Below are 115,343 nucleotides of genomic sequence, written 5' to 3'. Positions count from 1 at the left end.
CTGGACGCGGCCATCGCGTTCTTCTCCGCGCTGGGCATGCAGCTCGAAGGCAGGACGCCGGTCGAGGGCGGGTGGATGGACCAGGTCGCCGGGCTCTACGACGTCCAGGTGGAGGTCGCGATGGTGCGTACGCCCGACGGCAACGGCCGCCTGGAACTGACCAGGTTCCTCGCGCCCGAGGCGATCAGCCCCGATCCGCCGCTCGCGCCCGCGAACGCGCTCGGCCTGCGCCGCATCATGTTCGCCGTCGACGACATCGAGGACACCGTCACCCGGCTGCGCGCGCACGGCGGCGAACTCGTCGGCGAGGTGGCGCTGTTCGAGAACAGCTATCGCCTCTGCTACGTCCGCGGCCCGGCAGACGTCATCGTCGCGCTCGCCGAGCCCCTGCCGTGAACTCCCGCCCTGATCCCCTGCCCGCCTCCTCACCGCTGCAGGCCGGGCCTCGCGGTGTCCTCCCGACGCGCGGGAACGGCGGCGTACCGACCACCTGATGCCGAACACCCGCCCCGCGCACGGCCGGTGCGGTTCGCCCACCCGCGGTTGAGTAGCCGTACTCATGCGGGTGGCCGCTCGCGGTCCGAGACTCGCGGACATGGACGCACATCAGAACGGCTGCCCGGACTGCGGGTCGCCGCTGGGCACGGCCCCCGGCCCGCACTGCCGCCGCTGCGGGCTCCCGCTGACCGGGCCGCAGGCGGTGGAGCTGTGGCAACTGGACCGCGCGCTCGCGGACCTGTCGGCGCGCCGGGCCGGACTGCTGGCACGCCGCGGCGTCCTCCTCGCGGCCCTGCGCGCGCGAAGCGTCCGGACCGCGCCCGGGGGCGCGGCGACCGGGCCGCTCGCCGCTGGGCCGCTCGCCGTCGGGGTGGGCGGCGGTGGGCAGCTCGGCGGGGTGCCGTGGGGTGCGCCCCGCCCGGACGCCCCCTCGCCGTCGGTGCAGACCGTGCTGCTGGTCCTCGGCGGGGTGCTGACCTCGGTCGCCGGGCTGGTCTTCACCCTCGTCAACTGGGGCCACCTCGGCGTCGCGGGGCGTGCCGCCGTGCTGGCCGCGGTCACCGCCCTGGCGTTCGCCGCACACCGCGCGCTGCGGCCGCGGCTGGCCGCGACCGCGGAGACCGCCGCGGCGATCGGCGTCGCGCTGGTGCTGCTGGACTTCCACGCCGCTCGCGCCGCCGACCTCGCCGGGCTGGCGGGTGTGCCCGGGGACGCCTACGGCACGCTGGTCACGGCGCTGACCGGCGCGGCCTCCTGGGCCTACGGCCAGGCGACCCGCTCGACCGTGCTGCGGGCCGGGGCGCTGCTGCTCGCCCAGTGCACCGTGCCGTTCGCCGCCGCCACCTTCGGGCACGGAAGCGCGGGTTGGGGAACGGTCTTCGTCGCGGGCGCGGCGCTCGACCTGTCGCTGGCCCTCACCCTCCACCGGGCGGCCCGGCCGCTCCCCGTGCCGGCCCGGGCCACGGCGGCGGCCGCTGCCGTGTGGGCCGCCGCCGTGTGGGCCGTCGTCGGTGGAGCCGTCGCGGGCACCGCCGTCCTGGCGGCCGGGCCGCAGTCGGCCTACCCGCCCGTGCTGCGCGCGTGCCTGCCGCTGGTCCTGCTCGTCCTCCTCGCCGGTCTCGCCGCCCGCCGCCCCGAACTGCCCCGTCCGGCACGGGTGGTGGCCGGGGCGCTGGCCGGAGCCGCACTGGTCGCGGCGGCGGCCGCCGCGCCCCGGATCGCCCTGCCCGCGTCGTGGACGGTGGCCGCCCACGCGGTGCCCGCCGCCGTGCTCGCGGTCGCGGCCCTGCGCCGCCTCGAGCCGCCGGGAACGGTCACCCGCCGGGAGCCACTGGCGGCCGGCGCGGCCTCGGCGGGCGCCGCGGTCCTCGGCGTCGCCCTCCTCCAGGTCCTGCCGGACCTGCTGCGGGCGCTCGGCGAGCCGCTGCGGCAGACCGTGTCCGGCGCCCAGGACACGACGGAACGCTGGCACGTCGCCGCTCAGACCCCCGCCGTGGCCGGGCTCGTCGCACTCGTCGCGACCACGGTCGCGCTGCTCCTTGCCGCCGGCCGCCACGGGGCGAACAGCCCGTCACCCACCGGACGTTCGGGCCAGGCCGCCGGTCGTCCGGCGACCGACCGTGACGCCGCAGGCTCGGCGTCCTCCGGCGCGTCCGGTGGCGGCGACGACGCCAACGCCCCCTCGGGCGGCCCGGCTTCCGGATCGGCACCGGCCGCGGACCATCCCGCTGACGCGCCCCACCGAGGTCCCGCAGCCGCTGCTTCCGCCGGGCCGCACGCCCGGCCCGGCGCGCACGCCCAGGCGGACCCGCACAACCAGCCCGGCCGATCCCACGCCCAGCCCGGGCCCTCCGTCGCGGCGGGCGCCTCCGCCGGACCGGGGCGCCCCGGCCAGCCCTGGCAGGGCGCCTGGACTCCTCAACCGGCCGCCGAAGCGGGCTACTTCGCGTGGTGTGCGGCCGTCGTCGCGGCGGTGCTGAGTGCCGTCGTCGCCCTCGCGTTGACCCCCGTGGCGGCGGGGCTGCCGTACGGTGCCGCGCTGGCCGCGGCGTGGCTCCCGGCGCTGGTCGCCGCGGTGGTGCTGGCCCGCAGGCCGGACGCCGACCTTGTACCCCGGGTGTGCGCGGTCGTCGCGCCCGCGGCCCTCGCCCTGCTCTGGTCCCTGCCGCACGACACCGCCGCACTCATCGTGTGGGGGGCCACAGCGACGCTCTGCGCGGGCCTGGCCGCCGCGCTGCGCGGGTCGGCCGCGCGCTGGATCGCCGACGGTGCCGCTGCGTGCACGCTGGCCGCCCTCGGGGTCGAGGCCGCCCGCGCCGCCGCGGTGGCCGAACTGCCGCCGCACCTGGCGGCGTTCGCGGTTATGGGCGTGGCGGTGGCGGGCCTGCCGGTCGCGGCCCGGCTGCGCGGTGCCGCCTTCGAGGCGACGGGCTACGCGGCCGGAGCCGCCGCCGTGCTGATGACGGTGCCGCACCGCGACGCGGCGAGCGTCGCCCTGGCCGTCGCCGGCGTCGCGGCGCTCGGCGTGGCACTGCGTGCCGACCGCCGCGGGCCCGCCGCCGTGACCGCGACCGCGCTGCTGGCCGGCGCGTCCTGGCTGCGGCTCGCCGCCGCGGGTGTGACCGCGCCCGAGCCGTACACCGTGCCGGTCGCGGTGGCCGCGCTGGTCCTCGGGAACCTGCGCCGCCGCAGGTTCCCGCAGACCGGCTCGTGGCCGGCCTACGGTCCCGGGCTCGGCCTCGCTCTGCTGCCCGCGCTCGGCGCCGCGTGGGCCGACGCCGACTGGTTGCGGCCGCTGCTGCTGGGCGTCGCCGCCCTGGCCGTCACCCTGGCCGGGGCCCGGCACCGGCTGCGGGCACCGCTGCTGCTGGGCGGTGCGGTGCTGACCGCCGACGCCGTGCACGAACTGGCGCCCGCCATCGCCCAGTCGCTCGGGCTGGTGCCGCGCTGGGCCCCGCTGGCCGCCGTCGGCCTGCTGCTGCTCTTCCTCGGCGCCACCTACGAGCAGCGCCTCGCCGACGGCCGCCGCCTCCGCGACCACCTGCGCCGCCTGACCTGACATCGCTCGTGCGCCGGCCTCGCCGTCAGGAAGGACGGGCATGCGTACTTTGGCGTATTTCGCCGCCGGAGCCCGCCCATACCCGCGCGAAGGCGCCCATACTCGGTCACCTCGGCGGGTGGGTCGGATCCGTTGTCGTCAACGACCGTGACGGCGGGGTCGGTTGGCCCACCCGGAACGGGGAAGACGGGGACGGGGGAGTCGTCGTGAGCGCACCACGCAACACGTGTGGCGGGGCCCCACCGCGGAGGCGCACGTCGCCGACGGGACCGTTTCGCGTCCGGCGCCCCGTCCGGCGTCCCGCCCGTCCGCTCGCGTGCTCCCCCCGCCCCCCGTCCCCGGCGGACGGCCGCCCCCGGCCCGGCATGCCGTACGGCCGTCCGCGGCCCCGGAGGCCGGCGGGAGTGGCAGCGGCACCACCGACCGATGAGGGAGGCCGGCGATGAGCGACACGTCCGACGACGCGGCCCGCGGCCCGAACCCGCCGCGCGTGGCGGCCGGGCACCTGCGGCTCGACCGCGGTGCCGAGGCCGTACTCGCCGCCGTCCGGCCGCGCGTCGGCGCCCCGCATCCGGCCGGCGGCACCGCCGCGCGCTCGCAGGCCGACGGGACCCGCGCGTTGTTCGCCGAACTGAGCACGCTGCCTGACGGCTCCGCCGAACGCGCCGCGCTGCGGGACCGGTTGGTGCGGATGCACCTGCCGCTGGTGGAGCATCTGGCGCGGCGGTTCCGCAACCGCGGCGAGCCGCTGGACGACCTGAAGCAGGTCGCCACCATCGGCCTGATCAAGGCCGTCGACCGGTTCGACATCCAGCGTGGCGTGGAGTTCTCCACCTACGCCACGCCGACGGTGGTCGGCGAGATCAAGCGCCACTTCAGGGACAAGGGCTGGGCGGTGCGCGTCCCGCGCCGGCTCCAGGAGTTACGGCTGGCGCTGGTCACGGCCACCGCGGACCTCGTGCAGCGGTACGGCCGCTCGCCCACCGTGCGCGAACTCGCCGAGCACCTGCGGATCTCCGAGGAGGAGGTGCTGGAGGGCCTGGAGTCCGCGAACGCCTACAGCACCCTGTCCCTGGACGTCCCGGACACCGACGACGACTCCTCCGGCGTCGCCGACAGTCTCGGGTTCGAGGACGAGGCGCTGGAGGGCGTCGACTACCGGGAGTCGCTCAAGCCGCTGCTGGAGCGACTCCCCGCGCGCGAGCAGCGCATCCTGATGCTGCGGTTCTTCGGCAACATGACGCAGTCGCAGATCGCCCAGGAGATCGGCATCTCCCAGATGCACGTCTCCCGGCTGCTGGCCCGCACCCTTGCCGGCCTGCGCGACAAGCTGCTGATCGAGGAGTGATCGCGTCCGGCGCGGAAATCGGTGGGCGGGCCCGCGGGGGGCTGGTAGGTTGCTCCTGCCCGTGACACCTGCCGAGGAGGTGAGACCCATGTTCGTGCGTTCCGAATGGGTGCTCCCTCCCGCCGTCACGGTCGGGCGACTGGTCTAGGCGTCGCCCGGGAGCGCCCCAGCAGTCAGGCACTCCCGAAAGGCACACGCCATGAATCACCTCACGCATCACGCCACGCACACCGTGCAGTTCACCACGCGGACGACGTCGGACGGCGTCGTGGAACGCGACTTCACCCTGGGTGGCGTCTCCGGCGTCTCCGGCGTCCCCGGCGTGCTCTGGTCCCCGGCCTCCGGCGGCGACCGGGCGCCCCTCGTGCTGATGGCCCACGGCGGCGGCACGCACAAGAAGTGGCCGGCGATGACGGGTCGCGCCCGCTTGCTGGTCACGCGGTCCGGTTTCCACGTCGCGTGCGTCGACGCGCCGGGGCACGGCGACCGGCCGCGCTCCGAGCACGACGAGCGCGAGATCGCCGAGCTCTTCCGGGCGCGGGAGGCGGGCGAGCCGGAAGGCCCGGTCGTCGTCCGCTACAACGCCCATCTCGCCGAACGCGCCGTGCCCGAGTACCGGGCCCTGCTGGACGCCCTCCAGGAACTCCCCGAGATCGGCACCGGGGGCCCGGTCGGCTTCTTCGGCCTGAACATGGGCACCGCGATCGGCGTGCCGTTCGTGGCCGCCGAACCCCGCGTCACCGCGGCGGTGTTCGGGCTCCACTGGCCCGACGCGCTGGCCGAGCATGCGCGCCGGATCACCATCCCCCTCGCGTACATGCTCCAGTGGGACGACGAGCACATCCCGCGCGAGTCCGGGCTGGCGCTGTTCGACGCGTTCGGCTCCACGGAGAAGACGCTGCACGCCAACTCCGGCCGGCACAAGGAGCTGCCGCGGTTCGAGTCCGACAACGCGGCCCAGTTCCTCGCCCGGCACCTCGTGCGTGCCGCGGCACCGGTGGCCTGACCCGAACGGCGGCGGCACCCGGTCCCTCGGGGCGGGCCGGGTGCCGCCGCCCCCGTCACGACGCCGGCTCGGGTTCCGGCCGGGGCGCCCGGGGCAGGAACGTGCGGCGGGTGAGGCCGAGGACGGTCCGGGCGGCCAGCACGACGAAGGCCAGGGTCGCCACGGCCAGCAGCGCGTACGTGAGCTGCTCCTGGCCGTGGACGTGCTCGACGTCCAGCCAGTGGACGCCGTTGGTGACGACCGCGGCGTAGGAGAAGGCGAAGGACCAGAACGCCGGGCCGAACGGGGCGCGCCGGTAGGTCCCGATCATGGAGATCTGCACCAGGATCATCAACACGGCATAACCGGCGAGGAGTTCCGCGCCCGTGTCGAGGGTGTTGCCGTTGATCAGGAACCAGGAGTTGCCCGCGACGACGGGCGGCGCCACCTCGATGGCGATGGTCGGCAGCAGCGGCGGCGGCAGCATCGGCTGGGTGAACAGCCTCACCAGCAGGATCGATCCGAGGATGAACCAGCAGATCAGGCCGTAGCCGAGCATCAGATGGGCCAGCGTCGTCCAGCCCAGTGAAGCGCTGCAGCCGGCGGCGATCAGGCCGCCCGCGACCGTCGGCAGGAAATAGCCCGGGTGCCACTGCGGCAGTGCGGTGTCGACGCGGATCCACAGTCCGGTCAGCCAGCCGCCCAGCAGCACGGTCAGGACGAACGCGATCACGAAGACCGTCTCGCCCGCGGTCCGCGCGTGCGGGGCGAGCCCGATGCCCAGCAGCATCGGCACGATGACGATCAGCGCCGTGAAGGGGCCGAGGACCGGATCCGGCAGCTCGGTGCGCAGCCGGCCCTGCGCGACGACGTTGCGCACGTAGGCGACAAGCGTCACCAGCCACACCGCGGCCGCGGCGATCCAGAGGGTGTTGCCGGGCCACGACGGCGCGCCCACGGTGTCCGCGGCGACGGTCCAGGCCTGTGCCAGGCCCGCGGTGCCGAACGAGACGGCGAAGAGATTGGGTGTCAGCTGGTACGGGGATGCCGCTGCGGTCGTCAATGCGCCGTTCCCTTCGCACGACCCGGCCGTGCGGGTCAGCCGACGTCGATCACGATCTTGCCCTGGGCGGTGCCGGTCGCCACGGCCGCGTGCGCGTCGGCGACGTCGGCGAGCGTGAACAGCCGGGGGTCCAGCACCGGTGCGAGCCGGCCCGCGTCCGCGAGCTCGCCCACCGCGTGCATGATCTCACCGTGGTGGGCCCGGCCGCGCCCCGTCAGCAGAGGCAGCAGGGTGAACACGCCCGAGTACGTGGCGCCGCGGAACGACAGCGGGGCCAGGCTGTGCGTCCCCCAGCCCAGGGAGCTGACGACGTGTCCGGTGTAGGTGCGGACCGCGGCGAAGGACGCGTCGAGCACCGGGCCGCCCACGGTGTCGAAGACGACGTCGAAGCCCTCACCGCCGGTGTGCGTGGCGGTGTACTCCTCCACCGTCGTCGCCGTGCGGTCGATGGGCGTGGCGCCGAGGCCCTCCACGATGCCGAGCCGCGACGGCGACGCGGTCGCGAAGACCTCCGCGCCCCGGGAGCGCGCGATCTGCACGGCCACGCTGCCGACGCCCCCGGCCCCGCCGTGGACCAGGACCTTCTGCCCCGCACGGACCTGGGCCCGGTCGATCAGGCCCTCCCAGGCCGTGGCGGCGGTGAGCGGGAGCGCGGCCGCCTGGCGCGGCGTGAGCGCGTCGGGCGCGCGGGCCAGCAGGCGGACGTCGGCGACCGCGTACTCGGCGAGGGATCCCTGGACGTCGCCGACGCCGCCCGTCAGGCCGTACACCGCGTCGCCCGGGGCGAAGGCCGCGACGTCCGGACCGGTCTCCACGACCACACCGGCCAGGTCGAGGCCGAGGACGGCCGGGAGCACGGTCCGGGCGTGGGCGGCGTGCCCGGCGCGGATCTTGGTGTCCAGCGGGTTGACGCCACTGGCCTCGACCCTGACCAGCACCTCGCCCGGGCCGGGCACCGGCTGCCGGATCTCGCCGAGGACCAGCGGGGTGCCGAACTCCTCCAGGACCACCGCGCGCATGCCATGTCCTTTCCGTGGGCCGGCTTCCGTGGGCCGGTTCCGTGTGCGGCTCCGCCCGTCAGCCGCGGGCGAAGGCCAGCAGGTCGGCGTTGAACCGGTCGGCGAACTTCGGCACCATCGCCAGGCCGTGCGGAGCGCCCTCGTACACGGTGAACGTCGAGTCCTTGATCAGCTTCGAGGACTTGGCGCCCGCCGCCACGATCGGCACGATCTGGTCGTCGTCGCCGTGCACGATGAGGGTGGGGACGTCGACCCGCTTGCAGTCCTCGGTCAGATCGGTCTCGGAGAACGCCTTGACGCAGTCGTAGGCGCCCTTGATGCCGACGGTCATGCTCCACAGCCAGAACGCGTCGCGGGTGCCCTGACTCACCGTGGATTCGGGGCGGTTGGCGCCGTAGAAGGGAGCGCTGAGGTCCTCGTAGAACTGCGAGCGGTCGGTCGCGACGCCGTGGCGGAGCTCGTCGAACACGTCGATCGGCAGGCCTTCGGGGTTCGCCGCCGTCTTCAGCATCAGCGGCGGGATCGCGCCGACCAGGACGGCCTTGGCGACGCGGCCCGTTCCGTGCAGGCCCATGTAGCGGGTCACTTCGCCGCCGCCCGTCGAGTGCCCGACGAGGATGACGTCCCGCAGGTCGAGGGCGTCGATGAGGGACGCCAGGTCCTCGGCGTAGGTGTCGAGGTCGTTGCCGCCCCAGGGCTGACCGGAGCGTCCGCCGCCGCGCCGGTCGTGGGCGAGGGCGCGGAAGCCGTTGCCGGCCATGAGCTGCGCCTGGGGGTCCCAGGCGTCGCCGGTCAGCGGCCAGCCGTGGCTGAACACGACGGGCTGACCCGAGCCCCAGTCCTTGTAGAAGATCTCCGTGCCGTCCTTCGCGGTGATGAATGGCATGCTCAGATTCCTCACGTCTGTCGCTCGGTACGTCCCCAGGGCCGGGCCCGTGCGTCCGCCGGCTCCGCGCCGTCTCCGCGGGCATCTCGTGCCCGCGCCGCGCGGCGGGTCCCCCGACGGGGAAGGACGGCCGCACCGTCGGGCCGGCGGTCCGCGACCGCCGCCTCCCGGGGGCCCGGGCCCCCACGGGGCCGGACCTCGCGCGGGGGCAGGCCCTCTTGTCCAGCTTCCCGCAGCGGCCGGGCTCCCGCATCACGGGACGCGGAGAGGGCGCACCCCCGATGGGGATGCGCCCTCGTGGTGCGGTGCGCGTTACTTCCGCTTGAGCGTGAAGTCGGTGATGACCGCGAGTCCCTTCTTGATCTTCACCGTGGCCACGGTCGGCTGGTAGCCGTCCTTGGCGACGATGACCGTCAGGGGGTTGTTACGGGTGTCGAGCCACAGCGCGTACGTGCCGTCGGACGTCGTCGTCAGCGTGTAGGTCGACGCCCAGCTGTCGACCTGGACGGTGGCCCCGGCCAGTGGCGCGGTGCCGCCGGTGGCGGTGACGCCCAGGACGGTGCCGTTCATCTTGCCCCAGGTCTTGGGCGGGTTGACGTGGAGCGTGACCGGGATCGACGCCACCGTGTACGGGGTGTCGCTGCCGGCGGTGATCTGGGCGCTGAAGTCACCGGGCTGGGTCACCTCGGGGACCGAGGCGTCCAGCGAGACGGTGACCGTCGAGCTCGCGCCGGGCTGCAGCGTGAGCTGCTGCGTGCTCTCGCCCAGCCAGGTCACGTCGGACGAGCCCTCCTGGGCGTACCCGGGCAGCAGTTCGACCTTGGAGACCGGCGAGCCGGGGGCGTCGCCGCCGCCGACCTTGTAGAAGCCGGCCGCGCCGCCGCCCCGGTACGTGGGGACGTTGGCGTTCGGCAGCGTGCTCCACGTGCCGGACTGCGGGTCGAAGGCGTAGCTGCGGTTGGTCAGCGCGTTCTGGCTGACGCCGCTGGAGAGCAGCAGCAGCCCGTTGGCGGAGGTGTACGACGCGGCCCACTGCGTCGTGGGCATGTCCGCGATCTGCGACCAGCTGTTGCCGGCCGGGTCGTAGACGTAGGAGTGGATGACGTCGGTGCTGCCGTTCAGGCCGCCGGCGCAGTAGAGCTGGCCGTCGATGCCGGCGCAGGACTCCCAGGAGATCGGCTCCGGGTAAGCGGCGATGGCGGTCCAGCTGTCGGTGGACGGGTCGTAGGCGCTGGCGTCCGTGGTGCCGCAGGCCGTCGCGCCGCAGCCGCCGACGGTGTAGAGCTTGCCGTCGAGGACCGCGGTACCCGATCCCGCGTAGGGCTTGGGCGCCGAGGCGCCGGTGCTCCAGGAGTCGCTGGCGGGGTCGTAGATCTCCAGCTTGGCGTCCGGGGCGCCCGAGGAGCCCCAGCCGCCGACGGCGTAGAACTTGCCGTCGACGAAGCCGTGCGCGGCCGCCTCACGGGTGTCCGCCGCCGAGGCCAGCTTGGTCCAGCTGCCGGCGGACGGGTCGAGGACGTAGAGGTCCTTGCTGTCCGCGGAGCCGGTGTAGCCGAAGGCGGAGTACACCTTGCCGTCGTAGGCGCCGACGGCGTTGTCCATGATGGCGTTCGGGTAGTCGGGGGCGGTCTGCCACGCGTCGTCCGAGGGGCCCGCGGCCGGCGCCGAACCGCCGCCGGAGGGATGGGCCTTGCTGGACAGCGGGGAGTAGGTGCCCTTGATCGTCTGCAGCGGTGCGCCCTGCGCCTGGATCTTGAAGCCGCCGGAGCGCTCGCCGAGCTTCAGCGTGGCGGGGGCGCCACCGGTGTTCTTCACCGTGAGCTGCTTGGTGGTCGTGCCGCCCCAGCCGACGGTGGCGTCGACCGAGGCCGGCGTGATCGCCAGCTGCCCTGCCTTGAGCCGGAAGTCCGCCTCGACGGTGCTGTCCGCGCCCACCTTCACCGTCTTCGGGGTCTTGGTGTAGTGGGACTTGGCCGCGTCGTAGGCGTGGCTGCCGACGGTGGTGGAGAACAGCGAGTAGTAGCCGTCACCGATGTTCGGGTCGTCCGGAGTGGCGACGGTGGTGGCGGACTGGGTGGCGTCGTCCTCGCTGGTGACCGTGGCCCCGACGACACCGGCCGAGGTGTTGGCGTCGGACACGGTGCCGACGACCAGACCGCCCGGAATGGTGGTCAGGTCGCGGTTGCCGACGAACACGTTGTCGAGCGACCACCACCAGCCGAAGTGGGACGTGAAGCGGAACCGCACCTGCACCGCGGACTTGCCGGCGAAGTCGGAGAGCGGGACTTCGACCTTGGCGGGACCGGGGACGCCGGTGGTGGTGGACCAGACCTGGGTCCAGGTGGCGCCGCCGTCGGACGTGGCGTCGACCTCGGCGGTCTGGTTGTTGAACGCCGTGTAGTCGGTGTTGAAGGCGACCTCGGGCGCGTCCTTGCTCGTGAAGTCGTAGACCGGGCTGACCAGTGAGGTGTCCTGGGTGGCCGCGCCGCCGAAGTGGTCGCTGTCGGCCACCGCGAACGCGCCGTCACCGCCGGTCCTGTTGCCGCGGCCGCCCGGGTCGTCGAACTGCCAGCCGCCCGTGGTGCCGTCGGCGTTGACGACGCTCCAGCCCTGCGGCGGCGCGTCGGTGGCGTCGAACGTCTCGGTGGCGCCGGTCAGGTGCTGGGTGTAGCCGCGGGCGGTGCCCGCCCAGCGGTCGACCGGAACGGACAGGTTCGCGCTCGTCGCGCTGTCCCCGACGGTGACGGTCTTGCTGACCGTCTGGTAGCCGGGGTCGGTCGCCGTGACGTGCAGGGTGTAGTCGTGCCCCTGGGGCAGCGACATGGAGTAGGAGCCGGTGGCGGGGTCGGTCCACACCGAGCCGGGGACGCCGTCCGCGGTGATCTTGGCGTAGAGCGGCCAGCCGTGGCCGGAGCCGTCGCTGACCTTGCCGGTGACGGTCTGGCTCGGCACCGAGGTCAGGCTGTAGTCCTTGCTGAGGGTCTGGCCGTCGGCGACCGCGACGCCCTGGTCCGTCGTGCTCGCGTAGCCGAACGCGTCGACGGTCACGTCGTAGGTGCCGACCGGGACGGTGAGGTCGTAGGTGCCCGCCGCGCTGGTGTGCGCGACGTTGGTGCCGGCCGTGATCGTCGCCCCGGAGATCGGCTTGCCGGTCGCCGAGTCCTTGACGGTGCCGGTCAGTTCACCGTGCGGACCGCTGCGGAAGGCGTTCAGGCCGCTGGGGGTGCCCAGGCCCGTCGGTCCGTCGTAGCCGGTGCCGCCGGTGCACAGGTAGGCGGGCGTGCACGAGCCGTTGGAGCCCGTGGTGATGTCGTTGATGCCCGAGGACGCGGCATACGGGTAGGAGTTGGGGTACGTGCCCGCCACCGGGGTGCCCGCGTCGGCGTAGACGCTCGCGATGATCGGCGACGACACGCTGGTGCCGCCGTAGACCGACCAGCCGCCGGCGCCGTAGGTCTGGTAGACCGCGACGCCCTCGGCCACCGCCGAGACATCGGCGAGCGCGCGGTTGGCGCAGCCGGTGTCCTTCTGGAAGCTGGGCTTGGGCTCGTACAGGGAGCAGCCCGAACCGGCGTCGCTCCAGGCCGACTCGGTCCAGCCGCGTGACGTCCCCGAGTCGCGCGTCAGCGTGGTGCCGCCGACGGAGGTGACGTACTGGGAGGCGGCGGGGTAGCCGACGCCGTACGCGTAGTCGCCGGTCGACACGGTCACCGCGACGCCCGGGTGGTTGTAGTAGGCGTCGAACGCGGTGGTCTCCGAGGGGTCCTCGCCGTTGCCCCCGCGGTAGTCGCTGCCGTACGAGTTGGAGACGTACTTCGCGCCGAGCGCGACGGCCTCGTCCACCGACGAGCCCAGGCTGTCGAAGCCGTTGTCGTCCGCCTCGACCAGCAGGATGTGCGCGTAGGGCGCGACCGCGGAGACCATGTCCAGGTCGAGCGAGATCTCGCCGGACCACCCCGGGTCGGGGGAGGGGTAGCTGGTGCCGCCGCGCTGGTCGACCTTGCTGAAGCAGCCGTTGGCCGCGGTGCAGGCCGGCAGGCCGTACTGCTCGCGGTAGACCGCGAGGTCCGCTTCGGCGTTGGGGTCGTCGAACGCGTCGACGATGGCGACGGTCTGGCCCGCGCCGCCGTCCGTCGGGAGGTCGTAGGCGCTCTGCAGATCGGTCGCACCCCACCCGTTGGGGGTGACGGCGGCCGGGGTGAGGCCCTTGACCGGCGTGATGTCGGTGCGGCGCAGGGCGTAGCAGGTGAACTCGTTCCGGCCCGGAGTGGCGCAGGCCGGCTCCAGGATCGGGTGCCCGTCGGTGGCGGAGGCCGGGGCCGCGGCGAGCGGCGCCGCGGCGCCGGCCGGCGCCTGGACTCCCAGCAGGGCCAGTGCGGTGGCACTGGCGACGGCCAGCCCGGCGAAGATCGTCCGCCGGAGTGGTGGTCGGGTTCTCATCGAAGTGCGCAACGAATGACTCCATGCGTTCTTGCAGGGGTCGACCCGTGTACGGCTCTGGGGGCGACGGTGAGTGCCGGTGCAGTCACCGGGGCCCAATTAGCGATTCGTGTTCAGACCATGTCAACGATGACGTTGAGTCACGTTTCGTCACCCGGTGTGGCCGACGGGCCCGAAGCGCTCACCGGCCGACGAGAATCGCGGGTGTTTTCTGGTGGATTGCGGCGAGAACACGCACCCCCGTCCACCAGTAGACGTCCCAAGCACCCCGCTGGTTCCCTCGTGTCCCGTTCGGGGCGTGAACACGTCACGGCGCCAAGCCGCCAGCGGCCCGCATTGACCGGCTGAACGCGCCCGCTGGACCTTTGTGCTGGTCAGTCCGCCTCCTCGGGCTCCAACCGTCCCGCGTCCACCTCCCGGACCCCGTCCCAGGGGCGGGCCTCCGCCGTCGACACTTCCTGGAGTCCCCTTTGCCAGTCCTCCGTTCACCCGCGGGCCGGCCGCGCGCCGTGCGGCGCGTCGCCGCCGCGCTGGCCGCGGTCCTCGCCGTCCTCGCGGTCCTGCTGCCGCAACAGGCCCTGGCCGCAGCGCCGTCGGCCGCCCCCGCCGGCAAGGTCACGGTGGCGCCCGCCTGCGGCACGCCCAAGCCCGGCCACTTCAGCTGCTTCGCGCTGCGGCGCACCGACCGCGCCGCCTCCCTCGGCGTGCGCCGCGACGCCGCCGGGACCGCCACGGCACCCGACGGCTACGCGCCCGCGGACCTGCGGTCCGCCTACGCCCTGCCGGCCGACGGCGGCGCCGGGGCGACCATCGCGATCGTCGACGCCTACGACAACCCGAACGCGGAGTCCGACCTCGCGGTCTACCGCGCGCAGTACGGCCTGCCCGCCTGCACCTCCGACAACGGCTGCTTCCGCAAGGTCGACGAGCACGGCGGCGCGGCCTACCCGGCCTCCGACGAGGGCTGGGGCGCCGAGATATCGCTGGACCTGGACATGGTCTCGGCCGTCGCCCCGCAGGCCCACATCCTCCTCGTCGAGGCCGACGCGACCAGCTCCGACGACCTGGGCACCGCGGTCAACACGGCGGTGGCGCTCGGCGCCAAGTACGTCTCCAACTCCTGGGGCGGGTACGGCGACAGCACCGACGACCTGGCCTACGACGAGGCGTACTTCAACCACCCCGGCGTCGCCGTGGTCTTCAGCTCCGGCGACGACGGATACGGCGTCAGCTACCCGGCGTCGTCCCCGTACGTCACCTCCGTCGGCGGCACGTCCCTCAGCCGCGACGGCAGCTCACGCGGCTGGGACGAGTCGGTCTGGAACGGGATCACGTACAACTCCGACGGCCCGCACTGGGGCGCCACCGGCTCCGGCTGCTCCGAGGTGGAGCCCAAGCCGTCCTTCCAGGCCGGCGTCGACTGCGCCGGGCGCTCCGTCGCCGACGTCAGCGCCGTCGCCGACCCCGCCACCGGCGTCGCGGTCTACAACTCCTTCTCCGACAGCGGCTGGAACGTCTACGGCGGCACGTCCGCGTCCGCGCCGATCATCGCCGGCGTGTACGCGCTGGCCGGCACGCCCGTCGACGGCACCTACCCCGCCGCGTACCCGTACCAGCAGCCCGGCGCCCTCAACGACGTGACCCGCGGCGACGACGCCAGCTGCTCCGACAGCTCGCTCTGCGGCTACGGCACGGTGCCGGACTGCACCCCCGCCTACACCTGCGCCGCGCAGCCCGGCTACGACGGCCCGACCGGACTCGGCACGCCCAACGGCACCGCCGCCTTCCGGCCCGGCCCGCACGGCACCGTCAGCGGCGCCGTCACCGACACCGCCACCAAGGCGGGGGTCGCCGGGGCCACCGTCGCGCTCGGCGACTACCGGGCCACCACCGACGCCCAGGGCCACTACCGGCTCGACGTGCCGGCGGGCGACTACCCGCTGACCGTCTCCGCGTTCGGCTACGCCTCCCTCGACCTCGGGCAGGTGAGCGTCGACGACGGCGCCGCGCTCACCGAGGACGCCGCCCTCACGGCCGTGCCCTCGCAGACCGTCTCCGGCACCGTGAAGGACGGCGGCGGGCACGGCTGGGGCGTCTACGCCAAGCTGACCGTGGACGGCGTGCCCGGCACGGTCTTCACCGACCCCGCCACCGGCCGCTACAGCCTGCGGGTCCCCATGAACCGCACCTACACCGTGCACGCCACGGCGCTCTACCCCGGCTACCAGCCGGCGGAGGCCACCGTCGCCGTCGGCACCGGCCCGGGCACCGCCGATCTGGCACTGCCGCTCAACACCAGCGGCGCGCTCCCGCCCGGCTACGTCACCGACTACCAGGGCGGCGGCCTGGAGCCCTTCGCGGCAGCCGCTACACCCACCGGCTGGACGGTGAAGAACAACACCGCCGCCGGCGGCTGGCAGTTCGACGACCCGCTGAACCGCGGCAACCAGACCGGCGGCACCGGCCGCTTCGCCGAGGTCGACGACTACGCCCTCGGCTGGGCACCCGCCGACACCGAACTGATCAGCCCCGTCTACGACTTCAGCAAGCAGACCAAGCCCCAGCTGCAGTTCGAGACCGCCCTGCCGTCGCTGTACCGGCTGGGGGACCTCACCGCGGACGTCGACGCGAGCACCGACGGCGGTGCCACCTGGACCAACGTGTGGCACCACACCGACGTCATCGGCGGCCCCTCGCACCAGAGCGTCCAACTGGCCGACTACGCCGGGAAGTCCTCGGTACGGCTGCGCTTCCACTTCACCGGCTCCCTCACCGGCATCTGGCAGATCGACGACGTCGCCGTGGGCACCCCGACCCTGGTCACCCGCCCCGGCGGACTGGTCGTGGGCCGGGTCACCGACGCCAACACCGGTGCCGGCGTGTCCGGCGCGACGGTGAGTGCCGTCGCCACCCCCGCCGACTCCGGGCGCAGCGTTGCCTCGCCCGGTGATCCGGCCGTCGGCGACGGCCTGTACTGGCTGTTCTCCAGCCGCACCGGCAAGCAGCAGTTCACCGCCGGCCTGCCCGGCTTCGGCTACCCGGCGGTCACCGCCAAGGCCGACGTGCGGCCCGACGCGGTCACCCCGGCGGACTTCGCCCTGCACCCGGCCCAACTCCGGTACAGCGTCTCCGCCGTGAACGCGAACGTGGCGTGGGGCTCGAGCAGGACCGTCGACGTCAAGATCCGCAACACCGGCGGCTCGCCCGCCACCTTCACGCTCGGCGAGCAGAACCTCGGCGGGCCCAAGGCCGACGCCGCCGGTCCGGCGGCCGCCGGCACGCCGACGACGCTGACGCCCAACACGGTGTTCAGGAAGGCGGCTTCGGCGTCCGCGTCGGCCGCGTCACCCGGCGGGACCGCGGCGGCCGCCGCGCCCGCGCCGGCCGACCAGGCGTGGCAGCCGCTCACCGACCTGCCCGCCGCGTCCTTCGGCGGAGTCGCCGCTTCCGACCACGGCACCCTCTATGCCGGACTCGGCGAGTCACCCGGCGGCGTGTGGAGCGGCACCTTCAGCTCCTACGACGCGGCGTCGGGCACCTGGAAGGCCCTGACCGGACCCACGACCAAGCGCTTCTCCCCGGCCTACGGCTTCATCCGGGGCAAGCTGTACGTCACCGGCGGCCGCGACGCCTCGGGCACCCCGATCCACGGGAGCGAGGTCTACGACCCCGCCACCGACAGCTGGTCGCAGATCGCCGACGTCCCCACGGCGTACGGGGCCTCGGGATCGGCCGTGGCCGGCGACAAGCTGTACGTCATCGGCGGCTGCGACCTGTTCAACTGCGGCTACAACGACGTGCAGGTCTACGACCCGGCGAGCGACACCTGGTCGGCGGGGACGCCGTACCCGGAGCCGATCGCCTTCCCCGCCTGCGGGACTGTCGACGGCACCGTCTACTGCTCCGGAGGGGTGTACCAGCCCGACGGCCAGGCGCCGCGCGACACCGTCCACACCTACGCGCTCGACGCCGCCACCGGCGCCTGGCACCGGGTCGCCGACGCACCCACCGATCTGTGGGGGGCCACCGGCACCGGCGCCGACGGCAAGCTGCTCACGGGCGGCGGCGTGCAGGTGAGCGCCGGCGCGCTCACCAACGAGGCGCACGCCTACGACCCGGCCACCGACTCCTGGTCGGCGCTGCCGAACCTGGCCGCGCCGGTGCTCGACGCCCAGTCCGCCCCGGGCTGGTACGTCATCGGCGGCAGCAGCGCGTACAACGTCCCCCAGGCGGCGGTGCAGCAGCTCGCCGGCTACGACCAGCCGCACGGTGACGTGCCGTGGCTCAGCCCGTCGGCCCGCACGCTGACGGTGAAGGGGGGTGCGTCGGTCACGGTGCGCCTGACCCTGGACGCCGGGGCGATGACCTCGGCGGACATGGGCGCCCACCGGGGCGCGCTGATCGTCGACAGCGACACTCCGTACGGCTCCGTCGCGCTCCCGGTCACCATGACCGTGGTGCCGCCCGCCGGCTGGGGACAGCTGACCGGCACGGTCACCGGCACCGCCGCCGACGGCACCACCGGGCCGCTGGCCGGCGCGGTGGTCGAGTTCGACTCGAAGAACGGCGACGTCTCCCTGACCACCGGCCGCGACGGCGGCTACTCGCTGTGGCTGCCGGCCGCGAACAACCCGCTCACGGTCATCGCGGCGGCGACCGGCTACCGCCCGGCCACCCGCACCGTGCGCGTCGTCAGGGAAGGGACGGTGACCGCGGACTTCACCCTGCTGCACCAGTAGCCGGCGCCCGGCGGCCGCACCAGAGTGCGGCCGCCGGGACGGACGTGCGGACCGGCCGGCTCAGCGGCCCGGTCCGCGCGCCTCGGCGTGCCGGCCCTCTCCCGCGGCCTGCTCCTCGGCGTCCGGGCGCCACCAGCCGCGGCTGGCGGCGAGCACCCCGGCCTGGAACCGGCTCGCCGCACCCAGCCGGGTCAGCAGCGCCTGCACCCTGCGCTGCACCGTGCGGTAGCCGATACCGAGCTGGCGCGCGATCGACTCGTCCGGCATCCCCATCGCCAGCATCGAGATGATCCGCCGCTCCTCGTCGTTGACGAACTCGTCCTCGCCGACCGGCCCGCTGCGCCCCGGCATGTACGGCTGCGCCTGGGCCCACAGCGACTCGAACAGCGTGGACAGCGCGTCGAGCAGCGCCGAGGGGTGGACCAGGATGCACGCGTCGAGCACCTGAGGGGTGGCGAGCAGCGGGATCAGCGCCGCCTGGTCGTCGGCGATGATCAGCTTCATCGGCGCCTCCGGCAGGAAGCGCACCTCCTCGCCCGCCGCGATGTCGACCTCCACGCGCTCCATCGCGCCGGGGGTGTTGAGGCTGTCGCGGGCGTGGATGAAGCGGCTGCGGACGCCGCGGCCCTCGATCACGGCCGCGGAGTTGACCCGCGCGCCGTCGCGGGCCTCCGCGTATGGCGGCGCGTCGATACCGCGGATCTCCTTCTCCGCGCGGTTGAACAGTTGCTGGCCGCAGCGCGCGACGCCGTCCCGGCCGGTGATCACCTGGATCAGCGAGGACGAGTCGCGGTCGCGGCGCGCGTCGCGGTGCCGCTCGGTCAGCCGCTCGGTCAGCGCGCGCACCCGCTGGATGTCCCGCTCCCTGGCCAGCAGCAGCACTTCGAGCGCGTGCTCCGGCGGCAGTGCGGTGTAGCTGGCCGGGCTCCCGGGCAGCCGGGACACCAGCCCGCCGTCCTCCAGCCTGACCATGGCCGCGGCGACCGCGTCGTGGTCGATGCCGGTGCGGCGCGCCAGTTCCGCGACGGTCAGAGGCAGGTTGTCGACGAGGATGAAATACAGTGCTTCGGCGGGCTGATCGAGCCCCAGGACTTCCAGCAAGGCCACCTCCGCGCAAACGGTAACCCGAGACACCGCTTAGTTGAACACGAGACCTTCACTTCTTGTCCGGACCGTGCGGCCGCCGACGTGATGCCTGCGGCGCGGTGCCCGTGCGGCGGGGTGAGCCGCCCACCGCACGGGCACCGCGGTCGTGACGCCGCGTCAGCGGCGTGCGAGGCCCGGCGGCCTCACGAGGCCGCCGCGTTGGCGAACGCGAAGCCGTCGAACGTGGCGTAGGAGCCGGACAGCTTGGTGACCACGACCGTGTGCACGCCCGCGGGGAGCGCCGGACTGGTGTACACCGGGGCGTCGGCGTGCCGCGCGCCGTCGGCGGGCACCGTGTCCACCACGGTGGCCGGGCCCCCGTCGACCGACACGCTGATCCGCCCCTGGTCGGTGTACTCCTCGCCGAACACCGTCACTCCCGTGCCGATGAACGTGCGCGTGAGGCTGCTGCCGTCGGCCGTCGCGTAGTGGACGTCGTCGTCGAGGTCGCCGTAACCGCGGTCGCTCAGGTAGTCCCAGCCGGAGTAGGCGATCGCGGGATCGGTGTCGTTGACGCGGGCCGTGGCCGGCGGCGTGCCGACGTAGACCAGGACCGCCGCCGACGCCTTGGAGGAGACGCCGTCGCCGTCGGTCTGGACCGCGGTCAGTGTGTGCTCGCCGGACTGCGCGCCGGTCAGCGTGCAGGTCCACGTGCCGTCGGCCGCCGCCGTCGCCGTGCACCCGGCACCGCCCGCACCGTCGGTGACGGTGACGCTGCCGCCCCCGACGGCGGTGCCGCGCACCGCGACCGCCGCCGGCAGGCCGGTGGCGCCGCTCGACGGAGCGGTGATCACCGGCCGGGGCACGTAGGGCCCCACGGTGACGTCCGTGCCGTCCGCCCCGGCGGGCACGGTGGCGATCAGGAACCCGGGGGAGACCACCCGCACGTCGCCGGCCTGCCGGCCGCCGAAGTACACGGGGGTGGCGGTCGAGAAACCGGCCCCCGCGATCAGCACCCGGTCGGTGGCCGAACCGGCGGCCACGGGCGCCGGCGCCGAGACGTAGCTGGTGCGCAGCGGGACCCGGCCGGCCAGGGCCTGGTGCGCTCCGCTGACACCCGCGTTCGCGAGGACGTCCAGCGGGACGTCGCCGGGTCCCGGCGAGGCGGGGATGGCGGTGTTGCCGCTGATGTGGGAGTCGACCGGGCCGTTGCAGATGTAACTTCCCGCGGCGTCGGAGAACCAGTTGCCGGTGACCCAGAAGTGACCGGTGGACGAGCAGCCGCCCTGCGCGCCGAGTGAGGTCAGCGGATGGAACTCGACATTGCCGCTGAACCCGATCCACTCCGAACCGGCGTCGTCGTAGAAGGCGTTGAAGCGCGAGCCGTCGTCGTAGACGACGTTGCCGGTCACGTGCAGGCCGTTGGCCAGGGTCGCGACCGGGTCGAGGGCGCCGTCGGCGCCCTGCACGTACTGGGCCTGGTGGCCCTCCATGTAGATCGCGCCGCCGTCGTCGAGCACCTGCATGACGTCGAAGATCAGGTTGTCGCTGATCGTGTTGTCGGCGTTGACGTTGGTGGAGTTCTGCGGGTGGTCGGCGTCGTCCACGTGGCCCTGGATGACGCCCGCGGTGATGCCGGTGTACGGCAGGTCGTAGAGCTCGTTGTGGCTGATGGTCGTGTGCCGGCTGAACAGCAGGGTGATGCCGCAGGCCGAGCGGTAGTCGGTGCCCACGTCGTGGATAACGTTGTCAGAGACCACGGTGTGGTCGAGGACCTCGTTCTCGCCGACGGTGTCGCCCCGCACCAGGTCCGGGTCCGGCGTGCAGTTGCGCTCGATCACCGGGGCCGGTGTCTGCGCCGGCGTCGGATCGAAGGTGCAGCCGAGCGAGAGCGCGGTCGACGCGATGGCGGTGAACTCGTTGCCCTCCACCACGTTTCCGGTGCCGCCGTACATGAAGCTCAGACCGGCACCGCCCAGGTCGCTGAAGCGGTTGCCGGTCAGCGTCACCCGGCTCGACCCGCTGAAGGCCACGTTGGCCAGCGGCTGGGTGAGTGCTCCCCACGGGCAACTGCCCGCGGGGTCGGAGAAGGTGCACAGTCCCTGGTTCGTCTCGCCGGTGCGGTGCAGATTGCTCTGCACGTCGGCGAAACCGGTCGGCAGGGACGGCGCGTTCCACGTCGCGTCCGCGAAGGTCAGGCCGGAGAAGGTGACGTCGTGCAGCGGGCGGGCGAGCGAGCCCGCGCCCTGCACCAGCCGTTCCAGCCGGGGGAGTTCGACGTCGAGGGCGGACATGTGCTGCCCGCGGGCCGGAGCGTAGTACAGCGTGCCGGCCTTGCCCGTGGCGCCGGTGGAGTCCAGGTACCACTGGCCGGGCGCGAGCAGGCCGCGGGCGTTCCGGATCGTGCCGGGGAGCTGCGAGGTGGACATCGAGGGCAGGCCGCCGGTGCCCTGGCTGAACGGCGCGATGTCGGTGACGTTCTTCCAGCAGGGCTGGTCCATCACCAAGGTGCTGCCGGACATCCCGGCGACGCCGCACATGGAGTCCGTCCAGGCTCCGTTGCCCGCCGGGTAGTCGAACTCGACGTGCGAGAGCTGTGCTTGGCCGAGTCCCGCGAACCACGACCGGGCGGCCGGGTCGCCCGCCAGGTCGTACCCGGTGGCAGAGCCCGACCACGTGCCCGAGAAGTGCAGCGCGGACGGGGTGGCCTGCGCGATCGCGGCCTCCTTGCCGTCCACGTACAGCTGGCGGGTGGCGCTGCCGGCCGGCACGTGCGCGGACCACACACCCGTGTCGCCGACCTGCTGCCAGCCGCTCACGCGGGTGCCGCCGGAGATCACCGGGTGGGCTCCGGGCGCGGCCTCCCACACCACGGGGTGCCCGGGCGTCCCGGAGTCCTCCGCCCCGAACGACCATGTCGTGCCCAACCGGTAGGTGCCGTCGAGGAGTTCGACCCTGGCCCCCGCGGTGCCGCGGCCCTGCTCCACCGTGCGCACCTGGTCCTGCGCCGCGGTCAGCGAGCACGGACTGTGCGTGGTGCAGGCCTCGCCGTGGCCGTCAGGTGCCGCCCACAGCACCGCCGCCGTGCCCGCGGCCCGCGCCGTGACCGCCCCGGCCGCCAGCGCCCCCACGCCCACCAGCCCCAGGGTCACCGCCGAACCGAGAATCCTGCCTGCCGATGACGTCCATCTCATGTGCGCTCCGGGAAACGTCGACCCCGGGACCACGCCCGGGGATACGAGACATCCGATGACTGCCGCAGCCTGGCACCTGCTTCTGGCAGCGTCAACGGCTCCGACGTAACAGCCTTGCGCACTCGGCCTCTTGAGGTCGAAAAGGGGTCGGAGGTCTGGACCTCTAGGTGAGGCTCGCGGCGTGGAGGCGCACCGGAAGGTCGCGGTGGACCGCGTCCCGCTCGCGGTGACGGGTCGCTACGCACGGTGACCTCACGTCGGCCGGGCGGCGGCGCCCGACTGGTGGGGCGGGCGGACGTCCTTGACACTGGGGGGTGATCCCAGGAGGGAGATGAGGCCCGTGGGTTCCCTCTCGCCAGGCTTCCGCGGACGTGCCCGCACCCTGACCGACCGGCTGCCGCCAGGGCAGTACCCGACCGAGTCGTTCCCGGTGCTCTCCGCGGGGCCCACTCCGCATGTCGCCACCGACGGCTGGACCTTCACGGTCACCACCGAGACCGGTGACAGCCGCACGTGGACGTGGCAGCAGATGATGGACCTGCCGCAGGAGGACATCGTCCAGGACATCCACTGCGTCACCCGCTGGTCGAAGTTCGACACGCACTGGCGCGGCGTGTCCCTCGACGTCTTCCTGGAGGACGTCGAAACGGCCGCGACCTACGTGAAGGCCACCAGCTACGGCGGCTACACCACCAACCTTCCGCTGGCCGACCTCCGCGGCGGCAAGGCCTGGATCGTGCACGGCTACGACGGGTTCGCCCTGTCACCCGAGCACGGCGGCCCCGCCCGCCTCCTCGTGCCGCACCTGTACCTGTGGAAGTCGGCGAAGTGGGTGAGCGGCCTGCGGCTGACGCGCGAGGACGAGCCGGGATTCTGGGAGTCGGTCGGCTACCACAACTACGGCGACCCGTGGCGCGAGCAGCGCAACTGGGGCGACTGATGCGGCTGTCCTGGCGGACCGCGCGACTCGTCGAACGCCGGGCGCAGACGGCGACGGCCCGCACGCTGGTGCTGACCGTGCCGGACTGGCCGGGACACCTCGCCGGCCAGCACGTCGACGTGCGCCTCACCGCCGACGACGGCTACCAGGCCGTCCGCAGCTACTCCCTGGCCGCGCCGCCCGACGCCGACCGCATCGAGCTCGGCGTGCAGACCGTGGAGTCCGGGGAGGTCTCGCCGTACCTCGCGGACGAGCTGCCGGTCGGCGCGGACGTCGAGGTCCGCGGCCCGCTGGGCAACTGGTTCGTCTGGCGGCCCGAGGAGACGCGGCCGGCGCTGCTCGTCGCGGGCGGCTCGGGCGTCGTCCCGCTCGCCGCCATGATCCGCGCCCACGGCCGTGCCGGGACGGCGGGGCCGCTGACCCTGCTCTACTCGGCCCGCACCCCCGACGACGTCTGGTACCGCGACGACCTCGACGGCGGCGGCGAGCGCCTCGACGTCCGCTACGTCTACACCCGCCGGGCGCCGCTCGGCAGCGTCCGGCCGCCCGGCCGGGTCGCCCGCGCCGACCTCGACCAGGCCGTGGCCCGCCTGGTCAAGGACAGTCCCGTCTTCGTCTGCGGCCCCACCGCCTTCGTGGAGACCGTCAGCGACGCCCTGGTGGACCTGGGGTGCAGCCCCGACGCCATCCGCACCGAGCGCTTCGGCTGACCCGGCGCCCGCCTCACCCCGGAGGACCCGATGACCGACGACCTCACCCACATGGACGGCAACTGCCTGGCCGGCCCGCTCTCGGAGATCCTCGCCGTGGAGCCCACCGCCGCCTGGTGGCGGTGCCCCCAGTGCGGCCGCTCCGGGACCCTGGCCCAACTCCACGTCTACGGGCCCGAACCGGGTATGACCGCGGTCTGCCCCGGTTGCGCGTACATCGCCCTGCGGCTGGTCAAGGAGGAGGACCACGTCTGGCTGGCCCTGGGCAGCGGCACCAGCGCCGTCCGCTTCCGCACGGCATAGCCTCCCCGGGACCGTCGAGGGCACCCGCGGCCGCTCGCCCGTCCCGCGCAGGCCGGACGGGCGGTGAGCGTCGCCATCCGGGGCCGCCCGGCCCGGCCGCGCGGTGGCGGTGTGCCAGGGTGCGGCTGGCGGAACCTGGGGTCAGGTCAGGTCAGCGCAGGACGCGGGTGCGGGTGGGCGGTGGTGGCCCGGGCGGCCCGGGTGCCGCCTCGGCGAGGATCGCGAGCAGATCGGCGGCCCCCGCGGTCACCAACTCGGCGTAGTCGGCCTGCTCGTCGGCCATCCACCGCTCGCCGGCCAGGCGGAAGACGGCCATGCCCGCGTCGGTGGCCGTCCGTGCCGTCGCGGGGTCGTGGCCACGCTCCACCAGAGCCTCGGTGAGGACGCGGGAGAGGGAGGTGAGCTTGATCAGCTCACGCTCCTGCAGCGGCGGGTTCGCGGCGATGACCGCCGCGCGCTCCCGCAGGAACGCGCGGGGGCGGAAGACGTCCGACGCGGCGGCGAACGCCGTGAGCAGCGTGGCCAGCGGGCCGGTGCCCTCCGGGACGTCGCCGATCGCGGCGACGAGCCGCTCCTCGAGCTCCTCCCCGCCGCCGAACAGCGCCTCGCGCTTGTCGGTGAACCAGCGGTAGAAGGACCGCTCGGTGAGGTTCGCGCGCTTGGCGATCTGCGCGACCGTCGTGCGGTCGTAGCCCTGCTCGGTGAACAGCTCCAGGGCCGCCTGCTCAAGACGCAGCCGCGTGTTGCCTTCCCATCGTGCCATGTCACCAAGTGTAGCGACAGCAGATGCTGTCATCGGGTGCTAGCCTGAACCGAGTGATGACAGCATCTGCTGTCACTCCCTTCTTCGTTTCCGCTCCTTCGACCTCAGGAGACCGACATGCACGTCTTCGTCACCGGCGGCAGCGGGCTCACCGGCCCGTCCGTCGTCGCGCACCTCATAGATGCCGGGCACACCGTGACCGGGCTGGCCCGCTCCGACGCCGCCGCGGCACGCCTGACGGGGCTGGGAGCCGCAGTGCACCGCGGCTCGCTGGACGACCTCGACAGCCTGCGCCGCGGCGCCCAACGGGCCGACGGCGTCGTGCACATGGCCTTCGGCGGCAGCTTCGACGACCCGGAGGGGCTGGCCCGGCGCGACTCCGCGGCGATCGACGCTCTGGGCCACGGACTCGCCGGCACCGGAAAGCCGCTCGTCGTCACCTCGGGCACGTTCGTGATGGCCGCCGGCCGGGAGAGCCTGGAGAGCGACACGCCCGACCCGGCGTCCGTCGCGTCCTTCCGGATCCCGGGGGAGCAGGTGTGCCTGTCCTACGCGGCCAGGGGCGTGCGCTCCAGCGTCGTCCGGCTCGCCCCCACCGTGCACGGTCCGGGCGACTACGGCTTCATCCCGATGATGATCGAGTCCGCCCGCACGTCCGGCTTCTCCGGCTACGTGGGTGAGGGCGCCAACCGCTGGCCCGCCGTCCACCGCCTCGACGCCGCCGCACTGTTCCGGCTCGCCCTGGAACAGGCCCCCGCCGGCACGGCCCTGCACGGCGTCGCCGAGAACGTCACCCTCAGGAGCGTGGCCGAGCGGATCGGTGCCGGGCTCGGCCTGCCCGTCCGGTCCCTCACCCCCGACCAGGCGCTCGCCCACTTCGGCGGTCCGTTCTTCGCCGGCGTGTTCGCCGCGGACGCCCCCGCCTCCGGCGCCCGCACCCGCGAGCTCCTCGGCTGGACCCCCGCGCACCCTTCCCTCCTGGACGACCTCGTCACCGGCGACTACCTCACCACCCGAACCGGCGCCACCGCCGACCGCTGGACCTAGGCGCAGCACTCAGCGGCACACCCCTCCGATGACCGGCCGATCCGCACGCAACCGCCGGGGTCCAGCGGTCCGCGGCGGCCGGGACCCGCGGAGCCGAGGTGCCTCAGACGGAGGCGGGCTCGGGGTGTTCCGGGTGGCCGGGCCGGGACTGGCGTGCGGGCGCGGGGGCCGGAAGGGGGCCGGGGCGGAGGAGGGGGCCGACGACCAGGGCGCCCGCGGTGAGGATCGCGGCGGACCAGCCGAACACCGTCGCGTAGCTGTGGACCGCCGCGAGGCGGAGCTGGGCGGGGGAGGGGCCGCCTCGGGTGTGGGTACGCAGCCAAGCCGTGGCGGCCCGGGACGCGATCGTGGTGAGGAGCGCGGTGCCGATCGCGCTGCCGACCTGCTGGCCGGTGCTGAAGGAGGCAGAAGCGGCCCCCGCGTCCTGGGGCGCCACGCCCGACGTGCCGGTGTTCAGGGCCGCGGAGAAGACCAGGCCCATGCCGAGGCCGAGCAGGGCGAAGGGGCCGAGCAGGGCCGCCGCGTAGGAGGAGTCGATCCCGATCCGCGTCAGCCACACCGTGGCGCCGGCCGCCACCAGCAGACCCGCGGTGACGAGGGGACGCGGGCCCACCCGCGGCATCAGCCCGGTGCCGCCCACGTTCGTCATCACGATCGCGCACAGCACCGTCGGCAACAGCGCACAGCCCGACGTGATCGCCGAATAGCCCAGCACCGTCTGCATGTAGTAGACGAGGAACAGCAGCAGGCCGAAGTACGCGGCGCCGACGAACAGCATCGTGAGGTACGCGCCGCCGCGGTTGCGGTCCAGGGCGACCCGGGGCGGCAGCAACGGGGCGGCCGCGCGCGCCTGCCGGAGGGTGAAGCCCGCCAGCAGTGCCGCGCCGAGTGCGAGGAAGCCCCAGGTCGCCGGCCGGCCCCAGCCGTCGTCGGCCCGGGAGAAGCCGTAGACCAGGCAGAACATCCCGCTCGACCCGGCGAGGACGCCCGGGACGTCCATCCGTGCGGACACCGTGGGCTGGCGGCCGATCAGCAGGAGGCCGCCGGCGATCGCGGCGACGGCGAAGACGAGGTTGACGTAGAGGCACCAGCGCCAGCCCAGGCCGTCCGTCAGTGCGCCGCCGACCAGCAGCCCCAGGCCGCCGCCGGCGGCCACGACCCCGCCGAAGACGCCGAAGGCCCTGCCGCGTTCCCTGGGGTCGGTGAACGTGACGGCCAGCAGCGACAGGCAGGCCGGCGCGAGCAGGGCGGCGAACGCGCCCTGGCAGGCGCGGGCCGTCACCAGCATCGCGAAGCTGTGCGACGCTCCGCCGGCCGAGGAGGCGACGGCGAACCCCGTGAGGCCGGCCAGGAACGTCCGCCTGCGGCCCACCAGGTCGGACAGCCGTCCGCAGAAGAGCAGCAGGCTGCCGAACGGCAGCGCGTACGCGCTGACGATCCACTGCCGGTCGTCGTCTGAGAAGCCGAGGGCCTTCTGCGCCGACGGCAGCGCCAGGTTCATCACCGTCAGGTCCAGCCCGACCATCAGGTACGCGCAGCAGATGACGGCCAGGACCAGCCATCGCCGCCGCCCGTGGCCGTCCGCCGCCCCATGCGGCGCGGCCGTGAGGGCCGCGCTCCGTCGTTCCATGATCGTCTCCTCCGGGAGATGCCGTGTGGGTGTGCCAGGGGCCCCGCCGAACGGCGCCCGACGGCCGAACGCCGGTGTTCGCGCGCCGTGTTGGCGAGGCGTCGCGGGCTCGCCTTCGATCACGACGTTATGGCTGCCGGGAGATGGGATCAAAGACGAATAGTGCTATGGAGGCATGACGCGGGGAGCAAGAGGCCGGACCCTGACGGCCCCCGGCACGCACGGCGGCCGTGGCGCGCGGCCCCCGTCGCGCGCACGCTGGAAGGGAGGACGTGGCAGAGGGGACCGGGCCGGAGGCGGTCACCCTGCGAGAAGGGCGGGCAGCACGCGTGGCGACCAGGACATCACCTTTCGGGGCGGAGCTGTCGGTACGGCCGTACGCGGTGGCCGACGAGCTCGCGGTGCTCGACCTCGTCGCGGCGGACCGGCTGCCCGGCCAGCCGGCCGTCACTGCGGCGATGCTCGCCGAGGCGCTGGCCGGACGCTCGCCGGTCGACGGCGGCTGGTGGGCCGAGCTGGAACCCCCCGTCACCGACGTGGTCCACGACGCGGCGGGCACGCTCCTGGGCGTCGTCTCCCGCGCCGTCCGCCCCCGCGACGGGGCCGGCTTCGTCCTGTGGCTGCACTGCCGTGAGGCGCCGTCCGTCGCCGAAGCGCTGCTCGCCCACGTGCTCCGCCGCCTCGGTGAACGCGTCGTGTACGCCTTCGCGTTCGCGTCCGCCCTCACGCTCGGCCTGGAGGGACTGCCCGCCGTCCACCGCCGGGCCACGCGGGATGCGCTCCTGGACGCCGGCTTCACCGGCCGTGACCGGTGGCGCTACATGCGGCGCCCGCTCCCGGCCGGCCCCCTGCCGGCCACCGGCCTGCCAGGTGCCGCGCACGTCGCGATCACCGCGGCCCGCTCCGAGGACCCTCCGGGCAATCGCCTGGAGGTCCGCGAGGACGGCGAACTGCTCGCCGAGGCCACCGTCGGCAGCACCGTCGAGGGGACCGGGGTGCTGTGGTGGATCGGTGCCGCCCCGCCCGCCCGGGTACGGGGCCTCGGCCTCGCCATGCTCGGTGCCGCACTCGACCTCCTCACCGAGGTGGGCGCCCACGAGGTGATCCTCTACGTCGACGACGACGCCCCGTCCGGCGACGCCGAACGCGACCGCACCGCGGCCAACGGCATGTACGACCGGGCGGGATTCACCGAGATCGACCGCCTGCACTCCTTCACCCGGCAGGCCTAGTCACGTCCGCCGGGCACCCGTGACCGACTCGTGCTCAAACCCCTTGAACCACCTCAACCCGGCCCACCCGGCCCACCCGGCCAACCCGGCCAACCCTGTCAACCGCGTGGTCACGCCTCGGCGTCCCCGGCCGGTCCAGCGCCTCCGGCACGGCGCAGGCCGGGGACGGACTCGGGCAGGAACCGCGCGGAGGCGATCGAGGCACGCAGCGAACGAGCGGCGGGGGAGAGGTGCCCGTGCCTGCGCCAGACCAGGCGAAGCACCCGCTCGCAGCCCTGGGCGTCCACGGAGGCCCAGGCGACGGGGACCGCCGACTCGCTGCCGACCCGGCGGGACACCTCGGGGATCAGGCCGACGCCCAGCCCGGAGCTGATGAGGGCCTGGAGCGACGCCGCCTCGTCGCTCTCGCAGACCACCTCCGCGTCCAGGCCGCGCGCGGCGAGCAGGCGGTCGAGCAGCAGCCGCAGCCAGTGGCCCGGCCGGGCGGTGACCACGGGCTCGCGCGCGATCTCCTCCAGGGTCACCCGGTCCCGGCCCGCGAGCCGGTGGTCCAGGGGGAGGGCCAGAAGCACCTCCTCGCGCAGGATCTCCCGCGACTCCAGGCCGTCGCCGGACAGCGCCTGCGACGTCACGCAGAGGTCGACCTCGCCGGTCTCCAGCAGCCGCACCATGTCGGAGGCCGGAGCCTGCAGGAGCCGCACGCCGACCTGCGGGTGGCCGTGGCGGAACGCCGCCACGACGTCGGTGAGGGTCAGCAGCGTCTCGGAGGCCAGGCCGACGCTGCCCACACCGTGCTCCCGCGCCTCGGCCAGCGCCCGCTGCGCCGCCTCCAACTCGCCCAGCGCGCGGTCGACATGGCGCTGCAGGATCAGCCCGTAGTCGTTGAGCCGCAGCCGCCCGCCGCGATGGAACAACGGCGTGCCCACCTCGCGCTCGAGCCGGGAGATCACCCTGCTCACCGACGGCTGCGCGATGCGCAGTTCCTCGGCCGCACGGCTCAGGTGCTGGTGCCGGGCCACCGACTGGAAGATGCGCAGTGCGTGGAGGTCCATGCCGGCCAGCCTGGCACGGCGCGCCTGTCCTGGGGATGAGGGGAGGTGGGGGACGGGGTCCCGGACGGCACGTGCCCCCGCGTGTGGCGCGAAGGCATCCGGGACCATGGGCTAGTCATGTACGTGAATGAGAGTCGGCACTGTGAACCGTGACAAGAGGCGACGCTAACCCCGGCGGAACGAGGTGGTCAACCCCGCCGCATGGTCAACGGAAGGGATGGCAGGCGGAGTTGAACGCCCGATGCGCGTTCAGGTGGGTGAATGGCGCGAGGGGGCGAGGTGCGCCGGCCGTGCCGAAGAGCCGTCGGCCTGCGGCTTGTCGGTGAGCCGGGATGTTCGGAACTGTTCCTTCGGTCGGGAGTCTTGACCTCAAAAGAAACACGACAGCACACTGAGCCCCACAACCCCTCGCTGGGCGACGGGCATCCCTGTGCGCCGGACCGGCACGGCCGCGTGCGCTCGAACCCCGTTCCCCGGTCGTCCCGTTCCGCCCCGGCACATTCCGTGACGAGCACCGCCTCCCGCCGCCGCCGGGACCCGCCGCGCCCGCCCCGCACGACGCGCATCCGCAGCGCGCGTCCCCACCGTGCGACGGGCATTCACCCGGCACGACGCGCGTGCACGGCACGTGACGCTTCCACGGCGCGGCTTCGACGACACGTCAGCGGGCCTCGCGGGCCCGCTGCCGCCGCAACGAGACGAGGAGCACTCCATGACCGGATTCAACCGTCGCGACTTCCTCAGGGCCGCCGGACTCGGCTCCGCCGCCCTGGCGCTGCCGCTCGCCGTCCCGGCGGGCCGGGCGAACGCGAGCACGACCGGACCGAAGGACCTCAAGGCCACGGTCGCCCCGTCGGGCGCCTGGCGGGTCATCGCCGGCGACCTGGACTGGACGTTCAGCGGCACGGTCGGCTCGGCGGCCACCGGCATCGCCACCCGCGCGGGGTCCGACGCGCTCGGGTCCTACAGCGAGACCACGTTCACCTTCCAGGGCGGTGCGCGCCAGGGCGGCATCCGCGTCTACAACACCGCGTCGTCCGTCGTCTTCACCGACACCTACGTGACCGCGGGGGCCAACGGCAGCCCGTTCCCGACCTTCACGGGCTACCCGAAGCTCGCCCACCAGCTCAGCCACAGCGACTGCTTCGGACGGTTCCAGTTCAACACCTTCGCCGGCGCGTCGGACAGCCCGTGGGTGTTCTTCGACGACAAGGGCGGCACGTTCGTTCTCTCGGCGGCGAACCACTTCCAGGAGGCGCAGACCTCGCAGGCCGCCGACGGCTCGATCGCGGCGGGGGTGATCAGCTCGATCGCCACGCTGCCGGCCGGCTACACCCGGCAGACGATCCTGTCGACGAAGGCCGGCGTCGGCGCCGCCCACCGCGCGTGGGGCGCCGCGCTGACCCGTCTCGCGGGCAAGCCGCTGCCGGCCAACGATGCGGGTGTGGTCCTCAGCACCTTGGGCTACTGGACGGACAACGGCGCGGACTACTACTACACGTTCGAGCAGGACAAGGGCTACGCGGGGACCCTGCTGGCGGTCCGCGACGAGTGGGCGGCGCAGCGGATCCCGATGGGCTATCTGCAGCTCGACAGCTGGTGGTACCCCAAGGGCCCGAACGGCGACTGGAACGACCTCCCCGACGGCACCTCGCTGTACGAGGCGGACAAGGAACTGTTCCCGAACGGACTGGCCTCGTTCCAGAAGCAGTTGGGGATGCCGTTGGTCACCCACGCCCGCTGGATGGACAAGTCCAGCCCGTACCGCGGCGAGTACGCCATGTCGAACAACGTCGTCATCGACCCGGCGTTCTGGCAGAACGTCATGGACTACCTGCGGGACGCCGGAGTCGTCGTCTACGAGCAGGACTGGCTGTGCAACAACGCCAAGCCCGCGGAGAACCTCACCGACGCCGACGCGTTCTTCGACGGCATGGCCCACCACGCCGCGGACGACGGCCTGGACCTCCAGTACTGCATGGCGCTGCCCCGCGACTACCTGCAGACCACGCGCTACCCGAACCTCACCACGATCAGGGTCAGCGACGACCGCTTCGACCGGCCCAAGTGGGACATGTTCCTCTACGACTCGCAGCTCGCCGGCTCGCTCGGGGTGTGGCCGTGGGTGGACGTGTTCATGAGCGGCGAGACCGGCAACCTGCTGCTGGCGAACCTGTCGGCGGGCCCGGTCGGCGTCGGGGACAAGCTCGGCAAGGTGAACGCCGGCAACCTGTTCAAGGTGGTCCGTCCGGACGGGATCATCGTCAAGCCGGACGTGCCCATCGTCCCCACCGACGCGACCTACGTCGGCGAGGCGGCGGGAAGGATGCCGGCCATGGTGGCGTCCACGCATGCCGCGCACGTGGGTCTCACCTACCGCTATGTCTTCGCCTACGCACGGCAGTTCGCGGCCCCCCAGCAGATCTACCAGGCGGAGAGCGCGAAACTGTCCGGCGCCGTCGTCGGCAGGGACAACTCCGGTTACACCGGCAGCGGTTTCGCCGACTACCAGCACGCCGACGGCGACTACGTGGAGTGGACGGTGCAGGCGCCCGCCGCGGGCACCTACACGCTGCAGTTCCGCTACGCCAACGCCTCCTTCACCGACCGCCCGCTGGCGGTCTCGGTGAACGGCGCCGCCGCCACCGACCTGTCGTTCCCCTCGACCGGCTGGTGGACGACGTGGAGCGTGGTCGGAACGACCGCCACGCTCGCCGCGGGCGCCAACACCGTGCGCGCCACCGCCACCGGGGCCAGCGGCGGCAACATCGACTGGCTGGGCGTCACGCAGGGCAGCGTGCCGACCGGCATGTCCCAGGACGCCTCGTTCACGCTGGCCGAAGTGGGGGAGACCGGACCGGCCTACGTCTACGACCACTTCGCCGGCCGGGGCGCCCTGGTCGGCAAGGGCGGCGGGGTCAGCGCCACCGTCGGAAGCGGGACGTACTGGATCGTCGCGCCCGTCGGCCCGTCCGGCATCGCCTTCCTCGGCGACGCTGACAAGTTCGTTCCGCACGGCGACAAGCGCGTCGAGCACCTCAGCGACGACGGGATGGTGCACGCGACCATCGCGTTCGCCGCGGGGGAGGGGCCCGTCACGCTGCACGGTTACGCGCCGCGGAAGCCGGCCGTCACCGCCACCACCGGAAGCGCCGGCGCCGTCGCGTACGACAGCTCGGCCAAGCTGTTCACCTTCAGGGTCACCGCAGGCGAGGGCGACCGGGCCGCGGTCACGCTCACCCCCTGACCCGCCGCCCCCGCTCCGGGCGCGCGGGCTCCGGGGCGCTCTGAATTTTCAACGATGGAGAGACGGTGGGTCACGTGCGCGCGCGCCCACCTGGTCGCCCGGTCACTCGGCTGACGAGAGGTCAGCCGGGCTCGCACCGTGTGACCAGCGCGCGTGAGCGTGACGACGAAGTCGCAGCTCGCCGTGTCACAGAGTTCGCACAGGGGGGTAGACGGCACTGCGCCGCCCTGGTTTCATTCTCCCGGTCCAGCTTTCCAACGTTAGAAAGATGGCGGAGGCATGTAACTCCGCCCTTCCCTGGACGCCGAGTTCTCCCACGGAGAGGTGTATCCGCAGTGAGATCAGGCCGTATCCGCACATCCCGCCGACGCCGGCTGGCCGCCCTCGTGCCGCTGGCGCTGGGCGTGGCACTGCTCAGCCCGTTCGCATCCGGCGCCGCCGGTGCCGCCGAGGCGCCGTCGGGTGAGCCGCACGCCGCGGCAGCCGCCGACGCCACGCCGCAGGGCCTGCGCGCCGACTACTACCTCAGCTCCGACGCCACCTCGCTGGACTTCGCCCAGTACAGCAGCACCGGGGTCGAGCCGTCCCTGAACGTCCCGGACCTGCTCCCCGCGCTGCGCAGTTACGCGGGTTCCACCGAGAACGTCGCCGTGCACTGGACGGGCCAGCTGGACGTCCCGGCCGACGGCACCTACACGTTCTACATCAAGGGCGACAACGGATTCCGGATGTCGCTCGACGGGTCCAGCGTGATCGACCACTGGACGACCGACTGGGACGTGCAGACGACGTCCCAGCCGATCACCCTCACCGCCGGCATGCACCAGCTGGCGTACGACTACAACCAGGGCAACGGCGGGGCCTACATCACCACCCAGTGGTCGGGCCCCGGCATCACCCGCCAGGCGATCCCGGACGCGGCACTGCACCTGCCCGCCGGCTGGACGCCGCAGCCCGTCGACGCCGCGGTCGACACGTCCGGCAAGACCGCGACCGTGCAACTGCCCGGCCCCGCCGCGGCGTTGCCCGCCGATCTCGGCAAGCACCTGGCGGTCATCGCCGGTGCCCACCGCTGGACGCCCGGTGTGGCCCTCGACCCGTCGGACGCCTCGCGCCTGGTGCTCACCGCCGGTGCCGACGACATCCCCGCGGCGCTGCACTCCGACGTGCGGATCAGCTACGACGGGCAGGGCGGCCTGGCCACCGCCGCCGGGCCGGTCCCGCTGTTCTCGGGGCTGGCGACCAACAACTCCACCTGGTACTTCGCGACCAAGTGGGCCAAGGACGTCAGCCCCACGAACGCGCTGCCCGACTACCCGCGGCCGCAGCTGACCCGGGAGAAGTGGCAGAACCTCAACGGGACCTGGCAGTTCCAGGGCACCGACGAGAATGCCCCGCTGCCCAGCGGCGGGCTGAGCGGCAAGATCCTGGTGCCGTACCCGATGGAGGCGCCGCTGTCCGGCGTCGCGGCGCACCACGACTGGTCGCTGTACCAGCGCCAGTTCACCGTGCCGGCGAACTGGCGGATCGGCTCGGGCAACCGGCTGCACCTGAACTTCGGCGCGGTCGACTACGAGGCGTGGGTCTACGTCAACGGCAAGCAGGTCGCCCACCACGTCGGCGGGTACGAGGCGTTCACCGCCGACGTCACCGACGCGGTGACGGGGACCGGTCCGCAGACCGTCCTGCTGAAGGTGAAGGACACCACCGACGACCAGACGCCGACCGGCAAGCAGTCGCGCAGCCCGAGCGGCATCTGGTACACGCCCACCTCCGGGATCTGGCAGACGGTGTGGCTGGAGCCGGTGCCCGAGGCGAGCGTCGACTCCCTGGTGCTCACGCCGAACGTCCCCGACTCGTCGCTGGCGGTGACCGTGCGCCCGTCCGCGGGCACGCCCGCCTCGACCCGCGTGATCGCCACCGCGTACGCGGGCCACACCCCGGTGGGGTCCGTGGTCGGCACCGTCGGCACGCAGTTGCGGCTGAGCATTCCGCACCCGGACCTGTGGAGCCCCGACCACCCGTTCCTGTACGACCTCAAGGTCACGGTGGGACAGGGGCGTTCGCACGACGACGTCGGCTCCTACTTCGGCATGCGCTCGATCTCCGTCGGCAAGGTCGGCGGGGTCAACAAGATCGAGCTGAACGGCAAGCCCACGTACGTGCTCGCCACCCTCGACCAGGGCTTCTGGCCGGACGGCATCTACACCGCGCCGACGGACGCGGCCCTGAAGTCCGACCTCGAACTCCACAAGGAGCTGGGCTTCAACGCGGTGCGCAAGCACATCAAGGTCGAGCCCGCCCGCTGGTACTACTGGGCCGACAGGCTGGGCCTGATGGTCTGGCAGGACATGCCGAGCCGCAACGCCGGCCCGGACGCGACCGCCGCGAGCGACCAGGCGTTCACCCAGCAGGTGCACGAGATCGTCGACCAGCACATCAGCACCCCCTCCATCGTCATCTGGACGATGACCAACGAGGGATGGGGCGAGAAGTCCAAGGAGGCCACCGGGGCCCTCGCGGACGCGGTGAAGCAGCAGGACCCGAGCCGGCTGGTCGACCCTGCCTCGGGGGTCAACTGCTGTGCCTCGAAGGGCGATTCGGGTCGCGGTGACCTGATCGACTACCACCTCTACCACGGCCCGGCCTCGCCGGCCCCGGACGCCACCCGCGCCGCGGTGGACGGCGAGCACGGCGGGTACTCGCTGACGATTCCCGGCCACATCCTGGGCGTCTCCGGCGGTCAGAACTACGGTGACGTGCCCACCATCGCGGAGCTGACCAAGGCGTACGTCGCCAACACGAGTCTGCTGCTGCCGGACGCCGAGGGCGACCTGTCCGGGTCGGTCTACACCCAGATCAGCGACGTCGAGGGCGAGTTGAACGGTCTGGTGACCTACGACCGCGCGGTCCTCAAGGTCGAACCCGGGCCGGTCCGCGACATCAACCGCCAGCTCATCGCGGCGGGGGCGGCGGCGGGCCAGCCGCAGTAGCCCCTCCACCCCGCCCCCGCGGGGCGTTCCCCACCGGGTCCGGCGGCACGTCGCGTGCCGCCGGACCCGGCGTCCGCCGGGTGGATCGGTGCGGCACGAGGCTCGACCTGCGGCCGTCCACCACGACGTGTTCTGCCCCGACCCGTGGCGGACGGCCCCGTAGGGCGCCCGTGAGGGGACGCCCGCCGGGGCCGTCCGGCTGGGCCGCTCAGTAGCCGCCGCCCGACGGCGGGGACGACGACGAGGGCATCTTGGTGATCTGCTTGCCGTTGGTGCCGACCACGTACCACTTCGCACCGAAGGCGTTCAGCCCCTGCCCGTTCGTCTGGCCGGCCTTCGAGTCGCCGGAGAACGTGTACAGCGGGTGACCGTTGTAGGTGACCTGCTTCGACCCGTCGCTGCGCGTGGTGGTCGACAGCTTGCTGGTGTCCACCCCGCCGGAGCCGGTCGGCTTCGTGTTGCCGCTCACCGTCAGCGGCGGCCACTGCTTGGCGCAGTTGCCGTTGCAGGTGGACGTGGACGACTTGTCCCCCTGGAACAGGTAGAGCGTGTGGCCCTTGCTGTTCACCAGGACCGTGCCCAGCGGTCCGGACTTCGTGGTCACCGTCGCCTGGGACGTGGCGGCGGCCGACCGCGGCGCATGGGCTGCGGCGAGTGCGCCGCTACTGCTGCCGTCGGCATAGGCCGCGCCGGCGGCGGAGAGGAAGAAGACGGTTCCGGTGGCTGCGATGAACGCGCGGGTGCGATGCTTCACGAGGATTCCTCCAGACCCGTTCGCCTCGAACGGTGGACGGCGGCCGTGTCCTCGGGCCGCGTACTCCCATTACATGACGAGTCGGTCGTATCGGCCACAAGAGGTATCCCCGGCCCGTGTCCCCGACCCCTACCCCCGGCCGGGTCACCGCCTGCCGCCGGGCCCCGGCCGCCCTGATCTCACCGGCAGGTCAGCGCATCGTGGTGATCATTCCCGCGTCGATGGTGACGTCCACCCCCGTGATGTTCGCGGCGCGGGCGCTGGCCAGGAACGCGACCAGGTCACCCACCTCGCGCGGAGTGCTGAAACGGCCCAGCGGCGTGTCGGCCACGGCGGATGCGGCGATCTCCTCGGGCCGCATCCCGGTGCGGTCCGACATCGTGTCGGCGACGCCGCCCTTCCCGAGCCACAGGTCGGTCTCCACGGGCCCGGGGCTGACCGACAGCACGCGCACACCCGCCGGGCCGAGCTCCTTGGAGAGGCCCTTGGCGAAGTTCGTCAGCGCCGCCTTGACCACGGAGTAGTCCAGTACCAGGGGGTCGGGCAGGAACGCGTTCACCGAGCCCATCATGACGATCACGCCGGTGCCGCGTTCGACCATGGCCGGCACCGCGGCCCGCGTCGTGCGGACGGCCGTGAGGAGGCCGAGCGACCAGGAGGCGTTCCAGTGGTCGTCCGTGATCCCGAGGAAGCCGTCCGGGCGTGGCGTCACCGAGCCGACGCTGTTGACCAGCACGTCCACCCCGCCGCGGTCCAGTGCCGCCTCGACCAGCGTCGCAGGGCCTGACGTCCCGCTCAGGTCGCCCTGCACGAACGTGGCGCGGCCCGAGGCGACCAGCTCGTCGAACTCCGGGCTGGGGGCACGCGACCCCCCCACGACGTGCGCGCCCGCCTCGACCAGGGAGGCGGCGGTCGCCAGCCCGATCCCCTTGCTGGCACCCGTCACCACGGCGATCCTGCCGTCGAGCTCCAAGTCCATGCCGTCCTGCCTCCTCGCTGCGCGGGCCAGTGCGGGCCGCTCGGCGGCGCGGGTCCGGCGGCGGGCCACGTGGTCAACCTAGCGCCCGCCGGACGGGGTCGCGCGGCGGACGCGGAACCCGCTCACCAGGCATCGCGGGCGAGCCCGTGCCGGGCGGGAACGGTGCCGGGACGGCCGGTATGATGTCCGTTATGTCCGCCCTGTGATCTGCCGGAGGTGGCGCGGTGTCCCAGCAGCCCGACCGTACCGAGGCGGGGTGGCCGAAGCTGTCCGTCGACGACTGGTCCGCCACCCGGGAAACGCTGCACATGTGGGCGCAGATCGTCGGCAAGGTCCGCCTCAGCCACGCTCCGCTGATCAACCACTGGTGGCAGGTGCCGCTGTACGTCAGTCCCCGTGGCCTGACCACGTCCGCCGTCCCGTACCGCGGCGGCGCCTTCGACCTCGAGTTCGACTTCCTCGACCACCGGCTCGTGATGCGCCGGGACACCGGGGACGTGCGCACGGTGCGCCTGGAGCCCAAGACGGTCGCCCGCTTCTACGACGAGACGCTGCGCGCCCTCGGCGAACTCGGCATCGAGTCGGAGTTCCAGCCCCGGCCGAACGAGGTCGAGCCCTCCATCCCCTTCGCCGAGGACGACCGGCACGCCTCCTACGACGCGCATGCCGCCGAGCTGTTCTGGCGCCAACTCCTGCAGGGCAACCGGATCCTGGGGGAGTTCCGGGCCCGCTTCGCCGGCAAGGTCAGCCCCGTGCACCTCTTCTGGGGCGCGATGGACCTGGCCTGCAGCCGCTTCTCCGGCCGCGGTGCGCCGCCGCACCCCGGCGGCGCGCCCAACGTCGGCGCGTGGGTGATGGAGGAGGCGTACTCGCGCGAGCTCTACAGCAGCGGCTTCTGGCCCAACGCCGGTGCCGAGGGCGCCTTCTACGCGTACGCCTACCCCGAGCCCGACGGCTTCCGCGACCGCTCCGTGCTCCCCGCCGGCGACGCCTCCTACAGCTCCGACGAGGGCGAGTTCCTGCTGCCCTACGACGTCGTCCGCACCGCCCGCGACCCCGACGCCACCGTGCTGGAGTTCTTCCAGACCACGTACGAGGCCGCCGCCGACCTCGGGGCCTGGGACCGCGCCTCCCTGGAAGTCGATCCCACCCGCTGGTCGTCCCAGCGCTGACCCGCCCCGGGTGCGCCGAGCCGAACCTCCCCGCCGCCGTGCGGACTTCGCGCGGTGGCGGGGCTGTTTACACGTCGGGGGGCGGCTGTTATGTTCGCGACAGGCGTGGGAGCGCTCCCATGTTGCTGGTATCCCCCCACACGCCCCGGGGTCCCGGCTGCGGTGGCCTGCGGCCTCGGGATGCTGCCGGAAAGGTCACCCACCTTGAAAAGGCGAACGAGACTCTTCTCCCTGTTAGCCGGGTTCGCGACGCTGCTCGCGGCGCTCGGTGTCGTCGTCCTCGGACAGGACCCGGCCCAGGCGCACGGCGTCGCGATGATGCCCGGCTCCCGGACGTACCTGTGCTACGAGGACGCGCAGACGTCCACCGGCGCGCTCGTGCCGACCAACCCCGCGTGCGCGGCGGCCGTCGCGCAGAGCGGAACGACGGCGTTGTACAACTGGTTCGCGGTGCTGGACTCCAACGCCGCCGGCCGCGGCGCCGGTTACGTGCCCGACGGGACCCTGTGCAGTGCGGGCAACAAGTCGCCGTACGACTTCTCCGCCTACAGCGCGGCCCGTGACGACTGGCCGCGCACGCACCTCACGTCAGGGTCGACGATCCAGCTCCAGTACAGCAACTGGGCCGCGCACCCGGGCACGTTCCGGGTGTACGTCACCAAGCAGGGCTGGTCGCCGACCACTCCGCTGGCCTGGGCCGACCTGGACCAGATCGGCAGCGTCACCAACCCGCCCGCGGTGGGCTCGCCGGGCACCGACGGCGGCCACTACTACTGGGACCAGGCGCTGCCCTCGGGCCGTTCCGGTGACGCGCTGGTCTTCATCCAGTGGGTCCGCTCGGACAGCAACGAGAACTTCTTCTCCTGCTCCGACATCGCCTTCGACGGCGGCAACGGCGAGGTGACCGGCATCCACAACGGCGGCACCACCACCCCGCCGACGACGCCGCCCACCACGCCGCCCACCACGCCGCCGACGACCCCGCCCACGGATCCCGGTCCGGGATCCTGCATGGCCATGTACTCGGTGACCAACGCCTGGAGCAGCGGGTTCCAGGGCGAGGTCGAGGTCATGAACCACGGCACCACGCCCACCGGCCACTGGACCGTCACCTGGACGCCGGGGGACGGAACGAAGATCAGCCAGTTGTGGAACGGCAACCTCACCACGAGCGGCAGCGCCGTGACGGTGACCAACGCCTCCTACAACGGCACCATCGCACCGGACGGGAACACCACGTTCGGCTTCACCGCCACCTCCTCGTCCGGCATCGACCTGCCCAACGGCTCCATCACCTGCACCTTCTCCTGACCGGGCCCGTACCGGGACCGCACGCGCGGTCCCGGTACGGGGGTCAGTCGTTGCGGGCGTTCTCCGGGCCGGTGATCCGCGCCAGCAGCGGCATCGTGCACCCGATCACGCCGAGCGCGGCGATGACACCACCGGCGACCATCGCGTAGTACTCGCCCCCGGGCGGCCGCAGGGAATAGCCGAGTTGGGCCTGGAGGAAGAGTTGCGCGGCGAGGAAACCGGTGGCGATGGCGACGACCGCGACGGCCAGCAGCGGCACCGTGCTCTCCAGCAGCACGACCGCGCGCAGCGTGCGCAGCCGCACCCCGGTCAGCCGCAGCAGGCTGAACGGCCGCCTGCGGTCGCTGAGTCCGCCCGCGACGCTGACCGCCAGACTGCAGCCCGCGATGGGGAAACTCACCGCGATGACCACGTCGGCCAGTTGACGGTAGCCGTCCAGCTCCGCCGACCTCCGCGCGCGGTCCTCACCCACCGTGTACGGCGGGTCGTCCGCCGGGTACGCCCTGGCCAGCACGGTGCGGGCCCGCTCGATCGCGGAACGGGAACCGTCGGTGGTCACGGCGATCTGCGTCACCGGCAGGCTCCGCAGCGCGGCACGGCTCATCGGGACGGCCGGCCAGGTCGACGGCCACGGCCCGCCGACCAGACCGTAGCCGTCGAAGCTGGACGCGACCGACGCGACCGCCGCACCGGTCGGGCACGTGCCGTACACCGGCATGGTGGCCAGCTGCGCGCAGTCCGCCAGCCCGCCGTCGAGGGCGCGCTGGGGGCGGCTGCCGGCCGTCGGGTCGGAGTGGACGAGGGTCACGCCGCCGACGCCGTGCACGGCGCGCAGTTCGGCGAGCAGGCCGTCCGGCGGGGTCGGCACCGTACCGACCCTGAGGCCTGGGGGCACGTACCTGGCGTGATCGCTCATGACCGTGTTCCGCACGGTCGTGCCGGCACTGGGCAGCCCGCGTTCGTGGACCATGGCGTCGATCACGCCGACCGCTCCCGACGTCACGCACAGGGCGAGGACCAGACCGCTGACCGCGCGGAATCCCGCCCTGGGGTCGTCGGCCAGCCGCCGTCCCGCGACGAGCGCGGCGGGCCGGCCGGCGCGTGAGGCCAGCAGCCGGGCACCGGCCATCGTCAGCCACGGTCCCGCCAGCACGACCCCGCCGAGGACCAGCAGGGTGCCGGGCAGGAACGCCCGCACCTGGCCGCCGCTGGTGGGCGGCCGGCGCCCGATGAAGTAGGCGAGTTCGAGCAGTCCGGCCACCAGCGGCACGACACGGTAGGCACGCGGCGGCCTGGGCGTGGCCTGGCGGGTGACGCCGAGGGGTGAGATCCGCACCCGCCGCAGCGCGATCCGGGCGGACAGCGCCGCGGCCACCGGCACGCCGAGAGCGACGGCGAGGACGTCGGTGGTGGTGAGCGACAGGTCGCTGAGGAAGAACGGCGAGGTGGTGAAGGTGACGTGGGCGAGCAGCGGGCGGAGCAGCGCGTACAGGCCGAAGCCGGCGGCGACGCCGGTGGTGGCGGCGACGGTGGACTCCACGGCGGAGATCAGGGAGATCTGCCGGGGGGTCGCTCCGACGAGCCGCATCGCGGCGAACCGCTGCTCGCGGCGGGTCGCCGACAGCCGGGTGGCGGTGGCGACGAGGACCAGCACCGGGAAGATCATGGCCGCGGCGACGACGGACAGGATGAGGTTCATGCCGTTGTGGTCGGTGCCGATCTCGCAACTGGGCCCGTCGCACCGGCCGGGCGACAGGGTGGCGATGGCGTCGACCTTCACCGCGTCACTGCGCCCGGCCAGTTCGTCCGGGTGGTGGCCGATGACGATGATCAGCGAGTCGGGGCCCGGCAGGGCGGCCTTTCCGAGGGTGCCCACCAGGTGGCCCGGATAGCGGTCGGCGAGTTCGGCGGCCGGTACGGAGCGGATCAGCGCGGCCATCGCCGGGGACGCCACGTACTGGCCCGGGCCCGGGAGCCGGGACATGCCGGGCGGGACGGGGGAGTGGGGGCCGGTGGCGGCGGTGTCGATCCGGCCGATCAGCCGGCCCTGGAATCCGTCGGCGCGGATCTGCCACCACAGCGGGTCGGCGGCCGCGGATCCACCGGCACGGCTGCCGGTCGCGGCGGCCGAACCGGTGCCGCTGCGGCCGGTGTTGAGCCAGGCGTTGCGGTCGTTCTGGGTGCCGGTGGCGTTGAGCGCGGCCAGCGTGCCGAGCAGCAGCCCGGTGCCGAGCGCCACCGCCGCGGCGATGATGACCAGGCGGACGACGGCGTCGCGGCCGGCGCCGAGTGCCAGGCGCAGGCCGAGACGGATCACGGGCCGGTCCTTCCGAAGGACAGCGAGGTGACCTTGCCGTCGCGCACCATGACCTCGCGGTCGGCGCAGGCGGCGACCCGCGCCTCGTGGGTGACGATGACGGCCGTCGTGCCGTTCTCGCGGGCGGTGTCGACGAGCAGTTCCATCACCTGTTCACCGGTCAGGGAGTCCAGCGAGCCGGTGGGCTCGTCGGCGAACAGCACGTCGGGGCGGGCGACCATCGCCCGCGCCAGGGCGACCCGTTGGGCCTGGCCGCCGGACAGCTCCCCCGAGCGCCGCCGTCCCAGCCCCTCCAGGCCGAGCCGGTCGAGCCAGTCGCGGGCCTCGGCGAGTGCCGGGCCCCTGCGGGTGCCGCCGAGCAGCAGCGGCATCGCGACGTTCTCCTCCGCGGTCAGCTCCGGGACGAGCTGCCCGAACTGGAAGACGAACCCGAAGCGGTCCCGGCGCAGTTCGCTGCGTTCGGGTTCGCGCATCCGGTCCACCCGGCGGCCGTCGAAGAGGATCTCGCCGCTGTCGGGCACGAGGATCCCGGCCAGGCAGTGCAGCAGTGTCGACTTGCCCGAGCCGCTGGGCCCCATGATGGCCAGGATCTCGCCGGAGGCCACGGACAGGTCCGCGCCGCGCAGCGCGGGCGTCCGGCCGAAGGACAGCTCGGCGCCGCGTGCCTCGACCAGAGGCGCGTCGGGGTCCCGCCCCTCGCGCGGGACGCGGTCGGAGCGCGTGGTGCGTACGGTCACGGGCGCACCTCCTCGGCGAGTGCCCCGAGGCGGGCCTGCGTCACGTCGATCCAGCGCAGGTCCGCCTCCAGGCGGAAGATGCTGTGGTCGGCGAGCAGCCTGTCGACCAGCGGTCCTTTGCGTCTCACCTCGGTGAGCTCGCGCATCCGCTGGACGTGCGCGGCCCGTTGCAGGTCCAGGTAGGCCGAGGCGTCGCGGCCCAGCATCAGGGCGAGCACGACCTTGGTGAACAGCTCGGTCTGCAGGTGCTGTTCGGTCTCCACCGGCTCGGTGAGCCAGGTCTCGACGTCGGTGGCACCGCGTTCGGTGATGACATAGCGCTTGCGGTCGGGGCCGGCGCCGGGTTCCGCAGGTCCGACCACCACCTTGCCGTCCCGGGCGAGACGGCCGAGCGTCGAGTACACCTGGCCGAGCAGCAGCGGTTTGCCCGGGCTGAAGTACGTGTCGTAGTCCCGTTTGAGGTCGTAGCCGTGGCTCGACTGCCGTTCCAGCAGTCCGAGAAGCGTCAGAGGAACGTTCACACTCGGTGTATACACTCAGTGTGCACACCCCGTCAACGGAGGTGGCGTGTGGGGGACGATGACGAGGTGACGTGGTCGACCCGACCGAGGAGAGCGCGAGTTGGGACGGTGCAGGTGAACGCATCGCGATCCGCCGCACGTCCGACCGCGCGCCCTTCGCTCGCCGGAGTGCGCCGCACCGGGCCGGCACCTCAGGTCATGCCGCTCGCCCCGGTCATGGTTCAGGGCCGGGCAGCCCAGGCGGTGCGCTCGGTGCGCATCGTCAGGTCGCCCCGGTGCAGCACGCCGTCGGGGGCGGCGGTGTCCAGGAGCCGGTCCAGGGCGGCCAGATCGGACGCGGACAGGTCGTCCGCGACGGCGCCGTGCAGTCGCCGAAGCGCTGACAGGGCGTAGCGCCCGAGGGTTTCGGAGCGGGCAGGATCGAGCCCGGCGCGGTCGAGGCGTACCGCCAGGGTGCGTTCGGCCGCGAGGGTGAACCCCGCCGTGCTCAGCTTGGCGCCCCAGTCGGCGCCCCGGTGCCGGAGCTGCTCGGCGTGGCGGCGGTCGGACAGGGCGTGGGCGCGGTCTTCGAGGCCGGGGGCGTCCCGCGGGGCGTCCGCCGGCAGGAAGCGGGGGAAGCCCGCGAGTTCGACGACGGCGAGCAGGCCGCCGGACGCGAGGACGTCGCGGATCCGCTGAAGGGTGCGGTCGGGGTCGGCCATGTGGTGCAGGGACGCCGACGCCCACACCAGGTCGGGACGGCCCAGGTCCGGCCAGCCGGCGTCGAGGTCGGCCCGCACGGTGCGGACCCGGCCGGCCACCCCGCGCTCCGCGGCCTTCTCCCGCAGCCGGTTCAGGTGGGCGGGGGAGAAGTCGACGGCGGTCACCTCGGCGTCGGGGAAGCGGGCCAGCAGGGCCAGCGTGCCGGCGCCGGTGCCGCAGCCGAGGTCGACGACGCGGCGCGGGGCACCGTCCACGGGCAGCCACGCGGTCAGGGACGAGAGCTGCTCAGCGAAGACCTCCGCGTCCAGGTCGAGCAACTCCGCGTGGTCGTCGTCGTGGGCGCCGCCGTGGGCCGCGTGATCGTCGGATCCGTGGCCGTGGCGATGCCCCTCGCCGCTGTGGCTGTGGGTGGGGCTGTGGCCGTTTCCGGGCCCGGGCTGGTGGGGGGCGGCGTCCGGGTCGTGCGACGCGGGCCGGTCGTGGGCGGGTGCGCCGTCGTGGGCCGAGTGCGGCAGGGGATGGCTCATGCGGCACACGCTAGGGCTGCGACGCGTCCGCGGCCCGCCTCCTTTCGCCATCCGCAAGACGATGGTCGCCGCGGGTGCCGAAACGGCAAGCCCGGGCCCTCCGCGGACCCATGGCCAAGGTCACTGGCCGGCGGCGGACGCCGGCCCCGGGCTCTCGCCGCGCTGGTGGCTGCGCCGGGCGTCGCGGTCGAAGATGCCGAGGATGTCGCAGGGCCCGCCCTCGGCGCCCATCGCGTGCGGCAGCATGGTGGGGAACTCGGCCGCCTGGTTGGTCTCGACGCGCAGCCGCCGGTTGCCGAGCAGCAGGGTCGCCGTGCCGGACAGGACGACGAGCCACTCGCGGCCGGGATGGGCGCGCATACGGGCCGGGTTGTCCGGCGGCGGGGCGGTCAGGCGCTGGCGCAGGACCGTCATGCCCGGCTCGGCCTTGATCGGCCAGCGCAGCATGCCGCGGCTCGCGTCGATCACCGGGTTGGCGATGACGTCGTCCGTGCCGGTCTCGACCAGTTGGTCCAGGGAGGTGTCCAGGGCCCGGGCGAGCGTGACGAGCTGGTCCAGCGCGAGGCGGCGCTGCCCGTTCTCGATGCGGCTCAGTGTGGACTGGCTCAGCCGCGCCCGTGTGGCCAGTTCCTCCAGGGACATCCCCTGTGCGACCCGCAGTGCGCGGATGCGCTTGCGCACCAGGCTGTCCAGCTCGCCGTGTTCTTGCGTCATGAGCAACATGATATGCCCTTGCCGCAATGTCGGCCTACGGTCGACCGCAGGCCCCGTGACCGGGCCGCCCCACCTGACGAACGACGAAAGGGCACGCCATGCCGATGACACCGGACGTGACAGCGACGGACCGCCTCCCGGAGGAGACGGTGGACGCCGTGGTGATCGGCGGCGGGGCCGCGGGGCTGAACGGCGCCCTGATGCTCGCCCGGTCCCGCCGCTCCGTCGTCGTCATCGACGGCGGCGACCCGCGCAACGCGCCCGCGGAAGGCGTGCACGGACTGCTGGGCCTGGACGGCACGCCGCCGGCCGAGCTGCTGGCCCGGGGCCGCGCCGAGGTGCGCGGCTACGGCGGCCGGGTCGTGGCGGGCGAGGTGACCTCCGCCGTGCCCGGCGCATCCGCGCCCGGGGGCGACCCGCGCTTCACCGTCACCCTGGCCGACGGCCGCGCGGTGCGGGCGCGTCGCCTGCTCGTCGCCACCGGCCTGCGGGACGTCCTGCCGGACATCCCCGGCCTGGCCCCGCACTGGGGACACGCCGTGGTGCACTGCCCCTACTGCCACGGCTGGGAGGTGCGCGACGAGCCCATCGGCGTTCTCGCGGTGGGCCCGGCATCCGTCCACCACGCCCTGCTCTTCCGGCAGTTGACCGACGACCTGGTGTACTTCACGCGCGGCACCGCTCTCGACGAGGACACGCGGGCGCGTTTCGCCGCCCGCGCCGTCCAGGTCGTCGACGACCCGGTGGCCGAGGTCGTCGCCGCGGGCGACGGCGGCATCGAGGGCGTGCGCCTGACCGACGGGCGCGTCGTCGGGCGTCGCGTCCTGGCCGTCGCGACCACCCTGCGGGCGCGCACCGAGGGGCTGGCGGACCTCCGGCTGCCGATGGCCGACCTGCCCGGCGGGATGGGGCACCACGTCGCCGCGGGCACGGCCGGTGCCACCGGCGTTCCCGGAGTGTGGGTGGCCGGCAACGCCACCGACCCCATGGCGCAGGTCGGCGCCTCCGCCGCGGCCGGCGCCCTCGCCGGCGCCCACATGAACGCGGACCTGGCCGCCGCCGACACCGAGGCGGCCCTGACCGCTGCCCGCGCCGGCGCCGCGGAAGCGGCCACGACCCCTGCCTGAACGGGGAGTCGACCACCGCGGGCGCACCACGCACATGACATCTGTCATGCGAAAGGGTGGACCCCCGGCACTGGGGTGCCGGACGCCGCCGCCCGTACCTTCGTGCCGTGACGAAGACAGGTGGGACCACCCCGGAGAAGACCGACGTCAAGGTGAGCCTGATCGGCGGTCACCGGCTCGGCGGCGCATCGCTGCACGAACGCACCGTCACCGCGTCCCTCATCGGAGGTGCCGATGTCGACCTCACCGACGTCGACATCCCCGAGGACGCGGAACTGCGGATCACCAAACTGAGCCTGATCGGCGGTGTCAGCCTCAAGGTCCGCGCGGACGTCGTCGTCGAGGTGCGCGGCATCCGCCTGGGCGGGGTCACGGACGACGGCCCGACCCGGGCCGGCGGTCCGACGGTCCGCATCGACGCCTGGGGACTGATCGGCGGCGTCACGGTCACCCGCCTGTGACGCCGCCCGGCCGCCGCGCCACGGGGGTGTGCGGCGGCCGGGCGGAGGGGTCCGGGCGGAGGGGTCCGGGCGGGGCCACCTGCCCGAAGGCCCGTCAGGGCCGTGTGCCAGCATGCCCGCGTGTACCTTGCACCTGATCCGGCCCCGGACGACGTCCTCGCCCCGATGCCCGGCGTCGCATGGCTCGCGGACGTGGAGCGGGATCCGGTCGGTGCCATGGAGTCGTTCCTGCTGGGCTGGTACCCGGCCCCGGACCCGGCGGACGACGACGGGTGCTGGGAGACCGGCGGCGGGGAGCCCGCGGAGGCCGACGCCTTCGCGCCCGGCGCGCTGCCGCGGGCGCTGGCCGCCCTGTACCGCGTGGCCCGCCTGCGTCCCGCCGTCCACGGTTTCCACGATCCACTGGCCGGGCGGCCGCAGCGCGCGGCGGGGCCGCTGGGCGACCGGCTGGTGTTCGCCGGTACCGACGAGGGCACCTGGGACTGGTCGGTACCGTGGCCGCCGGAGGCGGCGGGCGGGGCCGACCCGCCCGTGTGGCTGACCTTCTCCCCTCACCGGCCGGACCCGGAAGTGGTCGTCGAGCATGAGCCGTTGAGCCGGTTCCTGCTGCAGTACGTCCTCTTCGAGGCGCAGCACGCGGCGCCCTACCAGGCGTGGACGCGGGTCATGCCGACGACACGGCTCGCGCCGCTGCGCGACGTGCTGCGGCCGCTGCCCCTGAGTCCGTTCCTGCCCATGTTCACCGCCGAGCGCCTCTTCGTCGCGCCCGGGCTGCTCGTCCAGATCAGCGCTGACGACGAGGAGGCCGTTTTCAGCGCCGGCACCCTGCACCGCGAGGCGCTGGCGCCACTCGGCGAACTCCCCTTCCCCTGGACCCGGTTCGACGGCTGAACGGCCGAACGGCCGCAGGGCCGCCCGCTGGTGGCGGGCGGCCCTGCGGTTGCGGGGGCGTCCTGGTGGGAGCGCCCCGCGCACGGATCGGGAGGGCCGGGGATCAGTCCTGGCTGTCGTCGCCCTCGCCGTGGCCGTGCCCGTGCGGCTGGCTCGGCATGGTCTGGCTCGCCCCCGGCCGGGACGGCATGGGCTGGGTCGCGGCCGTCGCCTGGGCGGCCAGGTTCGCGGCCGTGGTGGACGCGTCGAACTGCGGGTTGGACGGCGCCGGCTTGCGGTCGTGGAGGTCCAGCGCCCCGGTGAAGTCGCCGAAGGTGCGGCGCCGCCACGTGCTGATCGGCGTGAACGTCACCGGGCCCTTGCCGGACAGACCGCCGGCCGCGGTCACCGACTCGATGAACTGCAGGCCGGAGGTGTGGTCGGAGACCTCGGAGAAGACCCGGCCGCCCACCGTCCACGGCGACACGATGATGCAGGGCACCCGGAACCCGCCGCCGACCGGCAGGCCGCCGCCCGGCGTTCCCTTCGGGGACGGCATGGTCACGAACTCCTCCGGGTGCTCCCGCTCGTCGGGGACCGGCGGCGGGACGTGGTCGAAGAAGCCGTCGTTCTCGTCGTAGTTGAGGACGAAGACCGTCGAGTTCCACAGGTCCTCGTTGGAGGCCAGGGCCTCCAGCTTGGACGCGAGGTACTGCGCGCCGGCGGCGGGCAGGTTCGGCGGGTGCTCGTCGGCCTCGCTCGGCATGAACAGCCAGGACACGTCCGCCAGCACGCCGTTGGCGCAGTCCTCCTCGAAGGCCAGCGCCGGGTCCGTCGCCAGGGTCGGGGCGGTCGGGTTGCCGTACCCGCCGGGCGTACCGTCGCCGTACAGCGTGCCGCCGGTCATCACCGAGTTGTAGAGCCCGGCCGGCAGCGTCGTCTTGTTCTGGAAGTTCGCGAACCAGCCGAAGACGTTGAACCCGCTGGTCGCGCCGGAGAAGTACGTCTTGACGCCGTAGCCCGCGTCGAACAGGATCTCGGCCGCCGACGGGTACGTCAGCGGGTTCGGGGTCACCGTCTCCAGCACGGGCCCGCCGGACTTGCCCTGCGGGTCGTTCGTGCCGGACATCCATACCAGCCGGTTGGGATCCGTGGGACCCATCACCGAGCAGTGGTAGTTGTCGAGCAGGGTGAAGGACTCGGCGAGCGCCCAGTGGAACGGGATGTCCTCGCGGGTGAAGTAGCCCATCGTGTAGGAGCCGTTGACGTCGCCGTCGGAGGCGAGGTGCGTGGACAGCCAGCCGTCCATGGCGCCGTGGTTCCACGCGGCGTGCTGGTCGCGCCAGTCGTGCGACAGCGAGGGGATCGCCGCGGCACCCGTGGTGAGGGTGGACATGTGGAACGGCTCCAGATAGCCGTCCGGGTTCGCCGGATCGGGCTGCTGGAAGACCGAGTTGCCGTTCGGCAGGCGGATCGCGTGGGGGTCGCTGAACCCGCGGACGCCGGGGAACGTGCCGAAGTAGTGGTCGAAGGACCGGTTCTCCATCATCACGTACACGACGTGCTTGATCTGGGAGAGGCTGCCCTTGGCCGGGCGGGCGGAAGCGGCCCGCGCCAGGTTCTCCGGCAGCAGTCCCGCCATGCCGGCGGCGCCGGCCATGGTCGCCGCGCTCAGGAAGAACCGGCGGCGGGATATGCCCGGACGGGCGGAGTCGGTGCTGCTCATCGTCTGCTTTCTTCGTCTCTCGCGGACCGGGTCACGACGCCTGGGGAGCCACGGGGCCCGGGGCGTTTCCGGGCTGGGCGACGCCGAGCACCTGGGCGACGGCGTTGTTGCGGGTGTCGGCGATGTACAGGAGGTGGGTGGACGGGTCGACCGCCACCGCGTAGGGGGTGTTGAGCTTCGAGGCGGAGGGCGCGGCACCGCTGGTCTCGCCGCCGGGCGCGGCCGCGGAGTTGACGACCGTGGTGATGGTGCCGGCCGCGGTGATCTCGCGGATCGCGTTGTTGAACGTGTCGGCGACGAACAGGTCGCCGGCACCGTCCAGGGCCACGCCCTGCGGGTCGTTGAGGCGGGCGGAGGTCGCCGGGCCGCCGTCGCCGGAGAAGCCGCCGAGCCCGTCGGCGGCCTGGTCGGCGGCGTGGTCGCCGGCCACCGTGGTGATCGTCCCGGTCGCGGCGTCCACCCTGCGGATCACGTTGTTGGACGAGTCCGCGACGTACAGGTTGCCCGCGGCGTCGAGCGCCAGGCCGTGCGGCTGGTTCAGCTGGGCCCTGGACGCCGTCTTCCCGTCACCGGCGTACCCGGCCTTGCCGGTGCCGATCACCCGCAGGACGTCGCCCTTCGCGGACACCTCGACCACCCGGTTGTTGTGGGTGTCGGAGACGTACACGTTCTTCGCCGCGTCCACCGCCACGGCCGTGGGGCCGTCGAGCTGCGAGGACCTGGCGTCGTGGGACAGCCTGTCGCCGGCCGTGCCGCTGCCGGCGAACCGCTCGATGGTCCCGCCCGGGGTGATCACGCGCACCACGTTGTCGCCGCTGTCCGCGACGTACAGGGCGCCGGAGCTGTCCACCGCGGTGCCCGAGGGCTGGTACAGGGTCGCGTCGGCGGCCTTGCCGTGGTCGCCCCGCTCCCCGGACGCCTCCAGCGAGCCGGCCAGGATCGAGGTCTCGCCGTCGCGGAGTTCGGCCACCACGTTGTCGCCGGTGTTCGACACGTAGACCGAGGCGTCGTCGACGGTGGCCAGTTCGGCCCGCACGTTGGACGCGACGGCCGGCGCGTGGCCGGGGCCGACGCCGACGGACACGCCCGCCGGACGGTACAGGGATCCCGGGGTGACGTTCGGTACGACCGCGCCGCTGCCCGGGTCGACGTGCGTGCCGGCGGAGTCGCCGACCGACGCGTACGGCATCGTCTGCAGGATCGGGCCGCTGGGCACGGCGCTCTGGCCGATGGTCAGGGCCAGGTTGTCGGCGGTGCCGTCGCTGTTGGCGCCGCTGCTGACGCCGACCGTGGCGACCGTGACCACGATCTTCTCGGTGCCGGCCGGGACGGTGCCGTGCCAGGCCTGGTGGACCAGGCTGGAGACGCTGCCGCGCTGCGCGGCGGTGACCGGGCCGATGACCGCGGACCCCACGGTGTCGCCCTTGCCGTTCTGGAACACGGCCGTGACGGTGGCGTAGTCGTTCTGCGTCGAGTAGCCGCCGAGGTCGCCGGAGAGCCGGAACGGCTGGCCTCCGGTGCCGAGCGAGGCGACGTCGATCGACTGGGTGCTGGTGGTGGTCACGCCGGGGATCGAGACGGTGCTGGGGTTGGTGCCGCCGTAGAAGACGCGGCTGCCGGTGACACCGGGGTACGTGGACGTCCGCGACTCCTGCGTGCCGTCCGGCGGGTTGAGCGGGGACGCGCTGGTCCAGCAGTCCGCGACGGTCTGGTCGTCGCCCAGGGGCGCGCCGAGCGCCGTCGCCGCGGTCCAGTCCTCGGCGCCGGGGTTGGCGATGAGGTTGGCGTCGAGCGCGGGGGTGACCTGGTCCGCGGCCGGGCAGGGGGCGGCCCAGCTCTGGCCGGTGGCCTTCTGGCCGATGGTCAGGTTCAGGTTGTCGGCCGCGCCGTCGCTGTCGGCGCCGCTGTTCACGGCGGCGGTGACGACCGTGACCACGATCTTCTGCGTGCCGGCCGGGACGACGCCGTACGTGCCGTCCGGCAGCAGCTCCGAGGTGCCGGCGCGCTGCGCGGCGGTGGCGGGGCCGATGCGCGCGCTGCCGATGCTCGCGCCGGAGGCGTTCTGGAAGGTCGCGACGACCTCGGCGTAGTCGCTCTGCGTCGAGTAGCCGCCGACGTCGCCGGTCAGCTTGAACGGCTTGCCGTCGGCCTTGAGCGAGCTGACGTCGATGACCTGGCTGCCGGTGGTGACGACGCCCGCGACCTGCACGGTGCTGGGGTTGGTGCCGCCGTAGAAGACGCGGCTGCCGGTGACGCCCGGGTACGTCGACGGCTGCGACTCCTGTGTCCCGTCGGGCGCGCCCAGCGGGGAGGCGCTGGTCCAGCAGTCCGCGACGGTCTGGTCGTCGCCGGCCGGCGCGCCGAGGTCGGTTGCCGCGGTCCAGTCCTCGGCGCCGGGGTTGGCGATGAGGTTGGCGTCGAGCGCGGGGGTCACCTGGTCGGCCGCCGGGCAGGGTGCCGCCCAGCTCTGGCCGGCACCGGCCGCGGCGATCGTCAGGTTCAGGTTGTCGGCGCGGCCGTCGATGCCGTAGCCGGAGCTGACGCCGGTGGACGCGACCGTCACCAGGACCTGCGTGGTGCCGGTGGGCACGGTGCCCACCGCGGCCTCCGGGATCAGGCTGGTGATGTTGCCGCGCTGCGCGGCGTTGACCGGGCCGATGACCGCGGAGCCCAGGGTGCCGCCGTCGGCGCCCTTGAACTCGGCGGTGACCGTGGCGTAGTCGGCCTGCGTGGTGTAGCCGCCGATGGCACCGGTCAGCGTGTAGGACCGCCCGCCCGCGTCCAGCGTGCCGAGGTCGATCAGCTGCGTCGCCGTGGTGGTGACGTTCACGATCGAGACCTGCGGGGTCTCGTAGTCGTAGCCGCCGTAGAAGGTACGGCTCCCGGTCTGGCCCGGAGCGGACGACGACGTGGACTCCAGGACGGCGCCGGGCGCGTCCATGGGCGAGGTCGCCGCCCAGCAGTCGGGGACGTACTGCGGGTCGCCGTCGGGGGCGCCCAGGTCGGTGACAGCGGTCCAGTCCTCGGCGCCGGGGTTGGCGATGAGGTTCGTGCCGAGGGCCGGGGTCACCGTGTCTGCGGCCGGACACGCGGCGGTGTATCTCTGGCCGGTGCTGGCCGCTGCGGCGGACCCGCCGACGCCGTCGGTCACGACGAGACCGACGGCCGTGGCCGTCGCGGCGACCACTGCCGCCACGATCGACCAGCGGGCCTTGCGTTGTAGTTTCATGATCCTCATTGATGCCCAGGGCAACGGATCAGGTGAGGACCGCTCCTGTCCGTTCGGCGACCGGCAGGTGAACAGTCGTCATACGGGCTGTGGGTCCGGTGTGCGTTGCCCGGTTGGTTCCCAGGTCACCGGGTGTGGGCCGTGCCACGGCATTGGTGACGCGATGCGCGGATTGCTTCCGTGTTCCTCCCATGTCCCTTGCTGGGCAAGGGAGTCGGGCGCACGTGGGCCGTTGACGCCGCCGTCGCGCGGTGGTTGAGTGGCTGAGCCACCGGATCATTTGAACGTGTGTGGGAGGACCGTATGGAGGCGCTGCCTCGCGACACGATCGTGGACGTCCTGGAGGGACGCCTGCGCGAGGACATCCTCGGCGGGCGCCACCCGGCGGGAAGCCTGCTGCCGCCGGAACGCCGGCTGGCCGACGGCTACGGCGTCACCCGCACCACCCTCAAGCACGCTCTCGAACGGCTCGTCCAGGCCGGGTTGCTGGAGACCCGCCACGGAGTGGGCACCAGGGTCAGGGACTTCGCTCGATCCGGCGGCGCCGACCTGCTGCCGATGCTCATCCGGCACAGCCCCGACTGGATCGGCGAGATCTTCGAAGTGCGGTGCTCGATCGGCGCGTTGATCGCCGAACGGGCGGCGACGCGGGCCACCGCGGAGCAGCGTGCCGAACTGGCCGCCCGCCTCGCGGACGTGCGGGCCACCACGGGCGGCGAGGACACGCAGCTCGCCGACGTCGACGTGCACCGCGCCCTCGCCCGTGCCACCGGCAACCGGGTCTACCTCCTGCTCACCAACACCCTCTTCAACGCCTACCTGCCGGTCCGGGCCCACCTCGTCGGGCCGTTCATCGACCCGGAGGAGGCCCACCGGCGGCTGGAGCCGGTGGTCGCGGCGGTCGTGGCCGCGGAGCCGAAGGCCGCCAGGGCCGCCGCGGACGTCTACCTGACCGAGACCGAGGCCCTGATGACAGCCGGCCTGCGGGCGAAGGGCACGTCATGACACGCGGCACCACGTTCCGCGAGACCATGTCCGGGACCGTCCGCCTCGACGACGGCCGGGTCCGCCCGGTCCGGCTGGACCTGCGCGCGTCCGCGGACCGGGTGCTGCGCCCGCTGGGCACCACCGAGGCCCGCGTCGAGGGGCGCGTCCGCATCGCCGGCCTCGCCGACGACCCGCGGCTGACCGGCGAGTTGGAGATCTCGCCGCTCGCCGCCAGACGCATCCGCTACCGGCTCGCGTTCACCGCGGACGGGCGCCGGCTGGTGCTCGACGGCTGGAAGTCCGTCACCCCGCGGCGACCCGTCACCTCCATGACCGTCCTCCCGTTCACGCTGTACGAGGACGCGCGGCCGATCGGCACCGGCACGCTCCGCTTCCGTCCGGTCAGATCGCTGGCGCCGTTCCTCGCGAGCTTCCGCTTCCCGCTCCGCGACGACCCGGACGCACTGGCCGCGCCCCGCTGGAAGGGTGCCGCCGGCCGCACCGAGGTCTGGTACACCACGGTCACCGACCCCGCGACCGGCACCGGGCTCTGGCTGCACCACGAACTGACCGCACCCGCCGACGGGTCGGCGGCGTACGCGCACGGCTGGGCCGCCGTCTTCCCCAAGGAAGGACCGGTCCGCCACGCACGCTTCGGGCCCCTCCCGTGGACGCCCGGCGGGCCGGGCTTCACCGCGGCAGGGGTGAGTGCCGGACCGGGACGCCTGGCCGGCGAGGCCGGAGCGATGCGCTGGGAGCTGACCGAACAGGCCGCCGGCGCAACGCTGTTCACCTTCCCGCGCTGGTCCTGGCGGCACCCGCTGCTGCCCGCCGCGCAGATCCTGCCGGCCGCCCGTGCCACATACGACGGCACCTTCGCGCACGAGGACGGCACCCTCGTCCTCGAGGGCGCGCCCGGCGCCTCGGCCAGGATCTACGGCCACGGCAACGCCCGCCGATGGTCCTGGCTGCACGCCGACCTGGGCGGCGGGGACGTCCTGGAGATCGTCGCCGCCGTCTCCATGCGCCCCGGACTGCGGCGCCTGCCCCCGCTGGTGTTCCTCGCGCTCCGGCGGAACGGGCGGACCTGGCCGCGCCGCCCCGAACGCTCGGCGATCGGCTGGGCCGGCGCCCTGCGGTTCCGCGCCGCCATCGGCCTGCCCACGTGGACGGTGACCGGACGCGCCGGGCTGCGGCGGATCCGCGTGACCGTCACCCAGCCCCCCGATCTGACCCTCGCGCTGGACTACACCGACCCCGACGGCAGCCACGCCACGTGCCACAACTGCGAACGCGCCGACGTCGACGTCCGGTTGGACCGCTGGTGGGGCCGATGGCGCCCGGAGGCCCACTGGCACCTCGACGGCACCGCCCACGCCGAGGTCGGCACGCGGTGACGGGCCGAAGCGCCGCCCGCTGCCTGAGGTCGTGCCGGGGCCGGCACCCGGCGGCGGCTCGACGGATGTGCGGAGGCGCGAGGCAGGGCGGGTGGGCGGTGGCCGGATGCGGCGTGGGGGAGGGGCGCGAATGAGGCTGGACGGGCTGGTCGCGGCGATGCTGGCCGCCGAGGGCGGCGAGGAGTGGGCCGCCCGCACTCCGGAGCGGCTGGAGAGCCTGCTCGCGGCCGTACCGCTGCCAGGACGCGCCGGATACCGCGCGGCGGCCCGCGCCGTCGAGGCCTATGCCGTGGCCCGCACCGGCCGAAGGCTGGCCGCGCTCAAGCCCGCCGAGCGCGAGAACGTGCTCGCCGGGCTCGCGCGCAGGCCGCGTCTGCAACCGGCACTCGACCTGCTCAAGGTCCCCCTGCTACTGGCCGCCGGCACCGAACGGCTGCCCGGCGGCACCGCCGGCCCCGCTGGGCACGTCCGCCCGGACCCGCCGCTGGACTGCACCCCCGGCCACGAGTGGCCGCGGCGCAGCACCGCCGACGCGGTCGTGATCGGCTCCGGAGCGGGCGGCGCCATGGCCGCCCGCACGCTCGCCCGCACCGGCGCCCGCGTGGTCGTCCTCGAAGAGGGCGACCACCACACCACCGCCTCCTTCGGGCGGCGCGCCCCGCTGGACCGGTTCACCGACCTCTACCGTGACGGCGGCGCCACCGTCGCGGTGGGCGACCCGCCCCTGCTGCTCCCCGTCGGCCGGGCCGTCGGCGGCACCACCGTCGTCAACTCCGGTACCTGCTACCGCACTCCGGAAGCCGTCCGCGCCCGCTGGGTCGCGGACTTCGGCTTCACCGCGGCCGAGGACCTGGACCTGTACCTGGACGAGGCCGAACGCACCCTGAACGTGGCCACGCAGAGCCTCGACGTCCTGGGCGCCAACGGGCGCCTCGCGCTCGCGGGCGCGGCGGCCCTGGGCTGGCGGGCCGCACCGCTGCGGCGCAACGCCCCCGGCTGCCGCGGCTCCTGCCAGTGCGTCGTCGGCTGCCCCACCGGTGCCAAACAGAGCGTGCAGCTGTCGGTGCTGCCCGACGCGTGCGCCGCCGGAGCCAGGATCGTCACCGGAGCGCGGGCGCTGCGCGTCCTCGTCGACCCCGACCGGCCGGGCGGGCCGCGCGCCGCCGGCGTGCGCGTGGCCGTGGCCGGGGGAGAGGCGGGCGGGGCGCGGGAGGTGGAGATCCTCGCGCCGCTGGTCGTGGTCGCCGCCGGCGCGCTGCAGTCCCCGCCGTTGCTGCGCCGCTCCGGCCTCGGCGGCCACCCGCGACTCGGCCGCAACCTCAGCGTCCACCCCGCCACCAGCGTGGCAGGCCGGTTCGCCGAGCCGGTCACCGCGTGGCAGGGCGTGCTGCAGAGCGTCGGCGTGGAGGAGCACCACCGGCACGGTGTGCTCATCGAGGCCACGGCGACCCCTCCCGGCATGGGCTCGTTCGTCCTGCCGGGCCTGGGCCGCGCACTGCGGGGCGAGTGGGAGGACGCCGACCGGCTCGCCACTCTGGGCGCGATGATCGCCGACCTGCCGTCCGGCCGGGTGCTCGGCCGCGACCGCACCCTGGTCCGCTACCGACTGGCCCGGCGTGACGCCGGACGTCTGATGCGGGCCGTCCGCGCCATGGGCGAACTGCTCCTCGCCGCAGGGGCGGAGGAGGTGCTGACCGGGGTGCCGGTCGCGCCGCGGGCCCGGTCGCTCGCCGAACTCGACGCGATCCTCGCGCGCGTCGGGCCCAGGCAGCTCCACCTGTCGGCCTACCACCCCACCGGCACCGTGGCGGCAGGCGCCGACCCGCAGCGCGCGCCCGCCGATCCCTCCGGACGGCTGCGCGGCGTCCACGGGGTGCTGGTCGCCGACGGCTCGGTGCTGCCCTCCTGCCCGGAGGTCAACCCGCAGCTGAGCATCATGGCCGCGGCCCTGTCGATCACGGACGCCGCGTCCCGCGCCCGGCCCTGACGCCGTCCCGGCCGGCAACATCCGCCGGAGGTGTCCGAGTTGGCGGAACGCCGGTGAGACGGACGGCCGCGGCGTCACGCGGGCGGGGCTTTCCGCCGCGCCCCGCGTGACGCTGACCGACCATGGCTGCGCCGCCATCGGAACCACGCTGCCCGTCCGATCCCGGCGGCGCCCCGCGGCCGGCGAGTCCGGCCTCCGCCCCGCCGGTCCTCCGGCCGGTGTGCGCCGCGCAGTTCCGGCCGGTTCGGCCGGTTCCGTCGACGCCGCGGGCGCGGCCCGACCGGCGGTCGTGCCCGGATCAGCAGGCTGGCCGGCAAGCCCGGCAGCCCGACAGCGGGCCCGGTCACGCGGAGAAGCGCTCGCCGGCGAAGGACTGCACCGCCGGGCCGATCCGTTCGGCCCCGCCGGGCAGGCGGTCCAGCCGCACGAGCACGTGCGCCACGTGGCCGTCGACCACGTGGGAGCTCTCGCGGGCCAGCGGGACGCCCGGCACCGGCCAGACGATCAGCCACTGCCGGGTGTCGCTGGCGCCGGGGCAGGGACCGACGGTGACCGCGGCCACCGCCTCCCACGGCACCCAGAACTCCGTGCCCGCGACGTCCCGCACCCCCAGACCGTCGGGCCCGACCCGCAGCCGCAGCGGGCGGCGCCAGCGTCGGAGGGAGTGCACGCCCAGCCACCAGGCGGCCGCCGTCACCGCGAACCACGGGCCGAACAGGACGGGTGAGAAGGGAAGTTCACGCCGGGTGGCCAGGTCCGCCAGCGGCAGCAGCAGGACGGCGGCCAGGGCCAGCAGGGCTCCGGCGGCGAGACCCCGGGCCGTGCGCGCGGGGCCCGGAATCGCCGGCGTGAAGAACACCTCGGGCTTCGGACCGCGGTGCTCCGGGCCTGCCACGGACAGCGGCGTCGGCTGCCGCACGGCCCGCGGCGCGGTCTCGAACCGGGCGCCGCCGTGGCGCGCGAGCGCGCCCGCCAGGTCCGTCACGCTCTGGTCCAGGTCGTGGGTCCGCGCCAGGGTGTAGCGGAGGCGCACCTGCCCCGCGTCGGCGAGCACGTTCGACAGCACGCCCTGGCCGCGGTCCGGCCGCCGCGGCAGGCCGACGCCCGGTGCCGGCCACAGCACCAGCAGCGGCGGCGGCTGCGACTCGTCGTCGGAGCGCGGCGGATGGTGCAGCGCGACCGCGTCGATCTGCTCCCAGCTCAGCTCCGCGTCGTGCAGGGTGATGCCGAAGTCGTCGACGCGCAGCCGGAACGGCTTCCGGGAGCGGGCGAGTTCGCTCCACCCGCCCCACAGCCCGGCCGACGAGAGCACGATGACGACGAGCGGGCCGGCGACCCCGCCGCCCCGCCCGGCGACCAGCCAGGCCAGTCCTGCCAGCACCCCTGCGCCGGCGAACGCCAGCGTCGTCCTCGCGCGCCGCGCGAGTCTGCGCCCGACCGTGAACTCCACCCTGCCAGCCCCCTGTTGTGGTCCCATGCCAGCCGGCCCTCGGCCGGCCCCGCGCCGCCCCCCGGCTCGGCCCGGGGCACGCCTTCGCCCCGCACCGCCACGATGCCCCACCGGCCGGGCTCTTCGGCAGCCCCGAAACGGCCCTGGGGCACGGCGGTGACATCACCGTCACACCGGTAACCGGGCGTTCACCGGCTTAGAGTCGGAGCCATGACGGATGCCGACGCCTGTTTCGCCCACCCCCGGCTCGCCGCGATCTACGACCCGCTGGACCCCGACCGCCGCGACCTCGACGCGTACCTCGGAATGGCGGCGGAGTTCGGGGCCCGCCACGTGCTGGACCTCGGCTGCGGCACGGGGGTGTTCGCGCTGCTCCTGACCGCACGCGGGTTCGAGGTCACCGGCGTCGACCCGGCGCGCGCGTCCCTGGACGTGGCCGAGCGCAAGCCCGGCGCCGGACGGGTGCGGTGGATCCACGGAGACGCGGGTGAACTGCCCTCGGCGCAGGCGGACATGGTGACGATGACGGGCAACGCGGCCCAGGCGCTCGCCGACGCCCCGGCCTGGCAGTGCATGCTCGCCGGCACCTGGGCGGCACTGCGCCCCGGCGGGCGCCTGGTGTTCGAGACCCGTGATCCGGCCCGGCGTGCGTGGACCGAGTGGAACCCGGACGACTCCCGCCGCCGCACCTGGATCGAAGGCGTCGGCGACGTGGACACCTGGGTCGAGACGCTGGACGTGAGCCTGCCGCTGGTGACGTTCCGGTCGACGTACGTGTTCGCCTCCGACGGGCAGGTACTGACGTCCGAGTCGACGCTGCGCTTCCGTGAGCGCGACGAGGTCGAGGGTGAACTGGCCGCGCACGGCTACACGGTGGAGAGTGTGCGGGACGCACCCGACCGCCCCGGACGGGAGTTCGTGTTCGTCGCGCGCCGCTCCTGAGCCCGCCGTCGGAGCCCGTGCGTATCGGCGGCCACGTCCTCAACCCGGTCGTGGACGAGGCCGAGGAGTCGGGGGAGCGCCGCCTGCTCGAAGCGGAGGAGGGCTGCCTGTCCGTCCCCGGCCCCACCGTCGGGCTGCACCGCCACGCCAGGGCGGTGGTGCGCGGCCAGGACAAGGACGGCGCGGCCGTGGTGATCGGCGATGCCTGCTCACCTTCCCGTGGAAGCCCCGCAACGCGCGCTGAGACACGAGAGGGCCAGCGGGGCCCCGCCCCGCCCGCCCTTCCCCCGCCGGGTCCGGGCCGGTCCGCTTCACGACCGGTAGGCGCCTTCGTCTGTGGGACGCCTGGTGTGACGGGCTCCACAGGTACGCCCGAAAAGCCCGATATAAACGGCCGAAACGGGGTTGCGGCGCCCCTGGACACCCTGCGGACGTGGCCCCGGTCACTGCGGCGACGTCACGTGAGCCTCTATCGTCCCAATTGCCCGTGAACGAGTGAACTGATGCGCTTTGATGCGCATTTGGTCAGAAGGTTCCGAAGTGACCGGCGTCATGGCGCCGGACCGTTCACGTGACTCGAGGCTCTCCGTCGAAAGGTGCCCATCGTGACCGCATACCTGTGCCCGCCCGCGGTGATCCACGGCGAGAACTCCGTGGAGACCGACCGGATCCTGGCGGAGGTGCGCGACCGGCACCCCGAAGCGCCGTGGCTGTCGCGGATGGACGGCATCGCGTCCAGCACGGGTATCGAGGCCCGCGGGTGGATGCTGCCGCTGGAGGCCGCCACCGCACCCGGCGCGGGGAACGGCCTCGGCGCCCCGGGCGCCGGTGCGGCCCGCGAGGCACTGATCCGCGACGGGTTCTCCCCTGAGGACGTCGACCGTGTGATCACCGCGCTGGAGGCGATTCCGGCACCGCAGACCGTCCAGGAGCGCACCGAGCCCGCGTGGGAGGCCGTACAGGCGTACGGGGAGCGCGCGGCGCGCGGGGCCCTGCAGATCGCCGGCATCGACGCCTCCGACGTGGACTGCCTGATCACCAGCAACTCCACCACCCCGGCGCTGCCCGGCCTCGACGTCGCCCTGGCCGACCGCCTGGACCTGAGCGACGACGCGCTGCTGCTCCCGGCCACGCAGTGGGCGTGCATCGCCGGTACCCGCTCCCTGGCGCTGGCCGCCGAGCTGGTCGCGGCGGACCCGGACCGCGTGGTCCTGGTCGTCATATCGGAGGCGCTGAGCACCACCTACCAGCCCGCCGACGACACCCTGGAATCCCTGATCGTCCGGCTGCTCTTCGCCGACACCGCCGTCGCCGCCGTGGTCACCGGCCGCCCGCGGCCCGAGGCCGTGCTGCGGCTGGACGCCTCCTGGCACGACACCCTGCCCGGCACCCAGGACCTGCACCGGCTGGAGACCCGCACCGACGGCACGCACTTCGTCATGGACCGCCGCGGCCCCCGCGCCGTCCAGGAGACCGTCACGTCCATGTGGGAGTGGCTGGGCGAGCGGCACGCCGGCGACGGCCAGGCGTGGCACCCCGACGTCCTCCTCGCGCACCCCGGCGGCACCCGCGTGCTGGAGTACATGGAGCAGACCATGCCCGACACGTGGCCGGACGACCTGCTGCGCTTCAGCCGGGACAGCTACACCACGGGCAACCGCGGCGGCGCCGCCGTCTTCGACATCCTGCGCCGCGCCCACGACGCCGGCCAGGAGGCGGGCAACCGGGCCGTGCTCTACGCGGCGGCTCCGGGCCTGACCGCCACCGCCATCGAGGGTGAGTGGCTGTGACGCGGGGCTGAGGCCCCTGTGGCCGTCCTGTACAGCTGTACAGCCGGCCGTGACGCAGGGCCCACTCCGTGCCCTCCCTTGCGCGCCGCGCGTTCCCCGGTCCGGGCGTACGCCGGCGCGCAAAGCGTTGACCGCCGTATGCTCGATGCGCTGATGCGCCCCACGCGCGCCGGTCCTCGCTCCCCGCGCCCCGTGCTCCTCCCGTGCTCCCGCGAACGCGCCAAGGCTCCCTCGTCACGCCCGGCGCCCCTCCGGTCACTTCGCGATCTCCGCCCACACGACCTTGCCGGCGTCGATCCACCGCACGCCCCACCGGGTCGTGAGCCGGTGCACGACCCGCAGGCCGCGCCCCCGGTCGTCCAGCAGGCCGGCCGGGCGCAGCCGAGGGCGGCCGTTGCCGGTGTCCCCGACCTCGCACAGCAGGCCGTGTCCCGCCCTGATCAGCCGCACCGTGACGGGTCCCGTGGCGTAGCGCACCGCGTTCGCGACCAGCTCGTCGATCACCAGTTGCGCGTTGTACCGCGTGTCGGCCCTGACCTCCCACCCCCGCAGCACCTCGCCGGCCAGCGCGCGCGCCCGGGGGGCGGCGTCGTCCCGCGCCGGCAGCCGCCACCCGGCCGTGTCGCCCCTGCGGACGCCCGCCATGCGCGCCAGCAGCAGCGTCACGTCGTCGCGCTGCGGGCCCTTGGGTGCCAGCTCGGCGACCAGGCGCCGAGCGGCCGGTTCCAGGTCGTCCCAGGGGTGCACCCTGCTCACCGCCTCGGCCAGCCGGGCGATGCCCTCGTCGATGGGGACGGCCGGATCCTCCACCAGGCCGTCGGTGTACAGGGCGATCAGCGACCCGGGCGGCGCGGCGAAGCTGTGCACGTCGAACGGCTCCCGCAGGGCGAACTCGGCCCCGAGCCCGGGATGCGGCAGCACGGGGAGCACCGTCGCCGACCCGTCGGGAAGGACCAGGACCGGCGGCAGGTGCCCCGCGCTGGACAGCACCACCTGGTGGCTGACCGGGTCGTAGACCGCGACGCAGCACGTCGACCCCAGCGCGCTGTAGCCGGCCGCGAGCCCGGCCTCCGCGTCGTCCAGGATGGTGACGGTCTCGTCGAGGTGCTCCAGCACCTCCTCGGGCCCCAGGCCCGCCGACAGCAGTGCGCGGGCCTCCATGCTCAGCTGGCCCATGGCCGCGGCGGCCCCCAGCCCGTGCCCGACGACGTCGCCGACGACCAGCGCGGTCCGGGCGCTGGGCAGCGGAAAGCTGTTCACCCAGTCGCCGCCGACGCCCGCGCTGTCGGGGGTGGTCGGCAGATACACGCTGGCGATCTCGATGGTGTCGCCGCCGGCCCGCGGCAGCAGCCGCCGCTGCAGCGCCAGCACCTGGGCGTGCTCGCGCTGGTGCCGCCGGGCCAGATCGACGTGGTGGGCGGTCCTCGCCACCAGCTCCTGCAGGTCCAGCAGCTCGCTGTCCTCGAACGGCCGGTCCGGACGGCGCCACACCTCCGCCAGGCCCAGCACGATCGGCCGGGCGTCCTCCGCGCCCTCCAGCACGAGCGGGACGCAGCACACGCCCGCCGGACGTTCCCCGGGCACCAGCGCGCGCACCAGGCGCGGACCACCGAGCACCCGTTCGACCGTCTCGCGGTCCGGGATGACGACGGCCTGCGCGGTGTCGGTGCGCCGGACCGCCAGGGACAGCAGCCGGCTCGCCTCGCGAGGCAAGTCCTCGCCCGGCGTCACGTACCCGTCGGGCCAGACCCGGTCCGGCACGAGGGCCGCGCGCCGCAGCCTGATGCGCCCCCGCACGTGCGCGGTGACCGCCTCGCCCGACCACACGGAGAAGTCGAGGTCCACGGCCGCGACGTCCCCCCAGGCCAGCAGCGACTGGGCGAGGGACTGCGCCGTGTCGCCGATGTCCAGCGACGTGCCGATCGCGGTCTCCGAGGCGTACTGGTGCAGCCGCTTGGCCATGGCGATGAGGGAGACGGTCAGCCCCTCCCGCGACGCCGCGGCCGCCAGGATGCTCATCGAGACCACCAGCTCGGAGCCGTCCTCGCGGCGCAGCCGCTGCACTCGCGCGACGTGCGCCTCCCGGGTCTCCATGACCTGCCGCAGACGCCGCGTGACCGTCGGCACGTCGCCGGGCGGCAGCAGGTCCACGAAGGCCATTCCCGGCGTGACCCCGAGCCCGTGGAACGCCGGCGCGTCCAGGTTCGAGCCGACGATCCGCAGGTCCGGGTCCAGGGTGACCGCGCCCAGGATCTGCTCCTGGGCGCCGCCTCCGCCGTCCTCGCCCCCGGCCGGGCGCTCGGGCTCCGCCTCCGAGGCGGGACGGGGTTCGCCGTCCGCCGCTTCCTGCTCGTCCTCCGGGATGTAGCTCTCCAGGGCACGGCTGACGAGGTCGGGCGGCGAGTCGGGCGCGGGCGGAGCCGGGGGCGACGACGGGGGCTGTGCGGGTCGCGGGGGCTGCGGGGACGAGGAGGACGCCGGGGACGGCGTCGCCGCAGGTGACGGCGGTGACGGCGGCTTCGGGGAGGAGGAAGAAGAGGAGCTGGAGTCCATGCGGCCCTCTCACCTCGCTCGCCGTCTCCGGCACGTGGCCGGAGGCATATCCGAGTCCCTGCGATGAAGCCCCGAGATGACCTATTCAATAACAGACGTGTCGGCTTCGCCCACGAGAGAGGGATCACCGGGAACGGCGATCGGGTCACGCGGAGTCACCGTTTCCGGAGGTGCGCGGGGCGCGCGGCACGCGCGGCCGCGCCCGGGCCGCCACCGGCGCGCGCCCGGTCAGTCGAGGGCCGCGAGCACGGCGTCGCTGACGTCGCACAGGTGACGGGCCGCCTCGGGCGAGGTGGTGAGACGGTCCGTGAGGTACGCGAACGCGATACGGCGGTGCGGATCGGCCCAGGCGAGGCAGCAGTTGCTGCCGTTGTGGCCGAAGGCGTCCGGGTGGCTGAGCCGGCCCATCGGCGGGGTCCGGGCGAGGGCCGGCACGAGTCCGTCCTCCGGAACGGGACCGCCGAGTTGGAAGCCCTGGGCCCAGCGGACGGGCAGCTTGATGACGCGGTCCACCTCGCGGCCGTCGGACGACGGGCGCCGGGCCTCGGCCACCGTCGACGGCAGCAGGACGCGGGCGCCGCCGGCCCGGCCGCCGTCGAGCAGCATGCCGTAGAACGCGGCCAGACTGCGCGCGTCGGCGGACACGCCCGCGGAGGGGATGACCGCGTGCCGCACACGCCGCCGGTTCACCACGCGCTGCGTGACCGCGGCGGCCGGGCCGCGGCCGCGCACGGGCACGTGCCGAGGCCACAGCTCGCCGGGCAGCACCGGATGCAGGCCGGTCAGCCCGAGCGGCGCCAGCAGTTCCGACGTCAGCAGGTCCGCGGGCGGAGTCCCGGTGACACGGCGGGCCACCTCGCCCAGCACGAAGCCGTAGGCGATCGGCTGGTAGGCGGGCAGGCGTCCCGGCGGCCAGCGCAGGCGGGCGCCCTCCAGGGCCCGCACCGAGCGCTGCCAGTCCGTCATCGCGAGCGCGTCGCCGAGCATCCCGCGGGCGGTCGCCAGCCCGGAGCGGTGCCGCAGCACCTGCCGGACCGTGACCCGCTCCTTGCCGTGCCTCCCGAACTCCGGCCAGTGCCGGGCCACCGGATCGTCCAGGGCCAGCGCGCCCCGTTCGGCCAGCAGGTGCACCAGCAGCGCGATCAGCGGCTTGCCCGCCGAGAAGGTCCAGAACAGGGCGTCCGGCGCGCACCCGACCGCCTCGTCGACCACGACCTCGCCGTCCCGCAGCACGCACAACTGCGCCGCGGCACCCCGCGACCGGACCAGGTCCACGGCACGGTCCAGGGCGGCCGGTACCGGCCCGTGCCCTCCGGTCGACCGGCCGGCCGCGCCCGTGGGTCGTTCCATCCGATCCGGCTCCGATCCGACTCAGTGCCCGCCGGCCCTCGCCCGCCCCGGCATGGCCCGCCCGAGCGGTCATCGTGCTCCGGCGGGGTGAACACCCGGTGACGGCACGGGACTTGGCATACCGCCGTGAACACCCGCCTCAGCGGCGCGCGTTGTAGGCCGGCATGACGCGGACCAGGGTGTTGAGGACGTGGTCTATGGCGTCGTGCGACGGCTCGTCGGTGAGGTTGGTGAGCAGGCGGGCCAGCCCGTTGACGAGGGTCGGATGGTCGGTGATGTAACTGTTGAGGAGCGGCTGGAAACCGGAGCGGCTCAGGATGTACGTCGCGGCGAAGTTGCCGAGGCGGTAGTAGCGGCCCCAGCGGTGGTTGATCTCGGCGGGGTAGCCCCGCAGGGCGCGTTCACGGGCCGGGCCCGACGGACGGGTCAGGGCCAGCGTGGCGGCCTCGGCCGCGACCTCACCCGACTCCATGGCCTGGTAGATGCCCTCGCCGGTCCACGGGCTGATCGAGCCGGCGCTGTCGCCGACCAGCATGAGCCCGCGCCCGTACTGGGGGCGGCGGTTGAGGCCCATGGGGAGCGCGGCGCTGCGCAGCGGGCCGTCGGCGCCGTCCTCGTCCAGACCCCATTCGGGCGGTGTCCGCTTCAGCCAGGCCCCCAGCGTGGCGCGCATGTCGGGGGAGCGCCTGCCGTTGCGGGTGATCATGCCGAGGCCGACGTTCACGCGGCCGTCGCCGAGCGGGAAGATCCAGCCGTAACCGGCCAGCCGGCCCCCGGACGACGGATTGCGCAGGTCCGCCCACAGCTCCAGGTACTCCTCGTCGGTGCGCTGCGGGCTGCGGTAGTAGCGGCGGACGGCGGTGCCCATCGGGCGGCCCTTGTCGCGGTGGGCGCCCAGGGCCACGGCCAGCCGTGCCGACGCGCCGTCCGCGGCGATCACCAACGGCGCCCGGTGGACGACGGGTTCGCCGTCGGGCCCGGCGGTCGCCTCGACGCCGACGACCCGGCCCGTGCGGTCGGTCACCGGTCCGGTGACCTTCACGCCCGTCTGCAGGCGCGCGCCCGCCGCCTGCGCGTGCCGCACCAGGATCTCGTCGAAGTCGTGGCGGGTACGGGTGAGCGCGTAGTCCGGGAAGCGGGCCAGGGTCGGCCAGTCGATGAGCACTTCGCGGTCGCCGGTCATCCAGCGCATGCCACGCGAGCGGTGCCAGCCGTCGCCGGTCACGTCCACGCCCATGCGCAGCAGTTGGTGGACCGAGCGCGGGGTGAGGCCGTCGCCGCACACCTTCTCGCGGGGGAACTCGTCCTTCTCCAGCAGCAGTACGTCGACGCCGGCGCGGGCGAGATGGAAGGCGGCGCTGGACCCCGACGGCCCGGCGCCCACCACGATGACCTGCGCGTCCTGCGACGTCGCGCGGTCGCCACCGCGGTCGGCCGACGGATCGGGTCCCGACGACCCGCCGGGCGCGGCCGCCCGCTGCGTGTCGTTCACACGGTTCACGTCGTTCTCGTGGCTCTCGTCGTTCACGTCAGCAATCGCTACCCGCCGGGCGGCTGTTCGATGCGGAACCCGTCGGCGGCAGCCGGTGCAGGACGACGTCCGACAGCGTGCCGGCGTCCGCCACCGCGGTCATGTAGGTGCAGTGCGGCTGGCGTCTGCGGTCGGTCGGCGAGCCGGGGTTGAGCAGCCGCAGCCCGCTCGCGGCCGTCGTGTCCCACGGAATGTGGCTGTGCCCGAAGACCAGGACGTCGCTGCCGTCGAACCGCCTCGCGCAGCGCTCCTCCCGCCCGGCGGCCTGACCGGTCTCGTGCACCACCGCGAACCGCACTCCCGCCACCTCGGCCCGGGCCACCTCCGGCAACCGCGCCCGCAGTCCCGGACCGTCGTTGTTGCCGTGGACCGCGACGAGGCGGCGCGCCCGCGACTCCAGCAGGTCGAGCGTCGGCTCGTCCACCCAGTCGCCCGCGTGGACCACCACGTCCGCGGCGTCGATCGCGGCCAGCAGTTCCGCCGGCAGGCGCCGCGCCCGCCGGGGCACATGCGTGTCGGAGGTCAGCAGGAGGCGCACCCGTCGTCCCTTCGTCGGCCTCGCACGGAGAACGGGCCCCGGACGTCGCCGCGTGAGGGGCCGCGCAGGACGAGGCTGCCACGGACGGCCGCCGGGCCGGTCCTGCCGGCGCGTCAGGGGCGCGGCGTGTCGCGGTTGCTGCCGCGGACCCGGTGCGGCGTGTCGCGCCGGGCTCCGCGGTCCCGGTACGGCGTCCGGGCCGTCACAGGCTCGCGAGGAGCCCGTCGAGCGGGGCGGGGACGCGGTCGGGGGTCAGCGCCTCGACCAGGACGCGGCCGTAGTGGATCTTGCGTCCGGACTTGGTACCGAGGAACCGGCGCAGCTGCTGAGGGGAGGTGCGGTCGCGCTGCGCGGGCTGGTCGCGGAAGGTCTGAAGGGCACGCAACTCGCCTTCGGCGCCAACCAGTTCCTCGACGCGTTCCGGGCTGAGCGCGCGGATCAGCTCGTCCTCCAGGTCCGCCGCGCAGACGAAGAACGGCTGCTCCGCCGCACTGGCCCGGGCCAGCCCGCGGGCATAGAAGTCGCGTTCGGCCTCGTCGCACAGCCCGGCCAGGCGCAGGCCCAGACCGGGCGGGCCGAGCAGGCGGGCGAAGCGCGCGATGTTCGTCGCGCCGCCCATCGGCAGCACGCACACCCCCTCGGCGGCCAGGTCGCGGCCACGGAGGGCGGCCAGCGCGGTCACCGCGGCCGCGTCACTGAGCCCCTCCAGGAGGACGGCGGTGCGTACCGGAAGCCGTTCCGCCAGGTCGCGCGCCGGCTCGCCGGGGCCGCCCGCCGCCCACGTGGTGACCGCCTCCCTGAACGCGCCCATGTCCGTGTCCGTCATGCGAGGAGTCTCCGCTCTCGACGTCCGCGGCGACACGGGTTTTCGCACCGTGCCGCGCGGCCGGGCCGTGTCCCGCGACCGGGAGCCCGCCGGGTGCAGGGCCGGGGACGGCGCCTAGGAACCGGCGCCACGTGCCGCGGCCCACTGGTCGATGCGGGCCGTGATGTCGGCGAAGTGCTCCGCTATGGATGCGGCCGCCGCGTCCGGGTCGTGGGCCTCCAGCGCCTCGAGGACCTGCCGGTGCTGCCGGACCACGTGCGCGTGGTCGGTCCGCGGCTTGGCCATGTCCGCTTCGAGCTGCCGGTAGACGTCCCAGAACAGGGCGATCAGCTGCAACGCGAGCACGTTGCCCAGCGGTTCGTAGAGCAGCTCGTGGAACCGCCGGTCGTGGCCGGCCCGGCCCTCGTCGCCGTCGGCGGCGAGCGCGTCCAGCTCCTCGTGCAGCCGGTCCAGGTCGCCGGCGGCCAGCTCGTGGGCGGCACGCCGGATCAGGCCGCTCTCCAGGAGCGCGCGGACCTCGACGATGTCCAGCAGGGCGCGCGGGTTGTCGCGTCGCACCCCGAGCCGGGAGTGGAAGAGCAGGCCGGGCGCCAGGGAGTGGAGCGTGCCCGTGCCGACGTAGGTGCCGTAGCCGTGCCGGACGTCCACGATGCCCAGGGCCTGGAGGCCCTTGAGGGCCTCGCGTACCGAGTTGCGGCTGACGCCCAGCGTGCGCATCAGCTCGGGCTCCGGCGGCAGGGGGTCGCCGGGGTCGAGGTCCATCTCGACCACCAGCTCGACGATCCGGTCCTGGACGGTGGGGCGCCGCAGCCGATCCGGGTGTGCCGCCGCGCTGTCGAGGGCCTGGCGCGCCGCCGGGGACCGCGCCGCCGTCACCTGCGACGTCGTGGGCGACACCGTGGCGGGGGGCTTGCGCTGCACTGGCATGGAGCCTAGGTTACCCCCACGGTAGGACGTCGGACATCCTACGTCCTACATCACCGGCCACCAGCTCCCGAGGATGCGAGCCCCATGAGCAACTCACCCGCCGCGCCGCTGCAGTGGCGGGTGAGTTGCTCAGACAGGACTGGAAGGCGTTCAGTGCTGCCTGGCTCGGCTACGGCATGGACGGCTTCGACTTCGTCCTGATCACCCTGGTTCTGACCGAAATCGGAAAGGACTTCCACCTTTCCACGGTGCGCGCCGCCACCCTCGTCTCCGCGGCTTTCGTGTCGCGCTGGTTCGGCGGTCTGGCCCTGGGGGCGCTCGGCGACCGCTTCGGCCGCCGCCCGGCCATGGTGCTCAGCATCTGCCTGTACGCGGTGGGCTCGGTGCTCTGCGGCTTCGCCTGGGGCTACTGGTCGCTGTTCGCGTTCCGGATGATCGTCGGCCTCGGCATGGCCGGCGAGTACAGCGCCAGCGCCACCTACATCCTCGAGAGCTGGCCGCAGCGGATACGCAACACCGCCAGCGGGATGCTGCTCTCGGGCTACCCGCTGGGCAGCGTGCTGGCGGCCAAGACGTACGCCTGGGTGGTGCCGCACACCAGCTGGCGGGTGCTGTTCTGGATCGGCATCCTGCCGGTGGTGCTGGCGATCTACCTGCGGCGGCGGCTGCCGGAGGCGACCGAGTGGCAGGAGGCCCGCACGGCCGGGCGGCCCCAGGTGAACGCCACCGGCCGGCTGTTCGCCGGGCGCGCCAAACTGTGGAACCTGCCGGTCTGCGTGATCGCGGCCGTCGCCCTGCTGGTGGTGCTCCGCGGCGAGTCCCTCGCGGTGACGCTGTCGCTGGTCGCCGTGATCGCCGCCTGCTTCGTGACGCTGTCCGTCGGGTTCGCGGAGCGGCTGTGGCCGGTCGTGGTGGCGCTCATGGTCACCGTGTTCTGCGCGTTCCTGTACTCGTGGCCGCTCCAGTCGCTGCTGCCCACCTACCTCAAGACCGACCTGCACTACGACCCCGCCCAGGTCTCCGACGCCCTGCTCTACGCCGGCTTCGGCTACGCCGTCGGCAGCGTCCTGGTCGGCTACCTCGGCGACCGGTTCGGCACCCGCCGCGCCTACATCGCGATGCTCGTCGCCTCGCTCGTCTTCGTCTACCCGGTCTTCGCGCTGGGCGAGGGCCACACCGTCGCGCTGTGGGTGCTGCTGTTCCTGCTCGTCGGCACCAGTTCCGGCGCCTCGGGCGTGCTGCCGAAGTACGTCAGCGACCACTACCCGATGGAGATCCGCGCCGCCGCCCTCGGCTTCAGCTACAACGTCGGCGCGCTCGGCGGCGCCGCCGCGCCGGTGCTCGGCGCGAAACTCGCCGAGCCCCTCAGCCTCGGCACCGCCATCACCGTGCTGTCGCTGGGCGTGACCGCCCTGCTCGTGCTGCTCATCGCCTTCGACGTCCCGGCCCGCGTGCAGCGGGCGGCTGACGCCAGGGGCGGCGGGCATCCCCGTTCCACGCTCCAACCCACCAGTGAGAAGGTCTGATGTTCCACGGAGTCATCCCTCCCCTGTGCACCCCGCTGACCGAGGACGGCGAGGTGGACACCGCGTCGCTGGAGCGCCTCACCGGCTTCCTGCTCGACGCCGGCGTGCACGGCCTGTTCGTCGGCGGTTCGACGGGCGAGATCGCCCAACTCGCCGACGGCGACCGGGACACCGCACTGCGGACGGTCGTCGCCACCGCCGCCGGACAGGTCCCGGTGCTGGCCGGCGCGATCGACACCGGCACCCGGCGGGTGCTGGAACACGCCCGCCGGGCCCAGACGCTGGGCGCCGACGCGGTCGTGGTCACCGCCCCCTTCTACGTCGGGGTCGGCGACGCGGAGGTCCGGGAGCACTACGAGACGCTGCACGCCGCCCTCGAACTGCCCGTCGTCGCCTACGACATCCCCTCCAACGTGCACTACAAGCTGCCGCCCGCACTCCTCGGCGAGCTGGCGCAGGTCAAGGTGATCAGCGCCGTCAAGGACTCCTCCGGGGACCTCGAGAGTTTCCAGAAGGTCCTCGACCGGACCGAGGGCAGCGGCGCGGCCTGCCTCACCGGCTCGGAGACCCTGGCGGACCTCGCGCTCGAACGCGGCGCCGACGGCATCGTGCCGGGCCTGGGCAACGTCGACCCGCACGGGTACGTCCGGCTCTACGAGGCCGCCAGGAAGGGCGACTTCGCCGCGGCCCGTGAAGAGCAGCGCCGCCTCGCCGCGCTGTTCGGGATCATCGAGGTCGCCGACCGCGGCCGGGTGGGCCGGATGTCCGCCGCGCTCGGGTCGTTCAAGGCGGCGCTGGCCGCGCGCGGCGTCATCGCCTGCGCGCGCACGCAGGAGCCCCTGCTGCCGCTGACCCTGGACGAGGCAGCCCGTGTGGCCGCGCTCGTCGAGTCCGCGGGCCTGGGCCCCGTGTCGTGACGCCCGCGCGGTGACGCGCCACGAAGGCGCCGCGCGGTGTGGGTCGTGAACGATGCCGCGCGGCCCGCGTCATGACCGATGCCGGGCGGTGTCCGGCCCCCGGTGGAGCCCGGAAGCCGCCCGTGCCGCCCGGTGAAGTGACCCCACGGGCGGCGACGTTGACGTACAGCGCGGCGAAGTGCCACTGACCGTGCCCTGATTCCCGCGGGAACCGGACTCCCGAGAGGGACTCTCCCCAGGAGGCAGTCATGCCGCTCGACCGTCGCCGGCTCGTCGTCCTTCCCTTCGCCGCGGGCCTGCTCGCCTTGGCGGGCCGGCCCGCCGAGGCCGCCGCCGCGCCCCCCGCGGGCGCGGGCCCCGCCGCACCGCATCCGCGGCCCGGCCGTGCCGTGGCCGCCACCGATCCGCCGGCCGCGGCCGACCCGCGGTTCGAGCAGTCCGTGCCGTTCACCGCCGGCACCGAGGGCTACGTGCTGTTCCGCATCCCCTCGCTCGTCCGCACACCGCGCGGCACGGTCGTGGCGTTCGCCGAGGCCCGCGCCGCGAGTGCGGACACCGGCCGCATCGTCGTCGCCGCCAAACGCTCCCTCGACGGCGGCCGCACCTGGGGCCCGCTGGCGGTGGTCGCGGGCGACGGCACCGGCACGCAGGGCAACCCCTGCCCGGTCGTCGACCCCCGCAGCGGCGACATCGTGCTGCTCACGTGCAGCAACGCCGCAGGCGCCACCGAGAAGGCCATCATGTCCGGACAGGTCGCGCCGGCCGACGGGCGGCGCGTGTGGGTGCAGCGCAGCGCCGACGACGGCCGCACCTTCGGCCCGCTGCGGGAGATCACCGACCAGGCCAAGGACCCCGGGTGGCGCTGGTACGCCACCGGTCCCGGGCACGCCCTCGCCCTCACCGCGGGCCCCCACCGCGGCCGGCTCGTCGTCCCGGCCAACCACTCCGTTCCGCCCGTCCCCGGTTCCGCCGACACCGGCAGCGAGCCGAAGTACTACGGCGGGCACAGCCTGCTCAGCGACGACGGCGGTGCCACCTGGCGGATCGGCTTCCGGGACGACACCCCCGACGGCGTGATCAACGCCAACGAGTCCAGCGCGGCCGAACTCCCCGGCGGCCTGGTCTACTTCAACGCCCGCGACCAGTACGGAACCTCGGCGGCCACCCGCGTCGACGCCCGCAGCGCCGACGGCGGCACCACCCTGACCGCGCCCTACGCACCCCAACCCGGCCTCGCGGGGCCGGTCGTGCAGGGCAGCGTGCTCCAAGTGCCCGGCGGGCCGCTGGTGTACGCCGGGCCCTGTGACCCGGACGCGCGCGCGGTCATGGCGCTGCGCACGAGTTCCGACGGCGGCCGCACCTGGGCCACCGCCGTCACCCTCTCCACGCTGCCCGCGTCCAACAGCGACCTCGTGCTCCTGGACCCACGCACCGTCGGCCTCGTGTACGAGACCGGCACCGGTTCGCCCTACGGCACGCTCACCTTCGTGCGTGTCCCCGTGTCCGTCCTGCGGACCTGACCCGCGTCAGTCCAGGTGAGAGGCCAGTTCGGCCACGACCGCGCCGAACCGGGCGAGCACCAGGGACAGATGGCCCTCCGCGGGTTCGAGGTGGGCGGTGGCCGCGGGCAGGTGCCCGGCCAGCCAGCGACCGTGGGCGTAGGGCACCATGCGGTCCTCCGCGCCCTGCCACACCGCGACCGGGGTGGTGATGGCCGCCGGGTCGAAGCCCCAGCCGGTGACGAACGCCAGGTCGTCGTCGCGCCAGCCGGCCACGCCGGTGGCCACGGCCGCCCGGAAGAGGGCCGCGGTGTAGCCGGCGAACGCGTCGGTGAGCGCCCGGCGGTCCACCTCGGACACCAGGTCGCCGAGCGCGGCGGCGACGTCGTCGCCGCTCACCTTCGCCAGCGCGGGGGCCTGCGCTTCGAGGAAGGCGGTCAGCGGACCCTCACCGGAGACGGCCGCGCCGAACTCCTCGACGTTCTCCTCGCCCATGCCCTCCAGCCAGTCCAGGCCCTCGGCGGCGTAGGGCGCGACGCCGGCGATCGTGGCGGCGCCGCGGCAGCGATCGGGGAGGAGCGCCGCGCAGGCCAGCGCGTGCGGTCCGCCGCCGGACCAGCCGGCGGTCACGAAGCGGTCGGCGCCCAGCGCGTCCAGGACGGCGGCGGTGTCCGCGGCCACCGCGGCGACCCTGCGGCCGGGTTGCGGGGTGGACGCCCCGTACCCGGGCCGGCTGCACGTCACCAGGCGCAGGCCGTGCGCGGCGGCGGCGGCCGCCATCGGCGTGAACAGCAGCGCCGCGGAAGGGGTTCCGTTGTGCAGGACCAGGGGCGTGCCGCCGTCGGGACCGGCCACCAGGTACTCGAGCGTGCGGCCGTCGGGCAGGGAGAGGAGTGTCATGGCAGGAAGCTACGCGGCCGGGCGCGGGCCCGGGAACCGGGGGCACGCCCCCGCGCCGGACACCGGCCGGCCCTTCCCGAGACGCCGCACCTCGCAGGCCGGCCGGATCACGTGCGCAGATGGTGCTCGATGTCCTCGTGGAAGGCGGTCAGGGCGGCGTCGGTGAGGGTCGGGCGGGTGTCCGCGATGGCCGTGAGGTAGTCGTCGGTGCCGGCCGGCGCGCCGGTGCGGTCGCTGACCTCCCGCTCGAAGGCCCGCTGGGCGCCCTTGCGGGCGGCGAACTCGATGTCGGCCGGGGTGAACATCGCGCTGGCCCCGACCAGCCGGCCGACGTCGACGGTCGCGGTGGCCGGGCCCAGGTAGCGGTTCCAGATGGCCTGGCGGGCCGCCTCGTCCGGGGGGCCGACGGGAAGGATGTAGTCGAACCTGCCGGGCCGCAGGAACGCCGCGTCCAGCGTCCGCAGGGAGTTGGTGGCGCAGATCAGCAGCCGGTCGTCGTGGTCGCGGAACGCCGGGATCAGCTTGAGCAGTTCGTTGGTGACGCCGTGGCCGGGGTCGACCGCGACACCCGAGCGGGCGGCCGCGATCTCCTCGACCTCGTCGATGAACAGCACGACGCTCTCCAGCTCCGCGAGGTCCGCGAACACGTCGCGCAGCGACGCGGCCAGCCCGCCGCCGGCGGCCATCCGGGACGGGAAGAGCTCGACGAACGGCCAGCCCAGGCGTGAGGCGACGGCCTTGGCGAAGGTCGTCTTGCCGGTGCCCGGCGGCCCGAAGAGGATCACGGCCTTGGGCGGGGACACGCCGTAGCGCTCGGCGGTCTCGGGCTCGACCAGCGGCAGGACGATGCGCTTCTCGATCGCGTCCTTGGCCTCGTGCATCCCCGCGAGCCGCTCCCACAGCCCGTCCGGCAGGACGCGGCCCCCGAGTTCGGCGAGCAGGCCCGCGTCGGACGCGCCCAGGTGCTCCAGCTTCTCGTAGTAGACCAGCCCTCCGGTCCGGGTGTAGCCGCTGTTCCCGAGTGCCGACGTGCCGCTCGACTCGGGGGAGAGCAGCGCCCCGAAGCGGCGCACGCCGGTACCCCGCAACCTGCGTTCCAGCTCGGCGATCAGCGTGCTGCCGAGACCGCGGTTGCGCCAGCGCGGGGACAGGGCGACCAGGAGGATCCACGCCCGCTCGCCCTCCACCCGGGCCACGACCATGCCCACCAGCTCGTCGCCGACCACCGCCACCACGGCCGGCTGGCCGGCACGGGCGGCCGTCACGACCTCGGAGACGGGGAAGACCGGCGTGGACAGGTCTCCCTGACGGCCCTGGTCCCACAGCTGGATGGCCTGGTCGAGGTCGTCGTCGTGGAAGTCCCTCAGGTGCCAGAGCGACACCGCGGCCTCCTCCGGAACGGAGACGTTTCCCGTCATTGTCCGATGGCCGGGCCGCCGGGACAAACCGCGCGGATCGACCACTGCGAGAGGGCATCAAAACGAACGATCGATCGTTTTGATGTAGGGTCGGCGTATGCCGAGAGTGAGCCAGGAGTACCGGGACGCCCGCCGCGCCCAGATCCTCGCCGGCGCCAGACGCTGCTTCGTGCGGGACGGCTTCCACGGCACGTCCATGCAGGACCTGTTGACCGAGGTGGGCCTGTCGTCGGGGGCCGTCTACCGCTACTTCCCCGGCAAGCGGGACATGATCGTCGCGATCGCCGAGGAGAACCTCGCCGAGGTGGCGGCCGAGATCCGCAGGATGACCGGGGCCAGGCCGCAGGTCGGCATCGGAGAGGTGCTCGCCGGCATCTTCCAGGTGATCAGGGAACGCCACGAGCAGGACGGCTTCGCCACCATCGCCGTGCTGGTGTGGGCGGAGTCCCTGCGCGACCCCGGGCTCGCCGAGCGGATCAGAAGCACCCTCTCCGGCGTGACCGCCGAACTCACCGAACTGGTCCGGGAGCGCCAGGAACAGGGCGTGCTGCCCGCCGGCGTGCCGCCCGAACAGCTCACACAGGTGATCGTGGCGGCCGTGCCGGGCTACATCCTCCAGTTGGCCACCCTCGGTCCTGTAGTAGTGGAGGGCCTTCCGGGCGCCGTCCGCGCCCTGTGGCCGGACTGACGGCGGCGACAGCCCCCGATGGTGAGGGAGAGAGCCCGTGGGTGAGGCAGAGGCGTCCAGAGGGCCGGCGACCGTCGTCGTCGACACGCACGGCGCGGTCAGGGCCTGGAACGACACCGCCCAGCGGATGCTCGGCCGGGGCTCCCCGGAGTCCATGGCGCAGACCCTGCACACCCTCTGGGCGGACCAGGCCTCCGCGTCCGCGTGGCGGCAGCGCCAGTCCGCCCGCTCCTGGACGGCGTCGCTCGCCGCCGCCGGCCGGGAGGGAGACGATCTCCGGTTGTCGGTCCACGCCCAGCCGCTGCAGGGCCTCGACGTGGAACCGCTCTGGGTCCTGTCCGTCCGCCCGGCGGGGGACGGGACGGACGACACGGGACCCGGGTCCCACGACCGGCTCGTCCTCATGAACGAGGCCAGCGCCCGCATCGGCACCACCCTCGACATCCACCGCACGGCCGACGAACTGGCCGCGGTCGGCATCGACCACTTCGCCGACTTCACGCTCGTCGAACTGCTCGACAGCGTCCTGCGCGGCGAGGAGGCGCGGCCCGCCCCCGGCCCGGAACGCATGCTCTTCCGGTGCGTCGCCCACCGGTCCGTGCTGGACGGACGCCCGGAGGCCGCCGTCTCCATCGGCGCCACCCAGCTCTTCCCCAAGGACTCACCGGTCGGAGTCGCGCTGGCCACCGGCAGGGGATCGCACCACCGGCGCGGCGACGACTCCTGGCAGTGGTGGGAGCAGGACGCTCAGGACCGCCCCGGTCCCGGCACGGCCGCGTCGGCGCACTCCTTGATGGTGGTACCGCTCCAGGCCCGCGGCGTCATCCTGGGCGTGGTCCTCTTCGGGCGGCACCGCACCCGGGCACCGTTCACCGACGAAGACCTCGTCCTCGCCGAGGAGTTCGCGGCGCTCGCCGCGGTCTGCGTCGACAACGCCCGCCGCTACACCCGCGAACACCACGCCGCCCTCGCCCTCCAGCGCGGCCTGCTGCCGCACAGCATCGACGGCAAGTCCGCCGTCGACAGCGCCACGCGCTACCTGCCGGCCGCGTCTCCGGCCGGGCTCGGCGGCGACTGGTACGACGTGGTCCCGCTGTCCGGGGCCCGGGTCGCCCTCGTCGTCGGCGACGTCGCCGGCCACGGCCTGCACGCCGCTGCGGCCATGGGCCAGCTGCGGACCGCCGTGCGCACGCTCGCCGACGTCGACCTGCCGCCGGACGAACTCCTGACCCAGCTCAACGACGTGGTGATCCGGCTGGAGAAGGAGACGGCCGCGGCGTACCACTCCGGGGCCGAGTACGGATTCGCCGCTGACGAGGGCCCGGCCGTGGGGGAGTTCAGCGCCGCGTGCCTCTACGTCGTCTACGACCCGGTGGCCGGCCGATGTTCGGCGGCGAGCGCGGGCAACGTGCCGCCCGTGCTCCTGGCCCGCGGCGAGGCGCCCGTACCGGTGGACGTGCCCATCGGCCCGCCGTTGGGCGTCGGCGGTTACCCCTTCGAACTCGCGGAGTTCGACGTGCCCGAGGGCAGCCGGCTCGCGCTGTTCACCAAGGGGCTGCTGCGGGCGCTGGACGAGGACCCCGACAGCGCCGTCCGCACGGCGGCCAAGATCCTCGACCAGCCGTCCCTCACCCTCGAACAGGTCAGTGACGCGCTGCTGAAGCACGTGCCGGACGAGGGGCCGACCGACGACGTCGCCCTGCTCCTGGCCTGCACCCGCCTCCTGGCGCACCACCAGGTCGCCACCTGGGAGGTCGCCGCCGACCCCGCGGCCGTCCCCGACCTGCGCAGAGCCGTCACCGGCCAACTCGCCACCTGGGGCCTGGACGAGCTGGCCCTCACCACCGAACTCGTCGCCAGCGAACTCGTCACCAACGCCATCCGCTACGGCGGCGGCCCCATCGAACTGCGCCTGATCCGCGACACCACGCTCATCTGCGAGGTGTCGGACGGCAGCAACACCGCCCCGCACCTGCGGCGCGCCCGGGACTTCGACGAGGGCGGCCGCGGACTGCTGCTCGTCGCCCAGCTCACCGACCGCTGGGGCAGCCGCCAGGGTCGCCGCGGCAAGACCATCTGGGCCGAGCAGCCGCTGCCCGGCCACACGGGTACGACGATCATGCACGGCAGTTGAGGCCGCACGCGGCGGGCAGAGTGCGCGCCGCGCCTTCCAGCCGGTGCGGGTATCCCGCCGGTCCGAGGTCCTCCGACCGGCGGGCCCTCTGGCGTTCGCACTGACATCCCGGTTGGATCGCGCTCGAAGACGTGGGCCGCGCACGGCAGTGCCCGGCGGAAGGGTGTGGGACATGCGCATGGGCATCACCGGGCACCGCGGGCTGCCCGAGCACGTGGAGCGGATGGTCCGCGCCGCGCTCGTGGACGTGGTCGAGCAGCAGGACCCGCACGGCCTCGTCGGCGTCACGTGCGTCGCGGACGGGCCCGACACCTGGTTCGCCGAGGCCGTGCTCGACCACGGGGGCCGGATCGAGGTGGTCGTGCCGGCCGAGGAGTACCGCGAGAGCCTGCCGGAGAGTCACCGTGCGACCTACGACGCGCTGCTGCGCAGGGCGAGCGAGGTGCACTCCACGGGCCTGCGGGAGTCGGATTCCCACGCGCACCAGGCCGGCAGCGAGATCGTGGTGCGGACCGTGGAACTGCTCCTGGCGGTGTGGGACGGCAAGCCGTCCCGCGGCTACGGGGGCACCGCGGACGCCGTCGCCTTCGCCGCACGCACCGGGGTCCCGTACGCGGTGGTCTGGCCGGACGGAGCCGTGCGGGACTGAGCCGGGTGCCGTGGCCGCCGCGTGCGGGGCGGCGGCGTGCGGGACCGAGCCCGCGGCTCGGCGTGCCGCGCGGGCGGCGGCACGCCGCCGTCGCAGGACCACGCGCTCCCGGTGACGCTCCCGGTCACGCGGTCACGCGGTCACGCGGTCACGGGGTCACGGGGTCGCGGCGGACACCGCGGGGTCCCGCGCCTCCCCGCTGCCGACCACGCCGGCCCAGCGCTGGAACAGGCCGGCCAGGTCACCGCAGTAACTGCGCGCGCCCTTGCGGTGGGTGCCCTCGAGCGCGCCGAACGACCACCCCGCGGCGTTCACCGCGACTGCGTCGTACGAGGGGGCGGTCGCGTAGAACGCGGCCAGGCGGGGGCCGAGTTCGGGCATCTCCTCCGCCGGCAGGCCGGGCGCGGCGAAGGTGATCCGCTGGATCACGCCGGTGCTCGCCCGGACGGTCAGGGCCAGGGAGTACGACTGGCGGGGCAGGAACCGGGCGAGGTCGGCCACGGTGTCCTCCGAGGGTGCCGCGGCACCGGACAGCGCCGTGATCGCGGAGGCGCCGCTCGGCGTGACCGGCCCCTGGACCCCGAAGCAGATCGCGAGGGTGTCCCTGCCGTGGTCGACCGACGCGAACCGCACCTGTGCCAGGCCGAAGTGGCGGAAGGTGTCGACGTACAGGCGCAGGGACCCGGGGACACCGGGCGCCGTCAGAACCTCCTGCAACGGGCGCGGCGTGTCGAAGTGCACCCGGGTCGAGACCAGCCCGGAGTCCGCGTCGAAGTCGCACGAGTACTCGGTGGCACCGCGGTTGGACGCGGCCCAGCCCTTGAGCGCCGGCAGCAGCGGGTCGCCCGGGTCCAGCAGACCCGCGGCGACGGCCCGGCCCGTGACGTTGAGCCGGCGGCGCGGATAGAGACGGAAGCCGAGGCTGTCCCGCGGCCGGTCGGTGGTCTTCAGCATGAGCGCACCCGTGCTGAAGCCCTCCGCGAACGCGTCGACGACGGTACGGGTCAACGACTCGTCGTACGGCGCGCCGAGAACCTCGGCGGTCGCACTGATGTCGGTGAGGAAGCGGTCCCTCGAGAATGCGGGTCCCGTGAAGTTCATGGAGTGGTCCTGGATGAGGATGGAGAAGGCTGAGGGGCGGTATCGACTCCCGAATGCGCTTGAGGGTCCGGGACGTTGTCGCGTCGTGCACTCGACTGTGAGCGCGGTTGCGTGAATTGTTCCACCGCAGCGCGGATTTCAACATGTCCGGGTTCGAGGACGCTTCAGAAGGGCGAAAGGTGTCGGCCGCCCGGGGTTCAGAGTGAGGTCCCGAACGGCACGAAGGGAACACCTGAACGAATGTGCGCCTTCGGTGAGGGAACACGGAAATCATCCGTCCCACAGGTCACTCCTCCGCGCGCCCCGGGCCGTGCCCTGCGTGCTGATCCGGCCACCGTCCCGTCGGCCGTCGGCCAGTCGCTCCGTCCGGCAGCCTCCAGGGTGCCGGGACAACTGGTCCCGCGGGGCGAGTTGGCCGCCTCGGAACGGTCGCCGGAAAATCCGTTCGCTTCACTTCCGTCTCACGGGACAGGCGGTGGTGGAGAAGAACGACGTCCGTGACCGACCGAGCGAGCAATGGAGGAACCATGGTCGCTGACTGGCAGAACCGCGCCGCATGCCGCGACGAGGACCCGGAACTGTTCTTTCCCGTCGGGTCCACCGGCCCGGCCGTGCTGAAGATCGAGGAGGCGAAGGCCGTCTGCCGGCGCTGCCCGGTCATGGCGCAGTGCCGTGCGTGGGCACTGGAGTCCGGCCAGGAGGCCGGCATATGGGGCGGCCTGAGCGAGGAGGAGCGCCGTGCGGCACGGCGCCGCGCCAACCGGCTCCGTGCGCGTGCGCGCGACAGCTAGGGCCGTCGTGTGGATCTCCGTTGGATCTCCGTGGACGCAGGAGCGGTGATCCACACGACAGGCCGCCTAGGGGCGCGGTGCGCTGTGCCAGCGCCAGTCGGTGGCGGGCTCGCGCCCGGGAAGGTCGCCCCGGCCCGTCGCCCACAGCAGCGTCGGCCAGGGGGCCGTGCCGTCCGGCGCCTCGGGGAAGAGGCGGTGCAGGACGCGGGCGCAGACCGGTGCCGGTGCCGTCCAGTCGAGCCCGAGGCCCGAGGCCAGGTCGTGGGCGTGTGCGAAGAGTTCGACCAGACCCATCGCCGCGGAGCCCGCCGGGTCGGTTGTGCCGAAGACGTGGAAGGCGCGCGCCTCCGGTGAGGCCGTGCGCACCATGGCCACATGCAGGGCGCCGCACGCCTCCACGACCTGCACCAGGCCCTGCGGCCCGGCCTTGCGGTCGGCGAAGATCACGTTCGCCGGCTTGCCGGGCGCGCTCTGGAGCCAGACGAGGGGCACGTCGGCTGCCGACGGCGGTGACTGCGGCCCCAGTTGGGCTCCGTACGAGAAGAGGTCGTCCGCCAGGTGCTCGGCGGTCTCCCAGCAGGTCCACGTCAGCGTACCGGCCGGACGGTCCCAGTCCGCCGCGAGCGCGGCGGGTGTGCGCAGCAGGTCGACGACCAGCCCGACCCCCTCGGCGAGGTCGTCGGCGGTCACCGGGCCGGGGGAGTGCGACGGGTTCACGTGATCATGATTGGCCATCCGCCGAGCCTATGAGCGCGCGGGCCGGAGGTCCACCGGTTCTCGGCGTACGGAGCCACGCGCCGCGCCCGCCACGGCCGTTGCCCGCGACGCGACGTCCCGCGACGCCGTCCCGCGCGGCCCCGCGCACGCCGTGCCGGACGCGCCGGCCCGCCCTGTTCGGCCCTCCCGTCCGGCGCTCAGGCGTCCGGGTCGGCGAGTCGCCCGAGTAGCGCCACGACGTCGGCGTGCGCCACCGGCCGGAAGAAGCGGGCGTCGACGTCCTCGACGGCGGCGATCGCCCGCGGGGCCAGCTCCGCCCCGGACTTCGTGACGCGCAGCCGCTTGGCGCGGGTGTCGAGCGGGTCGACCTCGCGTTCGACCAGGCCCTTGGCCTCAAGGGCGCGCAGCACCTGCGAGGTCATCTTGACGTCCGTGCCCGCCTGGCGCGCCAGGGCCTGCTGGTGGGGATGCTCGCCGCGGGTGTTGAGCCACCAGGCGCAGGCGAGCAGGACGAACTGGACGTGGGTGAGGTCCAGCGGGCCGAGGGCGGCCGCGATGTCCCGCTGCCAGCGCAGGGTGGCGTGCCACAGCAGGAAGCCGGGGCTCTCGCCAGGGGGGAGGGCCATCAGGCGGCGGCCAGCTTCACCAGGGCGGCCATGGTCTCCGGCCAGTCTCCGGTGACCGCCGGGCCGATCCGCGGGCCGAGTTCCCCGGCGCCGGCTCCGGTGATCTCCATCCGGTACGTCACGCGGGTGGCCAGGCCCGTCCCCGCGTCGACGCGGTGGGTGGTGCGCAGCACCAGGCCCTCGAACCGGGCCTCGTCCACGAACCGTTCGCCGGCCACGACGTCGGCGACCACCAGGCGGACCGGGTCCTCGCCCGCCGGGGTCATCACGATCTCGGCGCCCTCACGGAAGGGACCGTCGATCCTGATGGCGACGATGTCGGCGTTCCACGTCCACCAGTTCTCGACGTCGGCCCACAGGCGCCAGATGGCCTCGGGCGCGGCAGTGGTCTCGACGCTGTGCTCGTACGTCCACATCACGGGCCTCCATGCGGGAAACGCCTTCGATTTGGTCTACGCGCAGACTATCTCCGCGCAGACTATCTGTCCAGGGGTCCGGCCGCGCCGAGCGGGCATCCAGCCCGCACGAGGGTCCCGGCCGCGATCAGCGAGCGCTCGCCGGCACCCGGCCTTCGGGCCGTCCCCACCGCCGACGTGCCACGTGCCCGGCAGCAGCGGGACGCGCACTCACCCCCACAGCGGCCTCCACGCCACCCCGTCCGGCCGGACAGCCGGGTCCTGGCGGAAGCGCGCGAACAGGGACACGACCTGCGCGCGGTCGCGGAGCACGCACCGCACATGGGACTCGGGCGAGCCGTCGCGGAACTCGGCCGCGTAGCCACCCTCGCTCCTGCCCGCGTCGGCGCCGACGCCCACCTGGAGATACCGCCCGGGCACGTCCTCGAGGATCACGAACCAACTGCCCGCGGACAGGCCGCGTATCGCCCGCTCGACGGTCTCCGGATCGGGATCCGCCACCGTCGGCCCGCCACACGACCGCAACTCCAGAGCGTGCGGCGCCCGCAGCGCCGGGGGAACGTGGACGACGTCCTTCTGCGGGTCGAAGCACACCAGGCCGTGCCGGGCGGCGAGTGCGACGACCCGTGGCGCCAGGTCGGCGGCGCCCGGCCAGGGCATGGACACCAGCACGTGGCCGGCGTCGCCGGACACCTGCGGCCGGTCTCCCGGCGAAGCCGGACCGGCCCCGGCCGCATCCCCCTCCGGCGGCGCGACCGGGACGGGCTCGGAGGCGGCGGTCTCCAGGGCCGTGCGGAACGCCGCCACGTGCGCCGACGGGCGCACGGCCGTCGCGTCCGCCGCGCAGAGGCGCAGGTACGTCTCCCGTGCGGCGGCACACGAGGGCCGCACCTCCTCCGACCACACCCCGAGATCGAAACTCACGGCCATCCCCCTCGCACGCCGGCAACCCGATGGTCGCGATGCTAGGGCCGCCCACTGACAGGGCGTGCCGTCAGGAGACCGTCGCCGGGGCGTCCCGGACCGTCACGTTGGCATGGCTCTCCTGGAAGCTCTGGTCGGAGACGAGGGTCAGCCGGGCCGTGGCCTGGAACTCGGGCAGGGTGGTGGACCCGCAGGACACCATCGTGGTCCTCAGTTTGGCGACGGTCAGGGCCAGCCCCTCGTCGAGGTCGCCCGCGTAGGGGACGTAGCCGTCCACGCCCTCCTCGAAGAGCAGCCCCTGGCCCCCCTGGCCGTAGCGCTGCCAGTTGCGGGCCCGGTTCGACCCCTCGCCCCAGTACTCCTTGACGAACCCGTCGCGGGTCGGCAGCTTCGCGCCGGCCGCCTGGTCGAAGCGGGCGAAGTAACGGCCCATCATGACGAAGTCGGCGCCCATCGCCAGCGCCAGGGCCACGTGGTAGTCGTGCACCAGCCCGCCGTCGGAGCAGACCGGCACGTACTCACCGGTGCGCTCGCACCAGGCGTCCCGGGCCGCGGCGACGTCCAGCACGGCACTGGCCTGGCCGCGGCCGATGCCCTTCTGGTCCCGCGTGATGCAGATGGAGCCGCCGCCGACCCCGACCTTGACGAAGTCCGCCCCCGCCTCGGCGAGGAAGGCGAAGGCCTCGCCGTCCACCACGTTGCCCCCGCCCACCGGGACCGACGGGTAGTGCTCCTTCACCCAACGGAGCGCCTGCGCCTGCCAGTCGCTGTAGCCGTCGGACGAGTCGAAGCACAGCACGTCCGCACCCGCCTCCACCAGAGCGGGGACCCGCTCCCGGTAGTCGTGGGTGTTGACTCCCGCACCCACGCGCAGGCGCTTGGCCGGGTCCACGAGCTGGTGCGGGAAACGCTTGTTGTCTGCGTAGTCGGAGCGGAACACCAGGTACTGCAGGCGCCCTTCGGCGTCCAGCACCGGAAGGCAGTCCAGCCGCTCGTCCCACAGGCGCGCGTTGGCCTCCGAGAGCGTCACGTCGGCGCCGGCGTGGGGCAGGCCGGCGACGGGGACCATCCGCGCGCTGACCGGTCCGTCCAGGTCGTGGCGCTGCGGGTGGAAGTCCCGCGAGGTCACCAGGCCCAGCAGCCGGCCGGTGGCGGTTCCGTCGTCGGTGACCGCGGCGGTGCTGTGACCGGTGCGGCGCATGGTCTCGGCCAGCAGACGGAACGTGTCGTCGGGACGCACGTTGGTGTCGCTCGTGACGAACCCGGCCTTGAAGTTCTTCACCTGGCGGACCGCGGAAGCCTGGTCCTGGACCGGCTGGTTGTGGTGCAGGAAGCTGAGTCCGCCGTTGCGCGCCAGCGCGATGGCCAGTTCGGGCGTGCTGACGGCCTGCATGATCGCCGACGTGAAGGGGGACTGCAGCGTGATGGCCGGCGCCTCGCCGACGGGGTGCCGCACCAGGGGCGTGCGCAGGTCGACGGTCGCGGGCGAGCAGTCGGTGCGCGTCCGGTTCGGCAGGAGCAGGTACTCGTTGAACGTCCGCGAGACCTCGGCGATGATCTGTGCCACTCGTTCCTCCTGAGCCGTCGGCCGGGGCCGGCTGCCCCCACCTGGGGATCGGTCGTGACCAGGCACCTTATCGATCACCACGGGTGCCGCACGAATCGCCGCCCCGCCCGACGCCCCGGATGCCGCGCCGATGATTTCCCGGCGCGCGGAGGGTCGTTAGACCCAAGAGGAAGGAGACCCCATGCCGACACAGGGATCCGCTCAGCGGCCCCACGCCGAACTCGACGCCCGCTACAGCTCCGCGCTCAATCCGCGCCCGGGAGCCGGCGAGGTCACCGCGACCGACTGGGACGAGGCCCAGCGGCGGATGGAGGCCGCCGAGATCTTCTGGCTGTCCACGGTGCGGCCCGACGGGCGCCTGCACGTCACCCCGCTGATCGCCGCGTGGCACGCCGGAGCGCTGTACTTCTCGACCGGCGAGACCGAGCAGAAGGCGCGCAACCTCGCCCACGACGGGCACTGCGCGCTGACCACGGGAGGCAACTCGCTGACCGAGGGGATGGACCTGATCCTGGAGGGCACCGCCCGGCGGGTCGCCGACCCGAAGGAGCTGGAGGCGATGATCGGCGCGTACGAGGCGAAGTACGGGGCGCACATGACCTCGGCCGAGGGCACGTTCCACGGCATGGGGGACGCGATCCGCGCGGGTCAGGTGGCGGTGTTCGCGCTCGCGCCGGAGACCGCGTACGGCTTCGGCCGCGACGGCGGTGTCTACTCCCACACGCGCTGGACGTTCTGAGACGGTCGGCGCACGCGAACGGGGTGGGGCGGGCATGTCGCTCGCCCCACCCCGTTCGCACGAGGGTGGGCCCGTCGCGGTCCGGCCGGACCGCGGCCGGCGTCAGTCCTTCTTGCCGCCGTACCGGCGCTGGAAGCGCTCCACGCGGCCCGCGGTGTCCAGGACCCGCTGGTTGCCGGTGTAGAACGGGTGACTCGCGGAGGAGATCTCGACGTCGATCACCGGGTAGGTGTTGCCGTCCTCCCACTCGATGGTCCGGTCGCTGGTCGCGGTCGACCGGGTGAGGAAGGCGAGGTCGCCCGCCCTGTCCCGGAAGACGACCGGGTGGTACTCGGGATGGATACCGGGCTTCATTACGTTCAGCGCTCCTCTCGAAACTCTACGTGCCGACCCGCGCGGGGGTCGTACTTACGCAGGGTAAGACGATCCGGGTCATTTCGGCGGCTCTTGCGGGTCGCGTAGGTGTAACCGGTGCCTGCGGTGGACTTGAGGGTGATCATCGGGCGGAGGTCGTTGCGTGCCATGTCCTCCTCAACACGATGGGGGTGGTTTTCATTTCCACTCCGCAGAGATGCCTCTCACCTGCGCGTTTCGTGCAGGTCCGGTCACGTGCAGGTCCGGTCAGGCCACCAGCAGGCGGAGGCCCAGTTCCGCCGCGTCGAGGTCGACGAGATCGCCGTTGCGCCCGGCCCAGCGGCCCGAGGCCAGGTCGTCGCGGAGCGCGTCCACGGCCCGCCGCTCGGCCTCCGGCCCGACCCTGGTCCACACCGACACCGCGCGGCGCACATGGTCCTCCAGGTAGGCCTCGGGGCGCCGCCAGTAGGCCTCGAAGAAGCCGTCGGCGCAGTCCCACGGGATGAGCACCGGTTCCAGGCGGGCCCCGATCGCGCGGGCCAGCTGATCCACCGAGGGCCGGCCGGCGACCAGGCCGGACACCTCCGGCAGGTAGTCCCGGGTGAGCCAGAACCGGTGACGCCAGCCGGCGTCGCTGGCGTCGTGGGTGAACACCACCACGCGCCGCGCCACCCGCCGCATCTCGCGCAGCCCCGCGATCGGGTCCTGCCAGTGGTGCACGGTGCTGAACGCCATCGCCGCGTCGAAGGCCCCGTCCTCGAACGGGAGGCGCTCCGCGGCCGCGGCCACGCACGGCGCCGCGCCCACGGGACGCTGCGCCCGCATCACCGCGGACGGCTCCACCGCGACGACCTCACGGTCCGCCGGTTCGTAGGAACCGGTCCCGGCACCCACGTTCAGCACCGTCCGCGCGTCCCCCAGCGCGTCCCAGACCCGCGCGGCTATCCGTGGCTCGGTGCGCCGCGTCGCCGGGTACGCGGACCCGATGGACTCGTACAACTGCGCCCCGAACATCTTCAGTTGCTCCTCCGGCGTCGTCCTGATCCCCATGGCACGGGCCTCCAGTTCCCGGTCGATGGCCGTCACCGTCGCGGCGGCGCGGTCGCGCTGTTCCAGCAGCAGGCCGCGCAGCCGGTGCAGGCGCACGACCGCGTCGGTGGCCGGGTCGTCCACCAGATCCGCGATCTCCCGCAGTCCGAAACCCAGCCGCTTGTAGGCGAGCACCTCCCGCAGCCGTTCCACGTCGTCCGCCGCGTAGGCCCGGTATCCGGCCGGGGTCCGCGCGGACGGCCGCACGAGCCCGATCTCGTCGTAGTGGTGCAGCGTGCGGACGCTCACGCCCGCCAGTTCGGCCACGCGTCCCACGGTCAGGTGTTCCTCCACGCCACCGACCATGCGCCATGACGCCACGTGAGGGTCAAGCACCCCGCCCCGGAGCCGCTCGGCCGCGGTGGACGTGCTGGTTCGCCGTGCCGGGACCGAACTGCCGTACGGGCCGCGGACATGACGGGCGGGAGCCGGGGCAACCGACCGGTGAGGCGGCCGGGCGGACCGGATCAACCGCCCGACGCGACAAGGGAAGAGGGCCACCATGACCATCCTCTGGGCGATCATCGCAGGTCTCATCATCGGCCTGCTCGCCAAGCTCGTCCTGCCGGGACGCCAGCCGATACCCCTGTGGGCGACCATCGTGGTCGGCATCATCGGCGGCCTGGTCGGCAACGCCCTCGCGGGAGCGTTCGGCGTCGCCCACACCAGCGGCATCGACTGGACCCGGCACGGGCTCCAGGTCGGAGCCGCCGCCGTGCTCATCGCCATCGTCACACCGCTGTGGACCGGCCGGCGCAGAGTGTGACGGCCACCGGCCGACCCGACGACGGCGCCGCGCCCCCGCCCGGGCGTGGCCCGGCGGCTTTCCCGGCGTCGCCGCGGGCCCGGCTCACCGCGGCCCTATGCGGCGCACGAACGCCGCCACCGCGGGCGGCAGTTCACCGCGCGGATGGACGACCCTGATCGTCCACGACGGGGCGTGGGCGGCGAACGGCCGCACCGCCAGCTCGGGGAAGTGGCCCGCGAGCGACGGAGGCAGGACACACACCCCCAGGCCGTGGCGGACGAGGTCCGCCGCGGCCAGCAGGTCGTTCACCTCGAAGGTGACGGTCCGCTCCAAGGACGCGGCACGGAACGCCCGGTCCACCGCCAGCCGGACCGCCCAACCGGGGGTGAAGTCCACCAGCGGCATCGCGGCCACTTCGGCGAGCGTCAGCGGACCCTCGGCCGCCAGGGCGTCCGCCGGCGGCGCGGTCACCACCACCATCTCCTCCCGGGAGAACAGCCGGGTCTGCAACCCGCGCGGCAGCGGACCGTCCAGTGCGGCCACCGCCAGATCGACCGTCCCGTCCCGCAGGGCCTGCGGCACCTCGCCCGCCGGGGCCTGCCGCAGCCGCACCACCACCCCCGGATGCTCGCGGTGGAAGTCCGCCAGCGCCTCCGCGAGCCCTGCGTACAGGCCCTGCATCACGCCGATGGTGATCTGCCCGTGCAGCTCGCCCTGAGCCAGGTCCACCGCGGCCCTGGCCTCCTGGGCGCTGCGCAGCGTCGCCCGCGCGGCCGGCACGAAGGCCTCGCCCGCCGGTGTGAGCGTCACCCGGTGCGTGGTGCGCAGGAACAGCGCGGCACCCAACTCCCGCTCCAGCGCGCGGACCGTGCCCGACACCGCGGACTGCACCACGTGCAGCCGCCGTGCCGCCGCGCTGAACCCGCCCTCCTCCGCGACGGCGACGACGACTTCCATCTGACGAAGATCCATGCCGCCTCCCAGCCGCCCGGCCGGCTCGTGGACCGTGCCGGGACGGGCCCTTCGGCCCTCTCACGACGGTCAGCGCCGGGCCGGTCGCCCGCTCCGGGCCCGTCACCCGCCCCGGCCGGTCATCTGTGGTCGAGATGACCATCATCTCCCATCATCTCGCCCGTAGGGGAAACAACGGCGCACTCCGCATGTTGGCAGGGGTGGTGGTGACCGGGCCCCGGGCCCGGATCCACCGCCGACGGACCACCGTTGACGAGCCGAGGATCGGAGTGCCCTGATGTCGACGACATCGGCCCTGAGAACGTCCCCACGGACCACCGCGACCACCGCCCGCCGCTACGGCGCCGGGTTCTGGACCGTCGCCGGGGTGTTCGTGACGGCCATGGCGTTCTCCACCGTGCCCACCCCGCTGTACCCCCTGTACCAGGCGCACGACGGTTTCTCGACGTTCACGATCACTCTCGTGTTCGCCGTCTACGCCGTCGGAGTCCTCACCAGCCTGCTGCTGGCCGGGCACGTCTCCGACTGGCTGGGCCGGCGGAAGGTGATGGCCGCCGCGCTCGGCCTGGAACTGGTGGCCGCCGCCCTCTTCCTGGCCGCGCCCGCGCTGCCGGTGCTGGTGGCCGCCCGCCTCGCCACCGGCCTCGGCGTCGGCATGCTGACCGCCACCGCGACCGCCTACCTGCACGAACTCCACCACGCCGACCGGCCCGACGCCTCCACCCGCAGGTTCGAGATCGTGTCGACGGCGGCCAACATCGGGGGCCTGGGCCTCGGCCCGGTCGTCGCCGGGCTGCTCGCGCAGTACCTCGGGGCGCCTCTCCGCCTGCCGTACGCCGTCTTCGCCGTGCTGCTGCTGGCCGCCGCCGCCGCCCTGGCCATGACCCCGGAGACCGTCACGAGGCCGGCCACACGTCCGGCGTACCGCCCGCAGCGCGTCGGAGCCGGGCGCGGAGAACCCGGGTACCTGGCCGCGTCGGCCGCGGGGTTCACCTCCCTGGCCGTCTTCGGCCTCTTCACCTCGGTCGTGCCCGGCTTCGTGGGCGGCAGCCTGCACCATCCGTCGCGGGCGCTCGCCGGAGTCGTCGTCTTCGCCGTGTTCGGTGCCGCCGCCCTGGCGCAGATCGGCACCAGCCGGCTCGGGGCGCGCACCCGCTGGTACCTCGGACTCGGCGCGCAGGCCGTGGGCATGGCCGTCCTCGCGGCCGGCATGCGCCTCGGCAGTCTGCCGGTGTTCCTGGGTGCCGGGATCACCGCCGGAGTGGGGGCGGGCGTGCTCTTCAAGTCCGCCGTCGGCCACGTGGCCGAGACCGCCGCCCCGGCCCGCCGCGGAGAGGCGCTCGCCGGCCTGTTCCTCGCCTCCTACCTGGGCCTGGCCCTGCTGCCGGTCGGCCTCGGGGCTGCCAGCCTGGCCATGAGCCTGACCGACGCCACCACCTGGTTCACCGTCGTCGTCCTCGCGCTGCTGGCCGCCGTCGCCATCGGAACCCGGCAGTCGGGACCGGGTGCGCGCCCGCACACCGCCGGCGCGCCCCCCGCGTCCTCGCCGCTCGATCCGCCGCGCACTCCGGAGCACCAGGCGTGACGCGTCCTGGCCCCGACCAGCGGCGGGCCCACGGGTCGTGACACCCGTGGGCCCGCCGTCCCGCGCGCCGAAACAACGTGTCCGACCGGCCGGCCGACCGGCCGACCGGCCGACCGGCCGACCGGACACGTGTGCCGTCTCAGTGACGTCCCAGGAACTCCACCTCGGACAGGCTCAGTTGCCCGCCCGCCGGAGGCGCGTCGAAGTCGACGCGCACATACCGGTAACTGCCCGACGCGTTCTGCGGGGTGAACGCCCGCGTCTGCTGCCGCCAGCTGAACTGCTCGGCACTCCTGCGGTCCACCACCGTCCAGTGCGTGCCGTCCACGGAAGCGCTGACCGTCCAGCCCGCCGGGTCGCCGCCGGACTGCGCGGCGCTCGTCAGGGTGTACTGGTCCACGTGCCGCGGCTGGTCGAACCGGTAGGACACGGACGCCGGCCCGGCCGGGAAGGTCGCCGCGGTCGTGGACGTGTCGTCGAACAGCGCCGCCGGATCGGTGCCGCCGCTCGCGCTCGCCTCGCCCCCGCCCGAACCCGTCAGGTCCGCGGGCGGGTTCGCCACCTGCGAGCCCTCGGTCAGCGACGGCGGGGCGTCCGACGCCTTGGTGCCCCACGACGACGGCCGCGGCCCCATCCGGAAGTCGATGCTCCCGCCGCCCGCCAGGTCGGACTGCTGCACGTACGTCCGGTCCGAACCGCGGCCGTTGATCCGCAGCGACTGCACGTAGATGTTGCGGTCCGAGTTGCCGTCCGCCGTGATCGTCAGCTTCTTGCCGCCGATCGGGCTGAGGGTCACCCGGTCGTACAGGGGCGAGCCGATCGCCCACGTCGGCGAACCCGCCTGCAGCGGGTAGAAGCCCAGCGCGTTGTCGATGTAGAACGCCGACATCGAGCCGTTGTCCTCGTCACCGGGAAAGCCCTGCCCGATGGTGCTGCCGGTGAACAGCCGGCTCTCCGCGTCCCGCACGTGCTCCGCCGCCTTCGCGGGCTGACCCACGTAGTCGTACATGTACGGCACGTGCATCGACGGCTGGTCGTTGAACGCCCACTGCCCGATCCGGTCGTCCCGCGACTCGAACATCTCGTGGTACGGACCGAGCCAACTGCCGCCGTACTGAGCGGTCTCCGGGGTCGAGAAGAACGCGTCGAGCTTGTCGGCCAGTCCGGCCCTGCCTCCGTAGAGGTTCGCCAACCCGTTGCCGTCCTCGGGCACTTCGAAGGCGTACGTCCACCCGTCACCCTCGGTGTAGTCCGTGGCGTTCCAGCTCAGCGGGTTGTACGCGGACGGCGACTGCTCGAACGTGCCGTCCGCGTTGCGGGCCTGGAAGAACCCGACGGCCGGGTCGAACAGGTCGACGTAGTGCTGCGCGCGATCCCTGAAGTACGTGTAGTTGTCCAGGTACTCCCGCTGGTGCGGGTCGCCGGCCTTCGCCGTCCGGTACAGCTGCAGCGACATCTGCGAGATGCCGTAGTCCGCCAGGTAGTCCTCCAGCGACACCGACGCGCTCGACCCGGTGGTCTGCGGCGTGTAGCCGAGGAACGTCGCGTGCGGGACGTCGGGACGGCCGTTCAGCCCCGACGAAGGCGTCGTGGCGTCCTTCACCGCGGCCTCGTAGGCGCCGAGCACGTCGAAGTTCGTCACCCCGCGCATATAGGCGTCGGCGATCGCGGCGTCGGAGTTGGTGCCGCTGAACCCGAGATAGCCGGGGGCGGTCCACTGGCCGATCCAGCCGCCGTCACGGTACTGCTGCACGAATCCGTCGATCATCTCGCCGGTCAGCTTCGGGTACAGCAGCGAGTCCAGCGCCCACGCGGTCCGGTAGGTGTCCCAGAAGCCCTCGTTGGCGTACGGCTTGCCCTCCTTGACCGCCGAGCCGGTGGACGTGTCCGTCTGCTGCCCGGTCCCGGGCGAGTACGGGCTGGCGTACTTGAACACCGGGGCGGCCGCGGAGCCCGTGTTCTCGAACAGCTCGTTCGGGTAGAGGTTCAGCCGGTACAGGCTGGAGTACAGGCTCACCTGCTGGTCCTGGCTCGCACCGCCGACCTGCACGACGCCCAGCGCGTCGTCCCACGCCTTCTGCGCCGCCGCGTGCACCTGGTCGAAGCCCGCGCCGCCGATCTCCAGGTCCAGGTTGTGCTTCGCCTGGTCCAGGCTGATCGCCGAGGTGGCCACCCGCATCGTCACCTGGCGGTCCGCACCCAGGTCGAAACCCGCGTAGCCGCTGACCTTCGCACCGCCGCCGCCGGGAAGCGTGCCGCTGCCCGTCATCGGACGGTCGAAGACCGCGTACACGAACATCCGAGGCGCGCCCCAGAACCCGGCCACGTCCGTGTAGCCGCTGACGACGCCGTTCGCGCGGTCGATGGTCAGCCCGCCGTTGTCGTTGATGTTGTCGAAGATCAGGCTGCCGCTGTCGGAGGGAAACGTGAAGCGCATCTCGGCCGCGTGGTCGGTGGGCGTCATCTCCGCCCGCAGCCCGTTGTCGAACGTCACGGCGTAGTAGTCCGCCCGGGCCGTCTCGTGGGCATGGCTGAACGGCAGGGCGCGCGCCGCCCGGTCGGCCGTGGCCGGAGCCGCGGACGTCGACGGCATCACCTGCCACGTCTGGTGGTCCTGCACCCAGATGCTCGGCTCGTGACTGAGTGAGAACGCCTGCAACTCCGGCTCGTTGGCGGCGTTGTTGCCGCGCTGGTAGGCGTAGATCGTGCCGGTGCTGCCCGCGTCCGTCACCGGCGTCCAGAAGTTGAATCCGTGCGGAAGCGCCGTGGCCGGAACGTCGTTGCCGCGCGAGTAGTCACCCGAGGAGTTGGTGCCGCGGGTGGTGATCACGCACGTCGACGGGTGCGCGCAGTCGTCGGACGGCGGCGCGTCGGCGACCTGCACGTCGTCCAGCCAGCCGGAGAAGTGCGCGGGCCCGCCGGGGTTGTCGTAGCCGACGAGGACGCGGGTGATGGTCTTGCCGGCCGCGACCCTGCCGATGTCGGCGAGGACCTGGTTCCACTGGTCGGTCTGCAGCACCTTCGCCTGGCCCTGGCCGCGCGGGCTCAGCGCCTTGCCGTACTGGTCGGTGGCGCCCAGCGAACTGAGGTAGGTGCCGTCGCTGAACGCCAGGTCGACCGAGGCGAACGAGCTCGGGTAGCCCTGGTCCTTGCCGGTCGACTCCGGGAAGATGTCGTACGACAGCTGCGTGTCGTGGTGCACGGGGATCGACACCTGGTACATGCGGTCCCGCGCGGTGCCGTGGGCGTCGAGCGCCCAACCGGCGTAGTGCAGCGCGTGGGTGCCGGTGAAGCCCACATGCGTCTTCGCCGTCGGGCTGGACGCCGGGCCGTCACCCGTCGACGCTGTCATGCCCGTGGCCGCCGACGGGGCTGCGGCCAGCGCCAGTTCACCGACCTGCGTGTGCCCGTCCCCGTGGTTCGCGGTGACCGCGAGCCGGTACCGGTCGTACGCCCCCGGGTGGTGCACGCTGAACAGGCGTGTCTCGGAGCGCCCGTTGAACGTCTGCCCGCTCTCGGTGTCCACGGTCTGCCAGTGCTGACCGTCCGTCGACCCCTGCAACGTCCAGGAACCGGGGTCGCGTTCCGGCCAGTCGGATGCCGACGACAACGAGTAGGTGGTGACGCGCGCGGCGGCCTTCAGCGTCAGTGTCAGCTGCGGCGTCGTGCTCGCCGCCTGCCACGACGTGCCGGTGTCGCCGTCGGTGGCCCGCGCGGCGCCGTGGTCCGGCAGTACCTCGTCGCTCGCGGTCACCGCGGAAACCGAGGCCATCACCGAACCGGGCAGGCCCGCACCGGTGTCGGGGTAGACGCCCGACACCGCGGGCCGCCCGCCGGTGGAGTCGGCCGTGTCCTGCCAGTCGGGAGCGGGATCGGCCGGCTCGAACGACGTCGCGAACGCGGTGTGCGCGGGAGCGTCCGCCGCCTGCTGTGCGAGGGCGCCCTGCACCGGCAGCACGGACAGCACGGCGCCGGCGAGGGCCGCGGCCGTGACGGTGATCGGGTGTCTCGGATGTCTGGAACGGTGCTTCCAGGAAGGGTGCTTCCAGGAAGGACGCCGTCCCCGTCGAGCGGGCTGGGCCACGTCCGGGCTCCTTGATGTCTTACGTTGACAGACAACGTTGTCATCCCCGCGGGTCGCCTGCGGCGAGCATTGGGGGAGGGGTGGGTGTGCCGTCGTCGTCGAACGTGAATCGGTTCAAGTGACGAGGGTTCAGTGTTGCGGTGGGGTTCGGGTTGTGTCAACGCTTTGGGTTTGCTGGGCCGGGTGGGGCGGGCCCTGGCGCTTGAGGGGTGTCAGACCTGTCTGGGACGGTCAGCGCATGGACATGATGCTGCAACTGGCCATCGACTGCTCCGATCCGCAAAGAATGGTGGCGTTCTGGGCGGAGGCCCTGGGCTACGTGCCTGAGCCTCCGCCGGGCGGCCACGCCACATGGCGTGCTTACTGGGCGGCGATGGGGGTGCCCGAGGCGGAGTTGCCGGCCGGTGCCGGAGATGTTCCGGAGTCGATCGTCGACCCCGCGGGCCGCGGTCCGAGGGTGTGGTTCCAGCCGGTTCCGGAACCGAAGGTCGCCAAGAACCGGTGGCACTTCGACCTGAAGGTCGGTGGGGGCCGCGACGTTCCGCTCGACGTCCGCACGCAGCGGGTCAAGGCCACGGTGGAACGGCTGGTCGCGGCTGGTGCCACCGTGCTGCGAATCAACGACGAGCCTGACATGGGGCAGTACGCCGCCGCCATGCAGGACCCCGAGGGCAACGAATTCGACGTCGTCTGAGGGTTGTTGCGTCGGCGCTGGTCACAACCTCCCGGTTCTCAGCGCCGACCAGGGCGGTCAACCGGCTGACGTGGCTTCTGGCCCCGCTCAACGGCCGGGCGCAGCCTGGTGGTGAACCCCACCGAACATCCGGGCCCGTGGCCGCGAGCCTCGTCAAGGACACCGGCGGGTGGCTCGCGCGGGTCGAGAAGGAACGTGCTGGTCGGTGCTGTGTCCTCGACCGTCAGGATCCGTCTGTCTGCACCATGCTTCGGTACACCGCCCGTTGGAGAAGCTGCCGAGACGACTCGAAGCCCAGCCGTTCGTACACCGGCACTGCCGTGCGGCCGGAGTGGACCGTCACGCGAACGGACCCGAGGGATGTCGCATGCTCCGCCGCAGCCTCCACCAGCGCCGAGCCGATCCCCTGGCCGCGCTGCTCCGGCATGACGAAGACGCTCTGGATGTCTGCGGACAGCCGACTGGTCGCTCCAGGTCTCGGTACACGAGGGACGAGCGCGACCCAGGCCATACCGACGATCTCCGGTTGAAGAAGCCGAGCCACGAACGCCAAGTGCGACTGCCGGTTTGCAGCCCACCACTGCGCGAGCTCCACCGCGAACGCGTCAACGGACCGCTGATCTGGCTTCTCTTTGCGAGTGTCCAGCCACAAGAGCCGGGCCAAGTCCGCGACGTCGTCCGTATTCGCCGGGCTGATGATCACAAGGTGAGTCTACCGAGTGCCGTGGAGCCGAAGCGGCCGACGGCCGTCCGTCAGGATTTCCCGGGCGTCCTCCTCCGCTCCGCACCCAGTGAGGTTTTCTCAACGGAGATCATTTCTTGGCGGTCGTCGAGGGCAAGCACCGTGCGCGATGCGCCGTGATTGACTGCTCGAACGCCCCGTGGGAACCTCCTCGTGATCTTGGACCTCCTTGCCTCAGGGGAGACATGCCGTTCTTCAAAGCCGTCCTGTTCGACTGGGTGGGAACGCTCATCGTCCCCAAGTGGGGTCCTGCCGAGGGGCGTCCGAGAGGTGCCTCGTGGATAGAGCGTTCGATGCGGCAGCTCGGACGTGATGCGTCGGAGCTGCAGGTGCGGCGGATCAGCTTGGCGTTGAGCACGGCGAGCGAGCGGCCGGACGTCCAGCAGGGCTGGTTCCGGGCTGACGCGTCCCCCGAGTCGCACCGCCAGGGCTACAACCGCTGGGTGAACGCTGCCGGTATCGACTCTGCGCTGGCTCAGGAGATGTACGCGGCGTTGTCCGACCCCACTGATGCTCGTTTTGCCGTCGACGCCGAGCCTACTTTGAGAACCCTGAAGGCAGCGGGGTTGAAGTTGGCGGTTGTCAGCGACATCCACTTCGATCTCCGCCCGGGTTTCGTCAAGAATGGCCTCGGCGGGTACATCGACCATTTCGTGCTCTCCTTCGAACATGGCATCTGCAAGCCTGATCCCGCTATGTTCCGCCTTGCCCTGGACGCGCTCGGGGTGCAGTCCTGCGAGGCACTGATGGTCGGCGACCGCTCTGGCTACGACGGCGCCGCTGTCGAGGCCGGGGTAGCGACCCTGCTCGTGCCGCCGCTGACACAGGTCTCCCAGGCACGGCTGCACCTCGTGTCCGCGGCCTGCGGCATCTCCTCCCCCTGACGGCTCCGCCCGCAGACCGTTCTTCCATTTCCAGGACCGCCGCTGACCGGAGGCAGGGCATTCCCCCTCAGCCGGAGGCAGACGACCCCGGAGCGGCCTGATGCCTCCGGAGATGCGAGGCCGAGGGCGTGTCGGTGGACGCCGAGGTCGACGACGGTACGGTGTCAACGGCGTTCACTGTGTCGCCTGTTCAGGGGGTGGAACGTGCGGCTGCTTCTGACTTCGGCCGGGATCAGCAATCCGAGCATCGAGGGTGCGCTGGTCGACCTTCTGGGCAAGCCGATCGCCGAGTCCAGTGCCCTCTGTATCCCCACTGCCGGTTACGGGAGTTCGTTCGGGCCGGTCGGGCCGTGGCGCTTCATCCGGGGGGCCGATCTGGGCTGGAGGTCCGTAGGAGTCCTGGAGCTCACCGCGCTGCCCAGTATCGACCAGGAACGTTGGGTCCAGTGGGTTCGGGAGGCTGACGTCCTTCTGGTGAACGGCGGCGACGTCATGTACCTGAACCACTGGATGCGGACGTCCGGGCTGGCGGATCTCCTGCCGTCCCTGCCGGAACTGGTCTACTTGGGATTCAGCGCCGGGAGCCTGGTGTTGACCCCGCGCGTCGGTGCGGAGTTCCTCGACGGGAAGCCGCTCACCGGTGACGACCGCGCGCTCGGGACAGTCGACTTCTCGATTTTCCCGCACCTGGATCACCCGGACCTGCCGGAGAACACCATGGCCGCCGCGGAGCGGTGGGCGGCCGGGATCGCCGCTCCGGCCTACGCGATCGACGATGACACCGCCATCAAGGTGGTCGCCGGAACCGTGGAAGTCGTCTCCGAGGGGCACTGGAAGTACTTCACCCCAGTGTCGTGAGCGTCGGTTGCCGACCGAGCGACAGGCGCCGGCCATGCACCTCGTCGGCGTCACCACGGCGATGTTCGACGGGCCGCCTGGGAAGTCCGAACACCATCGGTCGGCTCTGGCGCTACGGCTGCTCGTCACGCACAACATCGCCAAGACCACCCGGGTCATCCGCGGCACACACGAACGCGCCCTCCTGATCTGGGACATCCCCGACCGCGCACGCCTACCAAAAATTGGAAGCCGACTTGGCCGAGGGGGAGTCAAAGACGGTAGCCCACCGCGTACTCGTCATCGAGCAGAGGGTAGGGGCGTCGTGAGGTGCTACTGGTACATGGACTGCTCTAGGACGGATCAAGGCCGAACCCAGGACGGTAGCCCTTAGCCTCGATCTTGCTCAACGGCCCGCCAGTTGACGTGACCGAACGTCATGCAAGGTCGAGATCAACCGTTCCAGTCGGGCTTCGGCGGACGATTTCCCTGCCCTGCGTCAGGGCCTCTCGCTCGGCTTCAAGCGCAACTGGCGATCCGCCGCGCCTGCATCTGGCAGTCGCATCAGCGAAGGGATCTGTATGTCAACAGCGCTCACTCCACGGATGAGGAACCGCCGGTGGTACGTCCTCGCGGTGGGCTTCCTGGCATCCGTCGCGCTCTGTACAAGCACGGCCAGCGCTTCTGCCTCGACCCGCCAGCTGGTTACAGTGTGGAACAAGCACTCCAACCTCTGCATGTCCGTGCCCGGTGACAAGATCAAAGCCGGAGCGTTGGTCAACCAATACGATTGCGGGTACTACCCGGACCAGTATTGGAATCAGGAAACCTCGGACAGTCATCAGGGTTGGTTCTATTTTCAGCCTCAGCAAGACAACACCTTGTGTGTGACGTACGCGCCCGGAAGCACCGCTCAGCTTACGCTTCAGTATTGCGGCACGAATGCGGCGAACGGGAATGTGAACACGCAGCTCTGGCTTTACAACCCGACGGCCGAAGACTTGGCTACCGTGCAAGGCTGGGCCATGTCTGTTCCCGGAGCCTCCACGATAGTAGACCCGATCAATATTTATCCGTACGGCCCATACCCCGACCAGTCCTGGTTCGTCATCAACGAGCCTGAAGTCTAGAACTCCAGCACTGTTTTGTGCCCTATGCGGTGGAGGGGCGGAGATCGGTCGTCGGAAGTGGCTCCGGCGGTCCGTGGCCCGGTGGGGTCTGTGCCAGGCCGACGACATCCGTACGACAGCGGTAGGCCCTGTGATCCGAACGGACGATCGGAAATGTCGAGCCGCCCCATGGAGGGCTGTCGGCCGGGGCCGACACGGCCCGGCTGGACCGTCGGGCCGGCCGGCCCGATCGAGGTCCGTGCATGCCGAGGCCTGGTTGGACCCCGGCGTCAAGCAGGGGTAGCCGCGGCGAGGAAGACGTAGGCCGTCATCGGGGCGGTGACGGGGCCCGGGCCCAGGCGGGCGGTCATCTCCTCGATGACGGTGGCCCGAACGCCCGGGCTGTCGCCGCGTTCGTGGATCGCGGCGGACACCGGAGTGCCGGTGAGGAAGCCGGTGGCGACGTCGGCGGTTGACGCGGCCCGGCCCTCCAGTGCGAGTTCCCGGTCCTCCTCGACGGCGAAGCCGGCGGCGGCCAGGTCGGCGGTCACGAGGGCGGGGTCGGAGTAGCCGTGGGGGATCGCCGGGAGGAACCGCGGCGGGTCGGAGGGAAAGGCCCGTTCAAGGCCGGCCTGTACGGCCGCTCCGAAAGAGTGCGCGCTGAGCGGCCCCCAGGTGTTGAACAGGAACCGTCCCCCCGGAGCGAGCACCCGGCGGATCTCCGCGTAGGTCGCGACCCGGTTCGGGAAGAACATCACGCCGAACTGGCAGACCACCAGGTCGAAGCTGCCGTCCGGGAACGGCAGCCGCTGCGCGTTCGCCTGCCGCCATTCGGCTTCCGGGGCGCGGGCCGACCCGAACACGACCATGGCCTCGTTGAGATCGGTGGCCGTCACCGCGGCCGACGGTGCCGCCGCGAGGAGGTGCGAGGTCAACACACCTGTTCCTGCCGCGAGTTCGAGGATCCGCTCGGGGCGGAGTGTCGCCGCCCGGGCCGCCAGGTCCTCGGCGAACGGCCGGAAGACCACCGGCACCAGATACTGCTCGTAGGCCACCGGCATGGACTCGGACCATCGCCGGTCGGCGTCGATTCCCGTCACGCTCAACACGGTAGCGCCGCCCCGGGGAACTCCCCTCTCGCCGCGCCGCCCGCCCTCACGCGGAACTGCCCGGTTGCCGAACCGTGCGGGGCGGCGCGCATCTCGGTCCACCCGCGCCCGCACGTGTCCACCCGCGCCCATCCGCGTCCGCACGCGAAAGCAGCCACGTCTCCCATGAGTTGAGGCGGGCGGCGACACCCGCCACAGGCGCCATCCCCGTGCCTACGCCATCGTCAACGCCCTCCGCGGGGAGCCCGGTTGGCGACGTCGCGGAACAACGGCGAGCGCAGGTGGACGAGATGTGGGGCGGCGCCGGGACCCGGGTCCGGAGGAGACGGACCGGCGGACGGGGTGAAACGGACGTCGGGGCAGACCTCTTGACGCCGAGCGGCGAGCGAACCAGCATGGTGCGCGCTCAGTCAGACAACGTTGTCAGTCAACGTTGTCATTTCTGCGCGCACCAGCGATCCGCCGTGCTGATCACGACCAAGGAGCCCTGATGTCCGACGACACCAGCGAGGACAACCGCCGAGCGTCCGGCGGCCTTTCGCGCCGCGGCATGCTGCGTTCGGGCGCCGCCGTGCTCGCGAGCGTCAGCCTGGCGGGCGTGTTCGCCGACCAGGCGGCCGCGGCCGCGCCGGTGCCGGCGGGAGGCGGGCCGGCCGGCGGGGGATCCGCCGGGGGCGACCTCGCGCTTTACCGGCCGGTGACGGTCTCGTCCACCGCGTACGGGCCCGTACCGGGCAGCTTCGTCACGGACCGCATGGCGCAGTCCGGGCCGAAGGGGAGCGGGTGGCGGGCGGCGGACACCGACGGGCCGCAATGGGTCGCGGTGGACCTGCAGGGGCCGTGCCGGGTGACGTCCGTCGTGCTGGTCTTCGAGGCCGCCGAGGGCGACGCCGTGTACAAGCCGGCCGACGACGTCAACCCCCGCAACGGCACGACCGGTTGGGAGGTGCTGTCCAGTTACGCGACGTCGTTCAGGATCGAGGCGTCGCAGGACGGGAAGAGCTGGACGCCGGTCCAGGAGGGGACGACGGGCACGGGCGGCTCGGTGGAGGTGGTGCTCGACACACCGGTGACCACCCGGTGGATCCGCATGGTCGGCACCGCACTGTCCAACCCCAACCCGCTCGGCCTGAACTCGTTCCAGGTCATCGGGACCGCGCTGGGCCACCGGCCGGGCGCCGAGGGGTGGACGGAGTGGACCAGTGGCGGCCGGCCGGTGCCGCCGCTGCAGGTCGCCGGTGACGGCACCGTGCCCGTCGAGTCCGGCTGGAACCTGACGCTCGACGAGTTCGCCGGCAGCACGGACGGCGCTCGTCTCTCGGCCTCGGGCGTGGACACGTCGCGCTGGCTGCGCGCGGAGGTGCCGGGCACGATCCTGGCGTCGCTGGTCGCCGAGGGGCACCTGCCCGACCCGGTGAGCGGCTTCGGCAACCTGGAGGTCCCCGAGGCGCTGAGCCGTAACTCGTGGTGGTACCGCAGGACGTTCCGGCTGCCAGACGGCTTCGGCGGCCACGGCCGGACCCGTGTGTGGCTGGAGCTGGACGGCATCAACCACCAGGCGGAGATCTGGCTCGACGGTTCCAAGGCCGGCGATCTGGCGCACCCGACCGCCCGCGCCGCCCTCGACGTCACGGCACAGCTGTCCGGCGCGAAGGCCGGCGGCGCCGAGCACGTGCTCGCCGTGCGGATCGACCCGATGCTGTTCCCCGGCAACCCGGGCGACAAGGGGGCCGACGGCAGTTCGTACGCCGACGCGGGCTCCGCCATCATGATGCGCAACAGCCCCAATCTGCTGGCCGTTTCGGGGTGGGACTGGATGCCCGCCGTGCGCGACCGCGTGATGGGCATCTGGAACCATGTGCGGCTGCGGGCGACCGGGGACGCCGTTCTCGGGGACGTCCGGGTGGACACCGTGCTGCCCGGCTCGCCCGACCGGTCGATCGCCGAGGTGACGGTCACCGTGCCGGTGCGCAACGCCGCGGCGGCCGCCCGCACGGTGACGGTCGAGGCCCGGCTGAACGGTGTCAGGGTCCGCAAGGACGTGCAGGTGGGCGCCGGGCAGAGCGTCGACGCGGTGTTCGCGCCCGCCGACTTCCCGGCGCTGCGCCTGAGGAACCCGCAGCTGTGGTGGCCCAACGGCTACGGTGAGCCGACGCTGCACGACCTCCAGGTGTCCGCCGCTGTCGGCGGCACCACGAGCGACAGCCGGACGGTGCGTGTCGGCCTGCGGGAGATGGCGTACGCGTCGGAGAACCCGATCACCTTCGAGCCCGGTGCCAACCACGTCGAGCAGACCGTGGACATCCCGGCGCAGCAGGCCCGTTACGTCCGCATCCAGGGCGGCAAGCGCGCCACCGGCTTCGGCATCTCGCTGTGGACGCTGTCGGTCGTCGACAGCGCCGATCCGGGCACCGACTTCGCCCTGCACGGCGCGGCCACCGCGTCGTCCAACGACAACGGCTCCGACACGCCCGGCAACGCGGTCGACGGCGACCCGCAGACCCGCTGGTCGTCGAACTACACCGACAACCAGTGGATCCAGGTCGACCTGGGCCAGTCGCGGTCCTTCGACCGGCTCACGCTGGTGTGGGAGACGGCGTACGCGCTGACGTTCACCGTGCAGGTCTCCGACGACGGCAGTACCTGGACGGACGCGCTCGCCGTCGACAACCGGCCGCACCAGCTGCAGATCAGCGTCAACGGCGTGAGGGTCATGTGCCGTGGCGGGAACTGGGGTTGGGACGAGCTGCTGCGCCGCATGGGTGGCGGCCGCATGGAGGCGGTCGTCGGCATGCACCGCGACATGAACTTCACGATGATCCGCAACTGGATCGGCAGCAGCAACCGCGAGGAGTTCTTCGCCCGTTGCGACGAGAACGGGCTGCTGGTGTGGAACGACTTCTGGAACGCGTGGTTCCTGGACCCGCCGAACCACGCGCTGTACCTGGATCAGGTGCGGGACACGATCCTCCGCTACCGCTCGCACCCGTGCATCGCCGTCTGGTGCGGTGCCAACGAGGGCACGCCGTCCGGGGAGATCGACCAGGGCACGGCGAACGCGGTCGCTGCCGAGCACCCGGGTGTCCGCTACGTCAGCAACTCCGCGGCCGGCGTGGTCGGCGGCGGCGGGCCGTACGCGTGGATCGACCCGAAGCAGTACTACTCCGCGCAGACGTACGGGGCCGGCACGTTCGGCTTCCACACGGAGATCGGCATCCCGACGGTGTCGGTCGCCGAGAGCATGCAGAACCTCGTCGGCGACGAGGACGGCTGGCCGATCAGCACTGTGTGGAACTACCACGACTGGTCGACCAAGGGGAACCAGTACCCGCAGAACTACAAGGCGGCCATCGACGAGCGGCTGGGGGAGTCCTCGTCGCTGGAGGACTTCGCCGCCAAGGCCCAGTTCGTCAACTACGAGTCCATGCGCGCCATGTTCGAGGCGTGGAACGCCAACCTCTGGAAGGACGCCAGCGGTCTGCTGCTGTGGATGTCCAACCCCGCATGGCACAGCACCGTCTGGCAGACCTACGACTACGACCTCGACGTCAACGGCAGCTACTACGGGGCTCGCAGCGGGTGCGAGGCGCATCACGTGCAGGCGGATCCGCGCAGTTGGGACGTGCTGGCCGTCAACCACACCGCGGACGCGGTGAAGGGCGCGGTCGTCACCGCCGAGGTGCTGGACCTGTCTGGCCGCAGGCTGGCGGCGCCGCAGCGTCAGAGCGTCGACATCGCCGCGTCCGCGACGGCTCCGGCGTTCACGGTCGCGGCGGCCGGCGCGAGCGGTTCGGTCCGGCTGGTCCGTCTCCGGCTGACCGGTGCGGACGGTTCGCCGCTGTCGGAGAACACGTACTGGCAGGTCGACCAGCCCGCCGACCTCAAGGCGCTCAACAGCCTCTCCGGGGCGGCGGTGCGCGTGACGCGTGGCCGCGTCACCACCGGGGCCGACCGCCTGACGGTCACCGTCACCGTCCGCAACGCCGGCACCTCCGTCGCGCCGATGGTGCGCCTGTCGCTGCGCGGCCACCACGCCGGGCGCCGTGTCCTGCCGGCCGAGTACTCCGAGAACTACCTCTGGCTGTTCCCCGGCGAGCAGCGCACGGTCACCATCTCCTGCCCCCGATCCGCCGCCCCGGACCCCGCCGACCTGGAGGTCACCGCCCAGCCCTACGCCCAGCCCCCCACCTCCGACCGCACCCCCCACTGACCCGCCGACCCGCCTGACCCCGGCCCTCCGCCCACCGGCGGGGAGGCCGGGGCGCACGGGCCGGGTCGTTTCCGGGCTAGCCGACGAGGCGGCGGCGCCAGTCGAGCGGGGTGACGTTGATGGCGCTGGACGGGTCCCGATCCCATTCGGTACGGAGGCCGGCCGCTTCGAGGGCGGTCACGACCTCGTGCCCGACGGCCAGGGTGGTCTCCGACGATCCGTCGAAGCCCCCGTAGAGCAGCGTCAGCCCGTGGCCGGCCGCGGCGGAGTCCGTGCACTGGGTGTGGAAGTAGACGAAGCCACGGGCGCCCGGCTCGGACTCGCCGCCGATCTCGGACTGACCGCAGCTGCGGCAGCACGCGAAGTTCTCCCGAGCCGTGATACCGGACACGCTCAGGGCACTGAACGCGCGCGTGAGCCGTTCGGGGTCGGTCTCGCCCTGCCACGTGGCCTGTTCCGCCACCCGCGCCAGCCACAACCTGTCGGCCAGGGCTCCCGCCTGCTCGCGCGAGACGGGCCGGCGGTCCTTGGTGACCAGATATTCCTCGGCGATCTCCGTCAGCTCGGCGCGAGAGGCGTAACCGCCGACCAGCACTTCGCGGACCCGCTGCTCCAACTCCTCGCGTTCGGTCGCATCGAGGTCCAGCGGAGGCACCTCGGGAGCGGGGTCCATGTCCATCAGCGACCAGTCCATGCCCGCGTGCCAGCTCGTCTCCGCCCCGGCCCAGCGGGAGAGGGCCGCGATCACAGCAGCGGGTCCGTCGGCCGTTGCCTGGAAGTGGCGGCCCGGGTCGCCGTCGCGGTACTCCAGCGTGTAGTCACCGCCGGCCACATGCCAGACCTGGGCGAACACGTGGGGCAGGTCCGGGATCCGCTGGAGCACCAGGAACCGGTCATGGTCGCCACCGATCCGCTGCACCAGCCCGGCCAGCACTTCACCGGACACGCGGACGTGCCGCTCCCGGTTCTCCGTCTCCACCACGATCTCGAGCATGCGCAGACTCTGGCACACCCCTCTGACACCATCGCCACACCCTGACCCCCAAGCCGACGGCGCGACGGCGGACTTGGCGGGTTCGGGCGCCAGGGGAGCGGGGGCTGGGGGCGGTTGGGATCGTGGGGTGGGGGCGAACCGATGGCGTGCGGGTACGGGGGGCGGGGGGTGAGGTCCGGCAGGGGGCGGGCGCGGCGGGGTGTGGTCGCGCCGGAGGGGCTGAACAGTGCAAAGGTGGTGGGGAGGGTCTGAGTCCCGCTGCTCCTGGGTGTCCGGTGCGCCCTCGGCCGGTGCGTGGCGGAACGGGGCGCGACGGGCCGGTGGTGGGAGGTGGTCTGGTGGATCGCGGCGAGGCCGACGTCGCCGTTCAGGCTGCGCTGAGGCGGCTGACGCTGCTGAACGAGGCCGCGGTGGTGCTGTCGAGCACGCTGGACGCGGTCGAGGGGCTGCAGCGGGTGAGCCGCGTGCTCGTACCGGCGCTGGCCGACTGGTGTGTCGCGGACCTGATGGACCCGGACGGCCGGGTCGAGCGGGTCTGCGTCGTCCACCGCGATCCCGAGGTGGACGTGTCCGACCTGGCCGGCACGATGCCGCCGCTGCCGGTCGAGCCGACCGGCCCCCTGTCGCGTGTCCTGCGCGGCGCCGGTACCGCGCTGCTGACGGAGGCCGACGTCCCCCGGGTGGAGGAGGCCGCCGATTCGTTCCACGCCGTGAACCTGAAGCTGTTCGAGCAGCTGGGCGGCCACACGCTGATCGTGGCACCGTTGCGGGTCCGCGGCCGGGTGCTGGGCGCGCTGACCGCGGTCCGCGGGGCCGACCGCCCCCCGCTGGAGGAGCCGGACCTGGCCCTCGTCGAGGACCTGGCGCACCGGATCGCCCTCGCCGTGGACAACGGTCGCCTGCACGCGGAGACGCAGCACATCGCCGAGCGCCTCCAGCGCTCCCTGCTGCCCGACCTGCCCTTGGTGGAGGGGCTGCAGATCACCGCCCGCTACGTCCCCGCGGCCGACACCGCGCAGGTCGGCGGCGACTGGTACGACTGCTTCGTGCTGCCGGACGGCGACACCGCGCTGATCATCGGCGACATCACAGGCCATGACCTGCAGGCGACCGTGACGATGGCGCAGGTCCGGAACATGCTGCGGGGGATCGCCTGCGACCGGATGGAACCGCCGGCCCGGATCCTGCGGCGCCTCGACCTGGCCATCACCGTCCTCTACGGCCTGCGAACCGCGACCTGCGTGTACGCGCTGGTCAAGGGGCCGGTGGGCGGACCGTACCGGCTGATCTGGTCGGCGGCGGGCCATCCCCCGCCGCTGCTCGTCACGTTCGACGGGGAGACCCGCTACCTGCAGGGCGGTCACGGCATGATGCTGGGCGTCGACGCGGACGACGAGCGTGAGGGTGCCGAGACCGACCTGCCGGCCCGGTCCACCCTGCTGCTCTACACCGACGGGCTGGTCGAGCGCCGCGGCGAGAGCCTGGACCACGGGCTGACCCGGCTGCGTCAGCGCGCCGCGGCCCTCAGCCGCTACGGCGTGGACAGGATGTGCGACGAGCTCCTGGAGAGCCTGGCCGCGGACTCCCACGACGACGTCGCGCTCCTCGCATTGCGCCTGCCGCGTACGCCGCCGCCCGCGTGAGGCCCGTGAGGCCCGTGACGCCCGTGACACCCGTGATGCCCGTGATGCCCGTGACACCGTGACGTCCGTGAGGGCAGGGATGCCGGCCCGCGCCTCGGCCCAGCGCCGCACGCGAGCGCGGCACCCGCGTCAGGGCGACGTGATGAGCGCCCGTTCCGTCTCGCGCAGGAAGTCGTCGAGGTCCTTCGGCGTGCGGGAGGTGATCAGCGTCCAGCCGCCGGTGTCGTCGCTGACCACCGACTGGTCCACCCACGCGCCTCCCGCGTTGAGGATGTCCGTGCGCAGGGACGGGTAGGAGGTGAGCGTCTTGCCGCGCACGGCGCCCGCGTCGATCAGGGTCCACGGGCCGTGGCAGATCGCGGCGACGGGACGCTCGGTCTCGACGAACGCCCGGACGTCTGCCACGGCCCTGTCGTCCTGCCGCAGGGCGTCGGCGTTCAGCGCGCCGCCGGGGATGAGCAGCAGGTCGTACGGCGTGGGGTCGGCGTCGGCCAGGGTGGTGTCCGGCCGTACCGTCTTGCCCGGGTCCCGGTCGTCGACCAGGGTCCGCACGGGCTCGCTGTCGACCGCGGCGACGTCGACGGTGGCGCCGTTGTCGCGCAAGTGGCCGACGGGGACGAGGAGTTCGTCCTGCTCGACGCCGTAGTTGGTGACGATCGTCAGGACACTGCGGCCTTTGAGGTCGTTCGCTGCCATGGTCATGCCTCTCGCACACTGCTCGCACCGCTGAGGCGGGCCGCCGGGCGGCTCGCCCGTGGCAGTCGGATCCCCTACGGCTGCCCGGGGCCGGGCCGGGGAAACCGCATCCGCCCGGCCCCGTGCGCCGGCGCGGGCCGCCGGGCGCTCCGCGCCGGCCGATCGCCCCGGAGGTGAGTCAGGCGCCACCCGCCGGGTACGCGCGCAGGAGCGGCCCGTCCCATCAGGGAACTCTTCGAGGAGGAGGCAGCCCGTGGCCTCGACACGCACCCCGGCACCCAGCGGGCATCAGGCGTCGCAGGGGGAGCCCGGCGAGGCGCGGCGCTGGCCCGCGCTGGCGGTGTGCCTCACCGCCGGCTTCATGACGCTGCTGGACGTGAGCATCGTCAACGTGGCGTTGCCGTCCATCCGGACCGGGATCGGGGCCTCGCAGAGCGGGCTGCAGTGGGTGCTGTCCGGCTACGCGCTGGCGTTCGGCCTGGTCCTCGTGCCTGCGGGACGGCTGGGGGACGTGCGCGGACGCCGCGCGGTGTTCATCGCGGGCCTGGTGCTGTTCACCGTCGCCAGCGCCCTCGCAGGAGCCGCCCAGAACGAGGCGTGGCTGGTCGCGGCGCGCCTGCTCCAGGGCGTGGCGGGCGGGTTGCTCGTGCCCCAGGTGTCGGGCTTCATCCAGCAGATGTTCCGCGGCGCCGAGCGAGGACGGGCCTTCGGGCTGCTGGGCGCCACCATCGGGGTGTCCACCGCGATCGGGCCGCTGCTCGGCGGCCTGCTGATCCAGGCGTTCGGCCCGCACGAGGGCTGGCGCTGGGTGTTCTACGTCAACCTGCCGATCGGTCTCGCGGTGCTGCCGCTGGCCCGGCGGCTGCTGCCCGGGCCGCCGCCGCGCGAGGGCGGCGCCGCGGCCGGGCGCAGCGACCTCGACCCGGTCGGTGTGGCCCTGCTCGGCGCCGGGACCGTCGTGCTCCTGCTGCCGTTCGTCCAGGAGCAGCAGTGGCGCGGCGCGGGCAAGTGGCTGCTGCTCGTCCCGGCCGCCGCGCTGCTGGCCGGGTTCGCGGCGTGGGAGCGGCACTACGGGCGGCGGCGTGAGCCGCTGGTGAACCTGAAGCTGTTCCGCCAGCGGTCCTACGGCCTCGGCACGCTGCTGTCGCTGCTGTATTTCGCCGGCTTCACCTCGATCTTCTTCGTGCTGACGCTCTACCTGCAGAACGGCATGCACTACTCCGCGCTGGAAGCGGGTCTGTCGATCATGCCCTTCGCGGTGGGGTCGGGCGTGGCGGCCGCGGTCGGTGGCCGCGTGGTGACCCGCATCGGGCGGCCGCTGGTGGCCGGGGGCCTGGTCATGGTGGTGATCGGGCTGCTGGGCACCGTGCTCGCCGTGCACCTGGACACCACGCGCTCGATCGGCCTGGTGACCGCGGGACCCTTGCTGTTCGCCGGGCTCGGCAGCGGCCTGGTCATCGCACCCAACCAGACGATCACGCTCAGCGAGGTGCCGGTGGCCCGCGCCGGCAGCGCGGGCGGTGTCCTGCAGACCGCCCAGCGCATCGGATCGGCGGCGGGCATCGCGGCGGTCGGATCGGTTTTCTTCTCCAAGGCCGGCGGCGGGCACGGCGACTGGTCCGGCGGCTTCCAGGCCGGTCTCATCACGTCCACGGCCCTGGCCGCCCTCGCCCTGGTCATCGCGCTCGTCGACGTCTTCACCGGAACGGGAGACACCCCGGGCGGCACGCCCGGTCAGGGAGGGGACGGACATGAAGGACCGTGAACCGGTGCCGCCCGCGCGCGGCCGGGACCGGGGCACCCGCGACTCCGTGCTCGCCGCGCTCGGGGCCAATCTGGTGATCGCGGTGGCCAAGACGGCCGCCGGCCTCTTCGCGGGCTCACCGGCCCTGCTGTCGGAGGCCGCCCACTCGGTGGCCGACAGCCTCAACGAGGTGTTCCTGCTGACCTCGCTGCGCCGCAGCCGCCGCGCTCCCGACAGCGAGCACCCGTTCGGCTACGGCATGGAGCGCTACTTCTGGGCGCTGCTCGCGGCCGTCGGGATCTTCGTGCTCGGCGGCTGCTTCTCCTTCTACCAGGGCGTGCGCGCGCTGCACGGCACCGAGCACGAGACGCATACCGGCTACGTCGTCGGTCTGGCCGTGCTGCTGGTCGCGGGCGTCGCCGAGGGCGCTTCGCTGGCGAAGGCGTTGCGCCAGGCACGCCGCGTGCAGGCGGAAGGCGCCGGGCCGCACCGGGTGCGCGACCCGGCGCTGCGGACGGTGATCGCCGAGGACGGCACCGCGGTGGTCGGTGTGGTCCTCGCCGCGATCGGCATGGTGCTGCACCTGGCCACCGGCAGCGGCGCGGGTGAGGCCGCCGCGTCGATCGCGATCGGAGTGCTGCTGATGGGCGTCGCCTTCGGGCTCGGACGCACCGCGCACCGCCAGCTGATCGGCGCGGCCGCGGACCCGTCCCTGCGCGCCGAGATCGAGGACATGCTCGCCCGGCAGCCGGAGATCGACACCGTCGAGGAACTGCTGACCCTGCGACTCGGGACCGAGTCCACGCTGGTCGCCGCGAGGATCGATCTCGTCGGCGGCATGGACAGCGAGCACGTCGAGGAGGTCAGCCTGCGTATCAGGCAGGCCGTCGAGAACCGCTGGCCGACCGCTGACCACGTCTTCCTCGACATCACCGACGCCCCCACCGAGCGGCGGCGCAAGGAGGCCGCCCAGCGCGCCCGCCGGACGGTCTGAGCGGGCGCCGCGCCCCGTTCGCGCCGCGTCGGGGCTGAGGGCGACGGGGCGGCGGCGAGGGCCGGACTGCCGCTCCCTGCGCGGCCGTTCGGCGGCGCGGGCGGTCGTGTCCGGCGGGTCCGCGACAGACGGCGCCGCGCGGCCGGGCGGCCGTCCGGGCCGCCACGCCACACCCCGCACGGCGCCCGCCGACTTCCTCCGGCGCGCATGTTTGGTCAAAGGTCCGTCGGGCAGGTGCGGGCGTGGAAGTGAGAGTGGTGAGGGAAGACACGGACGCACAGCATCCGGCCGGCGTCGGCCGGCCGCCCATCGACGACTACGACCACATGACACTGCGCGGCGTGGAGAGCCGCCTGGGGACGCTCGGCGAGGACGACCTCGAGGACCTCGTGCGCTACGAGTGCGCGCACCAGGACCGGACGCAGGTGATCCGCCTGCTCACCGCCCGGTTGCAGCGCCTGCGCGAGACGCGCAGAAGCCCGGGGCCACGCCCCGGGCGTTCGGGGGCGGCCTCGGGCTCCGGCGGATACGGTCCGGCGCCGGCGGCGTCGTACCCCGGCCGTTCGCTGCCGGACGCGTCCGCCGCGTGCGCGCCGGAGACCGGGCGCCTGCCGCCGCCCCGGGATCCCCGGGCGCGCCGGCCGGCGCGGTGACCCCGAGCGCGGCGCCTCAGCGGCGCCACCGGCGTCTGCCGTTGGTGGACCTCGGGACGCCGAAGCCCGCCAGATGCAGCGCCACGAAGAACGCACCCGCGACCAGCAGGCTGAACGGCGTGAACGCCGCGTCGGTGTGCGTGCTCGTGACGTTGAGGAGATAGGCGATGGCCAGGATGACGGCGCCTACGGCTGCCAGCATGTTCGTGCCTCCTTGACGCGGCCGGCGGCTGGCCGGCGCTCCGGTCGGGCGCCCCGTGCGCCCTCACCGTTCTGCTGCCCTCGAACCGCCCCTTGACGCACGCCAGTTCGGGCGAGCGCCCGCACGGTCGCACGCGGCACGGCCGGACCCTCCACGAAGGAGGGCCCGGCCGTGTCGCGGGTGTCAGACGGTGCCTGCCCGTGCCTGCCGGTGTCAGTCGGCGCAGCTGAGCTGGGCCAGTCCCCAGTCCGCGTGGTCGAAGTTCTTCCCGTCGCCGCCGTCACCGACGACCAGGGCGAGGGTGTGGACGCCCGTCACGTCGGCGGTGAGCTCGACGGCGGGCTGCCCTCCGCGTACCACGTCGCTCGCGGCCAGCTGCCGTCCGTCGCCGAGCACCGTGAAGGTGACGCTGCCCTGTCCGGCGACCTCGTCGTCCACCCCGACCCGGGCCTCGAAACGCGTACAGCGGCCCTGGACGTCGATGTCCACCCGGGCGTCGGCGTTCATGCCCAGACCCTTCGCGTACACCGTGCCGTCGATGGTCAGCGGGCCGCCGTCCTGCGCGCCGGTCTCGCCGTTGGAGCGGTCGCGCTCGACCGGTCCCCAGCCGTTGGTCTCGGTGAGGAACGGCTGGTCGCTGGCGTAGACGGTGCCGTGCAGCGGGATCGCCACCGTGACGACCTGCTCGACGTGGACCGGCGGGGCGCCCTTCCCCGCGGGGTTGGCGTACTCCGCCCAGACGGGCACCTCCACGGTGCCGCCCGGCTGGTCCTTGCCGACCGTCACCGTCCAGTGGCCGTCGAGCACCTTCCCGGCGGGCAGCGAACCCGCGGTCACGTCCGGGCCGGACGCGGACCAGCCCGCGGGGAGCCGGCCGCGGTCCACCGTCATGTGCACCAGGTGCAGCGCGTCGCCCTGCGGCAGTGTGAACCGCGCGTCGACGGCCACGCTCGTTCCCGGGGCGGCGGTGGCGCTCGACGGATCGAGGGTGAGCGTCGTGGCGGGCGCGGTGACGACCTTCTCGTCGCAGTCGGTGCGGCCCTTGAGGGCCGGGCAGGCGAGGGCGGCGAAGCCGCCGTTGTCCGCGGCCGCGACGGTCAGGGTGTCGGCGGAGGTCACGGTCCGCACGGTGCGCCGGAGTTGGCCGCCGCCGTCGGCGCCGGGCGTGTCCTCGACCGTCTCCAGCAGCCACGGGCCCTTGCCCAGGAAGCCCAGCGGTGCCTTCATGGTGTCGCCGGTGCCGGCCAGGATGCCGCCGAGGAACCAGCGGTCGCCGCTGCGCCGGGCCATGACGACCTGCCGGTCGCCGGCCGCCTGCTGCTCCGGGCCGCCGGACACCAGACGGGTCTCGTCCCAGGTCGTGGGGAGCTGGTCGAGGTAGTCCTCGGCGACGGGCTGGGTGGCGAAGCCCTCGGGCTTGTCGCCCAGGCTCGTCCAGCCCGACTCGAAGACCACGGGCAGGGCCAGTTCACGCGCCGCCGTGTCCTGGCGGCCGGGACGGGAGAACCAGGTCGGGGTGTAGTCCATCGACCCGACGACGTTGCGCGTGAAGGCCAGGAAGATGTCGCGGGTCGGGTTCTGCCCGTTCTCCTCGCCGCGCACCGCCTCCACGCTCATCACCTGCGGCCACGTGCGCTGCAGGCCGCGCGGAATCGTCGCGCCGTGGAAGTCGATCATGAGCTTCAGCTTCGCGGTGTCCTTGAGGATCGCGTCGTACCACTGGAACGTCGACTGCGAGTCGGAGTACATGTAGTCGACCTTGACGCCCGCGACACCCCAGGCCTTGACCTTCGGCAGCCACGCGTCGCGCTGCGCCTGGGTCCTGAGGTCGTTCCAGTCGAACCACAGCAGCACGTCGACGCCGCGGGCCCGCGCGTAGCGGACCAGCTCCGGCACCCAGCTCGCCTGCCATCCGGCGTCGACGAGCGTGTACTCCAGGCCGTGCGCGGCCGCGTAGTCGACGAAGTCCTTCTGCCGGTCGACGTTCCCGGGGCTGTTGCCGTCGCTCAGCCACGACCAGTCGTCGACGCCCGGACGGATCCAGGACGTGTCCTTGACCTGCGACGGGGGCGCCAGGTCGTCCACGAGGGTCGACCCGACGACGGTGTCCAGGCCGCCCACGATCGCGGTGCGCCACGGGGTCGCCAGCGGTCCCGGCGCGGTGACCGCGGCGCCGTCGGCCAGGGCCACGTGGTACGACGAACTGCCGGCCTGGTGGTCGAGGTGGCTGCCGGAGTACCGGCCGTCGACGTCGGCCTCGGTCAGCAGCACGTAGGTGCCGCCGACGGCGAAGAGCGTCGGGTAGCCGAACGAGCAGGTGTCGCCGTCGCAGGTGGCGGGCTTCGCCTCGTTGGCCGCGCCCGCGGTGGTCTCGGTCCTCTCGGTCTCGTAACTCGGCTGGTACGGCTGCACCCACGCCTTCGCGTCCGTCGGCACCTCGAACGTCGAGGCCTCCTGTTCGACCGTCACCTGGCCGGGGCCGTCGAGCTGGTAGCGGTAGGCGACGCCGTCGGTGGAGACCCGCACGACCACGCCGAGGCGGGCGCCGTCGGCGCCGGTGAAGGTGAGCGTGGCCTCGCGCATCGTGGCCGAACGCTGGAGCCGCTTGCCCGTGGTCATCCGGTACGACTCGTGGACCGTGCGGTCCGTGCGGCCGGTGAAACGCAGACCCGTCGTCAGGTCGTGCTGGTCGGTGCGGATCCCGAGCCGGCCCGGCAGCAGCACCGGTGCGCCGCCCCGGTCCACCGCCAGCCGCAGGTCGCCGTCGGCGTCCAGGCCGAGTTCGGCGCTCAGCGCGGAACCGCCGGGCCCCGCGACCGTCCAGCCGCTCGCGGCACCCTGCTCGGCGGCGGACGGTGCCGCGGCCGCGACGGCCAGCCCGCCGCTCGCCAGAGCCGCCACGGCCACCCCGGCGACCGCCCGCCGGGCCCGTTGCCATCGTCGTCCCATCGGTGTCCCCTCGCCCTGGATCAACAACTTCGCACGCATCCAAACGAAACGGGTCACATGACAGTCGCTCAGGACAACGATGTCAAGGCTTCGCGCAGGCGTCCCTGGCGCGCTCTCGCGGGCACGGACGCGACTCTGGAGGGATACCTCCCTCCGTGTCGGCTTTCAATTCTGTTCAATCATGTGACTCCTGCGCGCCCATTGACCCGGAATCAAACACGAGGCCACACTGACGCCCGTCTTTCCCGAGCGAACGAAGGGTGGCCCGCGCATGCCCAGGACAATCCTCGCGGTCCGAAGACTCGCCCCGATGTGGATCCTCGCGCTGCTCGCGGCCCTGCTGGCGGTCAGCGGCGCGCCGGCACAGGCGGCCCAGGACACCTCCGTGGTCGTGGACGGAACGCAGGGCGGCCGCACGTTCGACGGGATCGGTGCGATCAGTGGCGGCGGGGGCAACTCCCGTTTGCTGCGCGACTATCCGGCGGCCCAGCAGTCGCAGATCCTGGACTACCTGTTCAAGCCGGGGTACGGCGCGAACCTGCAGATGCTGAAGCTGGAGATCGGCGGCGACGCCAACTCCACCGACGGCTCCGAGCCTTCGGTCGAGCACACCCGCGGCCAGGTCAACTGCGACGCCGGGTACGAGTTCTGGCTCGCCGAGCAGGCCGAGGCCCGCAATCCGTCGATCAAGCTCTACGGGCTGGCGTGGGCCGCCCCGGGCTGGATCAACGGCGGGTTCTGGTCGACCGACACGATCAACTACCTGATCTCCTGGCTCGGT

At 73.3% G+C, this 115,343-nt stretch carries 86 protein-coding genes and 1 pseudogene (1 of these 87 running past the window's edge); 43 read left to right on the top strand and 44 right to left on the bottom strand.

The window, feature by feature from the left end; translation table 11 throughout:
- The 4 genes from BMW99_RS14970 to BMW99_RS14955 all read left to right on the top strand — a co-directional run.
- Positions 1–396 carry the 3' portion of a VOC family protein gene (locus BMW99_RS14970; protein ID WP_218108535.1) on the top strand. 45 nt of this gene lie to the left of the window's left edge, so the window shows 396 of its 441 coding nt (coding positions 46–441); its start codon lies off the left edge, out of view; its stop codon occupies positions 394–396.
- A 199-nt stretch (positions 397–595) separates the two neighbouring features.
- Positions 596–3,556, top strand: coding sequence for an SCO7613 C-terminal domain-containing membrane protein (locus BMW99_RS14965; RefSeq protein ID WP_075016944.1), 2,961 nt, complete (start codon positions 596–598; stop codon positions 3,554–3,556).
- A 442-nt stretch (positions 3,557–3,998) separates the two neighbouring features.
- Positions 3,999–4,904: an RNA polymerase sigma factor SigF gene (locus tag BMW99_RS14960; protein WP_079176058.1), complete on the top strand. Its 906-nt coding sequence runs from the start codon at positions 3,999–4,001 to the stop codon at positions 4,902–4,904.
- A gap of 199 nt (positions 4,905–5,103) precedes the next feature.
- Entirely contained in the window at positions 5,104–5,910 is an 807-nt protein-coding gene (locus tag BMW99_RS14955; RefSeq protein WP_069462117.1) for a dienelactone hydrolase family protein, read from the top strand.
- A 55-nt stretch (positions 5,911–5,965) separates the two neighbouring features.
- Here BMW99_RS14955 and BMW99_RS14950 read toward each other — a convergent pair whose 3' ends face one another.
- From BMW99_RS14950 to BMW99_RS14935, 4 genes are all read right to left on the bottom strand, one after another.
- The gene (locus BMW99_RS14950; RefSeq protein ID WP_176735393.1) at positions 5,966–6,952 is read right to left on the bottom strand and encodes an SLAC1 family transporter; all 987 of its coding nucleotides are present in this window, start codon (positions 6,950–6,952) and stop codon (positions 5,966–5,968) included.
- Between the two features lie 35 nt (positions 6,953–6,987).
- Positions 6,988–7,971 (bottom strand): zinc-binding dehydrogenase, encoded by a 984-nt coding sequence (locus BMW99_RS14945; RefSeq protein ID WP_075016943.1) that lies wholly within the window; start codon positions 7,969–7,971, stop codon positions 6,988–6,990.
- Positions 7,972–8,029: 58 nt separating this feature from the next.
- Complete coding sequence (locus BMW99_RS14940) at positions 8,030–8,857, bottom strand: alpha/beta fold hydrolase (protein WP_069462119.1); 828 nt, start codon at positions 8,855–8,857, stop codon at positions 8,030–8,032.
- Between the two features lie 312 nt (positions 8,858–9,169).
- Positions 9,170–13,297: a Kelch repeat-containing protein gene (locus BMW99_RS14935; protein ID WP_079138197.1), complete on the bottom strand. Its 4,128-nt coding sequence runs from the start codon at positions 13,295–13,297 to the stop codon at positions 9,170–9,172.
- A 470-nt stretch (positions 13,298–13,767) separates the two neighbouring features.
- On the opposite strand from BMW99_RS14935, the gene BMW99_RS14930 reads away from it, so the two are divergent.
- Positions 13,768–18,036: a carboxypeptidase regulatory-like domain-containing protein gene (locus BMW99_RS14930; RefSeq protein ID WP_265737203.1), complete on the top strand. Its 4,269-nt coding sequence runs from the start codon at positions 13,768–13,770 to the stop codon at positions 18,034–18,036.
- 60 nt (positions 18,037–18,096) lie between these two features.
- Here BMW99_RS14930 and BMW99_RS14925 read toward each other — a convergent pair whose 3' ends face one another.
- Together BMW99_RS14925 and BMW99_RS14920 are read right to left on the bottom strand one after the other, a co-directional pair.
- The gene (locus BMW99_RS14925; protein ID WP_177226077.1) at positions 18,097–19,143 is read right to left on the bottom strand and encodes a TrmB family transcriptional regulator; all 1,047 of its coding nucleotides are present in this window, start codon (positions 19,141–19,143) and stop codon (positions 18,097–18,099) included.
- Between the two features lie 182 nt (positions 19,144–19,325).
- The gene (locus BMW99_RS14920; RefSeq protein WP_079138819.1) at positions 19,326–22,316 is read right to left on the bottom strand and encodes an Ig-like domain-containing protein; all 2,991 of its coding nucleotides are present in this window, start codon (positions 22,314–22,316) and stop codon (positions 19,326–19,328) included.
- 331 nt (positions 22,317–22,647) lie between these two features.
- On the opposite strand from BMW99_RS14920, the gene BMW99_RS14915 reads away from it, so the two are divergent.
- The 3 genes from BMW99_RS14915 to BMW99_RS14905 are packed head-to-tail and all read left to right on the top strand — an operon-like array spanning position 22,648 to position 24,269.
- Entirely contained in the window at positions 22,648–23,256 is a 609-nt protein-coding gene (locus BMW99_RS14915) for a molybdopterin-dependent oxidoreductase (RefSeq protein WP_069466982.1), read from the top strand.
- A complete protein-coding gene (locus tag BMW99_RS14910) occupies positions 23,256–23,966 on the top strand; it encodes a ferredoxin reductase (RefSeq protein ID WP_069466983.1) in 711 nt (236 codons plus the stop codon). Before BMW99_RS14915 ends, BMW99_RS14910 begins: the two co-directional genes overlap by 1 nt.
- Positions 23,967–23,996: 30 nt before the next feature.
- On the top strand, positions 23,997–24,269 hold the full coding sequence (locus tag BMW99_RS14905; RefSeq protein WP_069466984.1) for a DUF6510 family protein: 273 nt from the start codon (positions 23,997–23,999) through the stop codon (positions 24,267–24,269).
- Positions 24,270–24,420: 151 nt separating this feature from the next.
- On the opposite strand, the gene BMW99_RS14900 is transcribed toward BMW99_RS14905, so the two are convergent.
- The gene (locus BMW99_RS14900) at positions 24,421–25,032 is read right to left on the bottom strand and encodes a TetR/AcrR family transcriptional regulator (protein ID WP_069466985.1); all 612 of its coding nucleotides are present in this window, start codon (positions 25,030–25,032) and stop codon (positions 24,421–24,423) included.
- Positions 25,033–25,149: 117 nt separating this feature from the next.
- On the opposite strand from BMW99_RS14900, the gene BMW99_RS14895 reads away from it, so the two are divergent.
- Positions 25,150–26,079: an SDR family oxidoreductase gene (locus BMW99_RS14895; protein ID WP_069466986.1), complete on the top strand. Its 930-nt coding sequence runs from the start codon at positions 25,150–25,152 to the stop codon at positions 26,077–26,079.
- 103 nt (positions 26,080–26,182) lie between these two features.
- Here BMW99_RS14895 and BMW99_RS14890 read toward each other — a convergent pair whose 3' ends face one another.
- A complete protein-coding gene (locus BMW99_RS14890; protein ID WP_075016942.1) occupies positions 26,183–27,709 on the bottom strand; it encodes an MFS transporter in 1,527 nt (508 codons plus the stop codon).
- Between the two features lie 272 nt (positions 27,710–27,981).
- Between BMW99_RS14890 and BMW99_RS14885 the strand changes: the two genes are divergently transcribed.
- The gene (locus BMW99_RS14885) at positions 27,982–28,941 is read left to right on the top strand and encodes a GNAT family N-acetyltransferase (protein WP_245791462.1); all 960 of its coding nucleotides are present in this window, start codon (positions 27,982–27,984) and stop codon (positions 28,939–28,941) included.
- Between the two features lie 110 nt (positions 28,942–29,051).
- Here the strand turns inward: BMW99_RS14885 and BMW99_RS14880 are convergent, their stop codons facing one another.
- Positions 29,052–29,993 (bottom strand): LysR family transcriptional regulator, encoded by a 942-nt coding sequence (locus BMW99_RS14880; RefSeq protein WP_075016941.1) that lies wholly within the window; start codon positions 29,991–29,993, stop codon positions 29,052–29,054.
- Positions 29,994–30,705: 712 nt separating this feature from the next.
- On the opposite strand from BMW99_RS14880, the gene BMW99_RS14875 reads away from it, so the two are divergent.
- Complete coding sequence (locus BMW99_RS14875) at positions 30,706–33,240, top strand: CBM35 domain-containing protein (protein ID WP_069467486.1); 2,535 nt, start codon at positions 30,706–30,708, stop codon at positions 33,238–33,240.
- A gap of 335 nt (positions 33,241–33,575) precedes the next feature.
- Entirely contained in the window at positions 33,576–36,233 is a 2,658-nt protein-coding gene (locus BMW99_RS14870) for a glycoside hydrolase family 2 (RefSeq protein WP_069467042.1), read from the top strand.
- A gap of 208 nt (positions 36,234–36,441) precedes the next feature.
- On the opposite strand, the gene BMW99_RS14865 is transcribed toward BMW99_RS14870, so the two are convergent.
- Positions 36,442–36,987 carry a COG4315 family predicted lipoprotein gene (locus tag BMW99_RS14865; protein WP_075016940.1) on the bottom strand — a complete coding sequence of 182 codons (546 nt, stop codon included), beginning with the start codon at positions 36,985–36,987 and terminating at the stop codon, positions 36,442–36,444.
- Positions 36,988–37,177: 190 nt separating this feature from the next.
- Positions 37,178–37,966, bottom strand: a complete 789-nt coding sequence (locus BMW99_RS14860; RefSeq protein WP_075016939.1) for an SDR family oxidoreductase — start codon at positions 37,964–37,966, stop codon at positions 37,178–37,180.
- 224 nt (positions 37,967–38,190) lie between these two features.
- Between BMW99_RS14860 and BMW99_RS14855 the strand changes: the two genes are divergently transcribed.
- Together BMW99_RS14855 and BMW99_RS14850 are read left to right on the top strand one after the other, a co-directional pair.
- Positions 38,191–39,138: a DUF5996 family protein gene (locus BMW99_RS14855; protein ID WP_075016938.1), complete on the top strand. Its 948-nt coding sequence runs from the start codon at positions 38,191–38,193 to the stop codon at positions 39,136–39,138.
- A gap of 180 nt (positions 39,139–39,318) precedes the next feature.
- Complete coding sequence (locus BMW99_RS14850) at positions 39,319–40,449, top strand: lytic polysaccharide monooxygenase (protein ID WP_407640291.1); 1,131 nt, start codon at positions 39,319–39,321, stop codon at positions 40,447–40,449.
- Positions 40,450–40,492: 43 nt separating this feature from the next.
- On the opposite strand, the gene BMW99_RS14845 is transcribed toward BMW99_RS14850, so the two are convergent.
- The 5 genes from BMW99_RS14845 to BMW99_RS14825 all read right to left on the bottom strand — a co-directional run bounded on the left by BMW99_RS14845 (position 40,493) and on the right by BMW99_RS14825 (position 45,967).
- Positions 40,493–42,766 (bottom strand): FtsX-like permease family protein, encoded by a 2,274-nt coding sequence (locus tag BMW99_RS14845; RefSeq protein ID WP_075016936.1) that lies wholly within the window; start codon positions 42,764–42,766, stop codon positions 40,493–40,495.
- Positions 42,763–43,503: an ABC transporter ATP-binding protein gene (locus BMW99_RS14840; protein ID WP_079176054.1), complete on the bottom strand. Its 741-nt coding sequence runs from the start codon at positions 43,501–43,503 to the stop codon at positions 42,763–42,765. Before BMW99_RS14840 ends, BMW99_RS14845 begins: the two co-directional genes overlap by 4 nt.
- Positions 43,500–44,024: a PadR family transcriptional regulator gene (locus BMW99_RS14835; protein WP_069462077.1), complete on the bottom strand. Its 525-nt coding sequence runs from the start codon at positions 44,022–44,024 to the stop codon at positions 43,500–43,502. The genes BMW99_RS14840 and BMW99_RS14835 overlap by 4 nt, the downstream gene beginning before the upstream one ends.
- A 221-nt stretch (positions 44,025–44,245) precedes the next feature.
- Positions 44,246–45,253: a class I SAM-dependent methyltransferase gene (locus BMW99_RS14830; protein ID WP_075016935.1), complete on the bottom strand. Its 1,008-nt coding sequence runs from the start codon at positions 45,251–45,253 to the stop codon at positions 44,246–44,248.
- Positions 45,254–45,373: 120 nt separating this feature from the next.
- Complete coding sequence (locus tag BMW99_RS14825) at positions 45,374–45,967, bottom strand: helix-turn-helix domain-containing protein (RefSeq protein WP_075016934.1); 594 nt, start codon at positions 45,965–45,967, stop codon at positions 45,374–45,376.
- Between the two features lie 98 nt (positions 45,968–46,065).
- On the opposite strand from BMW99_RS14825, the gene BMW99_RS14820 reads away from it, so the two are divergent.
- From BMW99_RS14820 to BMW99_RS14810, 3 genes are all read left to right on the top strand, one after another.
- Complete coding sequence (locus BMW99_RS14820; RefSeq protein ID WP_075016933.1) at positions 46,066–47,094, top strand: NAD(P)/FAD-dependent oxidoreductase; 1,029 nt, start codon at positions 46,066–46,068, stop codon at positions 47,092–47,094.
- 107 nt (positions 47,095–47,201) lie between these two features.
- Positions 47,202–47,555: a hypothetical protein gene (locus BMW99_RS14815; protein ID WP_075016932.1), complete on the top strand. Its 354-nt coding sequence runs from the start codon at positions 47,202–47,204 to the stop codon at positions 47,553–47,555.
- A 120-nt stretch (positions 47,556–47,675) separates the two neighbouring features.
- Positions 47,676–48,446 carry a hypothetical protein gene (locus BMW99_RS14810; RefSeq protein ID WP_143080535.1) on the top strand — a complete coding sequence of 257 codons (771 nt, stop codon included), beginning with the start codon at positions 47,676–47,678 and terminating at the stop codon, positions 48,444–48,446.
- Positions 48,447–48,549: 103 nt separating this feature from the next.
- On the opposite strand, the gene BMW99_RS14805 is transcribed toward BMW99_RS14810, so the two are convergent.
- Both BMW99_RS14805 and BMW99_RS14800 read right to left on the bottom strand, forming a co-directional pair.
- On the bottom strand, positions 48,550–50,151 hold the full coding sequence (locus tag BMW99_RS14805; protein WP_075016930.1) for a phospholipase C: 1,602 nt from the start codon (positions 50,149–50,151) through the stop codon (positions 48,550–48,552).
- A 31-nt stretch (positions 50,152–50,182) separates the two neighbouring features.
- A complete protein-coding gene (locus BMW99_RS14800) occupies positions 50,183–53,380 on the bottom strand; it encodes an NHL domain-containing protein (RefSeq protein WP_141726374.1) in 3,198 nt (1,065 codons plus the stop codon).
- 303 nt (positions 53,381–53,683) lie between these two features.
- Here BMW99_RS14800 and BMW99_RS14795 point away from each other — a divergent pair, with 303 nt between their 5' ends.
- The 3 genes from BMW99_RS14795 to BMW99_RS14785 all read left to right on the top strand — a co-directional run bounded on the left by BMW99_RS14795 (position 53,684) and on the right by BMW99_RS14785 (position 57,751).
- Positions 53,684–54,385: a FadR/GntR family transcriptional regulator gene (locus BMW99_RS14795; protein WP_069466205.1), complete on the top strand. Its 702-nt coding sequence runs from the start codon at positions 53,684–53,686 to the stop codon at positions 54,383–54,385.
- Positions 54,382–55,764, top strand: coding sequence for a hypothetical protein (locus BMW99_RS14790; protein ID WP_107485367.1), 1,383 nt, complete (start codon positions 54,382–54,384; stop codon positions 55,762–55,764). The genes BMW99_RS14795 and BMW99_RS14790 overlap by 4 nt, the downstream gene beginning before the upstream one ends.
- A 130-nt stretch (positions 55,765–55,894) precedes the next feature.
- Complete coding sequence (locus BMW99_RS14785; RefSeq protein WP_075016929.1) at positions 55,895–57,751, top strand: GMC family oxidoreductase; 1,857 nt, start codon at positions 55,895–55,897, stop codon at positions 57,749–57,751.
- A gap of 343 nt (positions 57,752–58,094) precedes the next feature.
- Here BMW99_RS14785 and BMW99_RS14780 read toward each other — a convergent pair whose 3' ends face one another.
- A complete protein-coding gene (locus tag BMW99_RS14780) occupies positions 58,095–59,201 on the bottom strand; it encodes a hypothetical protein (RefSeq protein WP_075016928.1) in 1,107 nt (368 codons plus the stop codon).
- 210 nt (positions 59,202–59,411) lie between these two features.
- Here BMW99_RS14780 and BMW99_RS14775 point away from each other — a divergent pair, with 210 nt between their 5' ends.
- The 3 genes from BMW99_RS14775 (at position 59,412) to BMW99_RS14765 (ending at position 61,933) form a co-directional block, all read left to right on the top strand.
- Positions 59,412–60,143 (top strand): class I SAM-dependent methyltransferase, encoded by a 732-nt coding sequence (locus tag BMW99_RS14775; protein WP_069467148.1) that lies wholly within the window; start codon positions 59,412–59,414, stop codon positions 60,141–60,143.
- Positions 60,144–60,160: 17 nt separating this feature from the next.
- Positions 60,161–60,634, top strand: a complete 474-nt coding sequence (locus BMW99_RS40075) for a peptide deformylase (RefSeq protein ID WP_075016927.1) — start codon at positions 60,161–60,163, stop codon at positions 60,632–60,634.
- A 114-nt stretch (positions 60,635–60,748) separates the two neighbouring features.
- Complete coding sequence (locus BMW99_RS14765; protein WP_107451809.1) at positions 60,749–61,933, top strand: beta-ketoacyl-[acyl-carrier-protein] synthase family protein; 1,185 nt, start codon at positions 60,749–60,751, stop codon at positions 61,931–61,933.
- 255 nt (positions 61,934–62,188) lie between these two features.
- Here BMW99_RS14765 and BMW99_RS14760 read toward each other — a convergent pair whose 3' ends face one another.
- From BMW99_RS14760 to BMW99_RS14735, 6 genes are all read right to left on the bottom strand, one after another.
- A complete protein-coding gene (locus BMW99_RS14760; protein WP_079176053.1) occupies positions 62,189–64,486 on the bottom strand; it encodes a SpoIIE family protein phosphatase in 2,298 nt (765 codons plus the stop codon).
- 228 nt (positions 64,487–64,714) lie between these two features.
- On the bottom strand, positions 64,715–65,836 hold the full coding sequence (locus tag BMW99_RS14755; RefSeq protein WP_075016926.1) for a serine hydrolase domain-containing protein: 1,122 nt from the start codon (positions 65,834–65,836) through the stop codon (positions 64,715–64,717).
- Positions 65,837–65,975: 139 nt separating this feature from the next.
- Positions 65,976–67,226 carry a geranylgeranyl reductase family protein gene (locus tag BMW99_RS14750; RefSeq protein ID WP_069462225.1) on the bottom strand — a complete coding sequence of 417 codons (1,251 nt, stop codon included), beginning with the start codon at positions 67,224–67,226 and terminating at the stop codon, positions 65,976–65,978.
- A 139-nt stretch (positions 67,227–67,365) separates the two neighbouring features.
- A complete protein-coding gene (locus BMW99_RS14745) occupies positions 67,366–67,905 on the bottom strand; it encodes a metallophosphoesterase family protein (protein WP_069462222.1) in 540 nt (179 codons plus the stop codon).
- Between the two features lie 202 nt (positions 67,906–68,107).
- Positions 68,108–68,731, bottom strand: coding sequence for a TOPRIM nucleotidyl transferase/hydrolase domain-containing protein (locus tag BMW99_RS14740; RefSeq protein ID WP_069462221.1), 624 nt, complete (start codon positions 68,729–68,731; stop codon positions 68,108–68,110).
- Positions 68,732–68,845: 114 nt separating this feature from the next.
- A complete protein-coding gene (locus BMW99_RS14735; RefSeq protein WP_079138208.1) occupies positions 68,846–69,658 on the bottom strand; it encodes a FadR/GntR family transcriptional regulator in 813 nt (270 codons plus the stop codon).
- A gap of 125 nt (positions 69,659–69,783) precedes the next feature.
- Here BMW99_RS14735 and BMW99_RS14730 point away from each other — a divergent pair, with 125 nt between their 5' ends.
- From BMW99_RS14730 to BMW99_RS14720, 3 genes are all read left to right on the top strand, one after another.
- Positions 69,784–71,184: a sialate:H+ symport family MFS transporter gene (locus BMW99_RS14730; RefSeq protein ID WP_218108381.1), complete on the top strand. Its 1,401-nt coding sequence runs from the start codon at positions 69,784–69,786 to the stop codon at positions 71,182–71,184.
- A complete protein-coding gene (locus BMW99_RS14725; RefSeq protein WP_069462219.1) occupies positions 71,184–72,101 on the top strand; it encodes a dihydrodipicolinate synthase family protein in 918 nt (305 codons plus the stop codon). The genes BMW99_RS14730 and BMW99_RS14725 overlap by 1 nt, the downstream gene beginning before the upstream one ends.
- Positions 72,102–72,349: 248 nt before the next feature.
- On the top strand, positions 72,350–73,621 hold the full coding sequence (locus BMW99_RS14720) for a sialidase family protein (RefSeq protein ID WP_075016925.1): 1,272 nt from the start codon (positions 72,350–72,352) through the stop codon (positions 73,619–73,621).
- Between the two features lie 6 nt (positions 73,622–73,627).
- On the opposite strand, the gene BMW99_RS14715 is transcribed toward BMW99_RS14720, so the two are convergent.
- Together BMW99_RS14715 and BMW99_RS14710 are read right to left on the bottom strand one after the other, a co-directional pair.
- Positions 73,628–74,500 carry an alpha/beta fold hydrolase gene (locus BMW99_RS14715; RefSeq protein WP_075016924.1) on the bottom strand — a complete coding sequence of 291 codons (873 nt, stop codon included), beginning with the start codon at positions 74,498–74,500 and terminating at the stop codon, positions 73,628–73,630.
- A 107-nt stretch (positions 74,501–74,607) separates the two neighbouring features.
- Positions 74,608–75,918 carry an ATP-binding protein gene (locus tag BMW99_RS14710; protein ID WP_176735399.1) on the bottom strand — a complete coding sequence of 437 codons (1,311 nt, stop codon included), beginning with the start codon at positions 75,916–75,918 and terminating at the stop codon, positions 74,608–74,610.
- 97 nt (positions 75,919–76,015) lie between these two features.
- On the opposite strand from BMW99_RS14710, the gene BMW99_RS14705 reads away from it, so the two are divergent.
- The 3 genes from BMW99_RS14705 to BMW99_RS14695 all read left to right on the top strand — a co-directional run bounded on the left by BMW99_RS14705 (position 76,016) and on the right by BMW99_RS14695 (position 79,389).
- On the top strand, positions 76,016–76,606 hold the full coding sequence (locus BMW99_RS14705) for a TetR/AcrR family transcriptional regulator (RefSeq protein WP_069462246.1): 591 nt from the start codon (positions 76,016–76,018) through the stop codon (positions 76,604–76,606).
- 37 nt (positions 76,607–76,643) lie between these two features.
- The gene (locus BMW99_RS14700) at positions 76,644–78,740 is read left to right on the top strand and encodes an ATP-binding SpoIIE family protein phosphatase (RefSeq protein WP_069462247.1); all 2,097 of its coding nucleotides are present in this window, start codon (positions 76,644–76,646) and stop codon (positions 78,738–78,740) included.
- Positions 78,741–78,912: 172 nt separating this feature from the next.
- Positions 78,913–79,389, top strand: a complete 477-nt coding sequence (locus BMW99_RS14695) for a hypothetical protein (protein ID WP_176735400.1) — start codon at positions 78,913–78,915, stop codon at positions 79,387–79,389.
- Positions 79,390–79,545: 156 nt separating this feature from the next.
- Here BMW99_RS14695 and BMW99_RS14690 read toward each other — a convergent pair whose 3' ends face one another.
- The gene (locus tag BMW99_RS14690; protein ID WP_069462248.1) at positions 79,546–80,490 is read right to left on the bottom strand and encodes an aromatic prenyltransferase; all 945 of its coding nucleotides are present in this window, start codon (positions 80,488–80,490) and stop codon (positions 79,546–79,548) included.
- Between the two features lie 527 nt (positions 80,491–81,017).
- Between BMW99_RS14690 and BMW99_RS14685 the strand changes: the two genes are divergently transcribed.
- Positions 81,018–81,281, top strand: coding sequence for a WhiB family transcriptional regulator (locus tag BMW99_RS14685; RefSeq protein ID WP_069462249.1), 264 nt, complete (start codon positions 81,018–81,020; stop codon positions 81,279–81,281).
- Positions 81,282–81,347: 66 nt separating this feature from the next.
- Here the strand turns inward: BMW99_RS14685 and BMW99_RS14680 are convergent, their stop codons facing one another.
- The 5 genes from BMW99_RS14680 to BMW99_RS14660 form a co-directional block, all read right to left on the bottom strand.
- Entirely contained in the window at positions 81,348–82,016 is a 669-nt protein-coding gene (locus BMW99_RS14680; protein ID WP_069462250.1) for a hypothetical protein, read from the bottom strand.
- 179 nt (positions 82,017–82,195) lie between these two features.
- Positions 82,196–82,624 (bottom strand): MarR family winged helix-turn-helix transcriptional regulator, encoded by a 429-nt coding sequence (locus BMW99_RS14675; protein WP_069462251.1) that lies wholly within the window; start codon positions 82,622–82,624, stop codon positions 82,196–82,198.
- Positions 82,624–83,040, bottom strand: a complete 417-nt coding sequence (locus BMW99_RS14670) for an SRPBCC family protein (protein ID WP_069462252.1) — start codon at positions 83,038–83,040, stop codon at positions 82,624–82,626. Before BMW99_RS14670 ends, BMW99_RS14675 begins: the two co-directional genes overlap by 1 nt.
- Before the next feature lie 210 nt (positions 83,041–83,250).
- A complete protein-coding gene (locus BMW99_RS14665; RefSeq protein WP_141726009.1) occupies positions 83,251–83,964 on the bottom strand; it encodes a hypothetical protein in 714 nt (237 codons plus the stop codon).
- Positions 83,965–84,034: 70 nt separating this feature from the next.
- Entirely contained in the window at positions 84,035–85,531 is a 1,497-nt protein-coding gene (locus BMW99_RS14660) for an IMP dehydrogenase (RefSeq protein WP_069462254.1), read from the bottom strand.
- Positions 85,532–85,712: 181 nt separating this feature from the next.
- Between BMW99_RS14660 and BMW99_RS14655 the strand changes: the two genes are divergently transcribed.
- A complete protein-coding gene (locus BMW99_RS14655) occupies positions 85,713–86,270 on the top strand; it encodes a pyridoxamine 5'-phosphate oxidase family protein (RefSeq protein WP_069462255.1) in 558 nt (185 codons plus the stop codon).
- A gap of 102 nt (positions 86,271–86,372) precedes the next feature.
- On the opposite strand, the gene BMW99_RS14650 is transcribed toward BMW99_RS14655, so the two are convergent.
- The 3 genes from BMW99_RS14650 to BMW99_RS14640 form a co-directional block, all read right to left on the bottom strand.
- Positions 86,373–86,624, bottom strand: a complete 252-nt coding sequence (locus tag BMW99_RS14650) for a type B 50S ribosomal protein L31 (RefSeq protein ID WP_069462256.1) — start codon at positions 86,622–86,624, stop codon at positions 86,373–86,375.
- A gap of 5 nt (positions 86,625–86,629) precedes the next feature.
- The gene (gene rpmG, locus BMW99_RS14645; protein ID WP_075016923.1) at positions 86,630–86,794 is read right to left on the bottom strand and encodes a 50S ribosomal protein L33; all 165 of its coding nucleotides are present in this window, start codon (positions 86,792–86,794) and stop codon (positions 86,630–86,632) included.
- A gap of 97 nt (positions 86,795–86,891) precedes the next feature.
- A complete protein-coding gene (locus BMW99_RS14640; RefSeq protein WP_218108382.1) occupies positions 86,892–88,019 on the bottom strand; it encodes a MerR family transcriptional regulator in 1,128 nt (375 codons plus the stop codon).
- 196 nt (positions 88,020–88,215) lie between these two features.
- Between BMW99_RS14640 and BMW99_RS14635 the strand changes: the two genes are divergently transcribed.
- Positions 88,216–88,479 carry a GlsB/YeaQ/YmgE family stress response membrane protein gene (locus tag BMW99_RS14635; RefSeq protein ID WP_069462257.1) on the top strand — a complete coding sequence of 88 codons (264 nt, stop codon included), beginning with the start codon at positions 88,216–88,218 and terminating at the stop codon, positions 88,477–88,479.
- An 84-nt stretch (positions 88,480–88,563) separates the two neighbouring features.
- Here BMW99_RS14635 and BMW99_RS14630 read toward each other — a convergent pair whose 3' ends face one another.
- Entirely contained in the window at positions 88,564–89,433 is an 870-nt protein-coding gene (locus tag BMW99_RS14630; protein ID WP_069462258.1) for a LysR family transcriptional regulator, read from the bottom strand.
- Positions 89,434–89,710: 277 nt separating this feature from the next.
- On the opposite strand from BMW99_RS14630, the gene BMW99_RS14625 reads away from it, so the two are divergent.
- Positions 89,711–91,018 (top strand): MFS transporter, encoded by a 1,308-nt coding sequence (locus BMW99_RS14625; protein WP_079138211.1) that lies wholly within the window; start codon positions 89,711–89,713, stop codon positions 91,016–91,018.
- A 139-nt stretch (positions 91,019–91,157) separates the two neighbouring features.
- Here BMW99_RS14625 and BMW99_RS14620 read toward each other — a convergent pair whose 3' ends face one another.
- Complete coding sequence (locus BMW99_RS14620) at positions 91,158–95,102, bottom strand: GH92 family glycosyl hydrolase (protein ID WP_177226076.1); 3,945 nt, start codon at positions 95,100–95,102, stop codon at positions 91,158–91,160.
- 238 nt (positions 95,103–95,340) lie between these two features.
- On the opposite strand from BMW99_RS14620, the gene BMW99_RS14615 reads away from it, so the two are divergent.
- Positions 95,341–95,796, top strand: a complete 456-nt coding sequence (locus tag BMW99_RS14615; protein ID WP_069467347.1) for a VOC family protein — start codon at positions 95,341–95,343, stop codon at positions 95,794–95,796.
- A 223-nt stretch (positions 95,797–96,019) separates the two neighbouring features.
- Here BMW99_RS14615 and BMW99_RS14610 read toward each other — a convergent pair whose 3' ends face one another.
- Positions 96,020–96,499: a GNAT family N-acetyltransferase gene (locus BMW99_RS14610; protein WP_069465679.1), complete on the bottom strand. Its 480-nt coding sequence runs from the start codon at positions 96,497–96,499 to the stop codon at positions 96,020–96,022.
- Between the two features lie 224 nt (positions 96,500–96,723).
- On the opposite strand from BMW99_RS14610, the gene BMW99_RS14605 reads away from it, so the two are divergent.
- The 3 genes from BMW99_RS14605 to BMW99_RS14595 all read left to right on the top strand — a co-directional run bounded on the left by BMW99_RS14605 (position 96,724) and on the right by BMW99_RS14595 (position 99,389).
- The gene (locus BMW99_RS14605) at positions 96,724–97,422 is read left to right on the top strand and encodes an HAD family hydrolase (protein ID WP_069465680.1); all 699 of its coding nucleotides are present in this window, start codon (positions 96,724–96,726) and stop codon (positions 97,420–97,422) included.
- 204 nt (positions 97,423–97,626) lie between these two features.
- Positions 97,627–98,280: a Type 1 glutamine amidotransferase-like domain-containing protein gene (locus BMW99_RS14600; protein WP_069465681.1), complete on the top strand. Its 654-nt coding sequence runs from the start codon at positions 97,627–97,629 to the stop codon at positions 98,278–98,280.
- A 614-nt stretch (positions 98,281–98,894) separates the two neighbouring features.
- The gene (locus tag BMW99_RS14595; RefSeq protein WP_176735610.1) at positions 98,895–99,389 is read left to right on the top strand and encodes an RICIN domain-containing protein; all 495 of its coding nucleotides are present in this window, start codon (positions 98,895–98,897) and stop codon (positions 99,387–99,389) included.
- A gap of 269 nt (positions 99,390–99,658) precedes the next feature.
- On the opposite strand, the gene BMW99_RS14590 is transcribed toward BMW99_RS14595, so the two are convergent.
- Entirely contained in the window at positions 99,659–100,429 is a 771-nt protein-coding gene (locus BMW99_RS14590; protein WP_069464992.1) for a class I SAM-dependent methyltransferase, read from the bottom strand.
- 538 nt (positions 100,430–100,967) lie between these two features.
- On the opposite strand from BMW99_RS14590, the gene BMW99_RS14585 reads away from it, so the two are divergent.
- Entirely contained in the window at positions 100,968–104,687 is a 3,720-nt protein-coding gene (locus BMW99_RS14585; protein ID WP_075016921.1) for a discoidin domain-containing protein, read from the top strand.
- 76 nt (positions 104,688–104,763) lie between these two features.
- Here BMW99_RS14585 and BMW99_RS14580 read toward each other — a convergent pair whose 3' ends face one another.
- The gene (locus BMW99_RS14580; protein ID WP_075016920.1) at positions 104,764–105,681 is read right to left on the bottom strand and encodes a DUF6891 domain-containing protein; all 918 of its coding nucleotides are present in this window, start codon (positions 105,679–105,681) and stop codon (positions 104,764–104,766) included.
- 338 nt (positions 105,682–106,019) lie between these two features.
- On the opposite strand from BMW99_RS14580, the gene BMW99_RS14575 reads away from it, so the two are divergent.
- Positions 106,020–107,324 carry a PP2C family protein-serine/threonine phosphatase gene (locus BMW99_RS14575; protein ID WP_075016919.1) on the top strand — a complete coding sequence of 435 codons (1,305 nt, stop codon included), beginning with the start codon at positions 106,020–106,022 and terminating at the stop codon, positions 107,322–107,324.
- Between the two features lie 129 nt (positions 107,325–107,453).
- Here the strand turns inward: BMW99_RS14575 and BMW99_RS14570 are convergent, their stop codons facing one another.
- Complete coding sequence (locus BMW99_RS14570; RefSeq protein WP_069467383.1) at positions 107,454–108,020, bottom strand: type 1 glutamine amidotransferase domain-containing protein; 567 nt, start codon at positions 108,018–108,020, stop codon at positions 107,454–107,456.
- Positions 108,021–108,381: 361 nt separating this feature from the next.
- Here BMW99_RS14570 and BMW99_RS14565 point away from each other — a divergent pair, with 361 nt between their 5' ends.
- The 3 genes from BMW99_RS14565 (at position 108,382) to BMW99_RS14555 (ending at position 111,411) form a co-directional block, all read left to right on the top strand.
- A complete protein-coding gene (locus tag BMW99_RS14565) occupies positions 108,382–109,785 on the top strand; it encodes an MFS transporter (protein WP_407640294.1) in 1,404 nt (467 codons plus the stop codon).
- Positions 109,772–110,758 carry a cation diffusion facilitator family transporter gene (locus tag BMW99_RS14560; RefSeq protein WP_069465098.1) on the top strand — a complete coding sequence of 329 codons (987 nt, stop codon included), beginning with the start codon at positions 109,772–109,774 and terminating at the stop codon, positions 110,756–110,758. The genes BMW99_RS14565 and BMW99_RS14560 overlap by 14 nt, the downstream gene beginning before the upstream one ends.
- Before the next feature lie 257 nt (positions 110,759–111,015).
- A complete protein-coding gene (locus BMW99_RS14555) occupies positions 111,016–111,411 on the top strand; it encodes a hypothetical protein (RefSeq protein ID WP_069465099.1) in 396 nt (131 codons plus the stop codon).
- Positions 111,412–111,427: 16 nt separating this feature from the next.
- Here the strand turns inward: BMW99_RS14555 and BMW99_RS14550 are convergent, their stop codons facing one another.
- Positions 111,428–111,613 (bottom strand): hypothetical protein, encoded by a 186-nt coding sequence (locus BMW99_RS14550; RefSeq protein ID WP_069465100.1) that lies wholly within the window; start codon positions 111,611–111,613, stop codon positions 111,428–111,430.
- Positions 111,614–111,826: 213 nt separating this feature from the next.
- The gene (locus tag BMW99_RS14545) at positions 111,827–114,562 is read right to left on the bottom strand and encodes a glycoside hydrolase family 97 catalytic domain-containing protein (RefSeq protein WP_069465101.1); all 2,736 of its coding nucleotides are present in this window, start codon (positions 114,560–114,562) and stop codon (positions 111,827–111,829) included.
- A gap of 271 nt (positions 114,563–114,833) precedes the next feature.
- On the opposite strand from BMW99_RS14545, the pseudogene BMW99_RS14540 reads away from it, so the two are divergent.
- Positions 114,834–115,343, top strand: a pseudogene (locus BMW99_RS14540) (galactosylceramidase); the annotation flags it as partial.

This window comes from Actinacidiphila rubida (assembly GCF_900110255.1).
GTDB lineage: Bacteria > Actinomycetota > Actinomycetes > Streptomycetales > Streptomycetaceae > Actinacidiphila > Actinacidiphila rubida.
The sequence above is the reverse complement of the archived record's forward strand: the minus strand, read 5'-3'. Positions and strand labels throughout refer to the sequence as shown.

Excerpts from the sequence above, each read along its gene's own strand:
- BMW99_RS14560 (WP_069465098.1), top strand. The coding sequence starts at position 109,772 with ATGAAGGACCGTGAACCGGTGCCGCCCGCGCGCGGCCGGGACCGGGGC.
- BMW99_RS14960 (WP_079176058.1), top strand. The coding sequence starts at position 3,999 with ATGAGCGACACGTCCGACGACGCGGCCCGCGGCCCGAACCCGCCGCGC.
- BMW99_RS14635 (WP_069462257.1), top strand. The coding sequence starts at position 88,216 with ATGACCATCCTCTGGGCGATCATCGCAGGTCTCATCATCGGCCTGCTC.
- BMW99_RS14920 (WP_079138819.1), bottom strand. The coding sequence starts at position 22,316 with ATGAGATGGACGTCATCGGCAGGCAGGATTCTCGGTTCGGCGGTGACC.
- BMW99_RS14850 (WP_407640291.1), top strand. The coding sequence starts at position 39,319 with ATGCTGCCGGAAAGGTCACCCACCTTGAAAAGGCGAACGAGACTCTTC.
- BMW99_RS14670 (WP_069462252.1), bottom strand. The coding sequence starts at position 83,040 with ATGTGGACGTACGAGCACAGCGTCGAGACCACTGCCGCGCCCGAGGCC.
- BMW99_RS14580 (WP_075016920.1), bottom strand. The coding sequence starts at position 105,681 with ATGCTCGAGATCGTGGTGGAGACGGAGAACCGGGAGCGGCACGTCCGC.
- BMW99_RS14825 (WP_075016934.1), bottom strand. The coding sequence starts at position 45,967 with ATGACGCAAGAACACGGCGAGCTGGACAGCCTGGTGCGCAAGCGCATC.
- rpmG (WP_075016923.1), bottom strand. The coding sequence starts at position 86,794 with ATGGCACGCAACGACCTCCGCCCGATGATCACCCTCAAGTCCACCGCA.
- BMW99_RS14550 (WP_069465100.1), bottom strand. The coding sequence starts at position 111,613 with ATGCTGGCAGCCGTAGGCGCCGTCATCCTGGCCATCGCCTATCTCCTC.
- BMW99_RS14630 (WP_069462258.1), bottom strand. The coding sequence starts at position 89,433 with ATGGATCTTCGTCAGATGGAAGTCGTCGTCGCCGTCGCGGAGGAGGGC.
- BMW99_RS14720 (WP_075016925.1), top strand. The coding sequence starts at position 72,350 with ATGCCGCTCGACCGTCGCCGGCTCGTCGTCCTTCCCTTCGCCGCGGGC.
- BMW99_RS14695 (WP_176735400.1), top strand. The coding sequence starts at position 78,913 with ATGCGCATGGGCATCACCGGGCACCGCGGGCTGCCCGAGCACGTGGAG.
- BMW99_RS14795 (WP_069466205.1), top strand. The coding sequence starts at position 53,684 with ATGGAGGCGCTGCCTCGCGACACGATCGTGGACGTCCTGGAGGGACGC.
- BMW99_RS14760 (WP_079176053.1), bottom strand. The coding sequence starts at position 64,486 with ATGGACTCCAGCTCCTCTTCTTCCTCCTCCCCGAAGCCGCCGTCACCG.
- BMW99_RS14710 (WP_176735399.1), bottom strand. The coding sequence starts at position 75,918 with ATGACGGGAAACGTCTCCGTTCCGGAGGAGGCCGCGGTGTCGCTCTGG.
- BMW99_RS14755 (WP_075016926.1), bottom strand. The coding sequence starts at position 65,836 with ATGGAACGACCCACGGGCGCGGCCGGCCGGTCGACCGGAGGGCACGGG.
- BMW99_RS14940 (WP_069462119.1), bottom strand. The coding sequence starts at position 8,857 with ATGCCATTCATCACCGCGAAGGACGGCACGGAGATCTTCTACAAGGAC.
- BMW99_RS14565 (WP_407640294.1), top strand. The coding sequence starts at position 108,382 with ATGACGCTGCTGGACGTGAGCATCGTCAACGTGGCGTTGCCGTCCATC.
- BMW99_RS14715 (WP_075016924.1), bottom strand. The coding sequence starts at position 74,500 with ATGACACTCCTCTCCCTGCCCGACGGCCGCACGCTCGAGTACCTGGTG.
- BMW99_RS14570 (WP_069467383.1), bottom strand. The coding sequence starts at position 108,020 with ATGGCAGCGAACGACCTCAAAGGCCGCAGTGTCCTGACGATCGTCACC.
- BMW99_RS14895 (WP_069466986.1), top strand. The coding sequence starts at position 25,150 with ATGCACGTCTTCGTCACCGGCGGCAGCGGGCTCACCGGCCCGTCCGTC.
- BMW99_RS14915 (WP_069466982.1), top strand. The coding sequence starts at position 22,648 with ATGAGGCCCGTGGGTTCCCTCTCGCCAGGCTTCCGCGGACGTGCCCGC.
- BMW99_RS14735 (WP_079138208.1), bottom strand. The coding sequence starts at position 69,658 with ATGCCAGTGCAGCGCAAGCCCCCCGCCACGGTGTCGCCCACGACGTCG.
- BMW99_RS14675 (WP_069462251.1), bottom strand. The coding sequence starts at position 82,624 with ATGGCCCTCCCCCCTGGCGAGAGCCCCGGCTTCCTGCTGTGGCACGCC.
- BMW99_RS14545 (WP_069465101.1), bottom strand. The coding sequence starts at position 114,562 with ATGGGACGACGATGGCAACGGGCCCGGCGGGCGGTCGCCGGGGTGGCC.
- BMW99_RS14725 (WP_069462219.1), top strand. The coding sequence starts at position 71,184 with ATGTTCCACGGAGTCATCCCTCCCCTGTGCACCCCGCTGACCGAGGAC.
- BMW99_RS14800 (WP_141726374.1), bottom strand. The coding sequence starts at position 53,380 with ATGAAACTACAACGCAAGGCCCGCTGGTCGATCGTGGCGGCAGTGGTC.
- BMW99_RS14625 (WP_079138211.1), top strand. The coding sequence starts at position 89,711 with ATGTCGACGACATCGGCCCTGAGAACGTCCCCACGGACCACCGCGACC.
- BMW99_RS14900 (WP_069466985.1), bottom strand. The coding sequence starts at position 25,032 with ATGGCACGATGGGAAGGCAACACGCGGCTGCGTCTTGAGCAGGCGGCC.
- BMW99_RS14615 (WP_069467347.1), top strand. The coding sequence starts at position 95,341 with ATGGACATGATGCTGCAACTGGCCATCGACTGCTCCGATCCGCAAAGA.
- BMW99_RS14705 (WP_069462246.1), top strand. The coding sequence starts at position 76,016 with ATGCCGAGAGTGAGCCAGGAGTACCGGGACGCCCGCCGCGCCCAGATC.
- BMW99_RS14685 (WP_069462249.1), top strand. The coding sequence starts at position 81,018 with ATGGTCGCTGACTGGCAGAACCGCGCCGCATGCCGCGACGAGGACCCG.
- BMW99_RS14935 (WP_079138197.1), bottom strand. The coding sequence starts at position 13,297 with ATGAGAACCCGACCACCACTCCGGCGGACGATCTTCGCCGGGCTGGCC.
- BMW99_RS14790 (WP_107485367.1), top strand. The coding sequence starts at position 54,382 with ATGACACGCGGCACCACGTTCCGCGAGACCATGTCCGGGACCGTCCGC.
- BMW99_RS14945 (WP_075016943.1), bottom strand. The coding sequence starts at position 7,971 with ATGCGCGCGGTGGTCCTGGAGGAGTTCGGCACCCCGCTGGTCCTCGGC.
- BMW99_RS14860 (WP_075016939.1), bottom strand. The coding sequence starts at position 37,966 with ATGGACTTGGAGCTCGACGGCAGGATCGCCGTGGTGACGGGTGCCAGC.
- BMW99_RS14640 (WP_218108382.1), bottom strand. The coding sequence starts at position 88,019 with ATGGTCGGTGGCGTGGAGGAACACCTGACCGTGGGACGCGTGGCCGAA.
- BMW99_RS14605 (WP_069465680.1), top strand. The coding sequence starts at position 96,724 with ATGCCGTTCTTCAAAGCCGTCCTGTTCGACTGGGTGGGAACGCTCATC.
- BMW99_RS14740 (WP_069462221.1), bottom strand. The coding sequence starts at position 68,731 with ATGACGGACACGGACATGGGCGCGTTCAGGGAGGCGGTCACCACGTGG.
- BMW99_RS14775 (WP_069467148.1), top strand. The coding sequence starts at position 59,412 with ATGACGGATGCCGACGCCTGTTTCGCCCACCCCCGGCTCGCCGCGATC.
- BMW99_RS14785 (WP_075016929.1), top strand. The coding sequence starts at position 55,895 with ATGAGGCTGGACGGGCTGGTCGCGGCGATGCTGGCCGCCGAGGGCGGC.
- BMW99_RS14585 (WP_075016921.1), top strand. The coding sequence starts at position 100,968 with ATGTCCGACGACACCAGCGAGGACAACCGCCGAGCGTCCGGCGGCCTT.
- BMW99_RS14805 (WP_075016930.1), bottom strand. The coding sequence starts at position 50,151 with ATGAGCAGCACCGACTCCGCCCGTCCGGGCATATCCCGCCGCCGGTTC.
- BMW99_RS14905 (WP_069466984.1), top strand. The coding sequence starts at position 23,997 with ATGACCGACGACCTCACCCACATGGACGGCAACTGCCTGGCCGGCCCG.
- BMW99_RS14655 (WP_069462255.1), top strand. The coding sequence starts at position 85,713 with ATGCCGACACAGGGATCCGCTCAGCGGCCCCACGCCGAACTCGACGCC.
- BMW99_RS14650 (WP_069462256.1), bottom strand. The coding sequence starts at position 86,624 with ATGAAGCCCGGTATCCATCCCGAGTACCACCCGGTCGTCTTCCGGGAC.
- BMW99_RS14590 (WP_069464992.1), bottom strand. The coding sequence starts at position 100,429 with ATGCCGGTGGCCTACGAGCAGTATCTGGTGCCGGTGGTCTTCCGGCCG.
- BMW99_RS14890 (WP_075016942.1), bottom strand. The coding sequence starts at position 27,709 with ATGGAACGACGGAGCGCGGCCCTCACGGCCGCGCCGCATGGGGCGGCG.
- BMW99_RS14820 (WP_075016933.1), top strand. The coding sequence starts at position 46,066 with ATGCCGATGACACCGGACGTGACAGCGACGGACCGCCTCCCGGAGGAG.
- BMW99_RS14880 (WP_075016941.1), bottom strand. The coding sequence starts at position 29,993 with ATGGACCTCCACGCACTGCGCATCTTCCAGTCGGTGGCCCGGCACCAG.
- BMW99_RS14680 (WP_069462250.1), bottom strand. The coding sequence starts at position 82,016 with ATGGCCAATCATGATCACGTGAACCCGTCGCACTCCCCCGGCCCGGTG.
- BMW99_RS14965 (WP_075016944.1), top strand. The coding sequence starts at position 596 with ATGGACGCACATCAGAACGGCTGCCCGGACTGCGGGTCGCCGCTGGGC.
- BMW99_RS14910 (WP_069466983.1), top strand. The coding sequence starts at position 23,256 with ATGCGGCTGTCCTGGCGGACCGCGCGACTCGTCGAACGCCGGGCGCAG.
- BMW99_RS14690 (WP_069462248.1), bottom strand. The coding sequence starts at position 80,490 with ATGAACTTCACGGGACCCGCATTCTCGAGGGACCGCTTCCTCACCGAC.
- BMW99_RS14830 (WP_075016935.1), bottom strand. The coding sequence starts at position 45,253 with ATGAGCCATCCCCTGCCGCACTCGGCCCACGACGGCGCACCCGCCCAC.
- BMW99_RS14955 (WP_069462117.1), top strand. The coding sequence starts at position 5,104 with ATGAATCACCTCACGCATCACGCCACGCACACCGTGCAGTTCACCACG.
- BMW99_RS14875 (WP_069467486.1), top strand. The coding sequence starts at position 30,706 with ATGACCGGATTCAACCGTCGCGACTTCCTCAGGGCCGCCGGACTCGGC.